Below are 115,343 nucleotides of genomic sequence, written 5' to 3'. Positions count from 1 at the left end.
CGAGGACGCCGCCAGCTTTATTGATTTCTTCTATTGCTAATTGTTCGGCCTCCACAACGCTTTTTTCGCTGATTGACATTGTGCCGCTCAAGGAATGCAAAATTCCTACTTTGATCGTGTTCCCACTGCTGGCTGCTGGTGTTGCTGGTGTAGTTCCTGCTGCTGTGGGAGAAGCGGCTGGGGTTGCGGTTGGAGTGGGAGTTCTACAAGCTTTTAGAAATAAACTTGATGTGAGGGTAGCAGAACTGTATAAGAGAAATTTCCGCCGATCGAATCGCTTTGTCATTTTTTCTAGTTACTCCTGAATAGCTCTGTCAGATGATTGAGAATAATAACACATAGCGACTTGATATTAAGACTCGCTTTAGAAGACTGTTGTACTTTTAGATACAAAACTTATTATTGATTGACAAAATCTTGATTTTGTGTGGATTGATAGTAATACCAATTTTTTATGAGGCTGCATAGAATCTGATCCCCCCTAACCCCCCTTAATAAGGGGGGGACAAGATTCTTCTCAAAGTCCCCCTTCTTAAGGGGGATGCGAGGGGGATCGAGATATATGCAACGACCCATTAAATTGGTATAACTGCGCTAAAAATGAGGTTTACTAACGTATATACGTCTTTTCAGCAATCTGTCTAAAGTTGGAAACCCGGTGGTTTTTGTAGACAAAGACGTTATTGATGTTATGAGACGTGGCAGCAATCGGGTAATGGCAAACTCATAGCCAAATATCAAAGCAGATGCACATCGCGCTTTCTACAAATATAGCAACAGCCAGAGCGGTTGACAGCCAACAGCGACATCTACCTAGACACAAGAAAGAGGATTCGAGTAATGAATCGTCTTCTTTGGTCAACATTCCACTGATATATGGAGAATAGCGGACTCGAACCGCTGGCCTCTGCGGTGCGATCGCAGCGCTCTACCAACTGAGCTAATTCCCCTGATTGACTTTTAATTTAGCATTTTAAATGCCCGATTGCCGAATCTCAAAGCCTTACAGGTCGCATTTGTATTGACTTTGGCAGACAGTCAACTACGTTAGCACGTAACTGCTAAAAACGTCAAGTGTTTTATGCTGTTGGTGGAGTGGGGGCGATCGAGCAAAGTTGGGCTATTCTGTCCAATTCTAAATCCGCAAAATAGTCCACCGTCCAATTAGCTTGGCGTTGGATCATGTGAAACGGGTAAGTGTGAGTCACTCCCGCTACCTGAATCCCCGCTTTTTTTGCCGCTTCTATCCCTGCAAAAGTATCTTCTAATGCCAAACACTCGATCGCTTGCAAGTTAAATCCGGGATATTTCTGGTTGAGAAGTTCCACCGCCAACAGATAACCGTCGGGTGCTGGTTTGCTCGCGATCGAGTCGTCGCCTGCGACAATTAATTCAAAGTTTGCAGCCAAACCCGATCGATCTAACACTAATTCTATATCCGATCGCATTGCCGCGCTAACTACCGCCATTTTTAGTCCGGAAACCCGAATTTTGTCAATAAATTCTGCCACATCTGAATAAATGGGCAATTTTTCCAAACTATTGATTGCTTCCTGATAAGCTTGGGCCTTGCGAAGTAGCAAGCGATCGAGGTATGTTTCTGTCAGATATCGTCCCCGGCGCTTCAGCAGTTCGGTAATACAAGTGCGATCGCTCTTTCCCAAGCACACTTCCCGAAACTCCCCACGTTTGAGTTGGAGATTTTCGTCGAGCATTAGTCGATCGATTATTTTCTCGTGAATCGACTCGTCATTAATAATAACGCCATTAAAATCAAATAAAACTGCTTTTAGAGTCATTAGTCATTAGTTATTAGTTATTGGTTATTGGTTATTGGTTATTGGTTATTGATTCTTGGTTATTGATTCTTGGTTATTGGTTATTGGTTATTGGTTATTGGTTATTGGTTATTGGTTATTGGTAATCGGAACACCAACTATCAACTGTCAACTGTCAACCGTCAACTGTCAACTGTCAACTGTCAACTGTCAACTGATTAACGCTGTCAACTGCCAACTGTCAACTGTCAACTGTCAACTGTTAATACATCAAGCTGGTGCTGGAATTCCCGGTAAATCACCATCCAAATCAGGAACCAAATCGATCGGATTCCAAACCTTCGCCGCCCGCACCGGTTCCAAATCTTCCCCAGGAAGAGGTTTCACACCCTGCGTTACCTGATGCACCCACCAGTAATCCTGAGTTTGCACCGCCGCGAATCCAGCAGCCCCCGCCCAAGCATCAATACTACCAGTTGCATAAGACTTAATATAAGGCTCTTCAAAGATATCAGTCAGCCACTCTGTCTGCCGCAAAGTTTTTTGGTTTCCGTCCAAAATTGCCACTTGTCCCCCAACCTTCAGCAATCGGAAACTTTCTCGTAAAATTGCCCGCGATACCGCAGGTGGCGTCTCGTGAAACAGCAAGGAAGCTGCAACTAAATCAAAGCTGGCGTCAGCAAAAGCCACGCTTTCGGCATTTCCGTGCAACCACTCAATATTTAAGCCGGCTTTTTGCGATTTCATTTCGGCGACTACCAGCATATATGGTGACAAATCCAGGCCGACAACTTCCGCTTCGGGAAAGGCTTGTTTGAGCATCAGCGTGGTTGAGCCAGTGCCGCATCCCAAATCGATGATTCGGCGCGGCTTCACCCGCACACCGTCTATTAAGCCTTGTCTGACGACTGTTTCGTGGGGAAGCAAAACGTATTGCGTAATTGGATCGTAGGAAACCGCTGCACTGGGGTTGAGGTAGCCGCCTTCGATGCCGTGAAAGTTTTGGCTGTAATATTCGGGATAAACTAGGTTAGGTTGTCGGTGGCGATCGCCCGCTGCTTCCCAGTCGATACCTTCGTAGAGTCGTTTCAGTGCTTGTTCGTCGATCGCCAGTCGTATCAGAGGCGACAAAAAGCGTTCAAAAATTGTATCCTTGCCAACAGCCATAAAACTCCTTGCACAACAACTATTTTAATTTTAGCCAAAGCCAGCCAACTTAGCATTCACTAAATTTACTTTGCCAGAAAGAATTGGTTGAAAGCCTCTCCCTTGGGCGTAGAAATTAAAATCAGACTATTCATTATTCCAATCCTCTTCCTTGTAGGTAGAGGTCGCTCTTAAACTGTCAACTGTCAACTGTCAACTGTCAACTGTTGAACTGCGTTGCAGTCATCCGTGGCGTTCCTTCCCTCTTCCTGCTTGCCTCTTGATACCCCTCCGCGATCGGAATTTTTATCAAAAACTCCGTCCCCCCGCCCTTAGGCTGAGCAATCTTGATACTGCCGCCATGTCCGTCCACTACAATTTTGTAGCTAATTGCCAATCCCAAACCAGTGCCTTGCCCGACTGGTTTTGTAGTAAAAAATGGGTTAAAAATTTGGTCTTGAATGCTTTCGGGAATGCCAGGGCCGTTGTCGGCAATCGTCACCTTCAGAAATTTACCGCCATTTTGTCGAACTACTCCCGTGGAAATAGTAATGATTTTATCCAGGCGCTCGATCTCGTTCAAAGCATCCATCGCATTGCTCAGCAAGTTCATAAACACCTGATTTAGCTGAGACGGATAGCACTCGACTGAAGGCACTTTTCCGTATCTCTTGACTATATAAATCCCATTCTTGATCCGGTTGGAGAGCAGCAGCAAGGTATTTTCGATACCTTCGTGAATGTCCGCCAGTTTTTTGTCAGATTCATCGAGGCGAGAAAAGTTTCGCAAAGAAAGAACTATGGTGCGAATGCGTTCGGTTCCTATTTTCATAGAATTCAACATATGCGGCAAATCTTCCTCAATAAAATCTAACTCGATTGCTTCGGCAAACTCTTCGATTTCCGGAGTCACTTCTGGGAATGTTTGTTTGTACAAACTCACCAAATCTAACAAATCTTTAGTATATTTGGTGGTGTGAGGCAAATTAGCCGAAATGAAGTTAACCGGGTTGTTGATTTCGTGAGCTATCCCGGCCACCATTTGACCCAGGGATGACATTTTCTCGCTCTGCACTAAATGAGTTTGTGTTTTTTTGAGTTCATCTAAGGCACTATTGAGCAGTTTTACTTGGTCTTGGGTTTGACTGTAAAGGTGAGATTGATTGATGGCGATTGCCAGTTGGTCTGCCACAGCTTTTAACAATTGGATTTCCTCCCCGCTCCAAAACCAATGGGTAGCATGACTGCAAATTAAATAACCCTGCCGCTCGTTGTGAGTCTGGACATGGACGGCTAAATAGCTATTAGCTTTAAGTTCGATCGGTTGACTTGCACTCTGGAACCCAGTGTCGCTAGACAGAAGAATTGGCTCGCATTTATCGCTGCGGACTGACGAATTTTCCGAAAAGTAAGGATCGAACTCGATCGCTTCTTTGGGACACTCAAATTCGCATGATTCCCACAGAATTTGTAAGGTTTTATTTTGCGGTTCGTGCCAACCAAAAGCCGCCCGTTCTAGGTGCAATAAATTAACTATTTCTTCCACTGTACTTTGCACAATTATGTCTAGTTCTAGGGAATCTTGAATGCGTCCGGCAATGCGGTTTAGCATGGCTTCTCGCTCCGCTTGAACGCGATTGTTTTCGGAGGAGTAAATTAGCCAAATTGCTGCTAGCATTGCCGGGACGAGCAGTCCGCCGACGACGGATGTCAGCAAATTTAATGCTTGGAGTTGGGATTCAATATTTTCGCGGGGAATTACTAGAGCCATTGACCAGTTAACTTCGCTGAGGGAAGCATAGGCTACATACACCCATTTGTCATCTATTTTTACGAGTTCGATATTCGTCTGATGGCTGGTCATATTGCGCGCAATTGCCGCTAATCCTGGGTCTTGTGATTTTAAAAAAGTTGGGGCTGGCAGGTCGATAGTTCCGATTAATTTATTGTTGGGATGAATAATTGGCACTCCTGCTGAATTAAGCACAAAAGCATAGCTGTCAGAACCGTACTGCAAGCTGTTAGCTACAGAGGCTACTCGGTCTACTTTAATGCTGCCTGCAAGAACTCCAATTACTTTGTTTGGAGTGGGAGGCAATTCCCAAAGTGGAGCTGCAATGATGATTGTTGAAAGCTTGCTGCTGCGTCCGATTAGCGGGTCGGAAACGTTGACCTTTCCGTTCATTGCCTTTTGAAAGTGTTGGCGGTCTTTGGTGTTGGTGTTAGTGCCTAAAGTGTTCTGCACCGATCCATCGGCTTGAACTAATGACAATAAGAAATACTCTTTTAACCTGTAGGTTTCTCCTTGCAAAATTGGTTCAACTAATTTCCAATCGAGAGTGCGAACAGTAGGAGAGTAAGCAATGGTTTCTATTTCTGCTTTGCGACTGCTGAGCCACTTATCGATTTCTTCACTGCCTTTTTCTAATTTTAATAGTGCTATTGCCTTTAAATTGTCGAGGATTAGTCCGCGCACTACGAAATAGCTAATGCAAGCAGTGGTGCTAATAGTTAAAGCCGTGCTGCCCAGTATTAGTAGTGTCAGCAAATGGCGGCGCTGCCGTCTGTGCTGCCAAAGACTGTGCGCTTGCTGCCACCGCAATTGAGCAGAATTACTTATTTTTTGCCACAAGCGGCGCAGCTTTTTTGTTTGATGGGGCGGCTGCACAGACACAGTTCGGGCTTGATTTGCTGGGTTTTGCATCATCAAATGTTCTCGTCGAGAGTCTAATAGATCAAACGGCATTTGTTATTCGTAATCCGGCAGAATTAATATTAGATAAATAGTGAGGGTTTGAGTCCTGATTGGTTATACCAATCAGGGGTTATACCACTTTTATTGTAGATTTTTGATTAAACAATTGAAAATGACTGATTAATCTTGGGATGAAGAACAGAGTTTACAGTGACGTTGTTTGAGAGAAATGGCATTACATTTCTGACTTCACAAATAAATTCCGATCGCGCGATAGCATTCGGTTTTAGCATCAACTTGATATTCAGACTTTCCCTTTGCTTACTTGATATTAGTGATTTAAGATATAGTGGTTGTCAATTTTCGTGAGGTACTTGTCAGTGATCTTACGAATTGCCAATCTGTGACCTGAATCACTTGAGAATTGCTATATCATTAATATCTATCTCGTTTTTATAACAAAATTCTTGTAAATAACACAGAGAAAATACGGAGTTTTTTAAATTAGCAATGTATTATAATGTAGGGTGAAATCCCTGTTGACAATTTGACAAATTTGCGGTATTGATTCAAGGAGAAATTTTTGCGTCCAAAGCTTTTTTGGCCAAGCGGGTTGCATAAACGGTGAGGGCGATCGTTGCTATTAAACCAATGCCGTACAAAGCCCACTCAGCAGTAGTGCGCGATCGCCCTGGCGATCCGATTGCAGCCAAACTACCAGCCAGGGAACCGATATAAACATACATCACGGTTCCGGGAATCATGCCGATCCAAGATGCGAAAAAATAGTCTCTGAGAGATACCTGCGTGACTCCAAAAGCATAGTTGAGCAAATTAAACGGAAAAATTGGCGACAGCCGCGTCAGCAGTACAATTTTCCATCCTTCAGAGGCAACTGCGGAGTCGATCGCCTGAAACTTGAGATTACCTGCTATCTGTTTGGAAACCCAATCGCGAGTTAAATACCTACCTGTTAAAAAAGCGCAAGTAGCACCCAAAACCGATCCGATGGAAACGCAAACCGTGCCGCCAACAACTCCGAACAAAACGCCAGAACCGAGAGTCAGCAAGGAACCGGGGATAAATAAAACTGTTGCTATAACGTAAATTAGAATAAAAGCTGCGGGGCCCCAAGGGCCGAGATTGGCGATCGACTCCAGGGCATTTTTCAGAATTCCTTGAAAATTGAAAAACTTGGCCGCCACAATCAAAGCCACAGCTAAACCAATCCCTAAAAACAGTTTCCACTTATTTGATGGTGGTGGATTTTGTTCATCGGGCGATCGCAAATCATTCATTTACCTAAACTCCTAAGTCTAAATTGCTTGTAGGGTAGGGACACAGTAGTGTCAACTTAAGTGTGAAATCTTTTGTATCTTTCGTTTTTCCCCGAGTCTAGATCCCCCTAAATCCCCCTTAAGAAGGGGGACTTTGAACGGTACTGCTTTTCGTAGTCTCAAATTAAGTGTGAAAACCTTGATAAATCTAGTTTTTACCATAGTCTAGATCCCCCTAAATCCCCCTTAAGAAGGGAGACTTTGAGAGGAATCTTGTCCCCCCCTTGGGAAGGGGGGTTAGGGGGGATCTGGCTTTAATCGCCAGACAGAAGACTGATACTAAGTTTGAACTTAAGTTAACACGATTAAAGGTACCGCGCCGTGTCCCGTATTTCACACAATAGAAAACTGCTATCAACGCAAATTTCTCCTGAAATCAAATCAACGTACCGCCGCAGCTAGAACCGCTACCCGCCGTACAGCCGTAGCAATAAGCAGCAGTTTGCACCTCTTCAATTACATCTAAACTACCAGATTCCAGCAATTTAGCAACAGTTATAGTTTCCCCGCTGCCAGTTTTCGCGGGCAGATTTTCCATTTGGTTAAAATCGCAGTCGTAAACATTGCCCAAATAGTCGATCGACAATTCGTTCCGACACATTAAATGGCCCAGAGTACCAGGATTAAAATTATTCTCCAAAAACCCCAGATAAGGCTTGTGCAGTTTTTTGTGTTCCAAATGAAACTTAGTCCGTCCCACAGGCAAATTAGTAATTGCGAACAAGTGATTAAAACAAATCCCAAAATGTTCGGCTAAATACACCTGATAATCTTGCTGTAACTTGCCCTGTTTCGCCGTCAGCGAAAACTTATCTGTGGTCGGCACCTGTGGATTGTACACCAAATCTAGAATTAAATTTGGGTTTTTTCCGTATCCCAACTGATTCAGCTTTTGCAGCGCCCGAATCGAACTGTCAAAAACACCGCTGCCGCGCATTTTGTCAACATTATCAGCTTGATAACAGGGAAGCGACGCCACAATTCTGAGTTGGTGTTGCGCGCAGTATTCGGGAATATCTTCAAAGCCTTTCTCAAAATAAATCGTCAAATTAGAACGAACAATAACCTCTTTACCTGCGGCCCTTGCAGCTTCCGCCAGCGGTTTAAAACCGTAAAGCATTTCGGGAGCACCGCCCGTGAGGTCAACAGTTTGAATTTGAGGAAAACGGCGAATGATTTCAATTAATTGTTCGCATATTTCCGGGGAAAGTTCTTCAGTTCGTGTTGGGCTAGCTTCTACGTGACAGTGAGTGCAAGCGAGGTTGCAGCGTTTCCCTAGATTAATTTGTAAAACTGCGATCGGCTTTTTAGTTAAAGCTGAGTTGAGTTTGTTTTTGAAAGGTGTGATTGCGGTCTGAATCATGTGCTAAATTTTTAGTCGGTGCTCGCAACGAATGTAGAGGCATTCTGGAGAACGCCTCTGATAATTTAGCACGAATTCTGGGTAAGCGACAAATCCTCGGCGGTTAGAAACCGCGGCTACAAAAGCAAAGTCTGCCTCCGCAGACTGAAGAGAAATTCTTGATTCTTCAACCCGCGCAGGCGCGTGAGTGTTTCTGTAGTCGCGATGTCAATTGCCGGGTAATTCTACAACTCACATCATTTTCGGTTACACTCAGATAGGTCGTAGAGGTCTTATTTGAGGGTTTCAACTAATTTCTCAACTCGTGCTTTAATTTCACCTCGCACGCGATGAAAAGTTTCGATTGGTTGTCCGTCTGGATCGTCGAGTTGCCAATCTTCAAATACTTCTCGCAATACCCAGGCTTCGGGTAAATTCACGCCGCAGCCGCACAGAGAAATTACTGCGTCGTAATCTTCGGCTTTGAATTCGCTTAAGGCGTTAGATGTTTGATCGGTGATATCAATGCCGATTTCGGACATGACTTGAATGGCTGTCGGGTGAACTCTGCTTGATTCTAAACCGGAACTGGTGACTTCAATCTTGCCGGCGCCGATCGTTTTAGCGAATCCTTCTGCCATTTGCGATCGACAGGAGTTTCTTTTGCAGACGAACATTACTTTTTTCATGGTTTTTGTTGTTGGTTGTTGTTTGTTGGTTGTTGTTTGTTGGTTGTTAGTTGTTAGGGCCCCGGCGGTTAGAAACCGCGGCTACACAACCGAAGTCCACCTCCGTGGACTGAAGAGAAATCCTTGATTCTTCAACCCGCGGAGGCGGGTTTTGTCTGTGTAGCCGCGATTTCAATCGCCGGGTGATTTCAACGCCGGGTAATTTAAATCATGGTTTTTGTTAGTTATTAATTGTTGGTTGTTAGTTGTTGGTTGTTGTTTGTGAAGGCCCCGGCGGTTAGAAACCGCGGCTACACAACCGAAGTCCACCTCCGTGGACTGAAGAGAAATCCTTGATTCTTCAACCCGCGAAGGCGGGTTTTGTTTGTGTAGCCGCGATTTCAATCGCCGGGTGATTTCAACGCCGGGTAATTTAAATCATGGTTTTTGTTAGTTATTAATTGTTGGTTGTTGGTTGTTAGTTGTTGGTTGTTGTTTGTGAAGGCCCCGGCGGTTGGAAACCGCGGCTACACAAGCGAAGTCCACCTCCGTGGACTGAAGAGAAATCCTTGATTCTTCAACCCGCGGAGGCGGGTTTTGTCTGTGTAGCCGCGATTTCAATCGCCGGGTGATTCTCCACGATTTGAATTGCCTTAATTAACTTCCAGGGCACGATTTGCGATCGCGATCGCCTCCTTGGCCGCTTGTTCCTTGCGTTCGCTGTGGCGATCGGTCAAATAGTCAGTGTGCTCCCGCAACAGCAGGGTAAACTTGTACAATTCCTCCATAACGTCGATCGCGCGATCGCGAAAAGGAGAATCTTTCATCGTCCCATCATCATGAAACTCCTGATAAGCCTTAGCAACCGAAGATTGATTAGGAATCGTAAACATCCGCATCCAGCGGCCCAAAATCCTCAAAGTATTCACAGCATTAAAAGACTGAGAACCGCCGCTAACCTGCATCACCGCCAAAGTGCGACCTTGAGTCGGTCTGACAGCGCCAATACTTAAAGGAATCCAGTCAATTTGGTTTTTGATAATACCCGTAATATTGCCGTGCATTTCTGGACTCGACCAAACTTGACCCTCCGACCAAAGGCTCAATTCCCGCAATTCTTGAACCTTGGGATGAGTATCAGGAACGCTGCCATAAATCGGCAATTCCCGAGGATTGAAAAACTTAATTTCTGCACCGAAATTCTCAATAATTCGAGCCGATTCTTCCGCCAATAAACGGCTGTAAGAACGCTCTCTTAAAGAGCCGTATAAAAACAGGATGCGAGGAGGATGGTCAAAACGAGTCATGAGTAGCGTTAATTAGTTATAAGAATGGGGCTATTGAGAATAAGTTTGTTTTCCTGCTAACTCTTGCAGGAAAGCGGTTTGCGCCTCTCTCAATTCAACGTTGGGATTGGCATCCAGAATAGTGAGTATCGCATCGTCATAGGACGAACCTGCCTGAATCAAGTAGGAAGCCAGCATCGTTCCGGTGCGTCGTCTGCCACTTGTGCAGTGAATTGCAACCCCGTGCCCCAAATGATTCTGGCTATCCACAAAGGTTTGCAATTGCTGAATCTGTTCGTGACTGGGTGCAGTACCGCCTTTCGTTGGCAACCAAAGGTGAGGAATGTTTGCCTGCTCATACAAATCCAGATTGGAAGCATCGTCCATTACAGAGACGATCGCCCCAATACCTACTGATTGAAGCGTAGAGAGTTCCTCGGCTGTTGGCTTCCGCATCCCTGCCAGTTGACCTGGAATCACCCACCACAAATCCTCTGAAATTGGTTGCGCTTGTTGTTCGTCCATTGCAGTCGCCTCATCCGACAGCGGTAGAATTTTTCTGGCAAATAAACATCACACTTTTCATTTATTTTCCTCGCTTACTTGATATCGCCAAATCCGTTGGATATTATCCGATAAACCAAAACAGCTAGTTGCGCTCCTAAAATTGGTGCAACCCAATAAACCCACTGGTGCTGCCAAATTCCTCCTACAATTGCTGGGCCAAATGACCGCGCCGGATTCATACTCGCTCCGGTAATTGGCCCCATAAATGCTGCTTCTAATCCTACAGTTAAGCCAATTGCTATTCCTGCAAAACCGATAGGAGCGCGTCTATCAAGTCCCGAACCTAAGATAACAAACATTAAGATAAAAGTCAACACTGTTTCTAGGATTAGAGACTGCATCCAGTTACCATTGAGAGGAACAGTTGCACCGAGATTGGCTACTTCACCTAAAGTAATTAGCAGCAGTTTAGAAGCAGCGATCGCACCAGCACACTGCGCTAAAATGTAAGGCAAAACACGTTTTTTGGGGAAAAAACCGCTCGCCCAGAAAGCTAATGTTACAGCCGGATTCAGGTGGGCGCTGCTAATGTGACCTGTAGCATAAATCATCGCGGCGACAACCGCTCCAAAGACAAAACTAATGCCTAAATGAGTGATAGCACCCTGGCTAATTTTGTTGACCATCACTGCGCCAGTGCCTGCAAAAACCAGAATAAATGTACCCAAAAATTCTGCGATAGCTTCTCTTCTGCACTCCGGTGATAACAAACTGCTTATTGTTTTAGAAACTGACTTGAACATTGAGTCGATCCGTGATAAATTTACCTCTCTTGTTAGATTTTAGTTACCAATCAAGATTAACAGCTAACAAGCTAAAACATTTGACAGATGACCACTGATACCTAAAAAGTTGCCTGCTGTCGCAATAACTCCCCAATTGTCGAGTCAATCTGAGCTTTACCACCAAAAACAGTCCCTACTTTGCCATTGTAGAAGTGCTGATAAATTAGTTGATATCCTTCTTTTGGTAAAGGAATATAACCCACAGAACTAACTAAGCTCGGAGCTTTCTTCATGTAGAATTCTACAAAGTTGCGTAGTTCTACTTTCTTTTGAGCAGAGTTGTAGTTGACATAGATAAATAGAGGTCGCGCCAGGGGCTGATACTGAGCTTTTTCTACAGATTCGCGGGAGGGCAATACTGCTCCTTTGCCTCTGTCAATACCTACTGCTTTCAGTTTACTTTGGTTGTCTTCATAATAGGCCAATCCAAAGTAGCCCAAAGCATTTTCGTCTTTAATAACTCCTTGCACTAAAACTGTATCGTCTTCACTAGCTGTATAGTCGGTTCGACTTGTTTTCGCAGTACCTACTATTGCCTCTGTGAAGTAGTCAAATGTACCGGAATCTTTGCCTGCACCGTAGAGGGTGATGGGTTGATTTGGCCAATTGGGTCGAATCTGATTCCAGCGAGTAATTTTACCTTGGGCGGCTGGTTCCCAAATCTTTTTCAATTCCTCTACTGTAATGTCTTTTGCCCAGTCATTTTTGGGATTGACTACTACTGTGAGAGCGTCAAAAGCGATGGGTAATTCGTAGTAGCGGATGCCAGCTTTATTGCAGGCTTCCATTTCCTCTGGGCGGATGGGGCGCGAGGCGTTGCTAATGTCTGTTTCGCCAGCACAAAACTTTTTAAATCCGCCGCCGGTGCCGGAAAATTCAACAGTAATTGATGCTTTTTTGGGATTCGTATTTTGATATTCTTTGGCCATCGCATTCGTAATTGGATAGACAGTGCTGGAACCGTCTATTTTAATGCTCTGCGATTCTGGCGACTGGACTTGAGAGCAGGAGTTGAGGAGCGCGATCGCACCGATTGTCAAAGCAATTATACCTAGTGCGAAAACCTTGGGCTTTTCTGCTGGGTTCATTGACTTCACCCAATGCCATAACTAAGGGGTACAGTTGAATCATATCAATAAAATTTGATATGTCAAGTATGATGTAAGACAAACAGGCAATAAACATATTAAGAAATATTGATGGGTCAACCCGCGTCGGAACAACGGCGCGCCGGCAGCATCTGACTCAAGCGGCGGTACTCGGCGAGGTACTCTTCCAGCGCGAGAAACTGAGCTAAATTGAGGGTGTAATAGATCCAGCGACTTTCTTGGCGGCTGCGAACTAAAGCGGCTTCTTTTAGGGTTTTGAGGTGAAAAGAGAGTTTAGACTGAGGGACTCCCAGCCGATCGCACAAATCGCAAACGCACAACTCCTGTTCCCGCAGTAACTCCAGAATCTGAATCCGCAGGGGGTCAGAAAGAGCATGAAAGCCAGCGGAGACAAGTTTTTCGGAAATCTGCGGCGGTGGGAGGCGATCGGGCGTAGCCCTAGAATTTTTAAGCATCAATTATTTTGAAAAAATCCATACAAAACATCATACTTTCTCAAGCTTCATCCCAGAAAATAGTTGCATTTATGATTGAAATATCCTTCCGAGTAGATATTACTTCGGATTCTGTACCCGCGCCGGCACATCAGTCAATCCGGCTTTTTGCATCAGCGAAATCACGCCTACAGATAGAACCCCACCAATCACTACTCCGACAACTATCAGAATCAAAAATAATTTTTGGAGAGTTTTTTTAGTAGCTGGGTGGTACTGCCTCGGCAACTCTTCACCTCGATCGTCAAGTTGTTGCTCTAAGGGGTCTAGCGGATCGGATGGATTTGAGTTAAAAGGATTCGGTGCTTGATTCATGGCTAGTTATGGTTAAAGGATGTAAACAACTATTTTAACTTGCGATTTGCCATCACAGCTTACATCATACATTCAGAATTTTACTCAACACTCGATAAAATTTATTAAGATACCGAGGATTTTAGAAACATTATTGATAAAATATTCGTCGGTATCAATCTCGATCGCAATTCCTTCTAGCTTAAAGAATTTCCAGATACTCCCAGTTGTCACAACTCCATAAATTGTCTGAATGTTATTTTCTTGACGCTGGTTAAATATTTGTGCTGCGATCGTTTCTGCCATGCACTCCCCCAAGCCGGATAGAATGTTGTCGTTTTTTGCTTCAACCAAAGCGATGACTGGGGATTCAATGACTAGCTGTTCGGGCGATCGGCTAATTAGAAAATCGCAATAACCGCTCAAACCCCTAGCAGGGTCTACAGTAAATTACCCAGCACTGACCTGAGTACAGGTACAGTGTGGGCTTTCAATAGCCCTGAAATGATCTTGCACATTGCAAAATAATCTCGAACCTTCAGGCTTATTTACGAAAGCCCCAATAGCAGCAATATTTTTACTGCCGTTTAAGTCTGCATCACCTTTCCATCCACAATGACCACAAGCAAACTTTTTGCCGTTTCTATAAGATTCACCCTGTACGGGCTGAATATGATTGCATTTGTGGCACATTTGGCTAGTGTATCTAGGCTCAACAAACAAAATCTTTACGCTATGCTTTATGGCTTTGTAGATTAGGAATTGGCGCAACTGGAAAAACGCCCAGCTATTGCTAAGTCTTCGCTCTTTTTTCGAGCGTGGCTGCTGATTAGTCCGCTCCCTAATTCCAGTCAAATCTTCCAAAGCTATAACTTGTTTTTTGTGTTTCGCGCTGGTTACGATACGGTGACTGATGGTGTGATTTACCCAAGTCTGAAAGTGTTTTTCCTTGCCCGACAACCGTTTCAACAATTCTCGACATCTGCGCCGAGAACTGCGAGTGCCTTTCGCGGCTTTTCGCTGGATATTTGCTCTCAACTTGGCATAATGATTTCTAACTTTGGTAGTTTCTTTACCGCTAAATGTATCTCCATCGGAAGTAACTGCAATGTCAGTCCTACCCAAATCACAGCCCAAAACTCGATCGCTTGGTGGAGGCTCGACTGGCTGAGACTCAAGCTGAATGTTCAGATAGTAACTACCATCTTTCCGTTTGCACAAAGTAGCAGTCTTGGGTTTTTGACCTTTCAACAATCCAAGTTGGTAGTTTCCGATGGCCAGTGCAAACCGCTCCCTACCAACAATAGTAGTCAAACTTACCGTCCAATCTTTTTCCCTGAAAGAAAAGATACGAGCATCGTAAGTGACGCTAGTAGGAGCAAACTTGTTGACTGGCGAACCATCTTTTTTGGCTGTTTTTCTGTTACCAGAAACCCGTCTGATAGCATGGATTGCCAACTGCGCCGAAAGTCCAAACATATCTCTGACATCGTGATATATCAAGGATTGCATCGCCAATTCGTTTGTCAGAGTTGGCGATACAGTTTGATTCACATATTCGCAAGCATTCGCGAACGCCTGAAGTGTTGCATCAATTTTGATGGACTGCTCAGGCGTTACTTGGAGTTTGCAAGATACTGTCAGGACTTGTTTCATGGCATAATTCTATCACGCATTGAAGAAATTTTGTCTGCGTTTATAAATAATTTGTTCAGCTCTTAAGCCTCACGCGCATTCCTCCCGTCACTCAAGGTCGTACCGTGTTTGGTGCGGGACTCCTGCTGTTTTAGTTGAACTCTCTACCTGAAAATAAACTCATCCGTTCCGGCAGCCGTTTTTTGATTTCAACTAATATCGGCGCGACAATTAGCTCGGAGCGAGCTTTATCGGAATTAATTTCTAGTGCTAAAGGTAGATTGAATTGCAAAGTTTCTTGCAAAAAAATGCTGGGTTCTATTTCGGGGATGTCGGCAAACAAGCCAACCCTCCTAGTAAAAGTTATGCCAAAGTTTCTCTTAATTTGTTCGAGGCTAAATTGACTGTACGGCATTTAACTCCCTCTTCCAACACAATCAAAAAACCTCTCGCCCTCATTCACTCTTTGGCCTTGAAAAACCTCTGCGTTTATCTGTGTTTATCTGCCCTGCATCTGCGGTTGTTCTATCAATCAAAGATTTAGGCAATTCAAGTCTAATAACTTGTTTAAAACATCGCAAAGAGGGCTGGGCGGGTTTATCTGATTCTACTGCTTTTACAGATTTTTGGTGAACCCGCCTCTAAAAAATTTTAGGCTTCTGTTTTCTCTAAGCGATTGAGAGAAAATGTTGCGGCCTCAGCTACTTGAGAATTTTTATCTTTTTCTAAGTATTTCAAAGCCGAAACACTCTTCACACTCGGCAAATTGCCCAAAGCTTCAGCCAGCCTCTGACGGATCAGCCAATCTTCTGACTGAGCAAAGTTGAGGATGCGATCGATCGCGTCAATTGCCTTAATTTCCCCCAAAGCCGAAATCGCCGCCTGCTGGATCACCACTTGTTCGCAGTCGAGAGCTTTCAGCAGCACATCGCGAGCCCGCGGATCTTTGAGATTTCCCAGAGAAACCGCCGCACTAAAGCGCACCAGCCATTCAGTATCCTCGTAAAAAGCCCGCACCAAAGCCTCAAAAGCTCTGATATCTTCCAGATAGCCCAAAGCACCAGCAGCGTCAGCGCGAATCCCGTAATCCGGGTCAGTTTCTAGCAATTTGACTAGAATGGGATAGCACTCTGCTGTCGGTTTGACTCCGAGAGCAAACACAGCCATCGATCGCACTTGCAAACTTTCGTCGTTCAACACCTTTTTAATCAAAGGTACAGCCGTTTCAGCCGACACGTTTCGTAAGTTAGCCAAAGCCACCATGCGATCGGCTGAGTTTTCGCTTTCTAACTTGGCTGCAATTTGCTCTAAGCTTAAAGTTGTCATTATCGGTAAATTTTGTAGTAAAACTTTACATTCGGCTTATTTTGATTATAGGGGAGTCTCAGGAAAAAAGCAGGCAGTAAAAACCGCCCCAGGATTTGAACTCAGTGAAATTACTGATTAGTGAGACTATTAATCTAAAGCTCAAATTGCACGAAAATAATAAATGAGCAAGTCTATTATTTAAAATTCCAGGACAGGCGAGGTGTTTGGGCCGTTCCCTAAGGCTTTGCCCGATTTTTATACCATTTTCACAAAATAATGGAACTCTAGGGAAGCTCCAAACCGTTATGTAATAAGCTATTCCGAATCGAAAATCAAAAATCGAAAATGGTCTTAGCCGTCCTCCGATCACCTGCAATTAACTATGCCCTTTTATCACCCGCCCTTTTACTCCTCAGCCTTAGAACAAGCGATCGACCGCTACCCCCTAACTGCCGGGCCAGAAACTTCCTTAGCAGTGGCGATCGCCCTGATGAGTCAGTTGCAAAACAGTTGTCCCCTAGTCAAAGGGCCTTTACCCTCAGACAAGGGGGCGATGAGCGAATCATCACCGCCGGACAAGGTGCGGGCCCGCTGCGTCCTCGTCGTGCAGAACCAGCAGACTATCACCACAGGCAACTTATCCGAAAACCCCAGTCGCGGGCTGTTAATCGGCATATTAACCCCCGCCGACTTGGTGAGGCTGATTGCTTCTGGGAAAATAAACAGCCTGCAAAAAGTAGCCCTGCACAAAATACCAATTGCCGAAGTCATGTCTCCGGTGTCGGTTTCCCTCACAGAATCCGACGATCAAGACGTGTTTACCGCTTTATCGTTATTTCGCCAGCACCGAATTCGCTATTTGCCTATTGTCAATCAATTCCGGCACTTGGTAGGAGTGCTGACGCGGGAAAGAATTCGCCAAGTATTGCAACCTTCCAACATTCTCAAATTGCGGCGGGTAGCAGAATTGATGACTACGCCAATTACAGCGCCCCACACCGCCTCGCTGCTGAGCATCAGCGAACTGATGTCCGAGCATCAAGTCAGTTGCGTAGTCATTACCAAAAACAAAGAATTAACAATGGAGAAGCCCAAAGAGGACTCTACCTCCGTTTTTCACTATTCCTTTCACCAACCTTTGGGAATTGTTACCGAATACGACATCGTGCAAGCACAGTATCTCGAACTAAATTTCGAGCAAACTCCAGCTCAAAAAGTCATGAGAACTCCCCTGCAATTTCTGGAACCTTCCGATTCCCTGTGGACGGCGCACAAACAAATGCAGCAGCAACAAGTGCAGCGGTTGGTGGTGTGCGGCGGGCGCGGAGAACTGCTGGGAATTATTACTCAAACCAGCTTGCTCAGAGTTCTCGATCCGACCGAAATGTACCGAGTTGTCAAACAGTTGCAGCAGTCGGTTTATCAACTGCAATCGGAAAAATTGGAACTGCTGCAAAGCCGCAATGCTAAATTGGAACAGCAGGTGCGCGAACGGACTGCCAAACTCCACGAACAGGCGCAGCGCGATCGGCTGTTAACTCAAATTTCCTTCCGGATTCACCAATCCTTAAACCTCGAAGAAATTCTCAACGCCAGCGTCGATGAAGTCCGGCAAGTTTTGCAAGCCGACAGAGTAGCGATCGTGCGTTGGGAGTCGAGCAATTTTGGCATTTTTGTGGCAGAATCCGTTGCCCCCAAGTGGTCTTCTATCTTGGGAGAAATCATGCCAGACAATATTTGGCAGGAAGCTGCGTTTGCGATCGAACAGGAGATCTATGCCGTCCCAGACATCGACAAAGCTAGTTTGAGTGCCGAAAATTATGCGCGGTTGCAGCAAGCGCAAATCAAAGCTTATTTAATTGTACCAATTTTGCAAGACGGCAATTTGTGGGGGATGATGTGCGTCCATCAGTGTTCCAAATCCCGGAAGTGGCAGGCTTCGGAATTGGATTTGCTGCTGCAACTGGCAACTCAAATCGCGATCGCCATTCAGCAAGCCCAACTCTACCAGCAAGTACAAAATCTCAATGCCGACCTCGAACGCCAAGTCCAAGAACGCACCACCCAATTGCAACAAAAAGTGCAGGAACTCCAGCATTTAAACGTTCTAAAAGATGAATTTCTCAGCACGGTTTCTCACGAATTGCGGACGCCTTTATCTAATATGAAAATGGCTATTCATATGCTGAGAATTTCTCCCACACCAGACCGACGCCAGATTTATTTAGAAATTTTAGAAACAGAATGTACTAGGGAAACCGATTTAATTAATGCTTTGCTCGATTTGCAGCGGCTCGAAGCAGCAACTTGTCCGATCGACCTCGAACCAGTAAACTTAGATGTGTGGCTGCCTACGATTATCGACCCGTTTTACACCCGAGCCCAGAACCGCCACCAGCATTTGCGAGTAGAGTTCGATCGCCACCTCCCCACGATCAGTTCCAACCGCGCTAGTTTGGGACGAATTTTAGCAGAACTCCTCAACAATGCCTGCAAGTATACTGCCAATGAGGGCGAAATCTCTTTGAAAGTTGAGTACAAAAAGGGAGACGGGGAAAAAGCAGAAAGCGGGAAAAATTCCGCACAAGCAAGTGTTAGGGCTTCGGAAATTCAATTTACATTCAGCAATCAATCTTCCATTGCGATCGAAGAATTGCCTCGAATTTTCGATAAATTTTATCGAGTTCCCAATGCCGATCCCTGGAAACAAGGAGGTACAGGTTTGGGTTTAGCTTTGGTTCAAAAACTTGTGGAACAGTTACAGGGAAAAATTGAGGTTGAAAGCAGCAAGGGCTGGACTAATTTTACCGTCACATTTCCCACCAAGCCAGATGCTAATTAGTCCGCTACCAGCCGATTTTAGATCTGAGATTGACTTGCAGCATTGAATCTGGGAACTTGAACAGGAGTCTAAAATTTTGGGGTGGGTCATCTTTTTTACTCTTATACCAACGGTCAACGGTCAACTGTCAACTGTCAACTGTCAACTGTTAACTGTCAACTGTCAACGGTCAACTGTCAACTAAGAGGGCAGGCACGCACCATCCACTGCCCCTACAACGGTCAACTGTCAACTGTCAACGGTCAACTGTCAACTGTCAACAGAATCTCATTCTTTTTTGGGAGCTAGTTTGTGGATGCCAGACGGTACTGGTGCCAAATTCAAATATTCATGTTTATCTTCCACGAGTGATGATGCTTTAGATATTTGATACTTCTTGCCTTTGGTAGGATTATTAGCCACGGTGCCCAAGCAGGGTATGCCAAAATTTTCTAATTGACTGAAAACTGTTTTGACTACAGAAGACTTCACCTGGCGAACTGATACAACCATCAGTATTCCATCTGTGCGCGCCGCTAAAAAATTCGTATCTTTACTATCAACCAGCGGTGGGGTATCGTAGATAACAAAGTCAAATGTGGCGTGCAGTTCTTCCATTAAATACTGCATTTGAGATGAGGCAAGCCGTCTGGCAGTACCGGGGACAGGAATACCGGCTGTTAATACAAACAGATTATCTGCTAGGTGCGATCGCTGGATAATTTCATCCGGTTCATTTTTATTTTCTAGCAAGTTGCTCAATCCATTGACATTAGGCAGTTCCAACAGCCTGTGCAGGCTGGGCGAATGCAAGTTCGCGTCTACCAACAGCACTCGCTGACCCGCCAGCGCTGCCACGTGGGCTAGGTTTAAAGCAACGGTAGATTTGCCTTCGCCAACTGTAGCCGAACCAACTACCAAAGAGCTAATCGTTCGATTTGAAGAAAGAAAGCGGATATTAGTATAAAGAGAGTCAAAAGCTTCTATAAATTCCGAAGCATTTTTATGATTCCCCTGTTTGCCTTCAAGATAAGCATAGGCATTAGCAATAGAAGGCGGAAATTTTTTAGCATTTTTGTCACGAGGAATTACTCCCAATAAAGGCGCATCAAACGCATCTTTAATGTCATCAGCACAGTAGAAAATGTTGCGGATTTTTTCAATAAGAATAGCCGCTCCCAGGCCTAACACGAGTCCTCCAAAAATTCCCATCACAAAGTTGTTTGTACTTTTCGAGGCAACTGGAATGAATTTGTTTGATTTGAGATCTTTTGGTATCTGGGGTTGAGAAATAATTTCCCAAGGTATTTGGCTTTGGGCTGCTTGGACGCGCAGAGTTTCCCGCTGAGTTAAAAGTTGCTGGCGGCTGGTGGAGGCTATGTCTAATTGCTGTTGCAGTTCGTTGTAGCGACGAGCTACAATCGGAAAATCTCTTAATTTTCGGGTCAACTCTTCTTTACTTTGGGCGATCGCCTGACTGCGAGCTTCTAAGACTTGAACTTGGTTCGCAGTATCCACCAATTGTTTGATCAAGCCTATGCGAATCGAGTTTTGAAAATTCTGAACTTTAGAATTGGCTTGAGAGCCTACCAAATTTTGCCCCAAAATGCGATCGGTTTGCTTGTTGAGCAAAGCTACTAAATTTGCCCGCTTGCGCTCTAAAGCTTCCACTATCGGGTTAGCAGATTTAAACCGAGCTGTTTCTACAGCAATCTGACCTTCTACTTCCTTAACCTTGGTCAGCAACTCTTTATATTGAGGTTCTTCACTTAAAGCTGAAGCCGCAATAGCTTCATTTGGTGTAAAATCTAATTGTTTTTGCAAGTTAGCGTACAGCATTTTCTGTTCCTGGAGCAGCCTTTGAGTTTCTAACTCTAAAGTTTCCATAGCGCGAACTTGCACGATCAATTGCGCGCCTTGTTCTTTAGGATCGGTAATTTTTTGCTGCTGCTGTATCATCTGTAACTCAGACTTCAGGTCATTTACGCGCTTGTTGAGTCCCGGAAGCTGGTTTTCAATAAAATTAACACCTTGACCAATGCGAGTCTTGCGTTCGTCAAGGCTGTACTTTAAATATTTCTTTTTAGTTTCTTCTAAAACGAACTGAACTAAGTCAGGCTCTTGCCCGAGGAAACGAACTTCCAAAATTTTAGTTTGCGTCAACTCATTTTCTCCGAGGCGCAACACGAGTAATCCTTTTTTAAGAAGTTCCTCGGTCATTTTTGGATATTTTTGTTGGACTTGTTTGGTAATAGCCGACAGCATCTGAGGACTCTGGAGAATTTGAAGCTGAGTTGGATAGTCCAAACTAAAAAATTCTCGATTAGGCACTCCACCCCCCTCACCGCGATTGGCGAGGGCAGATGCGTCGGTAAGTCTTGCCTCCGTTGTCACGGGTTCCACCAGTATCCGAAAATCGCCTTGATATGTTTTCTTGCCTCCCTTGACCTTATAATAAACTGCACCGCCTGCTAGGGCTACAATCGCAATGATGACTAGGGCTTGTCGTTGAAAAGTCCTGAACAAGGGCTTTAGATTCAATCCTTTCTGGGGTGCCCCGCTTAACTCTTCTCCCTCGTCAACGGGAAATTGCTGCACCTGTCTGCTCTGGTTGCTAATTGGTACGATATGAGCGTCCTGTTCTTTTTCCATGTTGACCTCTTTCATATTGTTTTGGTAAAATCAGCTTGGTTATGCGAGCCTTCTGGTTGATGCTTTCACCCTTGACTTCAGGATATCACACGAAATTCTGGGTTGGTTGGTTCTATTTCCTGCCAATAGTTCTCACTACTTTCACATAATATACAAAAATAACTAAATTCATATCTTGTACCGACTGCAAAAGTTATTTTACTAACTGAATAGAGAGTTGTCTCCAACTGTATTTCTGGTGGCTGTGTTCTGCTTGTATTCAGGGTTTATGGGTGACTCTACCTACTTTTTCGGATGTCGCTGAGCTTCTTCGCAGCTTCCGCACAACTTTACCAAAATTTTACAATTTTACAATTTTACGTCACACCTCGGTGGCCGATCGCCCTGGTATTGCCTTGTCATCTCTGCCATTTTTGCGATCGCCACCAATAGCTGCACTACCTGTTAACTTACCCACGAACCGATCGGCTAAAAAGTTTTGCATTTTATACGTAGATATAATTAACACCATTGGGCCGATTTGTGGAACGACAACTAATCCAATCAATTTCCGACAAAAATCTGTCTTTATCTTTTAATTGTCAATTTTTTTAAGATCTGGATCGCTTTTTAAGTTTATATAATTAAACTGCCCTAACATCATATCACCCACCGATCTATATAATGGGCAAACGACATAAAAATTAATATTTTGTTAATACAAAGTCGATCGACATTTGGAAAAACTCAAGGCTTCTGGGTTTTGCTACCGGGCGGATGGCGCTGGGCGATGTGATGTTTTGTCGCTGAAACATGGGGTTTCTGGGCTTTTCCACTCTTGCTAAAACCATCGCTATGATTCGCCATCCTATGAGAGCTATATCAATATTAGCCGGAAACCCGCAACGGGGTGTTTTTTGGGATTAACCGATGAAAGAGGTTTATAACACAATACGGTTAACTTAAGAACAATCTGACTTGCAAAAAATGCCTGTATTGCCTATAAAATAGCGATCGGAAATTCGTCAAAAAGCGTTAAGTTAACCGTATTGGTTTATAACACGTTCTTCATTCAGTTGACAGTTGACTTGGGGCAGCACTTGACAAAGGAAGGAAGAGGATTGGATTAATGAATAGTCGGATTTTAATTTCTCCATACAAGGGTTCCGGCTTTCAACCAATTCTTTCGGGTAAGAGGATACAAGTAGTTGGCAAGCAATCTGGTAATTGTTCTGGAATCTGAGCCGGATGAGCTTTTGACAAGTGTTATTTTGTGATACTCATTAGACTTGCATTGCATAAATATTCCCTTGATACAACAACCGCTCATTAACGCTGATTAGAGAGAGCACAAATGCAATTAAAGTCTATTGAATATTACAGATTATGTGCTTTCTTTTCTCGAAGTTTCAACAAAATCTCTGCGTGAACTTCGCGGGTAATCGGATAGAAATATGTAAGAATCATGCCGCAGATTAAAGCAATTGTGGGCAGCGGCCCGATCGCAACTCGAATCGCGAACAGGGCAGAATCCGGCTGTATAGGTGCAGCCTGTCCCTGAACAGTAGCGAGAAATCCAGCTTGTTCTAATGCTTGGCCTACCAACCACAAGCCGATCGCCAAACCAATTTTTTGCAGCAACACCATAAACGAATAGAACACGCCTTCGCGTCTTTCTCCGGTTTGGAGTTCGTCGAGTTCAATCACATCCGGTATCATCGACCAAGGTACAAGATAAGCAGTAGAAACTCCCACACCAGCCATAACTGCTAACAGGTACATTTGGACAACTTGTCCGGGTTGCAGGAAAAACAGTCCGGCTTGGGCGATAATCCACAAACTCATGCCCATAAAATAAACAGCTTTTTTGCCGTAGCGTTCGCTAACTCTACTCCAAACAGATAGCATGGCGAGTGCGGTGCCTTGAACGGCGATCGCAGTTTGGGTAAAAGTTGCTGGCGGCAGATTCATCCAGTTGATGACAAAGTAAGGCAAAATCGAAGCAGTTAATTGCACTCCCAGCCAAGAACAGAGATAAATTCCAATTACGTACAAAAAAGGGCGATTGTTAAATGCAATCCGCAACTGTTCTCCTATCGGCAAAGAGGTTGAATTGTCTTCTGCGGGATTGTCTTGCAATTGAGAGAGGACGTGTTTTCGGGTTCCGAAAAAGCACCAATACAAAGGCAATACTGAAATTACTGTACAGATGGCGCCTAATATTAAGTATTTTTGGGTGTCATCTTTAACTAAGGCAAAGATAATTTGCGCGATAATTAATGACAAAATGCTGCCGCCGATCGAGAAAGTAAACCGGAAACTGTTAAGGCTAGTGCGTTCGTTGTAGTCTTGGGTTAATTCTGGGGTGAGGGCGGTGTAAGGCAGGTTGACGGCGGTGTAGGCGGTGTTAAACAATATGCCGATCGCCACATAGTACCAAAACAATATCGTAGGATCTTTGCTGGGAACAATCCACTGCAAAAAGAAGAAGATGCCGAAAGGAATTGCGCCGTAAACCATCCAAGGATAGCGGCGGCCCCATGGGTGAGAGGTGCGATCGCTCAAAACCCCCACAATCGGGTCATTTATCGCATCCCAAACCTTGCCGATCAGCAAAATGTTACTAGCAGTCCCCGCAGCCAAACCAGCCACGTTGGTAAAGAAAAACATTAGGAAAAACACCAGAACATTCGCAGTAATTGCGGGGCCAAGGTCTCCCGCACCGTATGCTAATTTTGTGGAGAAACTGAGTTTTTTGGTTTCTGGGTTGTCGGCGGCCCTTTCAAGGGGCGGAGTGTTGCTCATAAACTTTGATTTCGGGATTTTTGGGCGATCGCAGTCTTTCCAGTATGGAGTATAACTCGCGCTACGCTGTAATACTAAGTTTTTTTTTGGCGATCGGGACTTTTCTGAAGATTTCGTAATTGGTAATTGGTAATTGGTAATTCAATAGTAGAGGCAGGTTTTACCAACAATCTTTAATTCCCACCAACAATCGAACTAAACCAGCCCGCACCAAGCGACAGCAATTCGATCGCACATTTGAATGATTTGTGATTTGTAATTGGTAATTGGTAATTGATAATTGGACTTATGCACCTATAGCAATCCTTGAGTCCTGGACGCAACTGGAACTTTTATGGAACTATTTTTTGGGTCACTTGTTGCGTTTGAGCGCTTAAATATAAGAGCGCCCAAGCGCAACAACGTACCTTAATGTGAGAGTTGCGTCTAGGACTGACCTGGTTGAAAGTAATAAGTTGAAATGTTTGAATGTTGTGAATTATTCAATTGAAAATTCCAAATCTAAAATTACTAGGTTAGCAATCTAGATTTGACGGTAATGGCTCCCACACACCATAAAATAGCGTTGACCATCTCCGAACGCTGGATGTCCTCTTCAGCTAAAAAACTCGCAAACTCTTCATCAATATTCAGGTGGTCTGCAAAAGCATAAAGCACGCGTTTGTAGTTTGTGGGCATGGGTGTTAATGTGACTTTTACTAAATTTAACAGCGCGTTCAAACAGTTAAGCATAATCCCTGATTCGTCAATATCTTCTGCATCGAGCAAGTACAGGGTTTCTGCAATGTCGCAGATAGCGTCTATTTGTGTGGGTGGTGTTCCCAGTTCGCTGACATCTATATCGCACAGTTTGAGAGCATTAATCGCTAGTTGTGGACGGGTAAAAAATACAAGTTGACCGCCAGCTACTAAAGGCGGTTCTTCTTCTCCACAGACAATGAGAGTATACAGATTCGGTACTTCGGTGTCGGGGTCGATGCGGAAACCTAAGAGCCGCAGCAATTTTTCTTGGTTGGGGTTGGCTGTTTGCAGTTTTGTTGCGAAAAGTTTTGATTGTGACATGATTTTTTAATTGCGATAAAATTAATGCTGTTCAACCAGATTTCTAGGCAAAATCCGGATTTGAGCGAGATACCTACAAATAAACTGGCTTGGAGAAGCCAGAGTGCGGAATTTGTGTGCTACAAATTTTGTTGGATGATGTCGCAGCATTCAGCGACGGTTGCTCTTTTTTCCATGGCTGCGACTAGGGCTTCGTAAGCAGATTGATGGCTTTCGATTAGGGTTTTTGCTCGCAGCGAACCCCAGTTTTGTTTGAGTTGAATTTCGGAAACGGGACGGCGTAGTTGTGTTAAAATTGCGCTAATTTTTGTACGGTCTTCTGCTCCTCCTATGGCGTTACCGTAAACAACTTTTTCGGCGACTATTCCGGCCATCCACACGGTGCAGTATTGGTCTAAAAGTTGGACGGAAAGAGTGCCGTTTTCGAGTTGAGATGCTAGTTGTTGGTCTGCAAATCGAACGCCGCCTTGGGCTGTTTGACCTTGTTTGAATGCTTCAAGAGCGTTGAGGGCGTAGCTGGTTACGGGAATTCCTAACAGGTGGGCGACGAGGAAGTGTCCGGCTTCGTGGTGGAGGATACGATCGCGCTTTTCTTTAGAACTTCCCCCCAGCAAATCTACTAATATTGTACCGCCTTGACCTTGCCACTGGAAACTGTCGAGGGTGGCTAGCCCCAACAGGCAAAAGGTGGCGATCGCAGGTACGGCCTCTGGTAGGTTGAATAGGGGGCCCAATAATATGGAAACGGTGATGGCGAAGATAGAAATAGCGATAATATTCAAAGAAGTGTCTTTCATTATTGGGAATTGGTTATTTGTTATTGGTTATTTGTTATTGGTTATTTGTTATTGGTTATTTGTGATTAGACCAACAACTAGCAACTAACAACTGACTACGGACTAATGTTGAGTTTCGTAGTGTATATCGCACATTTGACCAAAATCTACACAAGCCAGATCGCGCGGGCCGGTGCGCGAGGGCCCGGACTTTAGCTTAAAATGCCATCTTCCAGTTTGACTGAAAATTGTCGATCCCAAGCCACCAATCTTAAAAAGATATTAAAATAAATCAAAGTCAAGTAAAAGTGTTAGTGGAATCCTTCATGTCAGTTTTGGCAGCGATCGCAGTTTTAGGTATCTTGATAGTCGTTCACGAACTCGGCCACTTCCTGGCGGCGAGACTTCAACACATTCACGTCAACCGCTTCTCCATCGGTTTCGGGCCCATCCTGTGGAAGTACCAAGGCCCGGAAACTGAGTACGCCCTCCGCGCCTTTCCCCTGGGAGGTTTCGTGGGTTTCCCGGATGACGATCCAGACAGCACTATTCCCCCCAATGACCCGAATTTGCTACGCAACCGCCCTGTGATCGATCGGGCGATCGTGATTAGTGCAGGAGTAATTGCCAACTTAATTTTTGCTTACTTCCTGCTGGTGGTGCAATTAACCACCGTTGGCGCTGCATCTATGAACTACCTACCGGGAGTTAAAGTCCCGGAAGTCGCTGCGGAAGTTAGTTCGGCGGCAAAACAAGCGGGAATTCGATCGGGCGACATTGTTCTGTCCGTTGATGGCAAGGAATTGGGCGCTAACCGCGAAGCAATCAAATCTTTAGTCTCAGCCATCCAAGATCATCCCAACCAAGCCTTGGCGTTAGAAATTCAGCGCGAAGAACAAAAATTTGTGGTGACAGTTACTCCCGAATTGTCCCCCGACGGTAAAGGTAAGATTGGCGTGCAGCTAACTTCTAACGGTACCGTCGTGCGGGAACGGGCAGGAATTGTAGAGGCGTTTAGCAAGGCTGCAACTGAGTTTGAGCGAATTGTATTGCTGACGTTTCAAGGTTTCGGGCAGTTACTTAGCAATTTCAGTCAGACTGCTGAAAAGTTGTCCGGGCCTGTGGCAATTGTAGCCATTGGTGCAGGAATTGCGCGATCGGATGCTGCGAATTTGTTTCAGTTTGCGGTATTAATTAGTATAAATTTGGCTGTGATTAATATCTTGCCTTTGCCTGCTTTAGATGGCGGTCAGCTAGCTTTTCTGTTAATAGAAGGACTGCGCGGCAAGCCTCTGCCGAACCGCCTTCAAGAAAATGTAATGCAGACTGGTTTGGTGCTGTTGTTGGGTTTGGGAATTTTCTTGATAGTTCGCGATACTGCTAATTTGGCGGGCTTTGATTTGATCCGCACTCTTCGCCAGCAGTAGTCAGTTGACAGTTGACAGTTGATCTGTGGTAGGGGCAGTGCCCCCGTGCCTGCCCTCTCCGTTGGCAGTTTACAGTCGATCTGCGGTAGTCATTAGTGATTGGTCAGCAGCCATTAGTCATGACATAGCCGAGGGCTGCTGACTCATATAAATTAACCCGTAAAATTGGAGAAATAGCAATGGTCACACAACTGCAATCTCCCGAAAAAGCAAAGATTATCTATCCAGATGATAACGGCGAACCAATGTCAGATAATACCGAACAGTTTAGATTGATCGTGTGGATCAAAGAAAATTTAGAACTGTTATTTGCCAGCAGGGCTGATGTTTTTGTAGCGGGAAACTTACTGTGGTATCCAGTAGAAGAAAATAACAAGATTTCTCAAGCGCCAGATGCGATGGTAGTCTTCGGAAGACCGAAAGGTTATCGAGGTTCATACCAACAATGGAATGAAGAGAACATTGTGCCGCAAGTGGCGTTTGAAATTTGGTCGCCGGGAAATCGGCTGACTCCGATGCTCCAAAAACTGAGATTTTACGAACAGTACGGCGTAGAAGAATATTATCTGTACAATCCAGCAAATGTGGATTTAACTATATGGGAGCGCCGAGAGCAAGGATTAGAAGCAATCGAAGAAGTTAACGGTTGGGTAAGTCCAAGAATGGGAGTGCGGTTTCAACTATCAGAAACTGAACTGCAAATATTCAGGCCTGATGGAACACCGTTTGTGAGTTTTGTGGAACTCGCTCAACTTCGAGAACAAGCAGAATTAAGAGCCGAACAAGAACAGCAAAGAGCCGAACAAGAACGGCAAAGGGCAGAACAAGAACGGCAAAGGGCAGAACAAGAACGGCAAAGGGCAGAACAAGCAGAAGCTTTGCTGGAGCAAGAACGATCGCGGTCGCAAGCTTTAGAAGCTCGCCTCCGAGACATGGGGATTGACCTCAATCAGTTGTAAATGAGTAATATCATGTCCGGTCGATTGACCGCAATAAGTAAGGTTTGTAGTGCGGACTTTAGTCCGCTCTTATGCGGACTAAAGTCCGCACTACAAACCGTTTTTGTTATACTAATTTACCGGACATGATATAAGATTAAATTGGGAGTATCTCAGTTTTAATTTTATAGTGCTGTCCCCGCTCGCGATCGCGACTCGCGATCGAGGACAGCACTGTATAATTCCGATGTCACCGGCAAGAATATAACTAATGACCAATGACTTCTGACTAATGACTAATGACCAATGACCAATGACCAAAAAGTTAAGTTTAAAACAAAGATCGCTCGAAATTCTAATTCGCCTCAAACGCCTGTATCCAGAAGCCCCTTGCACTCTCAACTACGAAACTCCCGTGCAGTTGATGGTGGCGACGATTCTGGCAGCTCAGTGTACGGATGAGCGCGTAAATCTGGTAACGCCGGCTTTGTTTGAGCGTTTCCCGGATGCGGAGGCTTTGGCAAATGCTGATTTGGATGAATTGGAGCGTCTGGTGCGATCGACTGGTTTCTATCGGAATAAGTCTAAAAATATTAAAGCTGCTTGTTGGGCGATCGTCAACAAATTCAACAATCAAGTGCCGCAGCAAATGGAACTGCTGCTAGAATTGCCAGGAGTTGCCCGCAAAACCGCTAATGTCGTCCTCGCCCACGCTTTTGATATTCATCAAGGCGTGACGGTAGACACTCACGTCAAGCGTTTGAGTCAGCGGTTGGGATTGACTGAACACGCCGATCCAATTCGGATCGAGCGGGATTTGATGCTATTGTTGCCGCAGCCGGATTGGGAAAATTGGTCAATTCGGTTGGTGTATCACGGCCGAGCAGTTTGTAATGCGAGAAAGCCGATTTGCCATATTTGTGAACTTGCAGATTTGTGCCCTTCTGCTAATAGTTAGATGTTTTATTGATTTCAGGGACAGGCAAGATGCCTGTCCCACAAAATAACAGAAATAATTGTGGAACAGGCATCTTGCCAGTTGCAAAAAAAGCTTAAATAATTGTGGAACAGGCATCTTGCCTGTTGCAAAAAAAGCTTAAATAATTGTGGAACAGGCATCTTGCCTGTTGCAAAAATCTTGTCAACAAAAAAAGTAAATAAAATAAAAATGATCTAAAACCACCAAAATATAGTACAATAGTAGATTGTGATTTATCTAAGGATATCAACAGATTATGGCTAAAAAGAGCATGGTCGAGCGCGAGAAAAAGCGCCAAAGACTCGTAGACAAGTACGCTGACAAGCGCGAAGACCTGAAAGAGCAGTTCGACCAAGCTGCAAATCAGATGGACAAAATGGCGATTCACCGCCAACTGCAACAGCTACCCCGCGGCAGTTCGCGGACTCGCTTGCGGAACCGCTGCTGGGCTACTGGTCGCCCCAGAGGTTACTACCGCGATTTCGGACTGTCTCGGAACATGATGCGAGAAATGGCTCACGAAGGTCTTTTGCCCGGTGTTGTGAAGTCTAGCTGGTAACAGAAAGGAAGAAGTTCGGCAACGGATTTTTTAACTAATTTAACGGATAGAAGAAAGAAGGGTTTAGTTATCGTCGCGAGAGAGGGAAGAAAGAAGAAGGAATGAAGAAAAACTTATGAATAATCGGCAAGATTATATTTCGGGTTAGTTTTTGTTTCAGACTTTCTTCCTTCTTCCTTCTTCCTTCTTCCTTCTTCTTGCTTCATTGGCCGCAGCATTTATCGATACCGAGACTTTCGAGTAATAAGTCGCTGACGGCATTGGCGATCGCAAATTCGCCGTAAAAGCTTTTAGAAAAATCATAGGCCTGCATTTCGGTGACGATCGCAATTACGAGGCTGCCCAAATCGTTTTCGCCTTCCATGCGCTGGCGGAGGTAGATTTGGGCTGCTCTTTTAGCTATTTGCTGGTTGGCTGCTTCTGGGATAAACTCGGAGTCTAGCCATGCCAGCAGCGTTTCTTGGAGCCATTGCCCTTCTTGCTCGGGGTTTTGGGCGGGCGGCAAGGTAATAGGTTGGATAGTTTCAGACATGATTATTCGTAATTGCTAATGTTGACTTTGAAAAGTTAGCGGACAAATGACAACTGATAAATTTATGCAATATGATATACCGTCAATTATACAGGGATACGCGCAAGGCTTCTTCTTGATGGCGAATGACGGCGAGGAGAGTCTGGGGTGGTATTCGAGCCGCCAGCGGGCGCTGATACCCCTGGATGAGAGATTTACCTATCCGCGATCGCTCCGCCGGGCCTTGAATCAAAATCGGTTTTCGGTGGCTGTGAACCGCGATTTTGGGGCGGTGGTTGAGGGTTGTGCCGATCGAGAAACGACGTGGATTTCTAAGGAACTCAAGCAGATTTACTGGGGTTTGTATGAAGCTGGTTGGGCGTACAGCTTCGAGACTTGGTGCGGCGACGAATTGGCGGGCGGTATTTTGGGATTGTCTATAGGTGGCGCGTTTATTGGGGAATCGATGTTTTACCAGATTCCCGAGGGTTCTAAGGTGGCGATGGTGAAGTTGGTGGAGAGATTGCGCGATCGATCTTATCTACTTTTCGACGCTCAAATGAACAATCCGCACTTGGAAAGATTCGGCGCTTATACTGTCAAGGAGAAACAATATAATGCTCTTTTGCAAGCAGCTTTAAAGCGCAAATGTTCGTTGTTTTAATATAAACCCGGCGATTTCAACCGCCGGAAATTCTGAAATTTTTAGCTATAGCGGTTGTCACAAAGATAAGGTACGTTGTTGGGCTTCAGCCCTCTTTGTCTGGATGGTTATGTAAGCTGTCATGCATACCTCATCTTTTTGAGAAAGGCTATATAATATTTTAAACTAAAGTCGATCGAGCAAAAAGCCATGATAGAAAGCGCCGGTTTGGTTTGGGTGTTAGTGTCACCTATTTTGACAGAATTGGGAAAAGCCGCTTTAGACGACTACGTTAAAGATTTTTTTAAAGGTTGTATTAAAGATGTTGAAGGACTCGCTAAAAAACCCTTGGCTCAAAATGCTGTCCGCGATGCCCTGAAATCCTTTATTATATTGTTCGAGCAAGAATTAGAACGATCTGGTTTAGATAAAAAACAGATCGAGCAATATCTGCCACCTTTAAAACAATTTATCAAACAACCTCCGGTGCGCCAAGCTTTGGGAAGCGCATTTCAAGCAAATTGTCGGGTTTTAAATACTGCTATCTTAGCTGAGTCTTGGCAAAATTTGACCGTGCAGCATCCGGTACGACGGCATTTACCCACACTTACTAAGATTGTACCTGCTAATCTGTTTAAAGAGCGATCGAATTCTTTGCTTCCCGATGCGTTTAGTTGGGAACAAGTGGCAGATAAATATTTGAAAAGTGTTAAATTAATTATCGAACAAAATGCGGAACTGCGAGAAATCCTCAACAGCCAGAAACTCGATCGCATCGATCGAACTCTCGAAGCAATGGCTCCAATTCCAACTGATTTTAACTTGGAAATTTATCAAGAAGCACTGCGAGAACAATATGAATGTTTGGATTTAGGTAATTTAGATACTCGATCGGGAGAGTACGAACGGCAACTGACTGTTAAAGAGATATTCATACCGCAAAATGCGCGATATTGTCAAGAATATTTGCCGAAAGATTATGAATTGCCCAAAGAGATTCAAAACCGATTGCGGGAACGGGGAGAAATCGCCGCCGAAGTTAGTGCCGAAGATTTGGAACGCTATCAAAAAGCTTACACTCAACAGCAAACGCGATCGATCTTGGAAATCATTGACGATTCCAACTACCGTTATTTAGTAATTCTCGGCGATCCGGGTTCAGGCAAATCAACGCTGTTAAAATATCTGGCGCTTCAGTGGTCAAAATTACCTGCTAATCAGTTGTCATCTCAACCAATTCACTTACTGATTGAATTGCGTAAGTACAACCGCAGCAAAGATGAAAAAGAGTGCAGTAATTTCTTAGAATTTATTGAAAGAGGTTCTAGTTGGATCGGGCATTTAAACAAATCTATCCTGCACGAATGGCTGCAAGCCGGCCGGGCTGTCGTGATGTTTGACGGGTTAGATGAAGTGTTCGAGGTGCAAAAACGCAACCGAATTGTTGACCAAATTCATGCTTTTACTCAAACCTACTCCACAGTCAAAGTTCTTGTGACTTCTCGCGTTATTGGCTACCAGCAGCAGCGGCTGAAAAATGCCGAATTTCATCACTTCATGCTGCAAGATTTTGAACCGGAACAGATTCAAGAATTTATTCAGAAGTGGCACGATTTGACACTGACAGACAGATTGAAAAAAGCAGCACTTTTTGAAAGGTTGCAGCAAGCAATTGCGGAATCGAGGGCGATTCGAGAATTAGCAGGAAATCCGCTGTTGCTGACAATGATGTCAATTCTGAATCGCAATCAAGAGTTACCGCGCTTTCGAGCTAAACTCTACGAAGAAGCTGCAAAAGTGCTGCTACATAAATGGGATTTTGAGGTTAAGGAAAAGTTAGGTCACGATAGAATTGACCCTTACATCATCGATGAAGAAGTGAAACAAAGCATCTGCGGGCGCATTGCCTACAAAATGCAGTCCAGCGGCAAAGGATTGGCAGGAAATATTATTAATCGCGAGGATTTGCGGCAGACGATAACTGATTCATTGATCGGATTGATGGGAAATGAGGCAACTGCTTGTGCTAAGTTGATGGTCGAGCAATTGCGGGAGCGCAATTTTATTTTATGTTTTTTGGGCGGCTACAATGAGGATTATTATGCTTTTGTCCACCGCACGTTTTTGGAATATTTTTGTGCTTGGGAGTTCGTGCGGCAATTTGAAAAACAAAAAACTCTCGATTTAGCTGGATTGATTCAAGTTTATCGGGAACACTGGCGGGATGAGTCTTGGCATGAAGTGTTGCGTTTAATTGCGGGAATGCTGGATGCTAGATTTACAAGTGACATCCTGGAATATTTGATTGGTGAAGATGGGAAAGCGGAAAAGTTTAGCAATCTGTTTTTGGCGGCGGAGTGTGTTTCGGAAGTTAAGAAAAGAAATGAGATTGCTGATGTTGCTGGTAAGGTGCGCGATCGGATAGAAAGATTAACTCGATATAGCAACTATAGGGTTAACAGCACAAGACATCTAAAACACAATCGGTTAGTTGCAGAAATTCGCACAAAAGCAGTAGCAGCATTTGCAGCGACTTGGAAAGATGGCTCGGAAACCTTACCTATCCTCAAAGAACGCGCTCGAACCAACGATAATTCGGCTGTGCGAGCAGTTGAAGAATTAGCACGGGGGTGGAAAGATGACCCCAAAACCTTACCTTTTCTAAAAGAATTGTTTCGATCAAACGATGATTCTTCTGTGCGATATGCAGCAGTACAAGAAATAGAACGGGGGTGGAAAGATGACCCAGAAACCTTACCTTGGCTCAAAGAACGCGCTCGTTCCGATGATAATTCGGCTGTGCGAAGTGCAGCAGTTAAAGAATTAGCATGGGGGTGGAAAGATGACCCAAAAATATTTGAATTATTGTGCGATGTTGCTATCAATGACTCATTTAAACGCAGAGAACATTTGCAAAATAACCCACGAGAAATTGCTCTTGCAGCTATTATTAATCTATATCCCGATCGCCCTGAAACCTTAGCAATCCTACGCGATCGCGCCCAAAACGATCGTGACCCAAAACTCCGCGAACGTGCCCAACAGACATTAGCAGAATTAGAGCGCCCAATGAGCGATCGCATTGCTGCAAAACTGCGAGAATTAAATATTGACTCTGATACAATTTAGCAGTGTTTCTTGATAAACTAGCGAGGTTGATATGACCGAAATAAATCCCGATCGCACTAATGGAACAATTGCGATCGATGTTTCTCCTCAATCGAACGGGCAGTATCTTTGTCAGATATTATCATCTCTGAGCGATCGCCCTGATGATACCATGAATTTTTACGGACAAACGAAAGAACACGCGATCGCGATCGGCTTAGAATATTTAGCCAAAGAGTATCGCCAGAAAGCCGAAGATTCTCAAAATGATATAGATTGGGATGCCCTGGAACTTTCGGATTCTGGACAGCCAATTAATCAATATTACCATGTAATTTTGCACTACGAAGAAATTGCTGAAGCAGAATCTAAGTTTGAGGCAGTACACAATGCAATGATGGGAAATACAGTAATTGAGAATGCCATAATTTCAGCAATTAAGATTTCTCCAGATATCGAAATTGAGCCGTTAGAACGAGCATGGGAATGAGATTTGTTAACTTCAAAAGCTCATTATTTTATTTAAATCGATCCAGATATAGCCTTTCTCAAAAAGATGAGGTATAATAGACAGTTTGCAAAACCAGTAAACTCAGAGGGCTAAAGCCCAACAACGTACCTCATCTTTCTGATAACCGCTATAGCATTTAAGTCGAAATAGATGCTAAGAAACCGGGTTTTTTTGGGTTTTGCCGATCGCAACGCGTATTCTCGTAAAAACCCGGTTTCTGACCGCCCGCACATAAGTCTGATGCTTTTAACCTAGAAATCGCCCCCAAGTCAAAATTCCTATACTACAATATATAATACAGATATTAGAGCCAAAATCCTTGGGGGTGCAAAAGAATCCTAATCGCGGCCCCATGAATGTGCAAAAATACTGAAGCCAACTTTATTAAACTCTGCACGGAGCAATTGCTGTGGACTCCAGATACAACCCCCAATCCATAGAAGAAAAATGGCAACAGACATGGGCTGAGCAAAACTTAGACCAAATGCCGGAAGATACCGAAAAGCCTAAATTTTATGCTTTATCCATGTTCCCCTACCCGTCGGGAAGCTTGCACATGGGCCATGTCCGCAACTACACAATCATCGATGTAATTGCCAGACTCAAGCGGATGCAAGGCTATCGCGTACTCAATCCCATGGGATGGGACGCTTTTGGTTTGCCGGCAGAAAATGCGGCCATCGAGCGCGGAATTCCCCCCGCACAATGGACTTATCAAAATATTTCCCAGATGAAAGGCTTATTTCGCCGCCTGGGTATTTCTTTCGACTGGACAAAAGAAGTTACAACCTGTTCTCCCGATTATTATCGGTGGACTCAGTGGCTGTTTTTGCAATTTTTAGAAGCAGGATTAGCATATCAGAAAGAAGCCGCAGTTAACTGGGATCCGATCGACCAAACTGTCTTAGCCAACGAACAAGTAGACAACGAGGGTCGTTCCTGGCGTTCCGGTGCCAAAGTCGAGCGCAAATTATTGCGGCAGTGGTTCCTCAAAATTACCGATTACGCCGAACAGTTATTAAACGACTTAGATAAATTGCCAGATTGGCCCGAAAGAGTCAAATTAATGCAAGCCAACTGGATTGGTAAATCAGTCGGCGCTTACTTAGAATTTCCCATTGTCGGCATGGATGAAAAAGTCGCCGTTTTTACCACTCGCCCCGATACAATTTATGGCGTTAGTTACGTTGTTTTAGCACCGGAACATCCGTTAACTCAGCGCGTGACTACGGCAGACCAAAAAGCTGCTGTTGACACCTTCATCAAAGAAGTTGCATTGCAAAGCGAAATGGATCGCACGGCTGATGACAAACCGAAGCGCGGTATCCCCACAGGTGGCAAAGTAATCAACCCTTTCAACGATGAAGAAATCCCGATTTGGATTGCGGATTACGTGCTGTACGAATACGGCACCGGCGCAGTCATGGGAGTACCTGCCCACGACACGCGAGATTTCAAGTTTGCCAAGCAATATGAACTACCTATTAAAGTAGTAATTGTGGATGATGATGAACTTCCGCTGACAGAAGCTTACACGGAACCAGGAATTATGATTAATTCCCAAAGCTTCAACGGGATGGATTCAGTTAAAGGCAAAGCCGCAATTATTCAAGCTGCCGTAAATTCGGGTTGTGGCAAAGCGCGAGTGCAATATCGCTTGAGAGATTGGCTAATTTCTCGTCAGCGTTATTGGGGCGCTCCGATTCCGGTAATTCACTGTCCTAAATGCGGAACAGTCCCCGTCCCTCAATCGGATTTACCAGTATTGTTGCCGGAAAATGTACAATTTACTGGCAAAGGTTCGCCGTTAGCAAAGATGCCGGAATGGGTAAACGTTCCTTGTCCGAGTTGCGGCACTCCGGCGCAGCGCGAAACGGATACGATGGATACTTTTATGGATTCATCGTGGTATTTTTTGCGCTATCCCGATGCTCAAAATCAAGAGCAAGTCTTTGATTCGGCGAAAACGAATGATTGGATGCCTGTTGACCAATATGTCGGTGGCATCGAGCACGCCATCCTGCATTTACTGTATTCTCGCTTCTTTACTAAGGTTTTGCGCGATCGGGGTTTGATCGATTGCGATGAACCATTTAAGCGCTTGTTAACTCAAGGCATGGTGCAAGCAAAAGCCTACAAAAATCCTGTGACTGGCAAATATGTTGCCGCATCAGATGTAGACTCGGAAAATCCTAAAGATCCGCAAACTGGGGAAGCTTTGGAAGTCTTCTATGAGAAGATGTCCAAATCTAAATACAACGGTGTTGACCCCTTGGAAGTTATGGGGAAATATGGGGTTGATACGGCGCGGATGTTTATTTTGTTCAAGGCGCCGCCGGAGAAGGATTTGGAGTGGGATGACGCTGATGTGGAAGGGCAATTCCGCTTTTTAAATCGCGTTTGGCGCGTGGTGACAGAGTTTGCTGCACCCCCCCCAGCCCCCCCTTGCCAAGGGGGGGAGAAAGATAATTTCTCGCCAGCCAGGGCGGGCATCGGGGCACCACCCCTACAAGGGGGGGAGAAAGATAATTTGAGCAAAATAGAGAAGGATTTGCGGCGGGCTATTCACACTGCAATTAAGGAAGTTCGAGAAGATTTGGAGGGCGAGTATCAGTTTAATACTGCTGTTTCCGAAATGATGAAGTTGAACAATGCGCTGGCTGATGCTAAATGTAAGGATTCGCCCGTTTATGCAGAGGGAATTAATACTTTGATTTTGCTGTTAGCGCCTTTTTCGCCGCACATTGCTGATGAATTGTGGCATTTGATTGGCAACAGCGAATCTGTACACTTGCAAACTTGGCCTGTTGCAGATCCATCTGCTTTAGTTACTGATGAAATTACGCTGGTAATTCAAGTTATGGGTAAGACGCGCGGCACTATTCAAGTGCCTTCTGGTGCTGATAAAGCTGCTTTGGAAAATTACGCCCGCGAGTCTGATTTGGCGAAGCGCCACCTGGAGGGTAAGGAGATTAAAAAGGTGATTGTGGTTCCTGGAAAGTTGGTTAATTTCGTTGTAGCTGGATAAGGATGAGAAACCCGGTTTCTTGCGATAAACCGGGTGCATTAAATAGTTCGTAGTGAGGACTTTAGTCCTTCTTGCGCCGTTCGTAGTGAGGACTTTAGTCCTTCTTGCGCCGTTCGTAGTGAGGACTTTAGTCCTTCTTGCGCGCGGACTGAAGTCCTCACTACGAACCGATATTGGGGTGCTTTAAGGGAGATAATAGTTGTTTTTAATACTGTTAAATCACCGATCGCTAATTGTACCGCCATGGGCAAATTACCAAAGAAATACAGATATTTTCATAAATGGGTATTATTTTTGGTTAAATTTTGGTCGATCGCCTACATCGTCTGTTGCATAATCTTGTTTATCCTGCAAACTCGTCTCATTTTTAGTCCCACACGCGCGATCGCCAAAACACCCGATGCTTTCAACATCCCCTACGAAGACGTTTGGTTGCCAGTTAACGGGCGATCGCCCAAAACGGACAAAACAGACAAGATTCACGGTTGGTGGCTGCCAACCGCCAATCCACAGCCGCTAGGAACCCTATTGTACCTGCACGGCAAGGGTTTTAACATCGGTACGAATATCAATCAATCTTACCAGTTTCGGCAATTGGGTTTTTCCGTATTGCTGATCGATTATCGCGGATACGGGCGCAGTCAAGGCAGTTTTCCCAGCGAAGCTCGGGTGTATGAAGATGCGGAAACAGCTTATAATTATTTAGTCAAACAGCGGCAATTGTCGCCTAGCGAAATCTTTTTGTACGGTCATTCACTCGGAGGTGCTGTTGCTATAGAATTAGCAGTTGCACACCCTAAAGTGGCGGGCTTAATTGTTCAAAGTTCGTTCACTTCCATGCTGGATATGGTACAACGCCAAAGTTTGATGCGGCTGTTTCCGGTGCGGCTGCTGCTGACACAAAAGTTTGATTCTTTGAATAAAGTTAAGTTGCTCAAAATTCCGGTTTTGTTCGCCCACGGAAGTGCCGATCCTTTGATTCCGGCGGCGATGAGTGAAAAGTTGTATGCTGCTGCTGGTGAACCCAAGCAAATTTTGCTGGTTCCTAATGCTAAGCATAATAATGGAGATGCTTTTTTTAACAGCAGCGAATACCGCCAAACTCTTGTTGATTTTGCCGAAAAATCTAAAATTAAGATGAATAAATAGGTTCGTAGTAAGGACTTTAGTCCTCTCTGCTTTGATGCGGACAGCGAATACCATAAAACTATTGTTGACTTTGCCGAAAAATCTAAAATTAAGATGAATAAATAGGTTCGTAGTAAGGACTTTAGTCCTCTCTGCTTTGATGCGGACAGCGAATACCATAAAACTATTGTTGACTTTGCCGAAAAATCTAAAATTAAGATGAATAAATAGGTTCGTAGTAAGGACTTTAGTCCTCTCTGCTTTGATGCGGACAGCGAATACCATAAAACTATTGTTGACTTTGCCGAAAAATCTAAAATTAAGATGAATAAATAGGTTCGTAGTAAGGACTTTAGTCCTCTCTGCTTTGATGCGGACAGCGAATACCATAAAACTATTGTTGACTTTGCCGAAAAATCTAAAATTAAGATGAATAAATAGGTTCGTAGTAAGGACTTTAGTCCTCTCTGCTTTGATGCGGACAGCGAATACCATAAAACTATTGTTGACTTTGCCGAAAAATCTAAAATTAAGATGAATAAATAGGTTCGTAGTAAGGACTTTAGTCCTCTCTGCTTTGATGCGGACTAAAGTCCTCACTACGAACCTGCGAGTCCTCTCTCATTTGATGCGGACTAAAGTCCTCACTACGAACCTGCGAGTCCTCTCTCATTTGATGCGGACTAAAGTCCTCACTACGAACCTGCGAGTCCTCTCTCATTTGATGCGGACTAAAGTCCTCACTACGAACCTGAATTTGATGCGGACTAAAGTCCTCACTACGAACCTGATAATATTATTTCTATTTTATCTCCAACTTGTAGTTGCAAAACGGATTGAGCGCTGCCGCCGTTAACGGCAATTTCTAGCCAACCGTCAGAACCAATTATGGCTATTAAATCACCTGGCTTGCTATCGCTGTAGGTCTTACCGCTGGCTATGTGAATTGTATCAGAACTATTGCTAATTATGGCTGACCAATTGTTACCTATAATGGAATTATTGGGGATATTGGTAATTAGATTGCCGAAGCGATCGACATATTGAACGCAACCTACCGCACCTGTGGCTGTAACGGCGAAATTTGGTATCTCTAGCTGCACTAAACTTGCAGGGTGTACCGCCCTTCCCAACTCTTCCAGCGGCACTCCATTCGCCAAATGAGCGCCCGCTGCTGCAAAAATATCGCGACCGTGAAACGTGCTGCTGGGCTCCGGTGTACGCCAATATTGCGGATTGGTGAGCTCCACAGATGCGATCCTCTTCGAGGGCTTCGCTAACGCACTTTCGCGACTCAACACCCCGCTAAATAGCCCGTTATCCGGCCCGACAAGGAAGCAATTAGCGCATTGAATCGCGATCGCGCGTCTCTTGCTACCCACACCCGGATCGACGACAGCAACGTGTACCGTTTCCGCTGGAAAATAAGCAAAAGCAGTCATCAAACAAAACCTGGCCGCCGCAATATTTTGGGAGGGTATTTGGTGCGTAATGTCAATTACTTTTAACTGCGGGTTGATTTGGGCGATCGTACCTTTCATCACTCCCACATAAACATCGCTCAATCCAAAATCCGTCAGCAGAGTTATAATTCTATTTTTAGACATATAAGTAGTTGACAGTTAACAGTTGACAGTTCACAGTTAGATAGTACAAGAATAAAACCGTTTATAAAGTTGGTATATATCCAGAGGTAAAAGTATGGGTTCGCAATGGGAAAACTTTCTGCAAAACTTAGGAGAATGGCAAGGTTCCTTCACTCAGCTATCAACGCGGGGAGAGGTACTTAAAGATACTCCCAGCATTATCTCTCTAGAAGGACTCAACGATAACAAAACTGTGCGGTTAAAACTGCGGCGTTTCTCCCCAAATCCCAGCGGTGGCGAACCAGAAGTCAGCGAACTTGTTCGAGAATATCAGAGTTTGGGACGAGATATCCTGTTTTTTGAGAATGGAAATTTTTGTCAGGGAACTATTCAACTATCCCCTTATTCTGAATCTGGTGCCGAGTTTGGTTTTATCTACAATTATCGCCGGTTGCGCTTTGTTCAACTCTACAATACCGACGGCAATTTATCCCAACTTACCTTAATTCGGGAAAAGCAGCTAGATAAAAATATCCCCGAACGTCCGCCTTTAACTGTTGGCGATTTGCTGGGACAATGGGAGGGCGAGGCCGTGACGATTTATCCAGACTGGCGTTCACCCGATCGCTATTCTACCAAACTGCAATTGGATTTGCAAAATGGCGATCGCATAGTACAGAAAATCATTTTTGGCAGCAATCCTAATGTTATCAGTTCTAGCGGCAGCATAGATGGTTCTGCGATTAATTTTAACGAAGGTGCAACGCCCGTGCAAGTTTTGCTGCTTCCCGATGGAGGTTCTTGCACTTGTCCGGTGAAAATTGAATCCAGAAAACCTATATTTTTTGAGGCCGGTTGGTTGGTAGAACCTGACTTGCGATTTCGGATGATTCGCAGTTACAATGACAAGGGTGAATGGGTAAGTTTGACTTTAGTTACTGAACGCAAAATTAGTCATTAGTCAACTCGTACCACTAAACTACGTTTGTAGTGAGGACTTTAGTCCGCATCTTTAATCAGAGGACTAAAGTCCTCACTACAAACCTTTTTGATTATTTTATTGTGAACAAAAGCGAAGGTTATTCGCCGACCTTTGTTTCTTGAGTTTGCGATTGAATCACCGCACTCCAATCATCATCATTATTAACCACAGCTTCCAGATGCTTGTGTCCTTCCCCATCACTTTTAGCTGCTGTTTCCAACTCTTTGCTAAGAGTAGAATCTGCCATTGCTTTCCGCAATTTTAGCTTCTTTTCCTCATAAGCTTGTTGCTCCGCAGCCGACATTGCCGATCGCGCTGCTTGACCTACCGTACTCGCCCACATCTCGCTCTGGGCGCCGTTTCCAGGCGGAATACTGCCGATTTCTGCAATCCAAGCATCCCGCAAACTTTCCATTTCTTCCCGTTTTGGGAATTTAAAAGTTTGCACCCGCACAAAAGCACAATTTTCCGCGCCGTTTTGGGCAATGTGACCGTTGATTGAAAGCAGAATGTTTCGCGAATAACCTACATATTGAGTGTTGCCAGAACAGTCCGTAACAGCGTAAACACCGGCAACTTTCGCATTACTTGCTAGAGCGCGCCAAGTATCCATCGACATTACTTGCGTACCGTCATTTTCTAATTCAGAAATAGCAGTAGATGCGCTGTGTTCTGAGTCTGAACTGTATAAAAAGTTGTGCAGTCCTTCATGGGCGACAGGTACATTTTGATGTTCAATTGCTACGTCTCGATCGGCATTCACTTGATTGGCTTCCATAAAACTCAATTTCTCACAAAGGGGTAATTTTACTAATTAAATCTGTCGTATTATAAGCTACTCTGCATTCAAATTGTATATCAAGAAATCATCAAAGTATTGTGGGGCGATGCTCAGAGCATCACCCCAAATATGCAACTTAAATGCGTAACAGCTTATCAGTGGAGTTTCTAACTTGCTGCAATTTGTAGCAATTCATCGTCAGTCAATTTAACTTCGATCGCCTTTACAGAGTCCTCAATGCTCGATAATTTTGTGGCGCCGGGAATCGGAACGACACAGGGCGATTTTGCCATCAACCAAGCTAATACTATACAGTAAACTGAAACGTTTTTTTCGGCAGCTAATTTGGCGATCGCAGGCATATCTTGCAAGCTAGTGGCCCGACGGCTTCCCCCCAAAGGACTCCAGGGGAAAAATGTCAGTTTTTCGGCTTCGCAATATTCCAGTACGCCGTCGGATTCCGGCTGTCTGTGCCACGGATTGTACTGATTCTGCACCGAGACAATTTCTACTGTATCGCGGGCGCGTTTGATCTGCTCTACAGAAAAGTTGGAAACTCCGATAAATCGAACCATTCCTGCTTCTACTGCTTCTTTTGCGGGTGCTAGGGCTGCTTCGATTGTATAGGCTGGATCGGGCGAGTGGTACTGCCAAAGGTCGATCGGCTTTTGAGCTCCCAAAGCCTCAAAACTTTCGCGAATTGCCTGCCGTAAATGGTGGGGATTACCGTTGCGCGTCCAGGCACCTTGAGGGCGCATCAAGCCACCTTTCGTTGCCACAGTAACGGCCCGAATATCTCCCGTATACTCTTGCAAAGCTTTGGCAATCAAATGCTCGTTGTGGTGTTTGTCAGATTCATCTTGGCAATAAGAATCTGCGGTGTCAATCAGACTAACGCCCAAATCGAGGGCACGGTGAATTACTTCAATTGCTTGCGCTTCTGGCGGCCGGCCGCTTAACGACATCGGCATACCACCCAGACCGATCGCACTGATATTAAAATTACTGTTGCCCAGTTTTTTTCTTTTCATTCGTTGGCCCTCGTTTGTGTGGTTGATTGAGAGTTTAGATTTTAAGGATATGTAGAAATTTTACTGTTTTTTTTAGAATATAACTAGATAGGGAAAAAAAATATTTATCCGTCGGCTGTACTGCATTCAAAATGTAGATTTTCATGTATAATTCCCGACTGGTCAAACCTTCTCTCGTTTTTTACCAAAAATAATTGGTTTGAAGCCGAAACCGCGATCGGAAGAAATCAAAAAAAGACGATTCATTACTCAAATCCTTTTCCTTCTTTCTCAAATGCTGTCAACCGTCAACTGTCAACTGTCAACTGTCAACTGTCAACCGTCAACTGTCAACTGTCAACTGTCAACTGTCAACTGTCAACTGAATGAATTAACTCGAAGCGCTGGTGTAAAAGCGGAGTGCAAATTGCCAGAAGTACCGGGAGAAAAATAAAAGCCCGATCGCCAAAATTCCCGCCCCTGCGATCCAAACCATGTCACCTCTGCCCAGCATGGCTTCTGCCGGCACAGTAGTCAAGAAGGCAACGGGAACTACAAAGGTAAAGAAAAATCGATAAGCTGCGGGATAAGCTGCCATCGGAAATCTACCCGCTTCTAACAATCCTCTCAGGACTTCGGTAACATTGTAAATCTTGACAAACCAAATGCTGGTTGCACCTAACATAAACCAGATACTGTAAAGAGTAATTGTTCCGAATAACAGCGGTATTGCTGTTAAAAAATAGTTGCCTATTCCTACTCCCAATTTATTAGCAGCATACAGCAGCAATACAGTGCCGAAGATTAAATCCGGGATTCCCCAAGGAGAAACAGTGTTTGCAGATAGCCAGAATTGCGAACTGATGGGTTTGAGGAGGACAAAATCGAGAGTACCTTGCTGGACTCGATCGACAATACGGCTGAGGTTGGGCGCCAGAAAAGTTGACGAAAACCCCTGCAAAACCGTAAAAATGCCGAGTACAACTAAAGCTTCTTCCCACGAATAGCCAGAAAAGCTGTAGCCAGTACGGTAAAACAGCGACAGGCCAAACCAACTACCAGCAAGGTTTCCGAGGCTGCTGAGGGTTGCGAGGACAAAGTTGATCCGGTATTCGAGCTCCGCTGCGATCGCTGCACCCCAGAACAATTTCAGTACGTGCAAATATCGTCCCATGTTTATCGCCATTTTTTGCCGTTGAAATACTTAAATTCCTTCATATTTTAAAGGTTGTGTGAAGTTAAATGCTTTATGGCCCACACACTTCATTATAACTTTAAGTTATTGGTACTGCATACTTAAGTAATTTCACTGAGAATAATTATTAAGTTATTTAACAAATCTTCAGTAAAATTTACAATTTATTAATTTAAGTCAATTTCAGGCTGATACTTTCTGCCACTTATTAAGCAGAATTCATCTTTAAACACAAATAATCACTTGATACATTTGAAATACTAATATGTTACAATGCTTCATATTATAAATTTTTTAAAATCATCTACCTATATCCAAAAGAGACGATTAGGATGGTGCATACGTATTCAAAAGTACGTACTCAAAAGAAATAGGTAACGAGGAATACGTAACCATACTTACCAAGCTCGATTTCATAACATTGACTTAAGTAACAACACCTAAGGAAACAAAAACATGGATGCTTTAACTTTATCCAGACTGGGCGTCAAACACACCAAGAGTGCAGTAGCCGAATCGCTGCGGATCAATACAGGGGTAGACATGACAACCCCAGTTACTTTTTACGGGATTGTCAACGAGCACTGCAACGTGAAATGCCGTCAATGCGAGTATTGGCGCCTCAAAGAATATAAAGACGAAATGACCATCGAAGATTGGCAAAATGCCCTGTTGAGTGTCAAAGAATTTATCGGCGAATTTTCCATCAACTTTAGCGGTGGCGAACCTTATATTAAGAAAGGTTTTCTAGACTTGCTAACATTTGCCAACAAAAATGGCATCCACGCCGGTGTCACCACAAACGGCTACTGCATGACTCGGGAAAATGCAGCGAAAACTGTAGCGGCGCGTCCTTTTAATGTGAATATGTCCGTTGACGGGCCGAACGCAGAATTGCACGATTATTTGCGCGGTCAACCCGGATTGTTTGACAGACTTTCCAAAGGAATCGGTTATCTGCGGGAAGAACAAGAAAAACAAAACGTCCTGTTTCCAATCAACGTCAAACCAACTATCAATCGGCTCAACTTCCGCCACCTAGAGGAAATTGTAACGTGGGCGAAAGGAATTGGAGCCACGACGGTGAACTTCCAACCAGTCAACCGCTGGACACCAGAAACCTATTCGGAATTGTGGGTAGAAGAAGAAGACAGGGAAGAATTTTCACAGGTAATTGAGCGCTTAATAGATATGAAGAAAAACGGCGCACCAATTATGAACAGCGATGAAGTATTGCGTTTGATGGTTCCTCACTTCCAGGAACAAAAAGCTCCTGATTCGACTCGGCCTTGTCGTGTTGGACTCCGCAATTACTGGATTGATACGCGCGGCGATGTAAAATTGTGCGATGAATATCCGGTGATTGGCAATGTGAAAGAAGCCAGTGCTCGCGAGATTTGGTACGGCGAAAAAGCTCAGGAAGTCCGCCGCGATACTTTGAATTGTGGCAAGTTGTGTCTGATTACTTGTGTGTCGCAAAAGACGATTTTTGACAAGGTGAAAATGGGCATGAAGTTATTGAAGAATTGAGGTTTGAGAGTGTTAAAATTGCTGGTGTTCATGGTAGCCGGGTTTTGGTAAAAAACCCGGTTTTTTGTTTGATGAATTGTATTGAGGTTTGTAGTAAGGACTTTAGTCCTCAATTTTTTAAAGAGTTATAGTTGTAGTGTGTGTGACCGCGAAAAATCCTGATACATACCAGGGACTATGAATTGTCACGCACCCTTTTCTACCATTTTTACATAGTTTTCTGAGATTGGGTAAGTTTAATTCTCTCGCTGCGTGGCGAGAAACCGGGTTTCTGGGACAATTTTCGGTGGAGTACGAGAAATAAGGGAAGAAACATGGTTTCTGGGATTTGGATGCGTTGAATTCTCTCGCTGGGTGGCGAGAAACCGGGTTTCTGCGACAATTTTCGGTGAAGTACGAGAGCTCGGGGAATCAACCCGGTTTCTGGGATTTGGATGCGTTGAATTCTCTCGTTGGGTGGCGAGAAACCGGGTTTCTGCGACAATTTTCGGTGAAATACGAGAGCTCGGGGAAGAAACCCGGTTTCTGGGATTTAGGTAGTTTAATTCTCTGGCTGGGTGGCGAGAAACCGGGTTTCTGCGACAATTTTCGGTGAAATACGAGAGCTCGGGGAAGAAACCCGGTTTCTGGGATTTAGGTAGTTTAATTCTCTGGCTGGGTGGCGAGAAACCGGGTTTCTGCGACAATTTTCGGTGAAATACGAGAGCTCGGGGAAGAAACCCGGTTTCTGGGATTTAGGTAGTTTAATTCTCTGGCTGGGTGGCGAGAAACCGGGTTTCTGCGACAATTTTCGGTGAAGTACGAGAGCTCGGGGAAGAAACCCGGTTTCTGGGATTTAGGTAGTTTAATTCTCTGGCTGGGTGGCGAGAAACCGGGTTTCTGCGACAATTTTTGATGGAGTACGAGAGATAAGGGAAGAAACCCGGTTTCTGGGATTTGGGTGGTCAAAAAAAATTATATAAATGCGACTTGATTATTATTAAAAATAAGAATATAGCCTTTCTCAAAAAAGTGAGGTATGCCCGCTAGTCTTATGCCCTATGCCCCATGCCCTATGCCCCATTCCCATGAGTACCTCATCTTTCTGAGAAAGGCTATATCTCCCGATTAACAATCGGGAGAACATCAAAACTACTCCACAGTCCAAGGACTCAAACAAGGAGTCCAAGCACTTAATTCTTCAGGTTTAAACCAGAGACTAATTTCCTGATTTGCAGTCTCGACAGCATCAGAACCGTGAATAATATTGCGGCCAACATTCACAGCCAAATCGCCGCGAATTGTTCCCGGTTCAGAATTCAGAGGATTTGTCGCGCCAATCATTTTTCTCGCCGACGCCACAACGCCGTCCCCTTCCCACACCATCGCCACCATCGGCCCGGAAGTGATGAAGTCTACCAGTCCCGCAAAAAACGGTCTTTCTTTGTGTACGGCGTAATGCTGTTCGGCTAGTTCGCGACTCGCCGTGATTAGCTTCATCCCAACTAGGGTAAAGCCTTTGGCTTCAAAACGACCGATAATTTCGCCGACGAGTCCGCGCTGTACGCCGTCGGGCTTAATCGCTAAAAAAGTCCGTTCCAAGATTAACTCCTATTGTTTTCTTAACCGATCCAAAAGACAGAGTAGCTCACAATGCACCTAAAGGCAATTCTGGGAAGAGCAAATTGTTATTTGTAGACTTACAGGACTCACGCATTAATTAGATATTTCTGTCACGGCCAGCTACCCCTTGCGATCGCAAAATCTGTGTCTTTAATCGCAGGATCTATTTTTCATCGGTTCTGCTTAAGTTTTGACTTAGATCGTGTCCGTCTAAATACTTATCTGGGCTACGGTTGCAACAGCAGAGAAAAGTAGTCTCCGATCCCTGCGATTGCTTCACTTCAATGCCTTACGTTCGCAATGACATTTTGTAATTTCACATAACATGATGCAAATCACATTTTTTTTGTGACGGCAAACACGCTAAATATATGATCTTAAATACAAATATGTATGACAAGAAACACAATTACTTAGACTCACAAACATAGATAATTAATGAAGGGATCGAGATTATCTTGATAACAGCCACTTCGAGGAAAAAGCTATGAAAGAAATTATGGCATTCATTGCACAAAAAAAAGATGAGTTTGCAAAATTGCCGTTATTTGAATTTCTAGCTAATAAACACATTCACCCGAATCAACGACTAATTTTTGCACCTGTACTCGATCCTTTGGCTATGGGCTTGAGCGATTTAAACAAGTACGTCCTCCGAGAATCTTCCAGCAATAACAAGGTTCAGGAACTGATTAACAAATATACTTACAAAGAAAACTACTACTGGTACGGGTATCTGCAACATCTAGAGACATTGGGCTTCAACAAATTAATGAGTTACGGCGACTTCAGGCTGCTTTGGGGTGAAGAAACGAAAAAAACTCGATCGCTCTGTTCGGCGCTCGAACGCTATGCTTGGAAAGCCTCTCCCATTCAGAAACTGGTGTTAGCCGAAGCCTTGGAAGGAACCGCGACAGTTTTTTGTGAGGCGGCGCTAGCAGTGATTATGGAATTAGAGAAAATCAATAAAAAAGAATATGTTTATTTGGGAGGAAGTTATGTGGGTTTGGAAAATCATCACATTTTAAATACACCGGAGATGTTGCAAGTTTTAGCAGAGATAGAACTTTCTGATGCGGAACGCCAAGAAGCTTTAGAATTAGCAAAAAATGTATTTGAACTATTTACAGAAGCGATGCAGGAGCTATTTGGACACAGCACAACAAATTCTTGCAAAACTGTGCTGCAAGTATCCTCGATTTCTGCGTTCGATCGCACTGTTGACTGTTTAGACGTTTGTTAATATTATTTCTACAATTTATTGCTACTAACACCATATATAGCCTTTCGAGTTCCCATATGAGGTACTCATGGGAATAGGGAATAGGGAATAGGGCATAGGGCATAGGGCATAGGGCATAGGGCATAGGACATAGGGCAGAGTCATCCGTGGGCATACCTCACTTTTTTGATAACCGCTATATCAAGAATCATGCAACAATATTTGTAGGTGCGTCGCTATGAGATTGTCGCTATTTTTTTAGGGATTGTGAATGGCGATGCACCCTACGGGTTATGTAATTAATAATTAAACAATCACTAAGTTATCTCGGTGTACTGCGGTTTCTACGCCTGCATAGCCTAAAATTTCAGCAATTTTATCTGATTTGCACCCTTTGATTTGTCTCAACTCTAAGCTGCTATAATTCACAAGTCCCCTCGCAATTTGTTTGCCTTCTCCGTCGCACAATTGCACGGAATCATCAGCTTGAAATTCTCCTTCTACTTGAGCAATTCCCGCAGCTAACAGCGATTTTCCGCCGTGGGAAATTGCCTTGACAGCACCCGCATCTAAATACAGTTTTCCGGCTGGAATTAAGACGTTGGCTATCCAGTGTTTTCTAGCGTTGACTGGGCGCGGTTGCGGCTCGAATTGAGTGCCGATCGCCTCGCCGTTCAATATTTTCTCAATATTACCAGGAAAGCAGCCGTTGGTGATGACTGTGCGTACTCCTGATGCTGTGGCGATTCTGGCGGCTTCAATTTTTGTCACCATTCCGCCGGTTCCCCAACCGCTGCGGGAATCTCCTGTTTGTACGTCCAATGCTGTGAGTTGTGCCATACTTTCGACTAGGGCGATCGGCTGTGCGTCGGGATTGCTGCGCGGATCTGCTGAATACAGTCGATCGACATCCGTGAGTACAAACAACCAATCTGCTTCTACCAAACTCGCTACTAGCGCCGAAAGCGTGTCGTTATCCCCAAATTTGAGCTCGTCTACCGCTACTGTATCGTTCTCATTGACGATCGGAATTACGCCCAATTTGAGCAGTTGCTGAAACGTATTGCAGGCATTAACATACCCGTTGCGCTGTACTAAATCGCCTCTGGTGAGCAATACTTGGGCGATCGGCTGTTGTAGAGTAGTGAACAAGTCATCGTACACGCGCATCAGCCGCCCTTGTCCGACGGCGGCCACAGCCTGTTTCAGAGCGATATTTCGCGGGCGTTCCGTCAAGCCCAAGCGCGCGCAGCCCACTCCCACCGCACCGGAAGAAACCAATACTACTCGATGGCCTTGTTGCTGCAAACCGGCCAAAATCTCGACTAATGTAGCAATAGTTGAGAGAGCTAAGTTCCCGGTAGTCGATCGAGTAAGTGTCGAAGTTCCTATTTTAACAACAATAGTTTGAGTCATCGGTTATTAGTTATTAGTTATTAGTTATTAGTTATATTATCTGCGATCGGATGACCGCAATCAAATTAATTGATTTGTAGTGAAGAATGCAAGTTTTGATATAGAGCCTCTCTGTTTTGCATAGCTCGCGAGCGTCCCCGACTTTACAAAGTTTGTATGCTTGATGATGGAGTCATATCATGTCCCCTCGATTGACCCCAAATAAGTAAGGCTCGTAGTGCGGACTTCAGTCCGCTCACTTGTTGCGGACTGAAGTCCGCACTACGAACAAACCGTTTTTGTTATGGTAATTGATCGGACGTGATATGACTCTGACCAATGACTAATGACCAATGACCAATGACTAATTTCTGCTATCAAGAGAAGCACCCAAAGCTTGAGACACCCAAACTTCAAAAGAACGCACCGGATACTTGCGAAGCGCATAGCCAGCATCAACCATTGGCTCAACTAAAATAGTAAACATACCCAAACGATTTCCCGCCAAAACATCAGTAAAAAGTCGATCGCCCACCATCGCCACCTGTTCCACCGGCAAATTCATCGCCGTCACCGCTTTTCGCAACTTGCGGCGCGACGGCTTAGCCGCACCAGTGATGTAAGGTAGATTCAAAGACTCAGCAATTCGACCGATCCGAGTCTGACTTAAATTATTGCTCGCCAACCACAGGGATACTATGGGTTTAATTTCTGCCACCCACAGGCTGAGTTCCTCAGAAGCATTCATTGCTGTAATGGGAACGAGGGTTTCATCCACATCCAACACTAATCCTTTAATCTGATATTTCTCAAGAATATCAGCCGTTAAATTTACGATCGAATTGCCTAGAACTAAGTCTGGCTGTAGTAGTTTTCCCCAAGTCATAATGATTTTAGATTTTAGATTTTAGATTTTAGATTGAGAAATAAGAAGCGGGAAGTTAAACATTCAAAAAGTCAAAAGTAAAAAGTCAATAATTATGGCTTTTGCTTTGTAATATCGTTTTCGTTTGCATCCGAATCAGCATTTTCGGAGTGTAGTGCTGTCCCGCTTGCTCCTGAGAACCTTCAAACGCTCGGTATAATTCCGATGTAGCCGAATCCAATATAACTTTTGACTTTTTACTTTTAGCGGTTCTCAAGCGTGGTGAGGTATGCCCACGGAGGCTGCCCTATGCCCTATGCCCTATGCCCTATGCCCTATGCCCATGAGTACCTCATAGGGCAGCTCGAAAGGCTATATGTATTAGTCCTTGCCCATCTATTGACCCGATCGCACTTTCTGGTCAACTTGAGCCACAGCAGCATCGTGTTCCGCCTGAGTGCGGCTGAAAATGTGAGTGCCGTCGTATCGAGCCATAAAATACAGGTATTCTGTATTTTCAGGAGCCAGAGTCGCTTCCAGACTTGCGATTCCCGGAGCTGCGATAGGAGTTGGCGGCAACCCTACATTCATATAGGTATTGTAGGGAGAAGGCGTTTCCACCTGCTTAAAAGTCAGAGGTTTCTCCTTCGTTTGTCTGATGCCGAGAGCGTATTCCACCGTCGGATCGGAACCCAATTTCATGCCCTTATTCAAGCGGCTGGTAAACACCCCAGCAATGCGATGGCGCTCGGAAGCAACCACAGCTTCTTTTTCCACAATACTCGCCAGCGTCACCCACTCTTTCAAAGACAGCTTAGTATTGTTCTGATTTTTTTGAAAGACCGGTAAAGCTATCCGCTCGAAACGGCCGAGCATTTGTTTGATCACAGCTTGCGGGCTGACTGCATCGCCGTCTAGCTGATAAGTATCCGGGTACAAAAACCCTTCCAAATGAGGCAAGCCGCTGGGCAGCCAAGGGTAATCAGCGTAGGGAACTTGACTCGCCGCCGCCATAAAATCCTTAGCTGGAAAAAAACCTTGGGCTTCAAAATAAGTGCTCATTTGTTGCAATGACCACCCTTCGGGAATCGTGAAACTCTGCTGTACGACTTCACCCTTCCAAATTTTTTCAGCAACCGCACTCAGAGGCTGAGTCGGTGACAGTTGGTAAGTTCCGGCTTTAAAACCTCCGTCGCGGTTTTGCATAGTCAGCCAGCGAGCCCACATATTCCATGCTCCTGCCGATCGAATTAAGCCCGCCGCTTCCAAATCCTGCCCGATTTTTTGACTGGAAGTACCGGGGGGGATTTGAATCGAAACAGCAGCATCCTTGGACGGGGAAGTTGACTCGGCGGCTGTTTTAGGAGGGGCAGAAGCCCAGCTCCACCAAGCCCAGCCCTGCCAAGCGCAAACTCCCCAAATTGCAGGCAGTAACGCCAGATAAAACAACCATTTAGAGACTTTCGGGGATTTTTTTTGGCCCTCGCGCGCGCTGCCTTTGGTCAGTTGTTCTTTACTCATAATCCGTTGTCCTCGATAAGCGGCGATTAAGTAGCGACTAATGACTGATGACTTGCGATTGATGACCGAAAAGTTACGGATACCAGCCCTTGAAAATATGCCCTTCACGCTGCCCAATTCTATAGCCCGAGCTGACAGGAAGGCGGAATCAGGAAAAAAGTTCGATCGACCGAGCAGTTGACTTTTGTCTAAAATAGTCAAATATTCTGCTTTTTGCCATCATGCCTTCTGCAATTAGAGATTGCAGGTCGATCGAGCATACGTCATCAACCCGAAGCGGGCGGGCACTCTTGACACCGCCCCTACTCTAAACCAGTTTCTTTGCACTTAACAAGTCCTGCACCACTGCACTTAATATCTAATCAAGCTCGTCAAAGAACTGATCTTCTAGCATCGGCAACATCGGTTCCAGCCTTTGGAACTCTTCTTCCGAGAGCAATTCAGGCTTGCCGTCATCATTCATTCGAGCCAAGATAAAAAACGGGTCTAGAGGTGTATAAATGGCATATTCCTGTTCTTCGTGATAGAAGCTGGTCAACCACATTAGTTCCTCGAACTCTGACTCCTCATCGGGATCGGCATTAGGCTCCAAATCCTCGTCAGGAAATTCCGGCAATTCACCAACTACAGTCAGTGTCACCGCCGTGCGCCGGAGTGTCAAGTTCTGCTCTTGCAGGACAACTTTAGCAGTCTCAAAAATTGTGTCTATTTCGGTCTCGTCTTCTACAGGAATTGCTGCTTCGTCGGTATCGTCTCCGTGCCAAGTAAAAATTTCTACAGGAGAGTCGATCGGCAACAGCAAGGCGTATTCTTGACCTTCTAGGTTCATCGAATATTCTATGTTGCAAGTTAGCGATCGCCCAAATTCATCCGTCAGGGTGACGGACGTTTCGTGGGAATTACCATTCTCTTTGCGGTATGGGGATGAGGACATCGCGTGTATCTTAATTTTCCGTCAATAATTCAGTAATCTTTGCTTGACAATTGGGGATTTTCGTGGCGATATTGGGCCTCTTCGGGCGATCGCCAGTCCACAAACTTAAACCGCGAGACTCGCGGCATTTTCCACAGGCGAGGATTGCAGCGTTTAAATCTCAGCCGAGTCCAGAGCGACACTGAGGGCAAATCACAATTATGTGCTGCTTCAGTACCGAGGTTCTGGGGATTTTTCTCCCATGTGTCAACGCTTACAGGTGTGCGTAGCAAACTTGCACAACTAGGATATCACGCCTCTGTTACCACCTAATCGGGATTGGGAATTGCGCCGATCTTTTGCCTCCGCTCGTCCAGCCACTGCTGCAAAATCAGGGCCGCTGCTTTGCGATCGATCAAACCCTTATTTCGCGAAGGGGACATCCCTTGGGCTTGGATCAGTTCCTCTGCACCCACAGAAGTCAGGCGCTCGTCGGCGTATTCTAGGGGGAGTTCTAAGGCGGTGGCGATGCGAGTGGCGTATTTCTGGACTTTTCGGGCTTGAGTGCCCACTTCTCCGTTGAGGGAGTAGGGCAGGCCAGCCACCAAAATTTGCACTCTTCGCTCGGACACGAGTTCTCTGAGATAAGCTACATCTCGATCGAAGGACGATCGTACCAGAGTAGTAATCCCCGTAGCGATTAAACCAGTGCCGTCACATCCGGCGATGCCGACTCGTTTGCTGCCGATATCTAATCCGAGGGCTGAAATCCATAATTTTTGGTTGGACATTAATCGATTTGAGATTTGAGATTTGAGATTTGAGATTTGAGATTTGAGATTTACTGCTTTCTTAGCGGAATATTTTTTTTGACGAACCGCGAAGACGCGAAGAACACGAAGGAAGAAGGGAAGAATAAGTTAAGTTTTTAGAGTTTGTAGTGAGGACTTTAGTCCGCATAAATAAGAGGAATAAAGTCTCACTACAAAATGTTAATTTAAGGTTTGTAGTGAGGACTTTAGTCCGCATAAAATAAGAGGACTAAAGTCCTCACTACAAACCTTTTATTGAGCGGACATCGTATCAGGAATTAAGTCCTATTCTTGGGCGTCTCCGTCTAGAGGCAATTCCGGCAAATTCAGAGGCAAAATGCTGCTAGCATCTGTTGCTCCAGATTCGGAGATTTGGCTGTTCAAAGGGTTAACTCGATCGGCTTGATTTTTTCCGGAGTCCAACAAAAAGGGCTTAATCTCAGACGACGCGGGCCCTGTTGTGGCTTCTCCAGCCATCGGGCCGAGCCAGGACATCCGACCCGGTACGGGTTTGCGAGTTGGCTGGAAGCTTTGCAGCATTTCTGATAGCTGGAGTCCTTCGAGGGAGACTAACTTGGACTCGCGCAATTTGTGCCACACCGATCGCGACATCAGCAAGCTGTGTTCCAAACGCACGGCTCCAAATTGCTCTAAATAAGCTTCCCTTTCCGGCTGATAGTCGGCGGAAGCCAGTTGCAGGCTTTGGACTGGGAAGTCTTGAACGAGGCGCGCCATTTGGGATAGCAGTTCGGGGTACAGCCAAGTGTAGGCCGGGTGCACTGTCAACTGGGCGACGTGCGGCTGTTGGCCGTTGCGGGATAGCTGTATCTGAAAATAGCCGATCGCGGCTTTGCGCTGCGGTTCAAATACGTAGGCGCTGACTACTTCTGTTTTGCTCAGCCATTGTTTGACACCTTCAAATAAGGCGCCGAAAAAACTGGTTTTGAAGTCTTGAATGTGCCGATCGAATACTTGACGTACTAACGGCGGCATAGATGCGGTATCGAGTTGATAGAGAAATTGAGCGTCGGCGTTGCTTACGGGCAGCAGGTTGGGCAAATCTGGCGTCGCGGAGGCCATTTGTTGGAGGCGTTCCGGGGCGATCGACCAATAAGTCATCTGGGCCAACGGCTGAAACCCGTTCTGGCGGTACAATGCCAGGGAAGTTTTATCGCCGACATTCACCTCTAGCAGCCAGGTGCGTGCCTCCCACACAGCCTCGAAGCAGTACCGCATCAGCATCGAACCAATGCCTTTGCTGCGGGCTTCTGGGTCTACCCCGACGCGATCGATCCGCCAAGTGCTGCGGGTGCGGTTGAAAGGAGAAATCTGAATTACGCCCTTAACTGTCCCCTCTTCTTCGGCAACATGGGCTCGAAACATGGACTGACAAGGGTTGGGAAACAAGCTAAACAGCTTTAGCAGTCCGTACCAGCGACGAATCTGCTGAAACTTTTTACCTAGTACCAAGTCGCAGCTTGCGCCCTTGCGTTTTTCTGGTTGTTCGGCTGTTTCCGCGCACAATTGTTCCATCGCTTCGATGTCGCGGTACTGAAACGGGCGAATCACAACCTGGTTTTGGTTTTGGGAGGGAAATGAAGTCATATAGAAATTCTCAAGTAAGGTATAAATTGGTTATTCGTTATTGGTTATTGGTTGTTGGTTATTCGTTATTGGTTATTGGTTATTGGTTATTGATGTCAGCTTAATGTCAAACGTAGTGCTGGTCTTCTGTCCAGTGATTAAGGCCAGATCCCCCCTTAGCTTGCCCCCTACTCCCCCTTAAGAAGTAGGGTGGTTTTATTGTCAGGATAGGAAATCTCAAACTACCAAAATTATCGCTCAAAGGTCGGCTCGCGTTTGAGTCAAGGTACGTAGTTGCGCTTCAGCGCGCTCTTTATAATATTAGGAAAGAGGGCCCAAGCCCAACTACGTACCTAATTTGTCTGACGACAATAAAACCGCCCTGCCTAGCCCCCCTTAGGTCGGGGGGGACAGGAGCATTCTCAAAGTCCCCCGACCTAAGGGGGATTTAGGGGGATCTGGCCTCAGCGGTAAACAACATATACAAAGGCTTTTAGCTTTAAGTTGACACGCTTTTGTGGGCGAGTCCCTCACGAAAGTTGAGAACCGTAATAGCACGAAACTGCACCAGAAAAATTAAAAAATCCAATATCTTTAAGAAAGGGGAAGAGTCAGGGAAGTTTTGGGTTTTAAACTTATAACTTTTAATTCTTCACCTTTCTCGATCGATCTAAAATTAAAAATTTCAAATCATTAGTTTGATTTTTTAATTTTCAGTCTTCAACTCAAGATTTCTGTGGCAGAGGTCGAATTAACACAACCGGTGTTCGTTCGTCAGCATTCCCGGCGGGGTTGCTGCGTAAGGCTTGCTCTAAAAATGCGATCGATAAATCGGAGGTCGCTGCTAATATCTTAACTGCTTTCAAGTCATTAGCGTCTACGATCGCCGCCGCAAGTCCGGTTTCTCGTTGAATTTCTTCTACAACTTGCTGCGGATTGTCCGGGCCGAGGACAATAAATTGGTCGAAGGGAGGCAAAGTCCCGGTAACGTCGTCAATTAGTCTGGCTTGTTCCCCTGCTAGTTGGTAAAAGACTCCCGGTTTACCGAATATTTTAGCTATAGAGCCGATCGCAAATGCGGCCACTACACGCCAAGGCCCAACTACATCAACTAATGTCTGCATTCCGCAAGCCGTGGCCAAACTCGACATCGGCAAGAAAAACAAGCAGACTCGCTTAGCTACCCATCCGGGTTTGACTTCGCTGGGATGGCGGTAGCGTCCCTGCATTAAGGCTAGGGGAGTTTCTGCGAGGGCGACAATATCGCCTTTGTTGGCGCGCGGTAACACGTAACGCTTGACAATTTCGACGGGATTGTCGAGTTCGGCGAGGATGTGGGTGCGAATTGGGAAGACTTCTGCAACGCCGACATTGCGGGCTGTGGGTACGGTGTCGGAGTTGGGAAATTGCAGCGGGACTACTACATTGCGGACTCTGGGGATGCGCCCGCTTGGGCCGTAGGTGATGAAATGTATTTGCACCCAAGCTGACTGCAATTTGTTTAAATCTTGCCCTTGAATGTCTACGGAAACTTTAATTTTCGTGGTTTTTTTGGCTTTAACAATATAGCCGAACCAGTAATCGTCTGCTCTTGCTTCTGCGTCTTCGTGGCAAGGAATGACTTTTGTCTGGGAAGTCACGCCGTCTAAACTTCCGTCTGACAGCAGTTTCACCTGAGCCCGCACATCTGGCAACATAATCTCGAACCGCTGTGTCAGATTGCGGAATTCCATTTCGCCAACCAACAGATAGCGGTTGGGTTCGTTTATAGCTAAGTGCCATTCTCCGGCTGTAAGTTCTAGTTTATTTGCACTCCCAGTCCGGCGATAGTTCAACTCTAGGCCCAATCCGCCCAATGCCAGCAGCGAACCGGCTGCTGCGATTCCTGTTGCTAAAGTCTCAATCACTTAAATCACCGCCAATAATATTTTGTGTTTACTGTAGTCGATCTCGGGCACTTCGAGATCCGATCCGGCAGTAATTGGATTGGCAGGCTTAGTTGGGGGCGATTCCTGCGTCTGTGGCGGGCTGTGGGGATGGGATGCGCGATTCCCTACGTGATAGCTTTGCTCGCGCGTACTTTGGGATGCAGCGAAGGGCGATCGCCAATCTAACTATCTCATCTAATTCGTTTAAAATCTAGATAAAAAGCAGCGATGATCCCTATGACACTAGCCATCAGTCCAACAAAGCAGTATATCGAACAACGCAACGGAGGGTATTGGATTCAAGGAACTCGCATTTCCTTCGATTCAGTCGTTTATTCCTTCTTGAATGGAGAAGCACCCGAAAGCATTGCCCAAAATTTTCCACTTCTTTCGCTAGAACAGGTTTATGGTGCGATCGCCTTTTATCTTGCCAACCGAGAAATCGTTGATGCGTACTTAGAAGAAGGTGAAGCAGAATTTAAGGAATTGCAACAGTCTTTGAGACAAAAAAGTCCACTTCTGTACCAACAATTGATAACTGCTCAAAATCGGAAAAAAGGCGCATTATGATGAAAGTTCGATTTCAGGCAGATGCCGATCTAAAGCAAGCAATTGTAGCTGGCACCATCCGCAGAGAAGCAGATATAGATTTTAAGTCAGCCAACGCAGCAGGATTTGAAGGCAAGAAAGACGAGGAAGTTTTGGCAATTACAGCGCGAGATGGCAGAGTTCTTGTAACGCACGATCGCAAGACTATGCCGATCGAGTTTGGTGAGTTCATACTGTCGCAAAACAGTTCAGGAGTTCTGATTATTTCTCAAAATCTCCCAATTAGCGAGGCTATTGATGCACTCATCTTAGTCTGGGAAGCTTCTAACGCCGAGGAGTGGGTCAATCAGATAATGTCTATTCCATTATGAGGAACGCTCGTTTGTGGCAGTGAGGTACCGGATTGGATATGCGTGCGATCGCGCTTGGGATGCAGCTCCCGGGCGATCGCACTTGAGCTAAAATGTAGAATATCAAATTACCTCGCCTCGCGATGCCAGTTCAAGATATCTACCACGATGCACTCAAGCAAGCTCTGATTGTCGCTCATCTTCAACTCATGAAACCTGTAAAAATTTGCGTTTTCGTATTTGTAGAAATCGCCACTCTCACTATATTTGCTCCACAATTTACTCAAAGTGTCAGCGCTCAATCTATCACAGACAAAAGCTGCGTTGCCGATATTGTAGGTGAAGATATTGGCTCACAAGTTAATATCAGATCGGGTGCGGGAAGCATTTTTAGCGTTGTAGGCACTGTATCGGTAGGAAATCTAGTCATTGTCGCTAATGATGACCAAAATAAAAGTGCTGTCGTATCTCCACTCAGTCGCAAAGATAGTGAAGGAAATGTCTGGTATTTGACGACAAGATTGAGAGCAAGTGAGTACAAAGGTTGGATCAAAGCAGACTTTTTGAAACTCAGATGTCCTAATCCCTAGGTGTGGCGCTCAAAAAGAGGAGGCACTCTGCACGGACTTTCTCTTTTATTTTACTTTAAATATACGATCGCCCAAACAACTCTCGATCGCACTTATCCGATTCTATGTACTTAAGTATTTGCCACCAAACTTCAAGTATCAATTCGGCACAAATCCTACGAGAATTCCCTGATATTTATTTACCAGGACAGCGCGAACAACACCTCAAAAACGCGCTTACCTCATCAACCCGGTTTCTCCGAGGAACTTAGAGAAACTTCTAGAAGTGCTGCTGTGCGGGCGAGGTATTAAATTCATTGGGAAAAATATTAGCTTAAACCATTTTTGGGTTAATATCGATACATAACCACAAATTAGGTGATACTCAAATAAAGGCGATCGCCCGATCGATGTCTATAAAAAAACAGCTCGCCTAAGTGTAGTCGAGCAAAAAGAATATCCGCCTCGCTGCAATAGCGAATTGTCATATGCCATCATCCCAGGCTTCAATCTTTAACAAACTCATAGGTAGCGCGCCGCTGCGAGCTGTTTTGATTGTCCCCTTCGTGTTACAAATGATGGGGGCGGTCGGTATTGTTGGCTACTTATCTTTTCGCAACGGACAGAAAGCAGTCAACGATTTGGCGTCTCAACTGCGGACAGAAGTCAGCAGTCGCATTGACCAGCACTTAGACGGTCAACTCGACACAGCACGCCACCTTGCTCAGGTGAATGGTGATGCTTTCGACGTGGGATTGCTCGATCCCAAAGATTTAGATAATATGGCTCGTTTCTTCTGGAAACAAATGCAATTGTTTCATGTCGGCTACATCAGCTTTGGTGCTCCCGGAGGCGAGTATGCGGGTGCTGGATATCAAACAGATCAAAATATTATTTCTGGCATCAGCAATCCAAAGCAACGTGGCAATCGAGATCATTACTTTTACAATACAGATAGTCAGGGCAATCCCACTAAGCTTGCTGAGATATTTAAAAATTTTGAGTTCGAGAAAGAACCGTGGTACTCAAACACGGTTAAAGCTGGAAAACAGACATGGGTTTTATATCAGTGGACAACCACGCCTTATCCTCTGTCTGTTTCTGCAAACAGACCGATTTATGACAAGAAAAATCAACTAATTGGTGTCATCGTCATCGACCAGCGTCTTTCGGAAATTAGCGATTTTTTGCGTAAATTGAAAGTCAGTAAATCGGGCAAAACGTTTATTTTGGAACGCAGCGGGCTAATTGTTGCGAGTTCCAGCACCGAGCAACCTTTTAAATTGATTGATGGCAAGCCTAAACGGTTAAACGCATCAGAAAGTAGCGATGTGCTGATCCGATCGACATCTCAATATTTAGTTAAGCATTTTGGCGATCTCAACAATATTAAAGATAATCAACAGCTTGATTTCTTGCTGAATAAAGAACAGCAGTTTGTCCAAGTTTTACCCTGGAAAGATGAGTGGGGATTGGATTGGTTGGTAGTTGTGGCGGTTCCTGAATCGGATTTCATGGGGCAAATTAATGCTAATACTCGCACCACGATTCTATTCTGTATCGGCGCTTTAATTGTGGCGACGATTGTTGGTTTTTATACTTCCCGCCTGATTGCTGAGCCGATCGCACTATTGAGCAAAGCATCACAGGATTTCGCCTCCGGGAAATTCGATCGCACTGTGGAAGTCTCCGGTAAGAATGAACTCGGCGTGCTTTCGGAATCCTTCAACGATATGGCGCAGCAACTGCGCGACTCTTTTACAACCCTGGAAAATACCAACGCGGAACTCGAAAAGCGGGTCGAAGAACGCACTGTAGAACTCAAACAAGCAAAAGAAATGGCAGACGGTGCTAACCGCGCTAAAAGCGAATTTTTGGCTAACATGAGCCACGAATTGCGAACTCCCCTCAACGGCATTTTAGGCTACGCACAAATTCTCCAGCGCAGCGAACCCATGACGCAAAAAGGACGCGGCGGCGTTGATATCATTTATCAGTGCGGTTCGCACCTGCTAACGCTGATTAATGATGTCTTGGATTTGTCGAAAATTGAAGCCAGGAAACTCGAATTGCATCCCACAGCTTTTCACCTACCTTCATTCATCCAAGGTGTTGCCGAAATCTGCATGATTCGCGCTCAGGAAAAGGCAATTACCTTTGATTTGCAGATTGATTCGCAACTCCCGACGGGGGTTTGCGGTGATGAGAAACGTTTGCGCCAAGTGCTGCTAAATTTGCTGGGAAATGCGATTAAGTTTACGGAAAAAGGTGGAGTTGTTTTTCAGGTTGATGTGATTAAAGATGCTGAGTTTTCCGATTCAATTTCTCCGTTAGATGGAATTGAAAAAATATACAAAATTAGCTTTCGAGTTGAAGATACAGGCCCGGGAATGACCGCAGTACAAGTTCAGAAAATATTCTTGCCTTTTGAGCAAGTAGGTGATGTGAAAAAACAATCGGAAGGTACTGGATTGGGACTTGCGATCAGTCAAAAGATTGTGGGTTTGATGCAGAGTGAAATTGCGATCGACAGTCGTGCAGGAGTTGGCAGTATTTTTTCCTTTGAAGTGTCACTCCCCGAGGCGCAAAATTGGGCCCAGAGTTCGAGAATTGTCGAACTGGGGGCTGTTTTGGGCTACTTGGGCGACAAACGCAAAATTTTGGTGGTGGATGACAGGTGGGAAAATCGTGCGGTGCTGGTGAACTTGCTGGAACCGATCGGCTTTAAGATGATTGAAGCGGCTGATGGTAAGGAAGGACTCGATATCGCTTTAGCCACCGCACCGGATTTAATCCTCACCGATTTAGCGATGCCGGTGATGGACGGATTCGGGTTTTTGCGCGAAATCCGCACTCATCCTCAACTGCGAGATGCGATCGTGCTAGTGTCGTCTGCAAGCGTGTTTGAGATCGATCGCCAAAAGAGCCTGGATGCAGGCGGAAATGATTTTTTGCCAAAACCAGTACAAGCAGATGTATTGCTAGGCTTACTTCAAAAATATTTGCAATTGGACTGGGTATATGACGACACAGTAACTGCGCGTAAAAAAGCGCAAAATGCGATGCCAAATGAAATGCAGATTCCGGCGATCGAGATTTTACAGTTATTAGATGAACAAGCTCAATCTGGCGATTTAGATGCGGTAATCGAGATTGCCGAGGAAATCCAAACAGCGAATCCAGAACACGCGATTTTTGCCCAAAAAATACTCGTTTTGGCAGAAGGTTTTCAAGTCAAAGAGCTGCGGGCATTGATTCAAGAACATTTATCAAAAGTTTAAGGGGGAAAAATCATGATTGAGTCTGATAAAAAATTTATTTTCATAGTAGATGACAGTTCCACCAATTTGTCTGTGCTGTCGCAAGCCTTAAAAACAGCAGGCTACAAAGTGCGGGTAGCCGTGGATGGAGAATCGGCGCTCGCTATGCTAGAAAAATGTGCGGTCAATTCGGCAAAAAACCCTTTTCCCGAACTAATTTTGCTAGATGTGCAAATGCCGGGAATCGACGGCTTTGAAACCTGTCGCCGAATTAAAGAGAACCAGCTAACAAAGGCAATTCCAGTCATTTTTATGACTGCTTTAGCAGATGCCGAAAGTAAGATGAAAGGATTGTCATTAGGTGCGGTGGATTACATCACAAAACCTTTTGAACAAGACGAAGTAATTGCGAGAGTTAACATTCACTGGCGGCTCAAAGAGTTGACCGACAATCTGGAACAGCAAGTTACAGAACGCACCTGCGCTTTACAAAAAGCCCAAGTCAAGGTAGTGCAGCAAGAAAAACTGTCCGCCCTGGGACAACTCGTGGCGGGAGTCGCCCATGAAATTAACAACCCGCTGAGTTTTATGGTCAGCAACATTGCGCCTGCAAAGGAATATCTTACTGAGATTACAGAACTTCTTAGCCTTTATCAAAAATATTATCCTGAACCTCCATCAGATATCGCTAGCAAGATTGAAGACATAGATTTGGAGTTTGTGATCGAGGATTTTTCTCACTTGTTGAATTCCATGGAAGTAGGCACTGAGCGCATTAAAGATATTTCGCTGTCGCTGCGAAACTTTGCTCGTTCGGATGGAGATAGTGTGAGCGCGATTGATCTGCACCAAACTCTAGATAGTACGCTGTTGCTGTTAAAACACCGACTCAAGGATCAAGGATGTCGCCCCGCCATTGAAGTTATCCAAAACTACGGTAATTTGCCCCTAATTAAATGCTATCCAGGCCCGATGAACCAAGTGTTTATGAATTTGCTAGCAAATGCGATCGATGCTGTGGAAGAGGGTTGGGAAAAAGACCAGCGTCCTCTAAATATTACCATTACCACGGAAGTTTTGCGCGAAAGTGCGATCGTCCGAATTGCCGATAACGGGTTGGGAATGACGGAGGAGATTCAACAACATTTGTTTGAACCTTTGTTTACCACAAAAGCGGTGGGTAAGGGCACTGGGCTGGGATTGTCGATTGCTAAGCAGATTGTGAGCGACAAGCACGGCGGTCAATTGTTCTGCAAGTCTATCCCCGGGAAAGGTACTGAATTTGCGATCGAACTTCCTATTTAAAATTAATCTTATATTCGCTCAAATTAATATCCTAAAACTGGTTCGTAGTGAGGACTTTAGTCCGCATCAAATTCTGCGGACTAAAGTCCTCACTACGAACCCTGAATTAATAGCTAATCTGCAAAGTAACAGAAGCTTCTATTTGCTGTTCCCCTCCCACTACTGGGGTTGGAAATAATCCAAAATTAGCACTACCGCGAGCTTCAACAATGTCTCTGCGATTGATGGGAGGCGGCGCGGAAGCACCGTTGACTTGAATGCTGAGAATTTCTCCCCGCTTGAAGTTGAGCGAGTTTAAGACTGCATCTGCTTGCGATTGAGCGTCTTGAGTTGCTTTTTTGAGTGCTTGTTTTTGAGCTTGGACGATCGCACTTTCGGCGGCCACAAAACTCACACCTTGAATTCGGGTTGCTCCGACTTTCACCGCATCGTCGAGCAAAGTGCCGGCAGATTGAGTATTGATGCGAAAACTAACGGTATTCGTAGCAGTATACCCTATTAAGCGCTGTTGGTTGTTTTCGTAGCTGTAATTCGGGTTGAGGGTGATACCGGCGGTTTCGAGTTTTTCCACTTGGCGCGATCGCAGCAATTCTACCACAGCGGACGATCGCTTTGCCGCTTCCTGCTGCACCTCGGCCGCCGTTTTTCCCTGCACCTCAACTCCCAAACTAACTTGAGTTTGAGTAGTGGGAATTGTTTCTATCCCGCGCCCAGTAACTGTTAGCGTTCTGATCCGCTGTTCTTGAGCCTGTACCGGATCTAATCTCACAAAACTCACGAGAGTTAAGGTTAAACATAACGCTGTTAGCAGACTGCGAAAATTGATTCTAGTATTGCGTTGCAAATTTGAATTCATAAACTCGATGCTCCTCACATACAACAGATGATATACTTGACCTTCGCACTGGAATTGCTAAAGATTCAGCCTGTTACGTTTTTAGCAACTAAAAATTTTAGTCATTGGTCATTAGTCGTTAGTCATTAGTCATTAGTCATTAGTCATTAGTCATTAGTCATTAGTCATTAGTCATTAGTCATTAGTTTTTATAGCGGTTCTCAAGCGTGCCGAGGTATGCCCGGTTTTGCCTATGCCCGGTTTTGCCTATGCCCGGTTTTGCCTATGCCCTATGCCCAATTAGTCATTAGTTTTTATATGCAATCCTTAAAACAAGCTGCCCGCCAACTAAAAAAAGAAACTTACGCTGTTTATTTAGCCAGTAGAGACCAGAGAGTGCCTTGGTATGCGAGAGTTTTAGCAGGTGTTACAGTTGCCTATGCTTTTAGCCCGATCGACTTAATTCCCGACTTCATCCCAATTCTCGGTTACTTAGACGATTTAATAATTGTACCATTAGGAATTTGGCTGGTAATCAAGATGATTCCGCCACAGGTTTTAGCCGAGTGTCGGGAAAAAGCAGTCGCTGAAATAGAGCGAGGAAAACCGATAAATCGGACAGTTGCTGCTGTAATTATTGCCATCTGGATCGGTTTGGGAATATTAGCTGCAATTTGGATAAAACAAATATTTAAACGTTAAAAACTAAAACTGGATAAGGTTCGTAGTGAGGACTTCAGTCCTTCTTAAGGTTCGTAGTGAGGACTTCAGTCCTTCTTAAGGTTCGTAGTGAGGACTTCAGTCCTTCTTAAGGTTCGTAGTGAAGACTTCAGTCCGCTCTCCGGTTTCTAATCAAATCAGGACTAAAGTCCCGACTACAAACAAAAAAAATGCAGATAATTAACTTAAACTGATATTATATTGTAGGGCGATCGCGCTCTACGTTAAAAAAACTCCCCGTATCAAACACTAAGTATTATTTATCCCTTAAAAAAATCCAACAACTAACTATCCAACTATGACTCAAACTACCGATCACCTCAGCCACCTCAACCCATCCCAGCGCCAAGCAGTCGTCCATTACAACGGGCCGCTGTTAGTAGTAGCAGGCGCCGGTTCTGGGAAAACCCGAGCTCTAACTTACCGCGTAGCTAACTTAGTACGCACCCACAGAGTCGATCCTGAAAATATTCTGGCGGTGACATTTACGAATAAAGCTGCTAGGGAGATGAAAGAAAGAATTGAGAAATTGCTGGCGACTCAGCAAGCTGAAGTGGAATATGGCAAACCTTTGGCAGATTTAGCGCCGGAAATACAGACGAAATTGCGATCGCAAATTTACCACAGAATTACCAAACAGATTTGGATGGGAACCTTTCACTCTCTGTGCGGCCGCATTCTCCGCTACGACATTGAGAAATATCAAGATGAAAAAGGCCGCCAGTGGAAGAAGAATTTTTCGATTTTTGACGAGTCAGATGCTCAAACTCTCGTCAAACAAATCGTTACCAAAGTCCTCAACCTCGATGATAAGAAATTTGACCCGCGAAAAGTCCGCTACGCCATCAGCAACGCTAAAAATAAAGGTTGGTCGCCTCAAGAATACTTAGCAGCAGAACCAGATTACAGAGGCCGTATCATTGCCGATGTTTACAGCCGCTACCAAGATGCTTTAGCAGCTAACAATGGCTTAGATTTTGACGATCTAATTCTGGTTCCGGTGAAACTTTTGCGCCAAAACGAGCAAGTTTTAAGTTATTGGCATCACAAGTTTCGACATATTTTAGTAGACGAATATCAAGATACCAACCGCACTCAATACGATTTGATTCGGATGTTAGTCACGAATAATGTTGACCCGAAACTGTTTGATAAATGGCAAAACCGCTCGATTTTTGTCGTGGGCGATGTGGATCAATCAATTTACAGTTTTCGGATGGCAGATTATACCATCTTGCTGGAATTTCAAGAGGATTTCGGCGACGGCTTGTCGGACGAGAAGACTCAGACAATGGTAAAATTAGAAGAGAATTATCGATCGCGCGAAAACATCCTGCAAGTCGCCAACCACTTGATCGAACACAATACCGAACGCATCGAGAAGGTTCTGCGCCCGACTCGCGAACCCGGATCTCCGATTGTGGTGTGGCGCGCTGACAACGAGTTAGATGAAGGACAATTTGTGGCTGGTCAAATTCAAACGCTGAAGCGCCAAAACTCGGAATACGAACACGGCAGTAACTTTGCGATTCTCTACCGCACAAATGCTCAATCTCGCTCCTTTGAAGAAGCGTTAATGTACTTGGATATTCCCTACAATATTGTCGGCGGTCTGAAGTTTTACGATCGCAAAGAAATCAAAGATATCCTAGCATACCTGCGGACGATCGCCAATCCCGACGATAGCGTCAGCCTCAAACGCATCATCAACACTCCCCGCCGCGGCATTGGCGACACCACATTTGGTAAAATCGAAGATGCTGGAACCCAGTTGGGGATTCCGTTGTGGGAAATTCTCAGCGATGAGTCTTCTGTAAATACCCTCGCAGGGCGATCGGCAAAAGCTATTATTAAATTTGCCCAAATGATTCACCATTGGCAACAAAAACTTGAAACCACGCCCGCGTCGCAAATTGTCCAAGGAATTATCGAAGATTCTGGTTACATTGACGATTTGAAAAACCAAGGAACCGAAGAAGCCGAAAACCGGATCGAAAACGTTCGAGAATTGTACAACGCGGTGCTACAATTTGAAGAACAAAACGAAGAACCCACCCTCACATCATTCTTAGCCAAAGCATCTTTAGCATCCGATTTAGATGACTTGAAAGAAGACGATTCCCGCGTATCGCTGATGACGCTGCACTCAGCAAAAGGGTTAGAATTTCCCGTAGTATTTCTAGTCGGAATGGAACAGGGTTTATTTCCCAATTTCCGCAGTTTGGATGACCCGAAAGCGATTGAAGAAGAACGCCGTTTGTGCTACGTCGGCATCACTCGCGCCCAGGAATTGCTATTTCTCACTCACACTCGCGAACGCCGCCTCTGGGGAGGATACCGCGAACACTGTACGCCTTCGCTATTCTTGGGCGAGTTACCAACACATTTGCTGGCTGGAAGTACGAAGAAAACTAAGACTGGTAAAACGGCTGCATCCCAGGGAAAGACTAATAATTCAGCAGCTAATTCTGGAAGTTCTCCGTCAGAGTGGAAAACGGGCGAACGAGTTTTTCATCATGCTTTTGGAGTCGGAGAAATTACCCACGTTTTGGGAGTGGGTGATAAAACTAATCTGGCAATTAAGTTTACAGGTTTGGGCCGCAAAATCATCGATCCGAGAACAGCGAAGTTGCAGCGAGTGTGATAGAATACCCTGCGGTTGAAACCGCGTCTATACAGGCAAAACCCGGATGGTGCGCGGGTTGAAGAATGGGCGGTAAAAATGGCGGTAAAAATTACATTGTTTTCTTCAGTCGGCGTCCGGCGGACATCGTTTGTGTAGACGCGGTTTCAACCGCCGGATTTTCCAAGTAGAAAGCAGAAATCATAACATAAACTCTTATGCCTTACAGTCAATTTACAACGCTTGGTAAAGTTAAAGAAGCCTTCAATCTTACAGTAGTTGAAGGAATCAGATTTTTGCCGGAAATTGAGCCGATCGCACCTACAACAGCCTTGCAGACCATGCTGGAGACAAATTTGCCTTGGGCGATCGCCACCAGCACCGAAAAAGCCCGTTCTGAAGCCATTATCAACCCTGTCTTGCTGGAAGTTCGCAGGATTCTCAACCAACAAATCAGCGTGTTTTCGGGTGAAGAATTTAATGTCGATGCGGCTGTTGGACTTACAGGAATTTGCGATTTTCTGATCAGCCGTTCCCCCGAACAATTAGACATTGAAGCCCCAGCAATTGTGATGGTAGAAGCTAAAAAAGGAGATTTGAAAGTAGGTTTGGGTCAATGTATTGCTGAAATGGTGGCGGCCCAGAAGTTTAATGAAGCGAAAGGGCGATCGATCTCAGCCATCTACGGTAGCGTTTCCAGCGGCACAGCTTGGCGATTTCTGAAGCTAGAAGGGCAAATAGTGACGATCGATCTTACCGACTATCCCCTACCTCCCGTCGATCGAATATTGGGATTTTTAGTGTGGATAGTACGCCAAAATTAGCATCATATCAAATCTGTGCGCCCTTCTTTATTAACAGGCAAGATGCCTGTTCCACAAAAAAATTCACTCTTTGTGGAACAGGCATCTTGCCTGTTCCTAAAAGACTTATTAAGAATGATCCAACATCTTATATTTTATTCGATTACTTGAGATTCCACAGGCCTGTATTTACCCGCCAAACGTTCTCGACGCTGGCGGCGGTTGTCAGCTTCAAATATAGCGATTAATTCATCCAGGTTTAGAGTCAAAGCGTCCAACTGTTGGCAGACTTCACGCATCTTTTCAACGTGTCGCTTTCTGGTTTCAGCGTCGGGGATTCTAGGTTGTTGATTCATGACAAATTCCAATCCATTTTGATTTCTCGGATAGTTGCTTCTGAGGCATCGACAGCCGCCTCTGTTTGTTCTATCGTTCTATACAGAAAGTTTAACGTATCCGCAGTCGCAGCGGGTTGAGATTCTGCCACCTGCTGCAAAAGCCTGTACAAACGATTGTAAGGGTTTCTCAACCTTTCCTTAACATTATCCAGGGATTCAAGTTCGGGGAGTGTCGCTTCTGTCTCGCCAAACTGCTGCATTAAAATGTATTCTGTGGCGGTTGTCTCGTTGAGGATTTCCACTAGCCGCCGCTGTAAACTGAAAATTGTATTGAGGATGTCATCAGGTAGCTTTGCCATTGTCCTTAATTTTTAGGGATAACAACTTACCACAATATATCAGAATGTTTGCTTCTTCTCATTTTAGTTTTGATCGAGTGCGATCGCACTCCTAATTTACCACCTTTAAATTTGCGTTCCCTGCTTCGCCAATAACGCACTTCCATAGGCAGCCGCAGTATGAATCGGCGTTTCAACAGGCACTTTTAAATAACGCTTTCTAATCGCACTCCAAACCAGATTTTTTGCACCGCCGCCAGCCGTATAAACCTTAGTCAAACCAGTTGCACCGAATTCTTGCAATAATTGATATCCCCGCGCTTCAATCCGCGCGATACTTTCTAACAAACCGTGCAGAAATTCCACTGGATCGGTTGGACGCGGTTCGAGTCTGGGCAGCAAATTCGGATCATTAATCGGGAATCGATCGCCCTTTTGCAATAATGGGTAATAATCCAGCAAACTCTCTTTTTCAGCATCAATCTTTTTGCTCAAACCGTCCAATTCAGCATCAGTAAAAAAGTGTCGCAGCACCGCACCTCCGGTATTAGAAGCGCCTCCAACCAACCACAAATCGCCTAATTTGTGACTGTAAATTCCGTATCTAGAATCATCTACGCGGGTATGACTTAACAGTTTCACAGCTAAAGTTGAACCGAGAGAAGTTACTGCTTCCCCCGGTGAATTGACACCGCTTGCTAAAAATGCTGCAATGCTATCAGTTGTGCCAGCACAAACTGTACAATGGCGTGGGAATCCGAAGCGATCGCCCACTTGAGCTCTAACTTCCCCCACAGGCGTACCCGGCGCGACAACTTGCGGCAAAACAGGCATTGCAGCGCCCGAAATTCCCTCGATCAGCCAATCGGGATAGCACAAAGTATCAACATCGAAACCGAGTTTTAACGCATTGTGATAGTCGCTAATTCCTAATTTTCCGTGCAGCAAAAACGCCAGCCAATCGGCTTGATGCAGGAAAACCGTAGGGGCGGTGGATGGTGCGTGCCCGCCCAAATGCTGCCACCACAGCAGTTTTGCCAGACTCGATGTAGCGCTTAAGACTGTGTGGTTGGCTGGTGCGATCGCCCGTAACGTCTCTGTCACCGCTGCACCGCGCCCATCATTGTATAAAATCGGCTCACATACGGGTATACCATCGGTATCGCACAGCATGACAGTGGAAGATGTGCCGTCAAGGGCGATCGCCCTTACCTGACTGCGGATGGTTGGGGGGATTTGCTCGATCGTCTCCCACAGCGCGTTTTGCCACACCGAGGGCAATTCCGGCGGTTGTGCGTCGGCAAAAGTATATGCTGTCTCACAATGTATCATACCCTGGGAGTCGATGATTGTCGATCGAGCGCCCGTGGTACCGAAATCTATTCCCAAATAAAGATTCATTTATCACTCCCGCGAATTTTCCCATATCTCAGAAACCGGGTTTTTTTACGAAAATTTTTCGTTGTCACCCACAGATTATATAAAAAACCCGGTTTCTTTGGCCTTAGTGCGTAAGTTCACGGGTTAAGCATGGGGGCGAGAAACCCGGTTTCTACGAGTTTTGCGTTGAGTGACGAGAAATATAGCAAGAAACCGGGTTTCACCAGATTATCGTGTTTCTACATATTCGCATAGCGTAGTTGGTTCGGGAATTGGTAAACCTTCCTCCCGCAATCCTTCTAAGTGAAATTCTATCGCTTCTTTAATTTGCTGCTGTATTTCGGCAAGGGTTGCGCCTGTGGCTGCACATCCGGGTAAATCTGGCGCGTAAGCTGAATAGTTATTGGGTGTTTTTTCAATGACAATGGCATAACGCATTAGTTTATATTCTTAACCTTCAGATTTGCATTTATTACTTATCCAACTAGCAGGTAATCAAATGACCAAAAGCCGATAAATAAGTGAAGAAAGTTGATAAAAAAGACTTGACAAAAAGCTGAAATCACTCTATATTACAACTTACAAGTCTCGATGCCAAACAAGAAGAACCAGACCAACACGAACACATCCAAATTAGTTCGCGAACAAACGGGAGGTGTCCTGATGGTGTTTGCTTATTAAAGGTTAGGTTCTTGTAGTCCAACCACTCGCCTCCTGTTCGCCAACCCAGGCGATCGCCCAGCTTGCATTCAGTCTCCCAATCAACTTTACCACCAACTTCTAACCAGATTTTTTTCTGGAGGCTCAAGCCAAAATGACCCTGACTGTATGTTACCCACAACTGGTCGATCGTGCGTAAATCATCGCAAGGCAAATTATCAATTGATTCCTGATTTAACCAACCTTCCTTCTCCCGTCTAGCAGCTTTAAACATCACCTTTATTGTTTCCCGATCCGCCTCTTCCCACTTCTCCACTGCCAATAAATCGCGCAGATGAGTATAGTCAACATCCCGCGCCGATTTAAGCTGTACCGATACATTGGGAAATGTTGGTGGAATCGGTTCTCGCAAATAACTCAACCAATCTTTCATGGACTGCGGCCGCTTTTGAGGATCTGATATCATCCCCTTGTCTATTGCTAGACTCACCCAATCTTTTACGCCAAAATCTTTTGCAGGTTTCAACCCGATATTTTGAAACTGTCGCTTGAGAGAAGGCGTTGGAGTTTCTCCTGTCACCGCATAATATAAAGAAGCAGCCAAAGCATAAATATCAACCGTTGATTTACCACTTCCTTCAAGATGTTGTTCCCAAGGAGCAAAAGCCGGATTGTAAGGATGTGTATTGCTAAATACTTCTGGCATTAATTCGCTGGCAATCCCAAAATCAATTAACACAGCTTGTCCGTTGGGACGCAACATAATATTACCAGGATGGGCATCGCGATGAACAATTCCGGCTTGGTGAACATCAATTAAAGCTTCTCCAATTTGGCTGATAATTGCCACGGCTTCTGTATCCCGGAGTCGCCCTTGCTGCTTTACTGTATGCCATAAACTTTCCCCAACTACTAAATCCATTACTAAACAATAAATCCCCTTTTCCTCAAACAAATCGCTGACGCGGACAATGGCAGGGTGGGAATTTTGGCAGAGTTGCGCTAAAGTTTGCCCTTCGTGGATAAACCGCTGCACAAACTTGGGGTATTCGGAGTGATTTTGCAAGCCAGGATTGGGCGTTTTAATCACAACTTGATGGTGGAGTTGCAAGTGTGTTGCTTTGTAAGTTACGCCAAATCCTCCTTGTCCGAGGATAGTGTCGATGCGATATGGGCGAGTTTTTAGGGTTTGTCCTGGTGTCCACAGCATAGTAGGTTTTTGCTATTATTTCTTATTGGTTGATATTCTCGTAAATAGTCAGGAAAAATCTATAAAGAAGCCTATTTTTTGATGTGATAGTCGGTAAATATGAGCCGAGAAACCGGGTTTATATGAGTTTTTTGAACAGGGGCAAAAAATCTAGGAAAAAACCCGGTTTCTGATATCAGCATGGGTAAACACGAAAAACCAATTAATCAGAAACAACGGCATTGCCCAAAGCCATGTCAATTTAAGTCTGAAAATCTTTGTATCTCTCGCTTTTATCCGAGGCCAGATCCCCCCTAACTCCTCTTAAGAAGGGGGACTTTGAGCGGATTCTTGTACCCCCCCCTTGAAGAAACCCGGTTTATGATGTCAGCGTGGGTAAACACGAAAAACCGCTTAACCAGAAAGAACGGCATTGCCCAAAGCCGTGTCAACTTAAGTCTGAAACCTTTGTATCTCTCGCTTTTATCCCAGGCCAGATCCCCCTAAATCCCCCTTAAAAAGGGGGACTTTGATCGGACTCTTGTCCCCCCCTTCTTAAGGGGGGTTAGGGGGGATCGGATCTCGGCGATCGATCGCAATCTGTGACTGAGTTTGACCTTAAGTTGAGACTAATAAGCAATGCCTAAGTCCCCACTCAAAACTCACTTAAACTTTCGTCCCGCACTCAGGACAAAACTTATTAGTCGAAACATTCTTCGCGCCGCAACTCGGACAATAAATCAACTCCGCAGATTCCAACTTGCTGCGTTCCGGTAAACCAACCATTTGAGCGTTGCTCTTACCTGGAACTACCATCGGATAGCAGTTTTCGTCCCTCGTTACCTTCACGTTCATCAACACGGGGCCGTCGTGAGCGAGCATTTGACCGATCGCACTTTGCAACTCATCCGGCCGCGAAACCAGCATCCCCTTCACGCCGTAAGCTTCGGCTAGCATCACAAAATCCGGCATTCCTACAGTCATGTTCGACGACGAATAACGCTCGCCGTAGAACGCCTGCTGCCACTGCCGCACCATGCCCTGCCAGCCATTATTTACGATCGCAATCTTGACATTAATGCCATATTGTGCTAGAGTTCCCAACTCTTGAATATTCATTTGGATGCTAGCATCGCCAGCAATACAAATCACTTGCTCGTTGGGTAGCGCCATTTTCGCGCCCATCGCCGCCGGCAACCCAAAACCCATTGTTCCCAAACCAGCGCTCGAAATCCAGCGGCGCGGCCCGTTGTTTAAGAATTGAGCCGACCACATTTGATGTTGACCGACATCCGTTGTGTAGTAAGCATTCGGCGCTTGAGTCGCCAACTCCCAAATCACCTCTTGCGGAGACAAAATCTCTGGGTAATGAGGCACAACTAACGGATAATCCTGTTTCCAGCGATCGATCCTGTGCAGCCATTCCCCAGTTTGTCCGGCAGTTCCCGAAACACCAGTTTCCCGACAGCGACGCAGCATATCCATCAAAACTTGCCGGACATCTCCGACAATCGGCACGTCTGGGCCGCGATTTTTGCCGACTTCCGCCGGATCGATATCGATGTGAATCACCTTAGCGCGCGCGGCAAACTCGTCTAGTTTTCCCGTTACCCGATCGTCAAACCGAGCTCCGACAGCAATCAACAAATCGCACTCCGTAACGGCAAAATTAGCGTAAGCAGTGCCGTGCATCCCCAGCATTTTCACAGACAGAGGATGGTTTTCATCAAAGGCACCTTTGCCCATCAGCGTTGTTGTCACCGGCAGTTGGAACATCTCGGCGAGTTCCTTAATTTCCTCGTGGGCCCCGGCTGCGATCGCCCCGCCGCCCACATACAGCAAAGGACGCTTCGCTTCCGTCAGCAAATGAATCGCTTGACTGATTTGCCGGGGATTTCCCTTGACTGTCGGGCGGTAGCCAGGAATTCTCACAGATCCGGGTGTCACGGGCAGATAGTCAAACTCTTCTAAACCGACATCCTTGGGCACATCAATCAACACCGGGCCCGGGCGTCCCGTACTCGCGATGTGGAAAGCTTCAGCGACAATTCGCGCCATATCTCTCGGATCGCGCACTACATAGGAATGCTTGACAATTGGCAAAGTAATGCCGTAAATATCAGTTTCCTGAAACGCATCAGTGCCGATCGCCGGACGCGGAACTTGACCGGTAACAACCACCATCGGGATAGAATCCATGTGGGCCGTCGCAATCCCCGTCACCAAATTAGTTGCACCCGGCCCGGAAGTCGCGAAACAAACCCCAACTTGTCCGGTAGCGCGGGCGTAGCCGTCAGCCGCGTGGGCTGCGCCTTGTTCGTGCCGCACCAGAATGTGTTTGATCCCGCCGCTTTCTTCAGCGCGGTAGAGCTCGTCGTAAAGCGGCAAAATTGCGCCACCGGGATAACCAAAAATATGCTTGACGCCGTGGCGGATCAAGCTGTCGATCAAAGCAAATCCACCAGTTGCACGTTTGACGGCTACTTTAGTTTTTAGTTGCACAGAATTTTCGTCCTTAAAGTAATTATGATTTTTAATGAAAGCTTGGATACTACTTTAATCTCAATAATCAAACTCTGATAATTTAACTGCTAATATTTTACAAAAAGTTTCGCGAGCGATGTGCGATCGTCCGATCGCGAAATTGTGAAACAGCAGAGGAAGGAAAGAAACAGGAAAATTGCCGAAGCAGAACAGCGGGCGGTTGGAAACCGCTGCGACACAGACAAAACCCGCCTCCGCTGGTTAAAAAACTGACGGTTAAAGTTACCTTATTTTCGACCGTTGGCGTCCGGCGGACATTGTTTGTGTAGACGCAGTTTCAACCCTACGTCGGATCTAGAGATACTCTTAAGTCTTTAATACTTTGCGGGTATGGTACCAAGCTGCCAGGCCCATCACTGGAACTAAAAAGCCCAAACTCAGCAGCACGATCCGCAAGCCGAGGTCATCCGACCCGACGGCTTTGCTGACAGCATCCGTCAGCGGGCCAGTCAGTGCTAAAGGCAAACTGAGGGCAATGTTAATCGCATTGTTCTCCAAGCCAAAGACTTTTCCCCGCATAGATTCGGGAGTTTTTTCTTGAATCAAAGCTTGCATCGGGCCGTTAATTAAGGAAGCGCCAAAACCGAACAGAGCACTCAATCCGAATCCCAGCCAAAGCTGTCTGACAAAGGCAAACATTCCCAACACAAAACCCATCATTACGAAACCAATTAATGGCAAAGGTTTGTTGTGCATTCGATCGCCCCAGTGGCCCAAAAACGCCGCACCGAAGACCATTCCGATGCCCGCTGCAGCCAGCAAAAATCCAAATTGAGTTTCTTTGAGACCTATTTTGCCCGAAAGTGCGATCGCCAGAACTTGCAGCGCCGCAAACACCGAATACAAAATCGTCAACTGCACCATCGCGTTGCTAATCAGGCGATTGTGCTTCAAATACCGCAAACCTTCTTTAAAGTCTTGCCAAGGATGAACATTTTTGCCACTGCTACCGCCGCGATTTTCTTTAATGTGCATCAAGTAGAGCAAACCTGCTGAGATCAGGTACAACCCGCCCAGGAAAAACTCTTGAGAAGCTGGCCCGTAACTGTGTTTGAGCCAACTAAATATCGGTTCGCCGATCGTCATTCCGACAATTATCCCGCCCATTGTGGACGAGGCGAACAGAGCATTTGCCGACATCAGTCCCTCTCGCCCCACAGCCAACGGGATTGCCGCCGCCTCTGCGGGAGCAAAAAATTGCGTTACGGTAGACACTAAAAACGTGAGTACCAACAACACCACAAAAGTTTTGGGCAAAAACGGCAAAGATCCAATCAACACCGCTCGGATCGCGTTGCAGCCGATCAGCATTTGCTTTTTGGAAAAGCGGTCTACCACGATACCGGCCGCCGAACCAAAGACGATCGCCGGCAGCGTGTAGGCGATCATCACCGCTGACAGCATCGAATTTTCCGAATGTTGCCAAGAAACGGGCCAGGGTCGGTAGTCGCCTGTTTTAAGCAGAATAATCAGCAATACGTAAAAGATTTTATCCGCCACTTGGGCCAACAACTGGCCAGTCCACAAGGTGAGGAAGGGGCGATTTCTCAGTAGGGCATCAAGCCCGCTGCGGTCAGGGGGAGGGCTAGCTGGGTGCATAGGAATAGTTTAACTGACCGCTTCTGGCAATTATAGTTTTCAGCAATACGTGCAAATCTGACTTGTGCAAAGCGGAAACCGGGGAAAAATCCTGTCTCCTGCGTTCTTTTTCTGTTTTAGCAGATCGGCGACGGAGGGCTTGGGTCTTTTTCACTCTAGCGCGATCGGTCTATCCCCGAGCTCCCGCACCCCGGAAAATCCGAGAACATTGTTAAAGGTTGGCGTGCGTTCGATCGCGAGTACAACATAAGGTAGTATATTTGACAAAATACTTGCTATTGGCAGCGATCTTAAAAGATGTCACGCCGATTAAGTAATATAACGAAAGTAGTAATGTTAGGAGTGAGAAACTTGAAAAAGGTTGAAGCTATTATTCGCCCGTTTAAACTTGACGAAGTGAAAATCGCACTCGTCAATGCTGGGATTGTGGGGATGACTGTTTCTGAAGTTAGAGGTTTTGGCCGTCAAAAGGGCATGACAGAACGCTATCGTGGCTCTGAGTACACCGTTGAGTTCTTGCAAAAGCTCAAGGTCGAGATTGTTGTCGAAAACGATCAGGTTGACATGGTGGTTGATAAAATTATCGCTGCTTCCCGCACGGGCGAGATTGGCGACGGCAAGATTTTCATCTCTCCTGTAGAACAAATTATCCGCATTCGGACAGGAGAAAAGAACCTGGAAGCAATCTAATATACTGGGGCATTGGCCAAACAGGGCATTGATCGTCTGTCAATTGACCACAATAAATAAGTAAGGTTCGTAGTGCGTCCTGGCGTCCGTAGTTTCAGAGCGTCCTGGCGTCCGCACTACGAACTGTTTTTGTTATGACTTGAGTCCGCAGTCTTAGAGCGGACTGAAGTCCGCACTACGAACTAATGACTAATGACTCCATTTGTGGTAATAGAGCCTGGAATGCTCGGCCACGGTGTGAGTGCGATCGCTTAATTTCCGGTGTCATTTCCGCAAAAGTCTGTTGCTGTTGAGGCACGTAGAAAATCGGGTCATATCCGAAACCTCCCGTACCGCGAGGAGAGTGCAGGATTTCGCCGCGACAAATTCCTTCTACTTGCAGGGCAATTGTACCGTCGGGACGGGCGATCGCGATCGCACACACAAACTGCGCTCCCCGGTTTGGTTCGGTTCCCAATTCTTTGAGAAGCCGAGATATCCTGTCAGCATCGGTTTTTCCGTAGCGCGCCGAGTAAATCCCAGGTTGACCGTCGAGTGCATCTACCATTAAACCAGAATCATCGGCGATCGACCATTCACCGATCGCTTTAGCGATTTCAGAAGCTTTCAAACAAGCATTAGCAATAAAAGTCTCGCCAGTTTCCTCTATTTCCAACTCTGCCGGCTTCAGTTGCAACTCCCATCCCAAATCCTGAAGATAAACCTGCATTTCCTTAACTTTGCCGGGATTGCTGGTAGCCACAATTAGCAATTTGCGATTATTCATAATTTCGCTTAAAACTTACGCATTGATACTAACCAAGATATTGGAAAAGCTGATTTTAGCATATTAGCGCGGTCAAACTAACTTTTTCTGCTTCTGCGATCGCACGATCTTCCAAAAACTTGTAGAATTGTACAAATTGTCCGACAAAATTAATGACCAAAAAACCCTGCTCATGCCCGGGCTTTAACGTACCCGCGTTTATAATAGTTAAGTTGCCAAAATGTCGAACCATCTTATGATTTGTATGACCATTGATGACATATCTGTATTTTCCATCTCGAATTAAGTTTTGGAGATCTGTGTTTGCTTCAATCGCATACCCATAATCATCAGGCTTTAGGCGAACCATATCATTTTCCCCAAGCCCGTGACATAAAAGTGCTAAACCATGAGGTGTTGGAAATTCCCTAGTTGCAGGGAGAGAACTTAAAAATGAATGCGAAGTAACCGAAAGAGAATCTGGCTGTGTAGCATTTTTTAGATCTCGCATTTCATTTTTTAATAACCAGCGATCGTGATTCCCTGAAACTGTTAAAATTGCTTCGCGACTCAAGATATCACAGCATTGATTAGCGTCACCTAAACCATCAACAATATCTCCGACAGAAAGGATATTGTCAACATTTTGGGATCTGAGAAAATCTACGGTTTTCTCTAGCAATTGTTCCTCAGTGTGAATATCGCCGATCGCACCGATAACATTGAAGTTTTTGTTTATAATCATAGTAAAGATATCACTCATCGACGATTAAATTTTAACAGCGGACAATTAACAGCAAAAACCTAGATTGGATTTTCGTTGTCAATTGTCAACTGTCAACCATCAACTGTTTAACCTTTCTGCGCCCAATCCTTTGCCCAATTCAAGTTTTGCATCACCTCTTTCAAAGTCGCAGCTTCCGAATACAACCGCAACACCGGTTCAGTACCGCTAAACCGAATTAACAGCCAACTTCCGTCAGCTAAACGGAATTTATATCCGTCAACTTTGTTGCAATCTACTACTGCTTTGCCGGCGATTTCTGTTAATGGTTGATTTTGCAGCAGCGACAGCAAACGCGCTCTTTCTGCCATGCTTGCTAGATGCAAGTCAATGCGATCGTAAGCTGAAGTAAAATTAGTCTCTGTTTGCAGTCGGCGATAGATGTCGCTCAAATCTTCCCCGGATTTGACAACGGCTTCTAACAAATACAGCGCCGATAGCAAAGCGTCTCTTTCGGGAATGTGCGTACCGTAGCCGATTCCGCCGGATTCTTCGCCGCCGACTAGGACTTGGGTGGTTAACATTCGATCGGCTATATACTTGTAACCGATCGGCGTTTCAAACAATGGTAAGCCGTAAAGTTCGGCAATTTTGGGCATGATGTCGGAACCGCTGACTGTTTTGATGACTTCCCCGGTGAAGCCGCGCCGTTTGGCTAAGTGTTCGATTAATATAGGAACTAGGATTTGCGAACTGAGGAAGTTTCCGCTAGAGTCAACGGCTGCAATCCGATCGCTATCTCCGTCAAATACAAATCCGATCGACAAACCAGATGCTTTTCGCTGGTGAGTCCGCATGACGCGGAACAATTGCGACAGGTACCGCGGCAAAGGTTCCGGTGCACCGCCTCCAAACAGCGGATCGCGATCGCTGTTGACTTCTTGCACAGTTTCTTCTAAAATTTGTGCTAATCCGCCCGCCGCCGCGCCGTGCATTACATCTACAAATACTGTAATTTTCCCGGATGCGATCGCCCCCTTAATCGCTTCAATATCCACCATTTCCCGCAAGGTTTTGCAGTAAGCCGGCCAAGGATTGAAATTTTCCAATTTTCCGGGAGTTGCTGAAAGTGCCGCCGGATTTTCGAGTTTTGCTTCTATCTGTTGCGTAACTTCGGGCGAAACTGAACCGCCAAATCCGCCCTTGACTTTTAATCCTAAATATGCACCGGGATTGTGGCTGGCTGTCAGGACGATCGCACCTAAAGCATTTAATTGTTTGGCAGCTAAACTAAAAGCCGGAGTTGGGGCGTAGGATTCGCTGAGGAACACGTCAAATCCGGCGTTTTGGACTGCCACAGCCGCGTTTTTGGCAAAATCTTCAGCCAGAAATCGGCGGTCGTAACCGACAATTACGGTGCCGCTACTGGCATTATTACCACCGGTTTGTGCGAGAACTTGTGCTGCTAGGGGAGCTACCAACGCTACGCGATCGAATGTAAAATCGTCAGCAATGATGCCGCGCCAGCCATCTGTACCGAATTTAATAGGATTCATTTAGTCACAAGCCATAAGTCACTCGTCTATTTTATGAGCTTATTTGGCGATCGTCAGTCGATTTTAGATTTTAGATTTTAGATTTTAGATTTACTTGCAGCCTTGAATCTGGCAGCTTGAACAACACTCTAAAATTTTGGGAGCTCCATTTATGGACTGTACGTGGTACGGTACCCGTTTTGGGGCTGGTGAAAAGTCATCATTAGTCAGCAGTCATCAGCCCAATCACAACTGTCAACTGTTAACCGACAACCGACAACTGATATCAATTCCGGCTGTACCGGAATGATTTAACCGCAGAGAACGCAGAGAACGCAGAGGAAGAGAAGAGAGAGATGAATACAGGACGACACTAACGGATTTGATATGACAACTGTCAACCGACAACTGACAACTGACAACTGTCAACCGACAACTGTCAACTGTCAACTGTCAACTGTCAACTGTCAACTGTCAACTGACTAAAAGAATGCCGGTTGGTGGCGGATCAAATTCAGGAATTCTTCGCGAGTTTTTTGTTCCTCCTGAAACACGCCCAACATCGCACTCGTCACTGTCCAAGCACCGGGTTTTTGCACGCCCCGCATCGTCATGCACATATGGCTAGCTTCCATTACTACAGCCACTCCCTGTGGTTCCAATATTGTCTGAACTGCTTCGGCAATTTGGCGCGTCAAACGTTCTTGTACCTGCAATCGCCGGCTGTACATTTCGACAATTCTCGCTAGTTTGCTCAGTCCCACTACTTTTTGGTTGGGAATGTAAGCTACGTGAACTCGACCCATAAATGGCAGCATATGGTGTTCGCACATACTGAAGGCGCTGATATCTCGCACCAGTACCATTTCGTTGTGACCTTCGTCAAAGATAGCGCCGTTGAGGAGTTCTTCGAGGGATTGACTGTAACCGCTGGTGAGAAACCGCATTGCTTCTGCTACCCGCTTCGGGGTTTTGAGCAATCCTTCGCGTTCGGGATCTTCTCCTATTCCCAGCAGCATTGTCCGAACGGCTTCCATCATTTCTTCCTGACCTATTTCTGAGGCTACGGGAACGTTGGATTCTTGACCGTGGGAGGAATTGCGATCGGGTCGAGTGGCGATGCGGGGCAAGTTGTTATCGGCGGTTGCGGGCTGTTTCATGGTGTCAGTTGAGATTGAGTTTGAGCCGTTCGTACCGTTATTCGATGCAATTGTCATAAAAAGTTGGTGTGAGGATGAATCTATTTTCGATTTTCGATTTTCGATTCGGCATATACCTATCGATTTTCGATTTTCGATTTTCGATTGAGGGATAGAACGAGAGATTCAAAGATTGTTGAATTCGATAAAAATCCAGCTTTCTACAATCTCAAGTTCACAAAATTCCGGCGTTGGACATGAGCGTCATTTCTTCAATGACTGCACTTGCCGGTAACTGAACTGCGTGCAGGATTGATTGGGCGACGATTTCTGGAGTTAACATCGCGCTGCGATCGAAGTCGGCTTGCACGCTCTCTGTGTCCCACATGGGAGTGTTGACAGAACCCGGACAGATTGCTGTGACGCGAATTCCGCCAGCCCGTTCTTCGGCGGCTAATGTCTTGGACAAAGCCATGAGACCGAATTTGCTGACGCAGTAGGCTCCCCAGTTGGGGAAGGTTTGGGTGCCTGCGATCGAGGAAACGTTGATGATGATTCCCGATCGCCGATCGCGCATTCCCGGCAAAATTCCTAAAATACACTGCCAAACGCTAGTAAGATTGAGGTCTAGAACGTTCTGCCAGTCGGCTAGGGGCGTTTCGGTCAACGAGCCGGTGTAGCCCATGCCAGCGCTGTTGACCAGGATATCTACGGGGCCGAATTGAGCTGCGATCGCGCTGATGCTGCTTTGCACTTGCTCAATTTTTGCCAAGTCTAAGGGATAAGCTTCTGCTTTCACTCCGAATTCTCGGGCTGCGGCGGCAACGGCTTCTAGGTTTTCTGACTCTCGGCTAACTAAGGCCAGATTTATGCCAACGGCAGCGAACGCTAGAGCCGTCGCTTTGCCAATACCGCTGCTGGCTCCGGTAATCAGAGCCTGCTTTGTTGTTCGATCGTTCATGAGCGTGTCCTGATCGTTCCTAATTTTACGGAAAAACACGGAAATTAGTTGGCAAGTGCTACCTTGACGCCCGCGAACTACTAAACCTTTTATCCCATTGCCAAGGCATCTGGGACTACTTTTCGCATATTTTCGATCGGCAACTACCTGTCAAGTGTTGCAGTCTGTTTCGGCAAATCAGACAACTGTCTGCTGCGGGTGATAACAATTAATTATGAGAGAAACATTAAGAACTGTTAAGCCGATCTCACCTGAGAAATTATAACACTGCTGACAGATTCGCAGAACAGTCAGGTCTGAGTTATTAGTTATGAGTGTTAAGTTAAGAAATTTGTAATTCATAACGAATAACTCAAAGGAGCGATCGGCTCAAGCAACCTTTTCAGTGAACACACCGATGTCGCGGAATTTTTGATACCGGAGATCGCGCCGCTGCTGGCCGGTGAGCTGTGTCAGTTCTGCTAAGTTTTCCAACAAAGCTCCTTTGAGCATAGCCGCAGCTTTCAGGGGATTGGAGTGAGCGCCACCAACGGGTTCGGGTACTATCTGATCGAGAACGCCGAGGTTTTTCAAATCCCAGGAAGTAATTTTGAGGGCTTCGGCGGCTAAGTTGGCTTTACCGGAGTCTTTCCAGAGGATGGCCGCACAAGCTTCGGGGGTGGCTACGGTATACACGGAATGTTCTAACATTAACAGCCGCTCGCCGACGCCGATACCTAATGCGCCGCCGGAACCGCCTTCGCCGATGACAGTGCAAATAATCGGAACGTCGAGGCGAAACATTTCTCGGAGGTTGCAGGCGATCGCCTCTCCCTGTCCGAGCTGTTCGGCTTCTAAGCCCGCCCAAGCCCCCGGAGTGTCGATAAAGGTGAAAATTGGCATACTGAAGCGATCGGCGTGTTCCATCAACCGCAGGGCTTTGCGGTAGCCGCCGGGAGCTGCCATCCCGAAGTTGCGGGCGATATTGTCTTTGGTGTCGCGTCCTTTTTGATGGCCGATGATGACTGTAGGACGCCCGTCTATGCGGGCAATTCCGCCGACGAGGGCGGGGTCGTCTCCCCCGCGCCGATCGCCGTGGAGCTCGATCCACTCGTCGCTAATTGCCTGAATGTAGTCGAGGGTGCTGGGGCGGCGCGGGTGACGGGCGAGTTGCAGGCGCTGCATGGGGGACAAGCTGCTGAAAATTTCTTGTCGCAGTTGGGCGGAACGAGCTTCGAGTTTGCGAATTTCGTCGGTGACATCGACGCTGTTTTCTGCGGCAAGTTCGCGAATCTGGTGAATTCGGGTTTCGAGTTCGGCCAGTGGCTTTTCAAAATCTAGGAGTAGTGGTTTGCGGTCTGGGTTTGCCACGCTGATAATTTCTATAGGGTTTTTAACGTGAAAGTCGATCGACTGTTTCCCGATCCTACCCTGTCAGGTGTTGCTGAAAAAGAGGGTTTATCGGAAGTTTTGAATTTTGAATTGTGCTTTGCTTCGCAACCAGAGTTGAAAACCTGAGGCTTGAGCCTCGTTTTTTGCTACACTATTTTTGCTTGATCCGAGAGTTTTACCAGAAAGAATTGGTTTAAAGCCAGAACTCTTGTAGGTAGAAATTAAAATCAGACTATTCATTAATCCAATCCTCTTGCTTCCAGGTAGCTGTCAACTGCTTTCCTGTCAACTGTCAAACGATTTTGGATTGGGGAGTGAAGATTTTTGATTGTCAACTGTCCCGGCTCAACAGTCAACTCTTCCTTCTTCCCTCTTCCTTCTTCCTTCTTCCTTCGTGACAACTGTCAACTGTCAACTGTCAACTGTCAACTGTTTAAGCTACCCCTATGCCCGCCCACAGCCACAAAAGACCTAACCCTGCTGAATTGTTCCAAAGCGCAAAAAGCGATACAAGTGCGATCGAACTCAGTCCGTCGGAAGCTTTGACAGCTATTTCAGTCTTAGCTGTTGCCGCCGACGGTGAAATATCCGAAGCCGAAAGACAAACCCTTGCCGCCAATCACATTCGCTTGTTCGGCTCTTATTCTGGCGAACACTTCCAAGAACTATTTAAGAAAGTTCTGAAATTGAGCAGTCAGTACACTCCGGCCGAAGTATTTGCCGCAGCTAAAAACGCATTGAATGCTCAGCTTCGAGAAACAGCTTTTGCAATTGCCACAGATTTGGTTTTGGTAGATGGAGTTTTCACAACCGAGGAAAAAGATTTCTTAGTTGAACTTTCCCAAGCTCTCGACATCTCCGAAGCAATGGGCAAAAAAATCATCGAAGTCATGACCATCAAAAACTGCGGGGACAATTTGATGCCAGCTCAATCTATTGAATAAGTTGAGCGATAGACTACTAGATCGTGTCTGTTAAATAAACGTTAGCTGTATATTTTTGACCGAGGGGCACTCTTTGTGCTGGCTGCCAAAAACTTTTCTTCGAGTTGTGCGATCGAACACAATCTTAACTCTCAACTCTCAAAAAAAAGTTACTGGTTATTGTCAGAAAAACTTTCCTCAATAACCAATAACCTCAACAAATTACATCAAAATGACATCAAAGGTCGGAAACCGTGCTTAACGGAAATTGCGCCGATTTGCTCCATCTTTTCTACAGTAATTTGATTCCGTCCCCAAGAAAAATTGGTGTACAACTTTTCAAATTCCAGCAGCATGGATTCCGCAAAACAGGCAAATAACTGCCGGCCCGGCACATCCATATTCACAATCTTCATAATCTTCCACTCAATATCGAGGGAATGCTCGACAATCCCGCCATTGAGTACGTAAATTTCGGGATGCTGAACCTGAGTTGCCAGATTTTTCGGATAACCACCGTCAATCAACAAACAGGGTTGCTTCAATGTCTTCGGGTCAATTTCTACTCCCTTTGGCATACTGGCTACCCAGACTACAATATCCGCTTGGGGGAGAGCTTCTTCCAAATCCATGATTTTGCCTCGTCCCAATTCCGATTGCAAATCTTGCAATCGTTCTTTGTCGCGGGCAATGAGCAACAATTCTGCTACATTAGTTTTAACATTCAGCCAGCGGCAGACAGCACTGCCAATATCCCCAGTAGCACCACAAACCGCCACAGTAGCTTTTGAAAGTTCAATCCCCAATTTGGGGGCTGCTTCTTCTACTTGGCGGCAGAGGATGTAAGCCGTGTGGGTGTTACCAGTGGTGAAGCGTTCAAACTCCAACTTTAGATTGCGGATTTGCTTAATTTGCTGCAAGTTGAAGGTTTCAAAAATGATCGAAGAAAAGCCGCCTAAAGCAGTGATATTAATCCCGTTTTTTTGAGCGTGTGCCATCGCGTTAATGATTTTGCGAGTGGCTGCTTTGATCCGGCGAGTGGCTAGCATTTCTGGTAGAAAACACGACTCCACATAGCGGCCTTCTATTTTTTGCCCGGTAATGCTAGTGACAGTGATATGATCGACTATCTGGGGCGGTGCGCTGCACCAAAAATCGAGCCCTTGATCGGCATATTCTGGATAGCCCAGCTCGTTAGCTACTGATTGGGCGTGTTCTAAGCTGGTTAAGTGACCGATTAGACCAAACATTAAGTTGTCAAATGAAGGAAGAAGAAAGATGTCAGTTGACAGTTGACAGTTGACAGTTGACAGTTGACAGTTGTTAGTTGTCAGTTGTTAGTTGTTAGTTGTCTGTTGTCAGTTGTTAGTTGTCAGAAGGGAAATTAATTTTTTTTAATTTAGTTCCCGTTCTTTATTTCCAACTTTATTGGGGTACAAGACCTTGTAATGCAGAAGGAAGAAGGGAAAATTAAAAGGTTTTAATTTTTAATTTTTATCCCATTCCTTATTTCCAAATTGATTAGGCTGCGAGGCCTTGTGCTGACATCCGCATGATGTCGCGGTTGTTAAACCCTATGTTACCCAGGGCTTCGCCGTAGGCAATCATGAAGTCTTCGATTAAGGCGTCTTTTTCCATTCCCAAAACGCTAGCATCGTCTGCGACAGAGTTTAGCAGCCTCCAGATGATGGGCAGGTTTTGGCGGTTGGCGGCTTCGAGTTCAGCTTTGGATTCTTCAAAGTGAGCTTGCAGCCAGACTTCCCCAAAGTTGAGGTGGCTGTATTCTTCTTTGACGACGCCTTCGGTGATTTTGCGGGCAAAGTCATCGGCGACGGGAATGTAGATGTTGTAGGCTGCGATCGCAAAACACTCGATAATTAGTGATTGAATCAGCAAGCAAGTTACAACCTTACCTTGGGCGGATGCCGTTTGGAAGTTGCTGTGCAATTCCGAAAAGAACTCCTTGGCAAATACCATATCCGGCGTGACTTTGAGATTCCGGCCGCAAGCTTGGAAGCCTTTCATGTGGCGGTTCTCCATCTTGGACAAGCCAATTAACTCACTTTTTTTGTCAGCCAACATTTCTGCCAGTTGCAGGTAATTGTCGTGAGCTTCTTGTTCGCCTTCAATCACTATGGCGTTGATGCGGCTGTAAGCGTCTTTGTAAGTTTCGGTTTGAAAGTCAATTGTTGGGCTGGCCTCAAGCTGGGGCATAGATATGTCGTCTCCTCGTATAACCTTGTAGGATGTTTGGAAACCCCTTTAAATTTTGGGGTCGCGTGCACTACACTTTACCTATTTTCGACTAAAAATTTACGGTTGTGTGGGAATCTGGAAGGCGATCGGGTTTGAGAGCCTCACAAGCTTATTATTTTAGGTTAATTCACAAGTTTATGCGTAAATCGTGGGACAGGTCTCAAGCACTGGAACTGCTGAGTTTTATTTTGTTGCTAGTGGGGGCTGGGCTGGTGCTGCTGCCGCTGGCTGCTGTTTTTTGGGTTTCTTTATCACCATCGGGTGTGGATGTCAAGGCCACAGGTCTGACTTTTGGGAACTATCAGGAGGCTTGGCGCCGGGGTAATTTTTTGTTGGCATTTCTTAATTCTACTCTAGTGGCGATCGCAGTTACTGGTTTTCAGGTAGTGACTTCTGCTTTAGCGGGTTATGCTTTGGCGAGGCTGAAGTTTTGGGGGCGAAAAGCCTTTGTTTTGGTGGTTTTAGCGACGTTAGTGATTCCGTTTCAGCTTTTGGTGATTCCAATTTTCATGGTTTTGAAGTGGGGCCATTTGCTGAATACTTACGGGGCGCTGATTTTGCCAACGGCGGTTAACGGTTTCGGAATTTTTCTGCTGCGCCAGTATTTTCTGACAATTCCGGTGGAGTTGGAGGAGGCGGCAATGCTGGATGGGGCTAACCGCTGGCAGGTGTTGTGGCAGGTGATGCTGCCTTTGGCGCGCCCTGCTTTGGTGACGCTGTTTTTGTTTACCTTTATCGGCGAGTGGAATGATTTGTTTAAGCCGCTAGTTTTTACGACACGGCCAGAGTTGCGGACTGTGCAGTTAGTGTTGGCCGAGTTTCAGGAACAGTTTACTAGCAGTTGGCAGTTGTTGATGGCGGCGGTGGTAATTGGGACTATCCCAGTGGTGTTGCTGTTTTTGGCGGGCCAGCGGCAGTTTATTCGGGGAATTGCAGCGACGGGAATTAAGAATTGAGTTGGAAATAAAAGGCAAGCCGCAGATGCTATAGCCTTTCGAGATCCCATATTAGGTACGACTGGGCATAGGGCATAGGGAATTGGGCATACCTCACTTTTTTTGAGAACTGCTTTCGTATAGTAAACGATTTCTTGTAAATTCCTTGAAGATAGCGGTAGACATTGATACTATGTAATCAACAAAAAACCACCGTGTATGATGAATTCCAATACATTGGATACGGACTCAACTTCACGCGCCAAGAAATTCTTGCCTTTTTGGGACAAGTCATGTCAGGAGATATCGAGACAGTTGTGGTCGTCGATCGCTTTGACCTACTCGCGCCCAGGAGTTGACAGATCCATATTATCAAGTGGATCTGTCAACAGCAAAATTGCTAACTCCTGGTTCTGTGCCGAACAGACTTATCTCCCCAACCAGAAATGGTTGAAGATATCCTATGAATCATCCAGGCTGACGATTGCGGACTCTACTCCCAGCGTCAAGACAAATCTACTATCCAAAAAGATCCGAGTCTACCCGGAAACAAAACTAGCTCAGAAATGGCGGACATGGATAGCCGCAAGCAGATGGTGTTACAATCAAGCAATTGCCATTCTCAAAAATGAAAAAATCGGTAAATATGAATTGCGTAAACGCATCATGGATTCAGCGCCTGAATGGGTGTCTCAACAGCCATACAACCCGCGTCAACTAGCAGTATTTCAAGCCTGTGAAGCACACAAAGCAGCTTGTAAATCCCAAGGTACAGCCAAATTTAGAAGTTGTAAAGCTCCTACTCAAACTATTAGGTTTCAAACAGCAAACTGGAAATCAAACACATTCTATCCGCGCGAAACCAAAGGCTTGTCTTTTAAAGCGTCTGAAGCAATAGTGGAGGTAATGCAACACGAACCAACCCTTAGTATTATCAACGATCAATGGTTTATCTGCTATGCGGTTGACACTGTTGCACCGCCTCCGACTCAATCCGAATTAGCGATTGCCTTAGACCCGGGAATCAGAACATTTATGACAGGATTTGACGGTCATAATATACTGAAATTAGGCAAAAGTGATATCGGTCGCATTTATCGGTTAGCCAGACATTTAGACAAGTTAATGTCTCGGCTCGGAAAAAGCAAAGGTAGTCAGTTTAAGCGGCTGCGGTATCGATCGAGAAAAGTAGCAGCCAGGATTCGTGTTAAGATTAAGAACTTAGTTTCGGAATTGCACAATAAGGCGGCTAATTACCTAGTTAGCAAGTATAAGTTAATTTTCTTGCCAACATTTGAAACGCAGCAAATGGTAAAAAAGGGTAAGCGAAAACTTGCCACGAAGACAGCTAGAGCGATGGTAACTTTGAGTCATTATCGTTTTAAACAAACGTTGAAGCATCAAGCATCCAAGTACGGTTGTGTTGTAGTAGACGTGACAGAAGAGTACACCAGTAAGACTTGCTCAAAATGCGGTCATATCCATAGTAAGTTGGGCGGCTTAAAAACGTTTAAATGTCCCGAATGCGGACACACTCTGGACAGGGATTTAAACGGCGCTTTCAATATTCTGTTGAAAGCTTTGAGGGATACCTCCATGTCTGGTAAGCTGCAAGCTTTCCAGATTATGCCATACACAGTAGATTTGGGTGGATTCCTAGATTTACCGGGTTAAATGTATCTGCTATAGATTAATGCAGATAATTTCTAGATACTTGGAGACTTTGGCGAGACTTTCTCTATAATTTCAGTTAGGGCTACCGCCGTGCAATATAAAATTATCCAGTAAATGAAATCTATGCAGAATCTGCAAAAGCTGGGTTGGTTTTTATTTATTGCATCTTTTTTGCCCTGGCTGGCAATCTTGTTTGTTGTACCATTCCTACCGCTGAGCATCGCCGAAAAAACACAAATAGATGTTGTTTTAGCTGTGCTAGCCGAAGTTTGTTTTTGGCTGAGCGTGGTAATTTTGGGGAAAGAAGTAGTTACCAAATATCGGCGTTATTTGAATCCGCGCTATCTTTGGAACAAAATCAGAAATTTTAACCGCAGATAAACAGGGATTGACGCAGATTTGGTTCGTAGTGAGGACTTTAGTCCGCATTTGGAGAGGACTAAAGTCCTCACTAGGAACCCAGGTCAAGGTTGAGCTATTCGCTAATAATTTGCAAGCGAATCAGATTTGGTTCGTAGTGAGGACTTTAGTCCGCATTTGGAGAGGACTAAAGTCCTCACTAGGAACCCAGGTCAAGGTTGAGCTATTCGCTAATAATTTGCAAGCGAATCAGATTTGGTTCGTAGTGAGGACTTTAGTCCGCATTTGGAGAGGACTAAAGTCCTCACTAGGAACCCAGGTCAAGGTTGAGCTATTCGCTGATAATTTGCAAGCGAATCAGATTTGGTTCGTAGTGAGGACTTTAGTCCGCATTTGGAGAGGACTAAAGTCCTCACTACGAACCCAGGTCAAGGTTGAGCTATTCGCTGATAATTTGCAAGCGAATCGAGCGTTCTCCATCGCCGAAATCCACTTCAATCTTTTCTCCCGAAAGACTGTCCAAGCATCCCAAAAGTAAGCGTAAATTTGGTGTGCTTGCTCCTGTATCCACGTACAATCTATCTGCCAAACTTCCTAAACGCTTCCAAACAGTGTAGAGTTTGACTACAGTTTGTTCTAGCAAGGCAGCTTGTTTGACAACATCGGCGGTGGTTCCCAAACAGCCGACTCGCAAAGATTCTTCCAAAGCCATTTCCATGTCTAGGTGAGACTGGTTGAGAGCTTGGACTTGGGCGGCCGCATCGAGATATTTCGATAAATTCTTGGCGTCGGAAGTTAGCTGTTTGACAGTATCTACGTCGGGATTTTCTGCTACTTCTTTTTGAATTTCGCTTTGGTGAGATGGGGAGAGTTTCTCCATTTCCTTGACTAAAGGAGCCAGATAGCGGGAAGGAAGAGAACCGCTAGATGCTTTTTCTTTGACTTCTTCTGGCAATAAATCGGAGTTCATTGCCATCCATTCATCGGATAGTTGTTTGACTTCGCGGCGGGTAATGCGATCGCCCTTTCCTGCCGCATCTGTTACCATTTGCTGTACTTCTGGAGATGCTTTAGCCGTTTCTACAAAGGCTCTTTTGCTGAAGTTCCTAATGGATTCTGGGTCTAAATCTCCTTGTTCGATTAGAGTATCGGCACTTTTAGCTAATTCTATCAATGAATAGGCTTGACTTTTGCTGATTTCTCTTTCTTTTAGCCAATTCAAGAAGCCGGTACCGCGTCCGTCGCCGCCTTTTTTTTCTCTATCTCTGACTGTGCGGAGAATTTGTCCGCGCCAGATGTCGGTTTGTAAGTCGAAACGATCGCACACTTTCCAGGCATTGTCAACCTGATTGTCAAAATCGAAGTCTGGTATTTGTTCGTCTTCGGGATCTGGTAATTGGAAATTGATATCTGTCAAGCCTCTGAGGGCTTCGGCAAGTTCTGTGGGAGATTGGGGGACTTCAGCCATTAGGGGAAAATTGTGTAGAGCGACAGCCGGTTTAATTGGGAATTTGCACAAATTAAGATTTGAGACGCTACCCGTAGTAGTAATGCGGGCAAGGGTGACACTACTGATAGAGTGTTTGTGCAAGTCATATCATTATTGCATGGCGGGGGGCGATCGGCGAAAAGATATAGCAGAAGCAAGTTCGGCCTTACTCGCAATGTACGGGATTTAACGCATGGGATCTCGGTAACGACGCAGGCGGCATTTAACGGATGGGAGTATGCTCGTCAAGATGACTATAATTTAGGTAGCTGAAAACTCAGATTAATGTATGCCTGCTAAAGATATCTACCACAACCAAGTTAAAAATGCCTTACTGAAAGACGGTTGGACAATTACGGCCGATCCATACTTTATTAAATATGAGGATGCCGAGTTATATGCGGATTTAGCAGCAGAAAAGCCGATCGCAGCACAACGTCAGGGACAAAAGATAGTTGTTGAAATTAAGAGCTTTGTTGGGCGATCGCTAATGTATGATTTCCACGGCGCACTCGGTCAATATATGGTCTACAGAAATCTGATTCAACTCACAGAGCCAGAATACAAGCTGTATTTAGCAATTGACGATGTTGTCTATAAAAACTTTTTTCAACGCAAATCGATACAATTAATTACTAAGGAAAATAAGCTTTTGTTAATGGTAGTTGAAATGGAAAAGGAGGAAATCCTGCAATGGATCAACTAAAATACTATCGGAGTACGATCGAAAAAATATTGACTGAATATTATGAACTCGGCGTCAAGGGACTGATGGCGCTAGATGAATTAGAGACAGACAGCCGCCTTGCATTTGACGAAGAACGAGATCAATATCTGTGGTTTCGCTCTGGTTGGGAGGGAAAAAAACGGATCTGCCACATTACGATGTATCTTCGTATTAAAGATGGCAAAATTTGGGTTGAAGAAGATTGGACGGATTTGTGTATAGTTGATGATTTAGTGGCAGCAGGAATTCCTAAAAGCGATATTGTTTTAGGGTTTCACGCTCCTTATAAACGGAAATTTACGGAGTTTGCGGTTGGTTGATGCCATAAGTGCGATCGTCCGAGAGGAGAATCTGCGGGGCGATCGCTATCTTCTGATGCTAGAATTGAACACAGTAGCTAAAGGGAAAATGTCATGTCAGAACAAGACATCGCTAAGATCGTGACGATCGAACCGGGGAAGCGTGGTGGCAAACCCTGTATTCGTGGCATGAGAATTACGGTTTATGACGTGTTGGAATATCTGGCATCTGGGATGACTTATCAAGAAATTCTGGATGATTTTCCCTATCTCACGCAACAGGATATTTTAGCTTGTTTGAGTTTTGCTTAAGAGGTAAGTATGTCAACAACTGCGATCCACATTGGCACGCTGGTTGTCAGTACGCCTGAAACCTGTGGAGGGCGGCCCCGAATTGCGGGAACCAGAATTTCTATCGCTCAAATTGCCGTTTGGAATCAACAAGGACTGAGTGTAGAAGAAATACTCGAAGAGATTCCGTATTTAAACTTGGCGCAAGTCTATGCAGCCTTATCTTACTATCATGCTAATCGCAATGAAATAGAGGCAGATTTAGCAGCGGAATTAGCTGAATATCAGCGATTGCAAGCCGAACATAGGGCAGGCTAGCTTTAATAAAATTTACATTGGGGCTCAGAAACCGGGTTTTTTACGAAAAGACACGTTGCAGCCCGCAGATTCAGAAAAACCCGGTTTCTTTGTCGGAGTGCGTAAGTCCTGTTTGATCTGCCAGATTCGTTGTTAAAATAAAATTTTGTCAGGGTCATCGCCACAGCATCGCAATGAAAAAATAGCCACTATCTCCCTGCGTAAAGTCATGCCCCAAGACTTCTCCGGTAAAAATCTCCGAGGCCGCAACTTCAAAGGTCAAAACCTCACAGGTGCAAAATTCATCGGTGCAGACATCCGAGGCGCAAACTTCACCAATGCCATCCTCAAAGAAGCTGACTTCACCCGTGCCAAAGCAGGGCTCCAACGTCGCTGGACAATTTTTCTAGTAACTATCTCGCTATTTCTATCGGCAATATCAGGATTGATATTAATCCTTGCTAGTTTTTGGGTAGCATTTTTTTTCACCTCAGATAACATCAAACAATACACCATTTTTCCCAGTGTAGTTGTGTTGATAGTTTTGGCAATCTTATTTATAGCTACTATCCGCCAAGGTCTAGGGGCAGCGGCAGCAGCAGTGCCAGCGACAGCCGCAGGGGCAGCGGCAGTGGCAGTGGCAGCCACAGGGACAGGGACAGGGGCAGCAGTAGTGACAGGGGCAGTGGCCGGGGCCGGGGCAGCGGCAGTGACAGCGGCAATGGCAGTGGTGGCAGTAGCAGTGGCCGGGGCAGTGGCTGGGGCAGTAGCCGGAGCAGTGGCAGTGGCAGTGGCAGTCGCAATGGCAGTCGCAGTGGCAGTCGTAGGGGCAGCGGCGGTGACAGTGCCAGTCGCAGGGGCAGTCGCAGTCGCAGTCGCAGTGGCAGTGGTAGCACTAGGTATTTACGTTGCTTGGCGTGCGCTGGCGGGGGATGAGAAACAGGCCTTGATTCGCACCGTTGCCATTGTCTTTGCCGCTACGGGTGGCACTAGCTTTCGCAATGCCGATTTAACTGATGCCAATTTCACTGAAGCAACCCTCAAAAGTACAGATTTTAGAACAGCCAATCTCACTCGCACTTGCTTCCGCAATACAGAAAAACTCGATCGCGCGCGAGTCGGTAATTCGATATTAGCTGATACCCGCATCCGAGAATTACTCATCACTAGCAATGGCTACAAAAAATCCTATGTTGGTGCGAATCTCCAAGGAGCAAACTTGACAGGCGTTAATCTCAATGAGGCTAATCTCAAGCAGGCTAACATCAGCGAAGCAACTTTGCATCAAGCTAATTTGGAATGGGCAAACCTCACTGAAACTCAAGCTTTGGCAACAGATTTTACAGCAGCTTATTTTACAGGTGCTTGTTTGGAAGCTTGGAACATTGACGCTAATACAAAGCTCGATCGCGTTGATTGTCGGTTTGTTTATCGCTTGGAAAATCCCAAACCGGGGACTGACGATCGCGAACGCTGCCCCAGCAGTGGCGAATTTGCACCAGGACAATTTACCAAACTGTTTGAGAAGGTTTTGAATACCATCGATCTAATTTTTCGCAACGGCATTGACTGGAAAGCGTTTGGTACTGTATTCAACCAATTGCAAGTGGAAAATGAAGGCATGAAACTTAATATTAAGGGTATGGAAGATAAAGGCGATGGAGTCATTGTTGTCAAAGTTAGCGTACCACCAGATGCTAATAAGGAGCATATTCATAGAAATTTTACACAACGTTATGAACTCATGGCGGTAAGATTAGAAGAGACAGACAAGCGTATAACTTTTCTTGAAGGACTCGCTATACAACAGGCTGCTAAACCTGTTACCATAGAAGTTAAAGCTACAGCAGAGAGTAACTCCACGGGAAATAAAAGCAGTAACCTCAATGTGGCTAGAGATGCGATCGGGTCAACGTTGAATATAGGTAATATAGAAGGTACAGTTACCAACACGAATAACGAATAGCTAGAGTCTACTCAACAATTAGATAATTTAGGCAAAGACATAAATTAGAAATCGCTGTTAAAAATAATAAATTCCAAGACAGTCGCGAACAAATCGCATATTTAAGAAAACTTAATATGGCTTTCGTAGAAAGAGTAATCTATAATAATATAAAAGTGAAATCTACATAAGAGAGTAAAGCTATGAGTGACAGCAGCAAAAATATTCAGGTTGGGGGAGACTTTATTGCTGGGTTCGCTGGGCATACTATTTGGTCAACATTGAACATAGACGAGATCAGCGGTATACTTACCAACACGATTAACCAGCTACCAGCCTCTCTTCAAAGTGACAAGCCGGGAATCAAAGAATTGTTGACTGAGTTACAAAGCGCGATCGAGGCTGAAACTGATTTATCTGATGATGATAAAGCTGAAGCATTGGAACAGGTAAAAACTTTGGCTGAAGTAGGGAAAAATCCCCAAAAAAGCACAATGCAAAAGGCGGGGAAAACCGCAATGAAAATTCTGAAAGGCATTATTGCTAGTTTACCTAGTGCGGCGACTTTGGTAGAAGCTTGCAGTAAATTGTTGCCTGCGATTGAAACTTTTGATGAGTCCGCATCCTTGCAGTTAGATGAAATCAGCAGCAAACTTACCACTAATCTTAATCAGTTACCTAACTCACCTGGGCTGTTTCAATTAGTGATAGATCAATTGTTGAAATACTACCAACTTTCAATAAAAGCAGTCGAAGAAAGATATCAAGCCGAACTCAAAGCAAAAGATGCTCAAATAGAGACGTATCGTGAGGAAATAGCTTTTTTGAGAGAACTGACTGTCAAGTTGGCTAAAAATCCGATCGTGATTAATTCCAGCCAAGACAACAAGCCAGAATAAATTTCTTTTTAGTTTATGTCAAATGAGGAAGCACTGGCTCGGCTGAAACAAAAGTGTGAAGCAAAAATTAGAGAATTAAGGCAAAAACACAAATTAGAAATCGCTGCTAAAGACAAGGAAATTCAAGACTATCTCCAAGAAATCGCTGCTAAAGACAAGGAAATTCAAGACTATCTCCAAGCAGTCGCTGCTAAAGACAAGGAAATTCAAGACTGTCGCCAAGCAATCGATGCTAAAAACAGTAAAATTCAAGACTGTCGCCAAGCAATCGCTGTTAAAGACAGTAAAATTCAAGACTATCGCGAACAAATCGCATATTTAAGAAAACTTAGTATGGCTTCCGCAGAAAGAGTAATCTATAATAATATAGAAGTGAACACCACATCAGAAAGTAAATCTATGACTGACAGTAGCAGCAAAAATATCAATGTTGGGGGAAATGTTACTGGATCAACATTGAACATAGGCGAGATCAGCGGTACAGTTACCAACGCGATCGGCCAGCTACCAGCCTCTCTTCAAAGCGACCAACCGGAAATCAAAGAATTGTTGACTGAGTTACAAAGCGCGATCGAAGCTGACACTAATTTATCTGATGATGATAAAGCTGAAGCCTTGGAACAGGTAAAAACTTTGGCAGAAGTAGGGCAAAATCCCCAAGAAAGCACAATGCAAAAGGCGGGGAAAACGGCAATGAAGATTCTCAAAGGGACTATTGCTAGTTTACCGAGTGCGGCGACGTTGGTGGAAGCTTGCAGTAAATTGTTGCCCGCGATCGCCAGTCTCTTACTTTTACCCTAAAATTATTCATAAATTCAGACATAAGTTACACACTTCGACCAAAGAAACCGGGTTTTTTCCCAAATCTGCGTGCTTTAACGCGTATTCTCGAAAAAACCCGGTTTCTGAAGACTCGGGCGCGCTGGGACTAAAGAAACCGGGTTTTTTGCCAAATCTGCGAATCACAACGCGTCTTCTCGAAAAAACCCGGTTTCTAGGCCCGATGCGTAAGCCCTAAAAAGGACTTAACCTTGCAACTTACCGCCCAGATTTTCTCGGCTGTGTACCGTCAGCCCGCTTCCGACGAATCAGTACACTCATCACCTGGCCAGGATTTGCCGCGCGCTGTACGGGACTCCAATCGCCAACTTCGGCAAATCCCAATCGGTACAAAGTGAGAATCGTTTCCCTGACACCCTGGGGCGAACCCACAACCGTTACCACCACAATATCCTGTTCGGATATGGCTGTTGGATCCGAATTTTGACAATCCTCTTCGAGGGCTTCGCTAACAGATTCGTTTTCGTCGGGCACGAATTCCTGTGACATATTATGTTCTCCTGACTTTGGGTTTTCTAGAAAAACCCAAAAATCCAGCCGCCCCGCATTTCAACACACAGCAGGGCGGCCACAGAGAATGTTAAGATACTCCGAGCCTCCAGACTGCTTGTACCAGTTTGGCGGTTATGCTGTCCATTGCTGCTTGCTACAGCTTTGGGCAGTGCAACTAGATTTTTGGGCGACGCGGGTTGCCTCTTCTACAAGCTTTCGCAACCTCTTACTTCACAGGGTAGCCGCAGATGGGGGCCGCCGTCAACCAAATTTTAAATTTTAGATTTTGGATTTTTGATTGAGACGCAGGATCTTATTGAACCGCGAAGACGCGAAGGGCGCGTTCGGCGAAGCCGTTCCCGAAGGGTAGGAAGAATTAGGAAGGAAGGGAGTCAGTAAGTTGTTGCTGGCGATCGCAAATCTCTAATTTTTACCCTAAAATCCAACATCAACCCCCCGTAAATACTCGGAATAACCACCCGAAAAGCATAACGCTTAAGAAAATAATGCCTCCGACAATTAACGTCAAACCTAACAGCAAAGCAGCGACAAATAACCAGTCAGCTTTTTTGCCAGCAGGTTCGGGGCTACCTAAATGAGCATCCAGTAATTCTATATTCTTGACATTAGCCTTCCAAGCAACATCCAACAAGTCTCCGGCAACTGGTACAGTGCCTGCAACTGTATCAAATACGATGTTAGCGGCCATCTTGACTAAGGTCTCTTGTGGCACTCCCATTTGAGCAGATTTAAACACAACATAACCTGCAAAAATTGAGCCGACTAAATCGCCGCCGCCCGGGATTAGTCCCAAGATTGGATCGAGTCCGATGCGGTATTTTGTGCCGGGAATTGGAATTGCGTTGTCGAGTAAATGGCTGATGCGGCGGAGTCGGCGCAAGGATGCAGCCTGAGATTTGCTCGAAGTATTTGCGGGGGAATTTTGTATAGGAGGACGAGACATTTAGATTACTCCTGACTTTATTTCTTAGTCCGCGGAGGCGGACTTCGTTTTTGTAGAAGCGATTTCAATCGCCGAATCATGAAGGTGTTAACTTTTATCATACAGAGAAACCCGGTCTCTATTCAAAACCGGGTTTCTTGCTTCTAGCTGCTGGCTGTTAGTTTAGCCTGCTATTTGTTGCCTTCTGTGAAGTCGGCGTCAATCACGTCGTCGCCGCCGCCAGTCGGGCCGCCGTCTCCAGGGCCGCCGGGGCCGTCAGTGGGGCCGCCTGCTTGTTGGTACAGGTTGCTGCTGACTGCGTAGAATGCTTGCTGCAACTCTGTTGTTAGGGTTTTGATGCGATCGTCATCTTCACTCTCGATCGCAGCCCGCAAGTCTTTTAGCAAGCCTTCAATCTTGGTTTTGTCATCAGCAGGAACTTTATCGCCCAATTCTGCCAACTGCTTCTCGATTTGGTAGGCTTGAGAATCGGCTTGGTTTTTGCGATCGATCCTTTCGCGACGTTCTTTGTCAGCAGAAGCATTCGATTCGGCTTCCCGAACCATCCGATCGACTTCATTGCTGGGCAAAGTAGAAGCACCGGTAATGCTGATAGATTGTTCCTTGCCAGTACCTTTATCCTTAGCAGCTACATTCAAAATACCGTTAGCATCGATATCGAAAGTAACTTCAATTTGAGGTACGCCGCGGGGGGCTGGAGGAACTCCATCTAAGCGGAAGGTTCCCAAATCTTTGTTGTCGTTTGCCATTTCCCGTTCGCCTTGCAAAACGTGAATTTCCACGTTTGTTTGGCCGTCTACAGCAGTCGAGAAAGTTTCCGACTTCTTAGTAGGAATTGTGGTGTTGCGGGGAATGATTTTGGTCATCACGCCGCCCAAGGTTTCGACGCCGAGAGACAGCGGGGTAACGTCGAGCAACAGGATGTCTTTGACTTCGCCTGCGAGCACGCCTGCTTGAATTGCTGCACCGACTGCGACCACTTCATCCGGGTTTACCGTTTGGTTGGGGTCTTTGCCGAGGATTTTTTTGACGAGTTCTTGCACGGCTGGAATGCGCGTAGAACCACCAACTAAGACAACTTCATTAATTGCAGATTTGTCGAGTTTGGCGTCGCGGATTGCGTTTTCTACGGGAATGCGAGAGCGATCGATCAAATCAGAACAAAGCTCTTCAAACTTGCCCCGAGTCAAGGTGGTGTCCAAGTGTTTTGGCCCGTCTTGAGTCGCGGTAATAAACGGCAAGTTGATTTCTGCTTGAGTAACGCTCGACAGTTCAATCTTGGCTTTTTCGGCTGCTTCCGTCAGGCGTTGCAGTGCTTGTTTATCTTTGCGGAGGTCAATTCCTTCGGCTCTTTGGAATTCTCCGGCGATGAAATCAACAATCTTTTTGTCGAAGTCGTCACCGCCGAGGTGAGTGTCTCCAGAAGTTGCTAGCACTTCAAATACACCGTCGCCGACTTCGAGAATCGATACGTCGAAAGTACCGCCACCCAAGTCAAATACGAGGATGGTTTCGTTGCTCTTTTTATCTAATCCGTAGGCTAAAGCTGCTGCTGTAGGTTCGTTAATAATCCGCAGAACTTCAATACCGGCAATTTTTCCCGCGTCTTTAGTAGCTTGGCGCTGGGAATCGTTGAAGTAAGCGGGCACTGTAATTACCGCTTGGGTAACAGTTTCGCCGAGGTATTTGCTGGCATCTTCTACGAGTTTACGCAACACTTGCGCGGAAATTTCTTCGGGAGCAAATTGCTTGCCGCGAGCGGGACAGTCTAGTTTCAGGCTGTTGCCAACTTTCAGGACTTTGTAGGAAACTTCGGTAGTTTCGTGAGTTACTTCGTCAACCCGACGCCCGATAAACCGTTTTACTGAGTAAAAGGTGTTTTCGGCGTTCATCACGGCTTGACGCTTGGCGATTTGTCCGACGAGTTGATCGCCATTTTTAGCATATGCTACTACGGAAGGTGTGGTGCGACCCCCTTCGGCGTTGGCTATGACGGTGGGTTTGCCGCCTTCCATAACTGCGACGCAGGAGTTTGTCGTACCTAAGTCAATTCCAACTACTTTTCCCATAGGGGTGTTCCGGCTCCAATCTCTACAAAATTTTGGTTTTCTATCTGTGTGATAGTCTGGTTATTCAGAACTGCGATTCTACTTCGCGGTTTACGGGTAGTCAGATACATTTAACCCGGTAAATCCAGGACTAAGCCAGAATTAGCCGTGTATGGCAAGACGGGTGAAAGCAGCAAGCTCTCCCGTCAAGGAGGTATCTCTCAAAGCTTTCAACGAAATATTGAAAGCGCCATTTAATTCTCTGTCCACACTTTGAACAGGTTTTTGATGTGTATTCTTTCGTTATGTCTACTACAAAACTGCTATATTTAGCAGCTTGATGCTTCAACACTCGATCGACACTACCAGCTTTTACCTGATTATTCAAGAAGTTTCTAGAAAATCATTTACTTTGCATCAACAGTCTTCGATAGGGTGCTTATCTCTATACTGCGGGCGGTTAGACCTTGCGATGAAGGTGTATTTACCGAACCTGTTGGGGGACGGTTGCATCGGTGAGGCTTTTACTGCTACAGCTTTGGACTGCTTTTCTTTACTCTTCCTAATGTAGGGCGTGCGATCGATTCGGGCATTGTGGCAAACCGTATACGTTGTGTTGTATTTGCCGTCTTGGGTGTATAAATTTAGTTGGGCCGGTTTGGGCGATTGGTTGTGCGATCGCATCTTTTGGATGCCAAATAGAAAATTTTATAGATGCAGACGGCGGTTGAAACCGCATCTACACAGAAGATTTTATAGATGCAGACGGCGGTTGAAACCGCATCTACACAAACGATGTCCGCCTCCGCGGACTGAAGATTGTGTAATTTTAACTGTCTACTAATTTTAACTGTCTACTCTTCAACCCGCGAAGGCGGGTTTTGTTTGTGTAGACGCGGTTTCCAACCGCCGGGTATTCAACCGCCCGGTTTCAACCGAATTTCAACCACCGCTGAATTGCAACTACCGCGGATCGCCAATTAAAATAAACGGCGACCAAAAAAACGGATGGAAATTATCCTTTATTAGACTCAACTTAGCTTGTTGCAAAGCTTCATTTTTACTCATCCCTTTATTGATATTCTGATAAAATTGAACCATCAAAACTTTAGTAGATGAATCCGCAACATTCCACAGACTCGCAATCACAGCTCGTGCACCCGCACGCTCAAATACATAGGCAACTCCCGATATTTCTTCATCGTTATAGTTAGTTTTTATTGCCGTTTGACACGCGCTTAATGTCAGGAGTCTCGTGTTTTCCAATCTCAATAAGGCGGCATCGCCAATATTAAATTCTTCATTATTCGCAAACAGGATAGTATTCGGCTTTAAATCAACTCTGTCGGGTTGCTTACAATTGGGAGATTTAAGCAAGCAGCAGCCTTTCGGTTGAAAACAGCCGTGAGTTGCTAGGTGCAAAAAGGGAAAGTGGCGTGCTTGATCTTTGAATTCTTTGAGGGTTGCTGCATTGCCGGTACGGGGTAGACTATTGGGAATAATTTGGGTGATTCTCTCAACTTCCCGTTTTGAATTTGGTAAATTGTAGGGGGCACGAGTGACGGGATTTCCTAATGCTAAGACTGGGCCTCGTAAAGTTGAATCTGGTATTGTCATTTTGGAAATACGGGTGAGATAGTTGATGGGATATTTCTGGATCAGGAATTGATTTTTTTTTGTGTCATACAGCGTTTCAAATGGGATATAACGCAATTTTCCTGTGGCGATAATGCTCAATTGTTTGGGAGACAATGCCTGTATTTTTTCTTCTACAGGGCGAATTAGGAAGTCGTATAGTTTGCCGCCAGTTTCTTGGTACTTATTTGCGGCGGATAAAAAGTTTGATATTTCTTCGCGGTGTTCGGTGAGTAGTTTGTCGAATTGTTTGGGTTGAATCGGAACTTTTTGAACCGTTAAATAGTCTTTTGTTAAGACAAATAAGGCGATCGTATTGGGGACACCTCTGACATTTTCCAGCAAGACGGGTTGAATGACAACGGTATCTCGTGCGATACTTGCTTTCAGTTGGTCGATGTCTTTGGGTGTGGTTTCAAATAGTTCGGCGACTTCTGGGAATAGGGCACGACTGTGTTCAGCTTCCTTGTTAAATTCTGCTTCTACTTTCCGTATTTTTTCGGGGATATCTTTTGAGAGATTTTCTGACAAATTGCCTTGAAGTTGGCTGCGAAGGTATTGGAGTTCTTTATTTTTTTCATCCAACTCGTCAATGGCTTTTTGTGCTTCGTGATCTTTAACTTTGGCGCCAATTAAACGGGTGTAGTCGGCGAGATCGGCTGTGGTGGCGATGTTGATCCATTGGAAAGCGCGATAGTCTTGGTTTTGGTCGTTTTGGTCGATGAGAAGGGAGGTAAGGGCGATCGCTGGCCCGCTTTCAGCTTCTAGAAACTTTCGTCTATTTTCTCGCCGTAAGTCTCTCCGAATTTCTAAAGTAATTTTGACAGATTTCTCCCAATTGTCGATCGCTTTATCCGGTTGTTTCATATCTCGGCGTACTTCAGCAATATTACTAAAAGTATCTGCTGCCCCGGCACGATAGCCAATTTCATTCGTAATTGCTAAAGATCGTTCCAAATATTCTAATGCTTTTTGTGGCTGGGACATGATTTTGTGCGCTATACCCATCTGATTCAAAGTAACAGCTTTCCCGGCGCGATAGGGAAATGCCTCCGTAATTGTTAAAGCTTTTTCCAAAAATTCTAATGCTTTTAGTGGTTGGTTTTTGTTATTATAAACTTCACCAATATTAGATAAGATAGTCGCTTTCTCTGGGCTATTATCTCCTTCTCCTCTGATTTCTAAAGCTTTTTCAAAACTTTTTAATGCTTTGTCTAGTGATGTTATTTTTGCAAACTTTTTTTCTTCTTTTCCTTTGGACATGATTTTGTATGCTACACCCATATCATTCAACGTAACAGCTTTCCCAGCAAGATTTTTTGTTTCTTCCATAATTAGTGAAGCATCATGAAAATTTTTTAATGCTTTTTCCTGTTGGTAAATGCTATTGTGTACTTGACCGATAACAATCAAAATACGAGCTTGCTCCTCGCGATTGTTCACTCTTTCTGTTATTAGTAAATCTTTATTCTCTATATTTTTTGTCATTTGTAAAGCCCGATCTAAGTATTTTAATGCTTCTGTCTGCTGAGAAATGCTGTTGTACAGCATACCAATATTCTTCAAAGTACCAGCTTTCGCCGCACTATCCCCTTCTGGTGGCAGAATTGATAAAGCTTTTTTAAAAGATTCCAATGCTTCTGTCATCTTGGAGAGCCTGTTGTAGGCTTCACCAATGCCATTGAGTGCTACGGCTTGATTGTCTATATCTGGAATTTGTCGCGCAATGGCTTGAACTTCCTCCCATGTTGCTAGCGCTTGTTCGGGTTGTTTTTGTGTCTCTTCTGTTGCTTTGTGTCTAAGTGACTTTAATTTTGCATATTGTGAATCTTGACTTTGCACCGAACTAGGTTGAACCATCATTGACACAGTCAGAGGAGTTAGACAGACACCCAAAACCAAAACACTAGGGCTAAGTCGTTTCATCATTTTCATAATTCACCAAATTTGATTAATAGGATAGGCATCAAATGCAGAATCTTTACTTAATATGGATATCCCTTCCACCATTGCTTCTGCGATGAGCAAGAGATATTGAGACATACCAGTTTTCTATTTGTAAGTCGAGATGATCGGCAAAGTCTGACACATTATTCGTTACGAAGACCAGATTGTTTGCATTCAGAATTGGTCTAAGCTGTTCGACATTCAAACTGCACTATTTGTGGGCTAGACCCTATATTGCAAGGGATTGAGGCAATAAATTTAAATGACTAACATCTTAGTTGGTTCCGAAAGTACGTTAAAGAGAGTTGGGATTTTAATTCTACAGAATTTACAGACTCTGACCAAAGCACTGAGCGAAGCCAAAGTCTATCAAATCTGCGGGTAACAACGAAACATTCTTGTAAAAAGCCCGGTTTCTGACGACGCGACGGACTTAATAGGGAGTCGCTGTAATTGTCATCGTCTTTTTTGGCACGTTAAATTGCATTTCATTTACGACAAATTTTCGTTTAGTTTCCCCATCTCCCTTCAGAACTGAGTGAATACTTTTTAGCTGATCGGGAGGAACAACAGACCCTAAGTTTACCTCTGCTTGACCATTATTCGGATTTACCAAGCGAAAAGCGTTCATGGGAATATCGGGCCAAGTCTCTGGACGACCTTTCATTGAAGTAACGTCGCCCTTCAGAGGCATATTTTGACTACTTTTACGATCTTTGGGATCGTCAGAAAACACCACTTTATTAATTTGACTGAAGGGACGCGATATCTTTTCCTTTCCTCGCTGGATGGATAATTCCTGGGACTTATCATCAATCTTCACAACTTGACCGCTTAGTTCTTCTTTGCTCTTATTCATTAAAATTTTTGCATCTGTCGGCAACTCTATGGATATGGGCTTGCTAGTATTAGCCTGTGCTTGTACCAATTGCAAATTGTGTTTCTGGATACCTTGACTAGCCGCATTAACTTGTGCTGCCATACCCGCCGTTACTATAATAAGTGCTACAACTAGAAATGAAAGTATTTTCCGCTTCATATTTCCTCTAAACCCCTTGAAGGATAAACCCCAAACCCGTTAGTATTATATAATGGTAGTTCACATTTTTCAAGGTGATTCCGTGGCTAATTCTCCTCAACCTACTCCCGAATCCAACATTTTAAGCAAATTTGCTAGTGTTGTTGGGTTATTTAGTATCGCTTTGTTTTTTACGGGCTGGATTTATCGCTGGTCTTATTTTTCCTACTTCCAGATCAATCTAATGACCCTCGATTTACCAGTACAATCATTTTTTATCGTGCCACTTCAGGTATTTTTTGCTGATGGATCGACCATTGTTAAAAGTGCGATCGCTCTTCTGTTAACAATCCTAGCAATTTATATGATTTTGTGGCTAGTTAACAGTATCCAGAAGACAGTTGCCACTAAAATTAATCGAACAATTACATGGTGGCTGTCCTATCTTTACGGCAGAAGATTCAAGTCGATTTACCGGATTTTAAAGTCTTGGGAACAATTTAATCTGAATCGATTAAACTCAATAAAATTATTGCGATCGCTCGTTGACGAAATTATTATTGTCAGTTTGGTATTGGTGGTTTTGTTTGGGTTTGCTCGCGACAAAGGTATTGCCGATGCCGGACGCGATGCGGGCGAAGCTTCGACTTTACCTGTAGTTACTTTAGTCGCCAAGCAAGAGAATATTGCTTTAGGCAGGAAACTCAATAATATCTTTGATGACAAACTCACTCTAGAAAAGTATAGATTTATTGGCGATAAAAGTTCATTTGATGATTTGTTAAGGAAGGAAGATACTGATAGAAATAATCCCGAAAAACCTAGAGTTTGGCGGTTGCTTTTGGAGAGAGGAAACTGGATTTATCTGTTTCCTGCTTTAACAACAGCAAAGCAAAAAGACCCTCAAGTTCGTCCGCTAGTGATGGCGATTCAACAAAGTCAATCCGGCGATCAATTGTTAATTTTAAGTCCTGGATATTCTAAACCTTCTAAATAAAGTCGGGGGGGTGATGGGATGCCAAAATTGTCTCGATGCTAATCGTTAGACAGTTAAATCAACTTTTAGGTTGCGTCACACATTGATTGTTTCGATTTCAACAGGTTTTTCTGGGGAACCTTACACATTTACTAAGCAACTCCATAGCCAGTATATGGACGCTTGTAAGGTGGATGCAACCCTAAAATAATATCCTCTTTGGGTACTCCCATCTCAACTAATTCTTGTCCTAAATCGGCTTCTGTCATATTGCGTTGAATCCAGATTTTACCATCCTTGATATCTAAGTGAATGAAACAGTTATAAATCCGCTTGTATCCCTCCCAGCCAACGTCTAAAATTTGGTAATGATCTTGTTCTGTATCGAACACCAACTGACATTCAACATCCAAATCTGAATTGGGATCGACTGTGGCATGAGTGGTTAGCAACTGGCGGATAAATTGGCGGTACTGCTCTATTCTTTCCATTCAATGATTACCTCCTGCACTGGTTCGTAGACGATTAACTTCACTTGATACTGTCTGACGGCTTCCTGAGTGAATCTTTCTTGAAAAAAGGATTCAAATATATCGAGAGGAATTGCCAGATACAGAGTTCTATCTGGTTCATTCATTTGCAATCCTAAGCGGTAGTTCAAAAACTGTCCCAACGCCGAATGAAAGTCTGTCACCGCTGAGGTATTCAAAAAACTTTTGATTTCAACAGCAATCTTTTGTCCAGCCTTTTCAGCGGCAAAGACTTTTTCTGCTGCTAAGTCGATTTCAAACTTCACCTTATCTATCTTGAGAATCAGCGGATCTGCTGTAATTACCCACTGCTCCTTCAAAAGAGCTTGTTTAACAGCATCATGAAATCGGTCTTTGGCAGGCATCGTTTTTTTACAGTATCTAGGTATTATGATAGCCGATCGCTCTTTATTGGTATTTATTGATTAAGCCCGATCGCACATCACAACTTCAAACACACCCCCCGGAATAAACCGACACAACGCCCTCCGCCGATCGTCCGCATCTTGGCGGTTGACAAAACGGGCGATCGTATAATGCTGAGCATTCGGTAAAATTCGGACGATCGCCCAAGAAATGCGATCTGACTCTTCCGATGTTTTCGATCGCGCATTTGAGTTGAGTTGGTAGGCGCGATCGGCAATTACCGGAGAATTGGCTTTTCTGAGAGTGTTGAGATAGCGGGCGATCGCACTTCCCTTCAGATTCGCGCCGACACGCAGAATCAGAAACACCGCAAAGCTTTCGAGCTCTGGCCCAGTCATGCGCGCGCCAGTGGCATCAAAATCGTCATCCGAGTAGTTGCGGATGCGTGACAGCAGTTGCGTCACGCCAAAATCATTCAAAGCTTGTTGATAGCCGCGACTATATTCGCTCTCGTCGCTTCCAGGCCTTACCATAGAGATTGTCTCCTTGCTTATTTGGGGGCCATCAGCCAGCGAAGAACTTTCCTAGGGATCGCGCTGGCTTTTGACTTGTTCAGAATATAGCATGGATATAGCATATATAAATGCTTTAAATGAGCCATATTCGACAAAATGGTCTAGATACAGCACAATTGCGATCAGCTTAAACTAAAAAATAGTGAATATCTTATGACCAAACGCTTAGCGACCTATTTAGCCGATGGAATCTATGACATCCTGGAAGAGTGGGCAGATCGGGAACGCCGTTCAATCAGCAGCTTAGCAGCCTTCGTTTTAGAACAAGCTGCTAGAGAATATCAAAAGGAAATGAAACAACAGCCCCCGCCATCGGATGAGAAACAGGAGAAGAGTTGAGTGCGGTTCGTGCGATCGCCCGAATTCAGCAGACTGATGGCTGAAGTCCTTGCTGCCAAACGATTGTGCAACAAGTCTATTCTGCTGCGACTTCAAAATTTATGCGATCGTAAATATCCGTCAAGCTAATTTGGAACTCAACCGAGTCCATTGCTAATACAGAATCTTCTGACTCATACTCAGTAAAGAGCCATTTATCATTAGCCGTCTTAGTCAATTGTTCAACATGATATTTGTATTGGTCAATTAAAATATATTCCCGAAGTTCAGGAATCGATCGATAATAAAGAAACTTCTCCCCTCTGTCATAATCTTTAGTAGATTTCGACAAAACCTCAACAATTAGCAACGGATTTGTCACAGTCGTGGTGTTGTTTCCATGGTAAACCGGTTCACCCTGAATCACCATCACATCTGGATAAGTGTACAGACGATAACGCGGTATCCACAACCGCATATCATTGATAAAAATCTCGTAATTTTGCCCGCTTACAGTCAAGGGAAATCTTTTGTATAAATTCCCAGCAATTTTATTGTGATTAGCTGTTCCACCAGTCATCGGTAATATCTCTCCATCTAGATATTCGCTTTTGTATTCCGCAGCTTCGTCTAAAGCTAAATATTCTTCGGGAGTATAGTAGCGTTTTTCTGTTTCTGCCAACATACTATATTTCTCCTATCCAATTTTATATCTATCATTGTATCATATTTTTGATAGTGCAATTATCTCTCGCACACAAGCATCTGTAGGGAAACGGCACCGCTGTATCCTAATCCGCAGCTAGATTTTTATGTATAATTATCACGGCTGACAGATGGGGGTCAGAAACCCGGTTTCTATGAGATTTTGCGGACAGGAACGAAAAATATACGAGGAAACCGGGTTTCTAATCTCAGCGCGCGTCCAGGACTAATTTAAAAATATTATGAAATTTATCGGCATCGATTTAGGTTGGAGTTCAGGCGCCAGCGGTTTGTGCTGCTTAAATTGGGAAAATAACCAATTACAATTCATCGAGTGCGATCGCCAACAATCACTTAACGACATCCTCACCTGGATCGATCGCCAAATCGGGTCAACCGAACCAGCCATCATCGCCGTAGACGCCCCCACAATCATCACCAATCCAACGGGAATGCGCGAGGCTGACAAACTCACCCACAAACATTTCGGGCGCTACCACGCAGGCTGCTATCCCGCCAACCTTTCGAGGCCCTTCGCCCAAAAAACCGTCGAATTCGGCCTTTGTTTGGAAGCCAGAGGATTTGTCCACTCACCAACTATTGAAGCTAAGAAACTAGGCAGATATCAAATAGAAGTCTTTCCCCATCCAGCCACAATCAACTTATTTAAATTAGATAGAATCATCAAATACAAAAAAGGAAAACTGGCAGAGCGTCAATTAGAATTGATGAAACTCTGCCAGTATATTATCGATATTTTACCGAGCCTTGAACCTTCTCTAAATCTGTCTTGTAGCACAGGAATCTTGCCTGTGAGCGGTGGTTCCAAGCTCCCCGAAATCCCCACCAGTGTTGCAACTCTCAAAGCCTTAGAAGACCAGCTAGATGCCTTGCTGTGCGCTTATATCGGCGCTCACTGGTGGTACTGGGGAATCGATCGCAATTTGGTTTTGGGCGATCGCACCACAGGCTACATAGTCATTCCGCAACTTTGATAAAAATGGAGAAAGGGAGAGGGGGAGAGGGAGCATCTGTGTTTTGCATTTACAGTGCTGTCCCCGCTCGCGTGATTTACACACACGCGAGCGGGGACGCTCGCACTACAATAGACCTCTTGCAAAAATCGGAAGACACCCTAAAATCATCTGCGTTTATCTGTGTTTATCTGTCTGACATCTGCGGTTTATGTATCAATCGAAGACTTATGCAAGAGGTCTAATAAAAAATGATTTTTGCAAAACACAGATGCTCCCGGGGGAGAGGGGAAGAATTAGAAAAATCTTCCTTTATTCTCCTGCCAACAGTCAACAGTCAACACTCAACTAAGAGGGCGGGCACGGGGGCGCCGCCCGAACTGTCAACTGTCAACTGTCAACTGTCAACTGTTTAATGTGCCCAGAGAATCACACCAACTTCATAGGGACTGCTGAGATTGTCGTGCTTCGGCAAAACCCGCAGCGACAAACCTTGCAAACCGCTAGAAGTATAAGTAATGTCAGCCGTATAAAGACTGGCATTATTAGGATCTTCACCCAAATACTCCATTACCATCGGCACGCCGCCGACAATATCTCCGTTAGCATCAACCGAACCTTGATACAGTTCAACTTGCACATCCGCAGGTGTCAATCCCATCAGATTGATGCGAGATTTAACAGCGATCGACTGATTGACCTTAACTTCCTTATCCTGGGAAATATCAACAGCCTCAATCTTAATGTTCTGCCACTTCCCGAGGACGTGTTTCTTCCATTGAGACAACTCCTTCGCCGGAGCGCATCCGTCGGAAGTCATGGTGTGATAGCGATCGCTCACGGGGAAATAAGCCCGCCGCGCGTAATCCTTCACCATCCGAGCAGTATTGAAGAAAGGACAGTTCAAAGCAATAGAATCCTTCATTTTCGCCGTCCAACCGCGGGGAATACCATCAGCATCCCGGTTGTAAAACAGCGGTACAACTTCCTTTTCCATCAAGTCGTACAAAGCATTCGCCTCGACTTCATCCTGATACTTAGTATCTTCGTAAAACTCGCCATGTCCGATCGGCCAACCGGTACGAACATAATCCGCCTCATCCCACCAACCGTCAAGAATGCTGAGGTTTGGCAAACCATTCATCGAAGCTTTCATCCCCGATGTACCAGAAGCCTCACGGGGACGGCGCGGCGTATTCAGCCACACATCGCAACCGGACACCATCATCCGAGCCACGTTAATGTCGTAATTCGGCAGAAACACCATCGAATTGATGGTTTCGTGCTCGCGGATAAAGTGAACGATATCCCGAATCAATTCCTTACCCGGAATATCCATCGGGTGAGCTTTCCCAGCAATCACAAACTGCACGGGGCGGTTTTTGTCCCGCATGATCCGCATAATTCGATCGACATCGCGCAAAAACAGCGTCGCCCGCTTGTAAGTAGCAAAACGGCGTGCAAACCCGATCGTCAGCACCTTCGGATCGAGAGCCTCGCGCGCGTGTTCAATTTCGGTTTGAGCCGCCCCGCGCTCGCGCAGAGTCTTTTGCAGCCACTCCCGCGCAAATACTACCAACTCCGATCGACAGCGTTCGTGATTCCGCCACAATTCCTCATCAGGAATCGATGACATCCGATCCCACAGTCGATCGTCCTTGCGAGTCATTTCCCAATCCGGGCCAAGATAGCGATCGTACAACTCCTGAGTAGACTTCGCCACACAACTGCGAGCGTGAACCCCGTTCGTAATCGAAGTAATCGGCACCTCTTCCTCAGGCAAACCCGGCCATAACCCTTGGAACATCGGGCGCGACACGACACCGTGCAAAGCCGCCACCCCGTTGACAAAACTCGACATTTTAATTGCCAAAATTGCCATATTCAGAGGCCCAGACAAATCTTTAGTATCCTCCCGGCCCAACCCCAGGAACTCATCTTGCGACAAGCCAAACATCTTGGGATACTGACCCAGATAGTGCATCACCATATCCGGCTCGAACAAGTCAAACCCAGCAGGCACAGGCGTGTGAGTCGTAAACATACTGCTGGAAATCACCACCTGTTCCGCTTCTATGAAACTCAGGTGATGTTCCTCCATCAGCATCCGTATGCGTTCCAAAGCCATGAAAGCCGCGTGGCCTTCATTCATGTGATAAGCCGTAACTGTCAAGCCCAAAGCCTTGAGCATTTTCACCCCGCCGATGCCCAACATGATTTCTTGGTGCATCCGCAGAGTTTTGTCACCGCCGTACAGTTGGTCGGTAATATCTTGGTCGTAGCGGCTGTTAGGTTCAATATTTGTATCCATTAGGTACAGGGGCACCGTGCCCACCTGTACCCGCCAAATCCGGGCGTATACCTTGCGCCCCGGATAGTCCACCTCAATCCGCAATTCCGAACCGTCGGGATTGCGTTCTAGGTGCAGCGGCATATTGTAGAAATCGTTCAGCGGATAGCGTTCTTGCTGCCAGCCGTCGGCGTTGAGATACTGCGAGAAATAGCCTTCTTGGTAGAGGAGTCCGACACCAGCTAAGGGCAAGCCCAAGTCGCTAGCAGATTTGAGGTGGTCGCCCGCGAGCACGCCCAAACCGCCGGAATAGATGGGTAGGGCTTTAACTAAGCCGAATTCCATCGAAAAGTAAGCGTAGCATTCCTGGCGATCGGTGCCGCGCTGTTTGCGGTACCAGGCCCGATTTTTGAGATAATCGTCTAGCTGCTGGGCTGCTCGGTTCATTTGAGCAATGAAGCCTTCATCTTCTGCCATTTCTTGCAGTCGCTCTTGAGAAATGGTTCCGAGCATCAGCACCGGGTTTTGATTGCTGGAATCCCAGAGATCTCGATCGAGCCGGCGGAAAAGGTCTTTGGTATCAACGTTCCAGTCCCAGTGCAAGTTGTAGGCAAGTTTGCGTAGGGGTTCGAGAATTGCCGGCAGAGACGGGGAAACGTTAAATGTGCGAATTGGCTGCATAGACAAAGCATTTATGTTGGGGTAGCGATATTTTCGTCTGTCTTTTGGCACAAATCCGTTATTCTGCACACTATTTTAAGTTTTAAGTCGATCGGGCGATCGATCGCCAAGATCGATCGAGCGTAAAGTCGATTGTCCTGCGTCGCCTACATCAATTTCAGGAACCTTTAACTTCAATCACTTGCCCCGGAGCAATGGTCTTCAGTACGTTAAGAGCATCTGGCATCAGGGGAAGTGAACTACCTACACTTCCCTGACGGGTAAGTGTAAGCTTCCCAATTCACTGGAGATTGCCTCAGGCTTCATGGATTTTTTACGTCAGTCATGACTTTGGTCTTACATCTCCTCCTTGGGCAGAAGCGCTAGTTCCTAACGCCAAAAGTCGCAAACCTTCATTTTTTATATTGATTGCAGCATTGATGTCTCTATCGTGCTGATGCAGACAGTGCGGACAGTCTACAAACCTAACACCCAATGAATCATAACCATTTTGCAGCATTGGAATCGGTAGTAGAGTTTCACTGCAAAGCTGAGAAGATGGGAAGAAACGATTTATTTCCTGGTACGTATGCCCAAATCTCTCAGCTTTGTATTTTAACATAGTGAGAAACATTCCCCATCCTTGGTCACTAATAGCTTTTGCCAAGTTAGGATTTCTCACCATATTTTTAACTGCCAAGTCTTCTACACAAATTACTTGGTTTTCGTAGGCTATTTTGCGAGATAGCTTGTGTATAAAATCTTCTCTAACTCTAGCTATTTTGCTAGAGACTCTTGCCAGTAAACCTTTGGCTTTACGACGTTTGTTAGATTTTTTGTCTGTCTTCCTAGAGAGTTTCTTTTGTTTACGCTTTCTATTTTTCTCTAGTTTTGCTAGTCGCTTCTTGGGTAGGTCATATTTTGACTCATCAGAAGTTGTAGCAAAATTTTTCAATCCAAGATCGACACCAATAGCCTCGTTGATTGCAGATACAGGTTCATCGTCTTGATTAAACAGAATAGAAGCGTAGTATTTACCATCCGCTTTTTTAGATATAGTTACAGTCGTGAACTTAGCGTTTGGTAATTCTTTGTGAAACACAGTTTTTACCATCCCAAAATTACCAGGAAATTTGATTGCACAATCCTCTGGCATTAACTTTACGTTTTGGGGATATTGGATTGATTGCTTACCATGCTTAGACTTGAAGTTGGGATATTTGGCGCGTCCTTCAAAAAAATTGACAAACGAGCTAGACAGATTGAATGTTACTCGTTGCAATACTTGGCTGTATGCAAGTTTTAGCCATTCGTATTCTTTCTTTAACCCTGGCAGCAACTTATCCATTGCAATCTTAGAAAGACCTTTCCCTGTTTCTTTGTACGCTGTAGTTGTGGCGTTAAGCATATAGTTCCACAACCATCTAGTATTACCAAAACATTGAGCCAGATAGGATTCTTGCTCATCATTGGGATAGATTCTCAACTTAACTGCTCTGTACATGGCATCGACCTATTACCGTGTTTCAATGTTCATGATAATATAAAAAATCGTAGTGAGTCAAGACATTCAATTGTTCGTTTGTTCGTTTCCGAGCTGCCCTTCTCCCTGTTCTCCCTGCGGGAGAAATTGGTCAAAGGACTGTCGTCAACTCACGCGCAATTCATCTCACGCTTCCGCTTCGCGGTAAGACGTTAGCCTTCTTGCTGTTTAAAGGTAAATCAGGCAGCCTGTTGCTGGATGCGACAAGCACGACGACTGCCACTCCAGCTTGCTGTAAATTTTGCTGATAGCGCAAATTTTGATCTGTAGTGAGCAAAATCGTGAAGCCCTCTTGACTCATGAGCCTCAGCAGTTCACCGTTCTTTTTTCCTGACCATCCCATCTCGACGACTGTGCGTATGTCGCAGTCAACAAGTTCGCGCTTTAGAGGTCTTGGGGCACATTCATCAAGCAGGATTCGCATAAGCACTCAGCATTTCCTTTGCTAATTCAAGGGCTGCGATCGCCTGTGCATGACTGACACTAGGGAAATGATCTAAAAACACATCCAATGAATCACCAGCTTCAAGATAATCAAGCATAGTTTTCACTGGAACGCGCGTTCCCACAAAAACAGGAGTTCCTCCTAAAATATCGGAGTCGCTATGAACAACACGAGATGTTAATGCCATAACAAATTCACCAGGCTGGCTACCAATCTTTACAAAGATTATATCTAAATTCCTTCCAGTCGCTCTTTACACTCACATTCAAGGTCAGGGCGAACGCATCTAAACTTTAGATTAGCAGAATATGGTATATTGGAGAATAATTGTTGAGTAACTACAAATTATTTAATTAGGGTTTACCTGTATGAAACTCAAACCTAAAATTACCATTGCC

The 115,343-nt window shown here is 45.1% G+C and carries 112 protein-coding genes and 1 tRNA gene (1 of these 113 running past the window's edge); 43 read left to right on the top strand and 70 right to left on the bottom strand.

Annotated elements, in window-relative coordinates; genetic code table 11:
• The 18 genes from urtA to QZW82_RS00480 form a co-directional block, all read right to left on the bottom strand.
• Positions 1–286, bottom strand: the start of a protein-coding gene (gene urtA, locus QZW82_RS00565) for an urea ABC transporter substrate-binding protein (RefSeq protein WP_293142813.1). It extends 1,043 nt beyond the left edge of the window; the window shows 286 of its 1,329 coding nt (coding positions 1–286); it begins with the start codon at positions 284–286; its stop codon lies beyond the left edge, outside the window.
• 591 nt (positions 287–877) lie between these two features.
• Positions 878–950 (bottom strand) — tRNA-Ala (locus QZW82_RS00560).
• Positions 951–1,079: 129 nt separating this feature from the next.
• A complete protein-coding gene (locus QZW82_RS00555) occupies positions 1,080–1,799 on the bottom strand; it encodes an HAD family phosphatase (RefSeq protein ID WP_293142810.1) in 720 nt (239 codons plus the stop codon).
• A 249-nt stretch (positions 1,800–2,048) separates the two neighbouring features.
• A complete protein-coding gene (locus QZW82_RS00550) occupies positions 2,049–2,945 on the bottom strand; it encodes a class I SAM-dependent methyltransferase (RefSeq protein WP_293142807.1) in 897 nt (298 codons plus the stop codon).
• A gap of 199 nt (positions 2,946–3,144) precedes the next feature.
• Positions 3,145–5,631 carry an ATP-binding protein gene (locus tag QZW82_RS00545; protein WP_293142804.1) on the bottom strand — a complete coding sequence of 829 codons (2,487 nt, stop codon included), beginning with the start codon at positions 5,629–5,631 and terminating at the stop codon, positions 3,145–3,147.
• A 557-nt stretch (positions 5,632–6,188) separates the two neighbouring features.
• Entirely contained in the window at positions 6,189–6,917 is a 729-nt protein-coding gene (locus QZW82_RS00540) for a TVP38/TMEM64 family protein (protein WP_293142801.1), read from the bottom strand.
• A gap of 415 nt (positions 6,918–7,332) precedes the next feature.
• On the bottom strand, positions 7,333–8,319 hold the full coding sequence (gene arsS / locus QZW82_RS00535; RefSeq protein WP_293142798.1) for an arsenosugar biosynthesis radical SAM (seleno)protein ArsS: 987 nt from the start codon (positions 8,317–8,319) through the stop codon (positions 7,333–7,335).
• 272 nt (positions 8,320–8,591) lie between these two features.
• Entirely contained in the window at positions 8,592–8,987 is a 396-nt protein-coding gene (gene arsC, locus QZW82_RS00530) for an arsenate reductase, glutathione/glutaredoxin type (protein WP_293142795.1), read from the bottom strand.
• 632 nt (positions 8,988–9,619) lie between these two features.
• Positions 9,620–10,273, bottom strand: a complete 654-nt coding sequence (arsH, locus tag QZW82_RS00525) for an arsenical resistance protein ArsH (protein WP_293142793.1) — start codon at positions 10,271–10,273, stop codon at positions 9,620–9,622.
• A gap of 30 nt (positions 10,274–10,303) precedes the next feature.
• Positions 10,304–10,777 carry a dual specificity protein phosphatase family protein gene (locus QZW82_RS00520; protein WP_293142791.1) on the bottom strand — a complete coding sequence of 158 codons (474 nt, stop codon included), beginning with the start codon at positions 10,775–10,777 and terminating at the stop codon, positions 10,304–10,306.
• Positions 10,778–10,851: 74 nt separating this feature from the next.
• Positions 10,852–11,562 (bottom strand): MIP/aquaporin family protein, encoded by a 711-nt coding sequence (locus QZW82_RS00515; protein WP_293142789.1) that lies wholly within the window; start codon positions 11,560–11,562, stop codon positions 10,852–10,854.
• Between the two features lie 101 nt (positions 11,563–11,663).
• On the bottom strand, positions 11,664–12,692 hold the full coding sequence (locus QZW82_RS00510) for a PstS family phosphate ABC transporter substrate-binding protein (protein WP_293142787.1): 1,029 nt from the start codon (positions 12,690–12,692) through the stop codon (positions 11,664–11,666).
• Between the two features lie 116 nt (positions 12,693–12,808).
• Positions 12,809–13,168 (bottom strand): metalloregulator ArsR/SmtB family transcription factor, encoded by a 360-nt coding sequence (locus QZW82_RS00505; protein ID WP_293142785.1) that lies wholly within the window; start codon positions 13,166–13,168, stop codon positions 12,809–12,811.
• Between the two features lie 99 nt (positions 13,169–13,267).
• Positions 13,268–13,522 (bottom strand): hypothetical protein, encoded by a 255-nt coding sequence (locus tag QZW82_RS00500; protein WP_293142783.1) that lies wholly within the window; start codon positions 13,520–13,522, stop codon positions 13,268–13,270.
• Positions 13,523–13,606: 84 nt separating this feature from the next.
• Positions 13,607–13,927, bottom strand: coding sequence for a hypothetical protein (locus QZW82_RS00495; RefSeq protein WP_293142781.1), 321 nt, complete (start codon positions 13,925–13,927; stop codon positions 13,607–13,609).
• A gap of 24 nt (positions 13,928–13,951) precedes the next feature.
• The gene (locus QZW82_RS00490) at positions 13,952–15,157 is read right to left on the bottom strand and encodes a transposase (protein ID WP_293142779.1); all 1,206 of its coding nucleotides are present in this window, start codon (positions 15,155–15,157) and stop codon (positions 13,952–13,954) included.
• Between the two features lie 130 nt (positions 15,158–15,287).
• Positions 15,288–15,551, bottom strand: coding sequence for a hypothetical protein (locus QZW82_RS00485; protein WP_293142777.1), 264 nt, complete (start codon positions 15,549–15,551; stop codon positions 15,288–15,290).
• 236 nt (positions 15,552–15,787) lie between these two features.
• Positions 15,788–16,462 carry a HEAT repeat domain-containing protein gene (locus QZW82_RS00480; RefSeq protein WP_293142775.1) on the bottom strand — a complete coding sequence of 225 codons (675 nt, stop codon included), beginning with the start codon at positions 16,460–16,462 and terminating at the stop codon, positions 15,788–15,790.
• Between the two features lie 364 nt (positions 16,463–16,826).
• Here QZW82_RS00480 and QZW82_RS00475 point away from each other — a divergent pair, with 364 nt between their 5' ends.
• Complete coding sequence (locus QZW82_RS00475; protein ID WP_293142766.1) at positions 16,827–19,286, top strand: CBS domain-containing protein; 2,460 nt, start codon at positions 16,827–16,829, stop codon at positions 19,284–19,286.
• An 81-nt stretch (positions 19,287–19,367) separates the two neighbouring features.
• Positions 19,368–19,574 carry a hypothetical protein gene (locus QZW82_RS00470; RefSeq protein WP_293142764.1) on the top strand — a complete coding sequence of 69 codons (207 nt, stop codon included), beginning with the start codon at positions 19,368–19,370 and terminating at the stop codon, positions 19,572–19,574.
• Here the strand turns inward: QZW82_RS00470 and QZW82_RS00465 are convergent.
• The 6 genes from QZW82_RS00465 to QZW82_RS00440 all read right to left on the bottom strand — a co-directional run bounded on the left by QZW82_RS00465 (position 19,554) and on the right by QZW82_RS00440 (position 26,560).
• Entirely contained in the window at positions 19,554–21,917 is a 2,364-nt protein-coding gene (locus QZW82_RS00465; RefSeq protein ID WP_293142762.1) for a tyrosine-protein kinase domain-containing protein, read from the bottom strand. The genes QZW82_RS00470 and QZW82_RS00465 overlap by 21 nt on opposite strands.
• A gap of 361 nt (positions 21,918–22,278) precedes the next feature.
• Complete coding sequence (locus QZW82_RS00460; protein WP_293142760.1) at positions 22,279–22,428, bottom strand: hypothetical protein; 150 nt, start codon at positions 22,426–22,428, stop codon at positions 22,279–22,281.
• A gap of 172 nt (positions 22,429–22,600) precedes the next feature.
• Positions 22,601–22,747 (bottom strand): hypothetical protein, encoded by a 147-nt coding sequence (locus QZW82_RS00455; RefSeq protein WP_293142758.1) that lies wholly within the window; start codon positions 22,745–22,747, stop codon positions 22,601–22,603.
• 526 nt (positions 22,748–23,273) lie between these two features.
• On the bottom strand, positions 23,274–24,701 hold the full coding sequence (locus QZW82_RS00450; RefSeq protein WP_293142756.1) for an MFS transporter: 1,428 nt from the start codon (positions 24,699–24,701) through the stop codon (positions 23,274–23,276).
• 510 nt (positions 24,702–25,211) lie between these two features.
• Complete coding sequence (locus QZW82_RS00445; RefSeq protein WP_293142754.1) at positions 25,212–25,763, bottom strand: hypothetical protein; 552 nt, start codon at positions 25,761–25,763, stop codon at positions 25,212–25,214.
• A gap of 119 nt (positions 25,764–25,882) precedes the next feature.
• Positions 25,883–26,560 (bottom strand): ATP-dependent Zn protease, encoded by a 678-nt coding sequence (locus tag QZW82_RS00440; protein ID WP_293142749.1) that lies wholly within the window; start codon positions 26,558–26,560, stop codon positions 25,883–25,885.
• Positions 26,561–26,865: 305 nt separating this feature from the next.
• On the opposite strand from QZW82_RS00440, the gene rseP reads away from it, so the two are divergent.
• The 4 genes from rseP (at position 26,866) to rpsN (ending at position 30,442) form a co-directional block, all read left to right on the top strand.
• A complete protein-coding gene (gene rseP, locus QZW82_RS00435; protein ID WP_293142746.1) occupies positions 26,866–27,966 on the top strand; it encodes an RIP metalloprotease RseP in 1,101 nt (366 codons plus the stop codon).
• Positions 27,967–28,145: 179 nt separating this feature from the next.
• Entirely contained in the window at positions 28,146–28,925 is a 780-nt protein-coding gene (locus tag QZW82_RS00430; RefSeq protein ID WP_293142743.1) for a Uma2 family endonuclease, read from the top strand.
• Between the two features lie 292 nt (positions 28,926–29,217).
• Positions 29,218–29,862 (top strand): endonuclease III, encoded by a 645-nt coding sequence (gene nth, locus QZW82_RS00425; RefSeq protein WP_293142740.1) that lies wholly within the window; start codon positions 29,218–29,220, stop codon positions 29,860–29,862.
• A gap of 277 nt (positions 29,863–30,139) precedes the next feature.
• The gene (rpsN, locus tag QZW82_RS00420; protein ID WP_293142737.1) at positions 30,140–30,442 is read left to right on the top strand and encodes a 30S ribosomal protein S14; all 303 of its coding nucleotides are present in this window, start codon (positions 30,140–30,142) and stop codon (positions 30,440–30,442) included.
• A gap of 202 nt (positions 30,443–30,644) precedes the next feature.
• Here the strand turns inward: rpsN and QZW82_RS00415 are convergent, their stop codons facing one another.
• Positions 30,645–30,974, bottom strand: a complete 330-nt coding sequence (locus QZW82_RS00415; protein ID WP_293142731.1) for a hypothetical protein — start codon at positions 30,972–30,974, stop codon at positions 30,645–30,647.
• 64 nt (positions 30,975–31,038) lie between these two features.
• On the opposite strand from QZW82_RS00415, the gene aat reads away from it, so the two are divergent.
• The 5 genes from aat to QZW82_RS00390 all read left to right on the top strand — a co-directional run bounded on the left by aat (position 31,039) and on the right by QZW82_RS00390 (position 39,392).
• Positions 31,039–31,617, top strand: coding sequence for a leucyl/phenylalanyl-tRNA--protein transferase (gene aat / locus QZW82_RS00410; protein WP_293143302.1), 579 nt, complete (start codon positions 31,039–31,041; stop codon positions 31,615–31,617).
• 189 nt (positions 31,618–31,806) lie between these two features.
• Entirely contained in the window at positions 31,807–34,725 is a 2,919-nt protein-coding gene (locus tag QZW82_RS00405; RefSeq protein ID WP_293142727.1) for a HEAT repeat domain-containing protein, read from the top strand.
• 31 nt (positions 34,726–34,756) lie between these two features.
• Positions 34,757–35,194, top strand: coding sequence for a hypothetical protein (locus QZW82_RS00400; protein ID WP_293142724.1), 438 nt, complete (start codon positions 34,757–34,759; stop codon positions 35,192–35,194).
• 430 nt (positions 35,195–35,624) lie between these two features.
• Positions 35,625–38,243: a leucine--tRNA ligase gene (leuS, locus tag QZW82_RS00395; protein ID WP_293142721.1), complete on the top strand. Its 2,619-nt coding sequence runs from the start codon at positions 35,625–35,627 to the stop codon at positions 38,241–38,243.
• A gap of 243 nt (positions 38,244–38,486) precedes the next feature.
• Positions 38,487–39,392 carry an alpha/beta fold hydrolase gene (locus tag QZW82_RS00390; protein ID WP_293142718.1) on the top strand — a complete coding sequence of 302 codons (906 nt, stop codon included), beginning with the start codon at positions 38,487–38,489 and terminating at the stop codon, positions 39,390–39,392.
• Positions 39,393–40,150: 758 nt separating this feature from the next.
• Here the strand turns inward: QZW82_RS00390 and QZW82_RS00385 are convergent.
• Positions 40,151–40,978, bottom strand: coding sequence for an SAM-dependent chlorinase/fluorinase (locus QZW82_RS00385; protein ID WP_293142715.1), 828 nt, complete (start codon positions 40,976–40,978; stop codon positions 40,151–40,153).
• 94 nt (positions 40,979–41,072) lie between these two features.
• Between QZW82_RS00385 and QZW82_RS00380 the strand changes: the two genes are divergently transcribed.
• Entirely contained in the window at positions 41,073–41,918 is an 846-nt protein-coding gene (locus QZW82_RS00380; protein ID WP_293142712.1) for a DUF3598 family protein, read from the top strand.
• Positions 41,919–42,036: 118 nt separating this feature from the next.
• Here QZW82_RS00380 and QZW82_RS00375 read toward each other — a convergent pair whose 3' ends face one another.
• Both QZW82_RS00375 and QZW82_RS00370 read right to left on the bottom strand, forming a co-directional pair.
• The gene (locus tag QZW82_RS00375; protein ID WP_293142709.1) at positions 42,037–42,717 is read right to left on the bottom strand and encodes a GIY-YIG nuclease family protein; all 681 of its coding nucleotides are present in this window, start codon (positions 42,715–42,717) and stop codon (positions 42,037–42,039) included.
• A gap of 170 nt (positions 42,718–42,887) precedes the next feature.
• Positions 42,888–43,751 (bottom strand): aldo/keto reductase, encoded by an 864-nt coding sequence (locus tag QZW82_RS00370; RefSeq protein ID WP_293142707.1) that lies wholly within the window; start codon positions 43,749–43,751, stop codon positions 42,888–42,890.
• Between the two features lie 199 nt (positions 43,752–43,950).
• Here QZW82_RS00370 and QZW82_RS00365 point away from each other — a divergent pair, with 199 nt between their 5' ends.
• Positions 43,951–44,184, top strand: coding sequence for a hypothetical protein (locus QZW82_RS00365; RefSeq protein WP_293142705.1), 234 nt, complete (start codon positions 43,951–43,953; stop codon positions 44,182–44,184).
• Here QZW82_RS00365 and QZW82_RS00360 read toward each other — a convergent pair.
• Positions 44,122–44,916, bottom strand: a complete 795-nt coding sequence (locus QZW82_RS00360; RefSeq protein ID WP_325315485.1) for an ABC transporter permease — start codon at positions 44,914–44,916, stop codon at positions 44,122–44,124. The genes QZW82_RS00365 and QZW82_RS00360 overlap by 63 nt on opposite strands.
• A 465-nt stretch (positions 44,917–45,381) precedes the next feature.
• Here QZW82_RS00360 and QZW82_RS00355 point away from each other — a divergent pair, with 465 nt between their 5' ends.
• Both QZW82_RS00355 and QZW82_RS00350 read left to right on the top strand, forming a co-directional pair.
• Positions 45,382–46,455, top strand: a complete 1,074-nt coding sequence (locus QZW82_RS00355; RefSeq protein ID WP_293142702.1) for a radical SAM protein — start codon at positions 45,382–45,384, stop codon at positions 46,453–46,455.
• A gap of 337 nt (positions 46,456–46,792) precedes the next feature.
• Positions 46,793–47,050: a hypothetical protein gene (locus QZW82_RS00350; RefSeq protein WP_293142699.1), complete on the top strand. Its 258-nt coding sequence runs from the start codon at positions 46,793–46,795 to the stop codon at positions 47,048–47,050.
• Positions 47,051–47,586: 536 nt separating this feature from the next.
• Here the strand turns inward: QZW82_RS00350 and ndk are convergent.
• Positions 47,587–48,036 (bottom strand): nucleoside-diphosphate kinase, encoded by a 450-nt coding sequence (ndk, locus tag QZW82_RS00345; protein ID WP_293142696.1) that lies wholly within the window; start codon positions 48,034–48,036, stop codon positions 47,587–47,589.
• 508 nt (positions 48,037–48,544) lie between these two features.
• Between ndk and QZW82_RS00340 the strand changes: the two genes are divergently transcribed.
• Entirely contained in the window at positions 48,545–49,300 is a 756-nt protein-coding gene (locus tag QZW82_RS00340; protein WP_293142693.1) for a hypothetical protein, read from the top strand.
• Positions 49,301–49,585: 285 nt separating this feature from the next.
• Here the strand turns inward: QZW82_RS00340 and proB are convergent, their stop codons facing one another.
• The 8 genes from proB to QZW82_RS00300 all read right to left on the bottom strand — a co-directional run bounded on the left by proB (position 49,586) and on the right by QZW82_RS00300 (position 58,276).
• The gene (proB, locus tag QZW82_RS00335) at positions 49,586–50,695 is read right to left on the bottom strand and encodes a glutamate 5-kinase (protein ID WP_293142690.1); all 1,110 of its coding nucleotides are present in this window, start codon (positions 50,693–50,695) and stop codon (positions 49,586–49,588) included.
• A gap of 343 nt (positions 50,696–51,038) precedes the next feature.
• Positions 51,039–51,560: a YqeG family HAD IIIA-type phosphatase gene (locus QZW82_RS00330; RefSeq protein WP_293142687.1), complete on the bottom strand. Its 522-nt coding sequence runs from the start codon at positions 51,558–51,560 to the stop codon at positions 51,039–51,041.
• A 375-nt stretch (positions 51,561–51,935) separates the two neighbouring features.
• On the bottom strand, positions 51,936–53,060 hold the full coding sequence (gene mltG / locus QZW82_RS00325) for an endolytic transglycosylase MltG (RefSeq protein ID WP_293143296.1): 1,125 nt from the start codon (positions 53,058–53,060) through the stop codon (positions 51,936–51,938).
• 358 nt (positions 53,061–53,418) lie between these two features.
• Positions 53,419–53,994 (bottom strand): DUF3727 domain-containing protein, encoded by a 576-nt coding sequence (locus QZW82_RS00320; protein ID WP_293142684.1) that lies wholly within the window; start codon positions 53,992–53,994, stop codon positions 53,419–53,421.
• Between the two features lie 29 nt (positions 53,995–54,023).
• Positions 54,024–54,266 carry a hypothetical protein gene (locus QZW82_RS00315; RefSeq protein ID WP_293142681.1) on the bottom strand — a complete coding sequence of 81 codons (243 nt, stop codon included), beginning with the start codon at positions 54,264–54,266 and terminating at the stop codon, positions 54,024–54,026.
• Positions 54,267–54,302: 36 nt separating this feature from the next.
• Positions 54,303–54,764, bottom strand: coding sequence for a Holliday junction resolvase RuvX (gene ruvX, locus QZW82_RS00310; RefSeq protein WP_293142678.1), 462 nt, complete (start codon positions 54,762–54,764; stop codon positions 54,303–54,305).
• A gap of 306 nt (positions 54,765–55,070) precedes the next feature.
• Positions 55,071–56,390: a GNAT family N-acetyltransferase gene (locus QZW82_RS00305; protein WP_293142675.1), complete on the bottom strand. Its 1,320-nt coding sequence runs from the start codon at positions 56,388–56,390 to the stop codon at positions 55,071–55,073.
• A 704-nt stretch (positions 56,391–57,094) separates the two neighbouring features.
• The gene (locus tag QZW82_RS00300) at positions 57,095–58,276 is read right to left on the bottom strand and encodes a F420-0:Gamma-glutamyl ligase (protein ID WP_293142672.1); all 1,182 of its coding nucleotides are present in this window, start codon (positions 58,274–58,276) and stop codon (positions 57,095–57,097) included.
• Positions 58,277–58,300: 24 nt separating this feature from the next.
• Here QZW82_RS00300 and QZW82_RS00295 point away from each other — a divergent pair, with 24 nt between their 5' ends.
• The 6 genes from QZW82_RS00295 to QZW82_RS00270 all read left to right on the top strand — a co-directional run bounded on the left by QZW82_RS00295 (position 58,301) and on the right by QZW82_RS00270 (position 64,330).
• A complete protein-coding gene (locus QZW82_RS00295; RefSeq protein WP_293142669.1) occupies positions 58,301–58,483 on the top strand; it encodes a hypothetical protein in 183 nt (60 codons plus the stop codon).
• 51 nt (positions 58,484–58,534) lie between these two features.
• Positions 58,535–58,867, top strand: a complete 333-nt coding sequence (locus tag QZW82_RS00290; RefSeq protein WP_293142666.1) for a DUF433 domain-containing protein — start codon at positions 58,535–58,537, stop codon at positions 58,865–58,867.
• A complete protein-coding gene (locus QZW82_RS00285) occupies positions 58,864–59,217 on the top strand; it encodes a DUF5615 family PIN-like protein (protein WP_293142663.1) in 354 nt (117 codons plus the stop codon). Before QZW82_RS00290 ends, QZW82_RS00285 begins: the two co-directional genes overlap by 4 nt.
• Positions 59,218–59,339: 122 nt before the next feature.
• A complete protein-coding gene (locus tag QZW82_RS00280) occupies positions 59,340–59,786 on the top strand; it encodes an SH3 domain-containing protein (RefSeq protein ID WP_293142660.1) in 447 nt (148 codons plus the stop codon).
• Positions 59,787–60,253: 467 nt separating this feature from the next.
• Positions 60,254–63,046: a hybrid sensor histidine kinase/response regulator gene (locus tag QZW82_RS00275; protein WP_293142657.1), complete on the top strand. Its 2,793-nt coding sequence runs from the start codon at positions 60,254–60,256 to the stop codon at positions 63,044–63,046.
• A gap of 12 nt (positions 63,047–63,058) precedes the next feature.
• Complete coding sequence (locus QZW82_RS00270) at positions 63,059–64,330, top strand: response regulator (RefSeq protein ID WP_293142655.1); 1,272 nt, start codon at positions 63,059–63,061, stop codon at positions 64,328–64,330.
• A gap of 106 nt (positions 64,331–64,436) precedes the next feature.
• Here QZW82_RS00270 and QZW82_RS00265 read toward each other — a convergent pair whose 3' ends face one another.
• Entirely contained in the window at positions 64,437–65,186 is a 750-nt protein-coding gene (locus QZW82_RS00265; protein ID WP_293142652.1) for an SIMPL domain-containing protein, read from the bottom strand.
• Positions 65,187–65,450: 264 nt separating this feature from the next.
• Here QZW82_RS00265 and QZW82_RS00260 point away from each other — a divergent pair, with 264 nt between their 5' ends.
• The 3 genes from QZW82_RS00260 (at position 65,451) to QZW82_RS00250 (ending at position 69,332) form a co-directional block, all read left to right on the top strand.
• The gene (locus tag QZW82_RS00260) at positions 65,451–65,867 is read left to right on the top strand and encodes a YkvA family protein (RefSeq protein WP_366664959.1); all 417 of its coding nucleotides are present in this window, start codon (positions 65,451–65,453) and stop codon (positions 65,865–65,867) included.
• Positions 65,868–66,183: 316 nt separating this feature from the next.
• Positions 66,184–68,529 (top strand): DNA helicase PcrA, encoded by a 2,346-nt coding sequence (gene pcrA / locus QZW82_RS00255; protein ID WP_293142650.1) that lies wholly within the window; start codon positions 66,184–66,186, stop codon positions 68,527–68,529.
• A 197-nt stretch (positions 68,530–68,726) separates the two neighbouring features.
• Positions 68,727–69,332: a hypothetical protein gene (locus tag QZW82_RS00250; RefSeq protein WP_293142647.1), complete on the top strand. Its 606-nt coding sequence runs from the start codon at positions 68,727–68,729 to the stop codon at positions 69,330–69,332.
• 134 nt (positions 69,333–69,466) lie between these two features.
• Here QZW82_RS00250 and QZW82_RS00245 read toward each other — a convergent pair whose 3' ends face one another.
• The 6 genes from QZW82_RS00245 to ilvB form a co-directional block, all read right to left on the bottom strand.
• A complete protein-coding gene (locus QZW82_RS00245; RefSeq protein WP_293142644.1) occupies positions 69,467–69,667 on the bottom strand; it encodes a hypothetical protein in 201 nt (66 codons plus the stop codon).
• Positions 69,664–70,008 (bottom strand): hypothetical protein, encoded by a 345-nt coding sequence (locus QZW82_RS00240; RefSeq protein WP_293142641.1) that lies wholly within the window; start codon positions 70,006–70,008, stop codon positions 69,664–69,666. The genes QZW82_RS00245 and QZW82_RS00240 overlap by 4 nt, the downstream gene beginning before the upstream one ends.
• Before the next feature lie 105 nt (positions 70,009–70,113).
• Positions 70,114–71,388: an FGGY-family carbohydrate kinase gene (locus tag QZW82_RS00235; RefSeq protein ID WP_293142638.1), complete on the bottom strand. Its 1,275-nt coding sequence runs from the start codon at positions 71,386–71,388 to the stop codon at positions 70,114–70,116.
• A 207-nt stretch (positions 71,389–71,595) separates the two neighbouring features.
• Positions 71,596–71,805, bottom strand: a complete 210-nt coding sequence (locus QZW82_RS00230; protein ID WP_293142635.1) for a type II toxin-antitoxin system HicB family antitoxin — start codon at positions 71,803–71,805, stop codon at positions 71,596–71,598.
• Between the two features lie 124 nt (positions 71,806–71,929).
• A complete protein-coding gene (locus QZW82_RS00225) occupies positions 71,930–73,237 on the bottom strand; it encodes a serine/threonine-protein kinase (protein WP_293142632.1) in 1,308 nt (435 codons plus the stop codon).
• A gap of 645 nt (positions 73,238–73,882) precedes the next feature.
• On the bottom strand, positions 73,883–75,718 hold the full coding sequence (gene ilvB / locus QZW82_RS00220; RefSeq protein ID WP_293142629.1) for a biosynthetic-type acetolactate synthase large subunit: 1,836 nt from the start codon (positions 75,716–75,718) through the stop codon (positions 73,883–73,885).
• 120 nt (positions 75,719–75,838) lie between these two features.
• Here ilvB and QZW82_RS00215 point away from each other — a divergent pair, with 120 nt between their 5' ends.
• Entirely contained in the window at positions 75,839–75,973 is a 135-nt protein-coding gene (locus tag QZW82_RS00215; protein ID WP_293142626.1) for a hypothetical protein, read from the top strand.
• Positions 75,974–76,066: 93 nt separating this feature from the next.
• Here QZW82_RS00215 and QZW82_RS00210 read toward each other — a convergent pair whose 3' ends face one another.
• On the bottom strand, positions 76,067–77,359 hold the full coding sequence (locus QZW82_RS00210; protein ID WP_293142623.1) for an MFS transporter: 1,293 nt from the start codon (positions 77,357–77,359) through the stop codon (positions 76,067–76,069).
• Between the two features lie 351 nt (positions 77,360–77,710).
• Between QZW82_RS00210 and QZW82_RS00205 the strand changes: the two genes are divergently transcribed.
• Positions 77,711–78,049: a P-II family nitrogen regulator gene (locus tag QZW82_RS00205; protein WP_006633346.1), complete on the top strand. Its 339-nt coding sequence runs from the start codon at positions 77,711–77,713 to the stop codon at positions 78,047–78,049.
• A gap of 175 nt (positions 78,050–78,224) precedes the next feature.
• Here the strand turns inward: QZW82_RS00205 and rdgB are convergent, their stop codons facing one another.
• The 3 genes from rdgB to QZW82_RS00190 form a co-directional block, all read right to left on the bottom strand.
• Positions 78,225–78,815: an RdgB/HAM1 family non-canonical purine NTP pyrophosphatase gene (rdgB, locus tag QZW82_RS00200; protein WP_293142620.1), complete on the bottom strand. Its 591-nt coding sequence runs from the start codon at positions 78,813–78,815 to the stop codon at positions 78,225–78,227.
• A gap of 55 nt (positions 78,816–78,870) precedes the next feature.
• Positions 78,871–79,557, bottom strand: a complete 687-nt coding sequence (locus tag QZW82_RS00195) for a metallophosphoesterase family protein (protein ID WP_293142617.1) — start codon at positions 79,555–79,557, stop codon at positions 78,871–78,873.
• Positions 79,558–79,646: 89 nt separating this feature from the next.
• The gene (locus tag QZW82_RS00190) at positions 79,647–81,074 is read right to left on the bottom strand and encodes a phosphoglucomutase/phosphomannomutase family protein (protein WP_293142614.1); all 1,428 of its coding nucleotides are present in this window, start codon (positions 81,072–81,074) and stop codon (positions 79,647–79,649) included.
• 151 nt (positions 81,075–81,225) lie between these two features.
• On the opposite strand from QZW82_RS00190, the gene QZW82_RS00185 reads away from it, so the two are divergent.
• Positions 81,226–81,363: a hypothetical protein gene (locus QZW82_RS00185; protein WP_293142611.1), complete on the top strand. Its 138-nt coding sequence runs from the start codon at positions 81,226–81,228 to the stop codon at positions 81,361–81,363.
• Between the two features lie 172 nt (positions 81,364–81,535).
• Here the strand turns inward: QZW82_RS00185 and folE are convergent, their stop codons facing one another.
• The 4 genes from folE to QZW82_RS00165 form a co-directional block, all read right to left on the bottom strand.
• Positions 81,536–82,270 (bottom strand): GTP cyclohydrolase I FolE, encoded by a 735-nt coding sequence (gene folE / locus QZW82_RS00180; protein ID WP_293142608.1) that lies wholly within the window; start codon positions 82,268–82,270, stop codon positions 81,536–81,538.
• Between the two features lie 157 nt (positions 82,271–82,427).
• Positions 82,428–83,153 carry an SDR family oxidoreductase gene (locus tag QZW82_RS00175; RefSeq protein WP_293142605.1) on the bottom strand — a complete coding sequence of 242 codons (726 nt, stop codon included), beginning with the start codon at positions 83,151–83,153 and terminating at the stop codon, positions 82,428–82,430.
• A gap of 369 nt (positions 83,154–83,522) precedes the next feature.
• Complete coding sequence (accA, locus tag QZW82_RS00170) at positions 83,523–84,503, bottom strand: acetyl-CoA carboxylase carboxyl transferase subunit alpha (RefSeq protein ID WP_293142602.1); 981 nt, start codon at positions 84,501–84,503, stop codon at positions 83,523–83,525.
• A 260-nt stretch (positions 84,504–84,763) separates the two neighbouring features.
• Positions 84,764–84,925 (bottom strand): hypothetical protein, encoded by a 162-nt coding sequence (locus tag QZW82_RS00165; RefSeq protein WP_293142599.1) that lies wholly within the window; start codon positions 84,923–84,925, stop codon positions 84,764–84,766.
• Positions 84,926–84,970: 45 nt separating this feature from the next.
• On the opposite strand from QZW82_RS00165, the gene QZW82_RS00160 reads away from it, so the two are divergent.
• Positions 84,971–85,468 (top strand): tellurite resistance TerB family protein, encoded by a 498-nt coding sequence (locus QZW82_RS00160; RefSeq protein WP_293142596.1) that lies wholly within the window; start codon positions 84,971–84,973, stop codon positions 85,466–85,468.
• 206 nt (positions 85,469–85,674) lie between these two features.
• Here the strand turns inward: QZW82_RS00160 and QZW82_RS00155 are convergent, their stop codons facing one another.
• Positions 85,675–86,697, bottom strand: a complete 1,023-nt coding sequence (locus tag QZW82_RS00155) for a long-chain acyl-[acyl-carrier-protein] reductase (protein WP_293142593.1) — start codon at positions 86,695–86,697, stop codon at positions 85,675–85,677.
• A 271-nt stretch (positions 86,698–86,968) separates the two neighbouring features.
• Positions 86,969–87,661 carry an aldehyde oxygenase (deformylating) gene (locus QZW82_RS00150; RefSeq protein WP_293142590.1) on the bottom strand — a complete coding sequence of 231 codons (693 nt, stop codon included), beginning with the start codon at positions 87,659–87,661 and terminating at the stop codon, positions 86,969–86,971.
• A 179-nt stretch (positions 87,662–87,840) separates the two neighbouring features.
• On the opposite strand from QZW82_RS00150, the gene QZW82_RS00145 reads away from it, so the two are divergent.
• The 3 genes from QZW82_RS00145 (at position 87,841) to QZW82_RS00135 (ending at position 90,693) form a co-directional block, all read left to right on the top strand.
• The gene (locus QZW82_RS00145) at positions 87,841–88,659 is read left to right on the top strand and encodes a carbohydrate ABC transporter permease (RefSeq protein ID WP_293142587.1); all 819 of its coding nucleotides are present in this window, start codon (positions 87,841–87,843) and stop codon (positions 88,657–88,659) included.
• Positions 88,660–88,857: 198 nt separating this feature from the next.
• Entirely contained in the window at positions 88,858–90,312 is a 1,455-nt protein-coding gene (locus QZW82_RS00140) for a transposase (protein WP_293142584.1), read from the top strand.
• Between the two features lie 123 nt (positions 90,313–90,435).
• Positions 90,436–90,693, top strand: coding sequence for a transporter suffix domain-containing protein (locus QZW82_RS00135; RefSeq protein WP_293142581.1), 258 nt, complete (start codon positions 90,436–90,438; stop codon positions 90,691–90,693).
• A 418-nt stretch (positions 90,694–91,111) separates the two neighbouring features.
• Here the strand turns inward: QZW82_RS00135 and QZW82_RS00130 are convergent, their stop codons facing one another.
• Positions 91,112–92,140, bottom strand: a complete 1,029-nt coding sequence (locus tag QZW82_RS00130; protein WP_293142578.1) for a hypothetical protein — start codon at positions 92,138–92,140, stop codon at positions 91,112–91,114.
• A 310-nt stretch (positions 92,141–92,450) separates the two neighbouring features.
• Here QZW82_RS00130 and QZW82_RS00125 point away from each other — a divergent pair, with 310 nt between their 5' ends.
• From QZW82_RS00125 to QZW82_RS00095, 7 genes are all read left to right on the top strand, one after another.
• Positions 92,451–92,867: a XisH family protein gene (locus QZW82_RS00125; protein ID WP_293142574.1), complete on the top strand. Its 417-nt coding sequence runs from the start codon at positions 92,451–92,453 to the stop codon at positions 92,865–92,867.
• Positions 92,855–93,208, top strand: a complete 354-nt coding sequence (locus QZW82_RS00120) for a XisI protein (RefSeq protein WP_293142571.1) — start codon at positions 92,855–92,857, stop codon at positions 93,206–93,208. The genes QZW82_RS00125 and QZW82_RS00120 overlap by 13 nt, the downstream gene beginning before the upstream one ends.
• A 93-nt stretch (positions 93,209–93,301) precedes the next feature.
• Entirely contained in the window at positions 93,302–93,499 is a 198-nt protein-coding gene (locus QZW82_RS00115; RefSeq protein WP_293142568.1) for a DUF433 domain-containing protein, read from the top strand.
• A 9-nt stretch (positions 93,500–93,508) separates the two neighbouring features.
• Entirely contained in the window at positions 93,509–93,796 is a 288-nt protein-coding gene (locus QZW82_RS00110; RefSeq protein ID WP_293142565.1) for a DUF433 domain-containing protein, read from the top strand.
• Between the two features lie 145 nt (positions 93,797–93,941).
• Positions 93,942–95,741, top strand: coding sequence for a pentapeptide repeat-containing protein (locus tag QZW82_RS00105; RefSeq protein ID WP_293142562.1), 1,800 nt, complete (start codon positions 93,942–93,944; stop codon positions 95,739–95,741).
• 182 nt (positions 95,742–95,923) lie between these two features.
• The gene (locus tag QZW82_RS00100; protein ID WP_293142559.1) at positions 95,924–96,619 is read left to right on the top strand and encodes a hypothetical protein; all 696 of its coding nucleotides are present in this window, start codon (positions 95,924–95,926) and stop codon (positions 96,617–96,619) included.
• 15 nt (positions 96,620–96,634) lie between these two features.
• A complete protein-coding gene (locus tag QZW82_RS00095; protein WP_293142556.1) occupies positions 96,635–97,420 on the top strand; it encodes a hypothetical protein in 786 nt (261 codons plus the stop codon).
• A 237-nt stretch (positions 97,421–97,657) separates the two neighbouring features.
• Here QZW82_RS00095 and QZW82_RS00090 read toward each other — a convergent pair whose 3' ends face one another.
• From QZW82_RS00090 to QZW82_RS00065, 6 genes are all read right to left on the bottom strand, one after another.
• Positions 97,658–97,948 (bottom strand): hypothetical protein, encoded by a 291-nt coding sequence (locus QZW82_RS00090; protein WP_293142553.1) that lies wholly within the window; start codon positions 97,946–97,948, stop codon positions 97,658–97,660.
• A 451-nt stretch (positions 97,949–98,399) separates the two neighbouring features.
• Entirely contained in the window at positions 98,400–98,915 is a 516-nt protein-coding gene (locus QZW82_RS00085) for a DUF4112 domain-containing protein (RefSeq protein WP_293142550.1), read from the bottom strand.
• A 170-nt stretch (positions 98,916–99,085) separates the two neighbouring features.
• On the bottom strand, positions 99,086–100,984 hold the full coding sequence (gene dnaK, locus QZW82_RS00080) for a molecular chaperone DnaK (protein ID WP_293142547.1): 1,899 nt from the start codon (positions 100,982–100,984) through the stop codon (positions 99,086–99,088).
• 130 nt (positions 100,985–101,114) lie between these two features.
• Complete coding sequence (locus tag QZW82_RS00075) at positions 101,115–101,315, bottom strand: zinc ribbon domain-containing protein (RefSeq protein ID WP_293143285.1); 201 nt, start codon at positions 101,313–101,315, stop codon at positions 101,115–101,117.
• A gap of 611 nt (positions 101,316–101,926) precedes the next feature.
• Entirely contained in the window at positions 101,927–104,527 is a 2,601-nt protein-coding gene (locus QZW82_RS00070; RefSeq protein ID WP_293142544.1) for a CHAT domain-containing protein, read from the bottom strand.
• A 451-nt stretch (positions 104,528–104,978) separates the two neighbouring features.
• Complete coding sequence (locus QZW82_RS00065) at positions 104,979–105,527, bottom strand: hypothetical protein (protein ID WP_293142541.1); 549 nt, start codon at positions 105,525–105,527, stop codon at positions 104,979–104,981.
• A 109-nt stretch (positions 105,528–105,636) separates the two neighbouring features.
• Here QZW82_RS00065 and QZW82_RS00060 point away from each other — a divergent pair, with 109 nt between their 5' ends.
• Entirely contained in the window at positions 105,637–106,560 is a 924-nt protein-coding gene (locus QZW82_RS00060) for a hypothetical protein (RefSeq protein ID WP_293142538.1), read from the top strand.
• Between the two features lie 131 nt (positions 106,561–106,691).
• On the opposite strand, the gene QZW82_RS00055 is transcribed toward QZW82_RS00060, so the two are convergent.
• From QZW82_RS00055 to QZW82_RS00045, 3 genes are read right to left on the bottom strand one after another with little or no spacing between them, the layout of a single operon-like run.
• The gene (locus QZW82_RS00055; RefSeq protein WP_293142535.1) at positions 106,692–107,030 is read right to left on the bottom strand and encodes a XisI protein; all 339 of its coding nucleotides are present in this window, start codon (positions 107,028–107,030) and stop codon (positions 106,692–106,694) included.
• The gene (locus QZW82_RS00050; RefSeq protein ID WP_293142532.1) at positions 107,018–107,434 is read right to left on the bottom strand and encodes a XisH family protein; all 417 of its coding nucleotides are present in this window, start codon (positions 107,432–107,434) and stop codon (positions 107,018–107,020) included. Before QZW82_RS00050 ends, QZW82_RS00055 begins: the two co-directional genes overlap by 13 nt.
• Before the next feature lie 60 nt (positions 107,435–107,494).
• Positions 107,495–107,968: a hypothetical protein gene (locus QZW82_RS00045; protein ID WP_293142529.1), complete on the bottom strand. Its 474-nt coding sequence runs from the start codon at positions 107,966–107,968 to the stop codon at positions 107,495–107,497.
• Positions 107,969–108,163: 195 nt separating this feature from the next.
• Here QZW82_RS00045 and QZW82_RS00040 point away from each other — a divergent pair, with 195 nt between their 5' ends.
• On the top strand, positions 108,164–108,349 hold the full coding sequence (locus QZW82_RS00040; RefSeq protein WP_293142526.1) for a hypothetical protein: 186 nt from the start codon (positions 108,164–108,166) through the stop codon (positions 108,347–108,349).
• A gap of 76 nt (positions 108,350–108,425) precedes the next feature.
• On the opposite strand, the gene QZW82_RS00035 is transcribed toward QZW82_RS00040, so the two are convergent.
• Positions 108,426–109,013, bottom strand: a complete 588-nt coding sequence (locus tag QZW82_RS00035; protein ID WP_293142523.1) for a Uma2 family endonuclease — start codon at positions 109,011–109,013, stop codon at positions 108,426–108,428.
• A gap of 262 nt (positions 109,014–109,275) precedes the next feature.
• Between QZW82_RS00035 and QZW82_RS00030 the strand changes: the two genes are divergently transcribed.
• Together QZW82_RS00030 and QZW82_RS00025 are read left to right on the top strand one after the other, a co-directional pair.
• Positions 109,276–110,028, top strand: coding sequence for a DUF429 domain-containing protein (locus QZW82_RS00030; RefSeq protein WP_293142520.1), 753 nt, complete (start codon positions 109,276–109,278; stop codon positions 110,026–110,028).
• Positions 110,029–110,258: 230 nt separating this feature from the next.
• The gene (locus tag QZW82_RS00025; RefSeq protein WP_293142517.1) at positions 110,259–110,423 is read left to right on the top strand and encodes a hypothetical protein; all 165 of its coding nucleotides are present in this window, start codon (positions 110,259–110,261) and stop codon (positions 110,421–110,423) included.
• Here the strand turns inward: QZW82_RS00025 and glgP are convergent.
• The 4 genes from glgP to QZW82_RS00005 form a co-directional block, all read right to left on the bottom strand.
• Entirely contained in the window at positions 110,420–112,978 is a 2,559-nt protein-coding gene (gene glgP / locus QZW82_RS00020; RefSeq protein ID WP_293143282.1) for an alpha-glucan family phosphorylase, read from the bottom strand. The two genes, QZW82_RS00025 and glgP, sit on opposite strands and share 4 nt — an antisense overlap.
• 322 nt (positions 112,979–113,300) lie before the next feature.
• Positions 113,301–114,443, bottom strand: a complete 1,143-nt coding sequence (locus QZW82_RS00015) for a transposase (RefSeq protein ID WP_293142514.1) — start codon at positions 114,441–114,443, stop codon at positions 113,301–113,303.
• 178 nt (positions 114,444–114,621) lie between these two features.
• Positions 114,622–114,924 (bottom strand): hypothetical protein, encoded by a 303-nt coding sequence (locus QZW82_RS00010; RefSeq protein WP_293142511.1) that lies wholly within the window; start codon positions 114,922–114,924, stop codon positions 114,622–114,624.
• Positions 114,908–115,132 (bottom strand): DUF433 domain-containing protein, encoded by a 225-nt coding sequence (locus tag QZW82_RS00005; RefSeq protein ID WP_293142508.1) that lies wholly within the window; start codon positions 115,130–115,132, stop codon positions 114,908–114,910. Before QZW82_RS00005 ends, QZW82_RS00010 begins: the two co-directional genes overlap by 17 nt.
• Positions 115,133–115,343 lie beyond the last annotated feature (211 nt).

Origin of the sequence: Microcoleus sp. bin48.metabat.b7b8b9.023 (assembly GCF_013299185.1) — a bacterium.
Lineage (GTDB): Bacteria > Cyanobacteriota > Cyanobacteriia > Cyanobacteriales > Microcoleaceae > Microcoleus.
The sequence above is the reverse complement of the archived record's forward strand: the minus strand, read 5'-3'. Positions and strand labels throughout refer to the sequence as shown.

Excerpts from the sequence above, each read along its gene's own strand:
- QZW82_RS00555 (WP_293142810.1), bottom strand. The coding sequence starts at position 1,799 with ATGACTCTAAAAGCAGTTTTATTTGATTTTAATGGCGTTATTATTAAT.
- QZW82_RS00550 (WP_293142807.1), bottom strand. The coding sequence starts at position 2,945 with ATGGCTGTTGGCAAGGATACAATTTTTGAACGCTTTTTGTCGCCTCTG.
- QZW82_RS00545 (WP_293142804.1), bottom strand. The coding sequence starts at position 5,631 with ATGATGCAAAACCCAGCAAATCAAGCCCGAACTGTGTCTGTGCAGCCG.
- QZW82_RS00540 (WP_293142801.1), bottom strand. The coding sequence starts at position 6,917 with ATGAATGATTTGCGATCGCCCGATGAACAAAATCCACCACCATCAAAT.
- arsS (WP_293142798.1), bottom strand. The coding sequence starts at position 8,319 with ATGATTCAGACCGCAATCACACCTTTCAAAAACAAACTCAACTCAGCT.
- arsC (WP_293142795.1), bottom strand. The coding sequence starts at position 8,987 with ATGAAAAAAGTAATGTTCGTCTGCAAAAGAAACTCCTGTCGATCGCAA.
- arsH (WP_293142793.1), bottom strand. The coding sequence starts at position 10,273 with ATGACTCGTTTTGACCATCCTCCTCGCATCCTGTTTTTATACGGCTCT.
- QZW82_RS00520 (WP_293142791.1), bottom strand. The coding sequence starts at position 10,777 with ATGGACGAACAACAAGCGCAACCAATTTCAGAGGATTTGTGGTGGGTG.
- QZW82_RS00515 (WP_293142789.1), bottom strand. The coding sequence starts at position 11,562 with ATGTTCAAGTCAGTTTCTAAAACAATAAGCAGTTTGTTATCACCGGAG.
- QZW82_RS00510 (WP_293142787.1), bottom strand. The coding sequence starts at position 12,692 with ATGAACCCAGCAGAAAAGCCCAAGGTTTTCGCACTAGGTATAATTGCT.
- QZW82_RS00505 (WP_293142785.1), bottom strand. The coding sequence starts at position 13,168 with ATGCTTAAAAATTCTAGGGCTACGCCCGATCGCCTCCCACCGCCGCAG.
- QZW82_RS00500 (WP_293142783.1), bottom strand. The coding sequence starts at position 13,522 with ATGAATCAAGCACCGAATCCTTTTAACTCAAATCCATCCGATCCGCTA.
- QZW82_RS00490 (WP_293142779.1), bottom strand. The coding sequence starts at position 15,157 with ATGAAACAAGTCCTGACAGTATCTTGCAAACTCCAAGTAACGCCTGAG.
- QZW82_RS00485 (WP_293142777.1), bottom strand. The coding sequence starts at position 15,551 with ATGCCGTACAGTCAATTTAGCCTCGAACAAATTAAGAGAAACTTTGGC.
- QZW82_RS00480 (WP_293142775.1), bottom strand. The coding sequence starts at position 16,462 with ATGACAACTTTAAGCTTAGAGCAAATTGCAGCCAAGTTAGAAAGCGAA.
- QZW82_RS00475 (WP_293142766.1), top strand. The coding sequence starts at position 16,827 with ATGCCCTTTTATCACCCGCCCTTTTACTCCTCAGCCTTAGAACAAGCG.
- QZW82_RS00465 (WP_293142762.1), bottom strand. The coding sequence starts at position 21,917 with ATGGAAAAAGAACAGGACGCTCATATCGTACCAATTAGCAACCAGAGC.
- QZW82_RS00460 (WP_293142760.1), bottom strand. The coding sequence starts at position 22,428 with ATGGTGTTAATTATATCTACGTATAAAATGCAAAACTTTTTAGCCGAT.
- QZW82_RS00455 (WP_293142758.1), bottom strand. The coding sequence starts at position 22,747 with ATGGTTTTAGCAAGAGTGGAAAAGCCCAGAAACCCCATGTTTCAGCGA.
- QZW82_RS00450 (WP_293142756.1), bottom strand. The coding sequence starts at position 24,701 with ATGAGCAACACTCCGCCCCTTGAAAGGGCCGCCGACAACCCAGAAACC.
- QZW82_RS00445 (WP_293142754.1), bottom strand. The coding sequence starts at position 25,763 with ATGTCACAATCAAAACTTTTCGCAACAAAACTGCAAACAGCCAACCCC.
- QZW82_RS00440 (WP_293142749.1), bottom strand. The coding sequence starts at position 26,560 with ATGAAAGACACTTCTTTGAATATTATCGCTATTTCTATCTTCGCCATC.
- rseP (WP_293142746.1), top strand. The coding sequence starts at position 26,866 with ATGTCAGTTTTGGCAGCGATCGCAGTTTTAGGTATCTTGATAGTCGTT.
- QZW82_RS00430 (WP_293142743.1), top strand. The coding sequence starts at position 28,146 with ATGGTCACACAACTGCAATCTCCCGAAAAAGCAAAGATTATCTATCCA.
- nth (WP_293142740.1), top strand. The coding sequence starts at position 29,218 with ATGACCAAAAAGTTAAGTTTAAAACAAAGATCGCTCGAAATTCTAATT.
- rpsN (WP_293142737.1), top strand. The coding sequence starts at position 30,140 with ATGGCTAAAAAGAGCATGGTCGAGCGCGAGAAAAAGCGCCAAAGACTC.
- QZW82_RS00415 (WP_293142731.1), bottom strand. The coding sequence starts at position 30,974 with ATGTCTGAAACTATCCAACCTATTACCTTGCCGCCCGCCCAAAACCCC.
- aat (WP_293143302.1), top strand. The coding sequence starts at position 31,039 with ATGCAATATGATATACCGTCAATTATACAGGGATACGCGCAAGGCTTC.
- QZW82_RS00405 (WP_293142727.1), top strand. The coding sequence starts at position 31,807 with ATGATAGAAAGCGCCGGTTTGGTTTGGGTGTTAGTGTCACCTATTTTG.
- QZW82_RS00400 (WP_293142724.1), top strand. The coding sequence starts at position 34,757 with ATGACCGAAATAAATCCCGATCGCACTAATGGAACAATTGCGATCGAT.
- QZW82_RS00390 (WP_293142718.1), top strand. The coding sequence starts at position 38,487 with ATGGGCAAATTACCAAAGAAATACAGATATTTTCATAAATGGGTATTA.
- QZW82_RS00385 (WP_293142715.1), bottom strand. The coding sequence starts at position 40,978 with ATGTCTAAAAATAGAATTATAACTCTGCTGACGGATTTTGGATTGAGC.
- QZW82_RS00380 (WP_293142712.1), top strand. The coding sequence starts at position 41,073 with ATGGGTTCGCAATGGGAAAACTTTCTGCAAAACTTAGGAGAATGGCAA.
- QZW82_RS00375 (WP_293142709.1), bottom strand. The coding sequence starts at position 42,717 with ATGGAAGCCAATCAAGTGAATGCCGATCGAGACGTAGCAATTGAACAT.
- QZW82_RS00370 (WP_293142707.1), bottom strand. The coding sequence starts at position 43,751 with ATGAAAAGAAAAAAACTGGGCAACAGTAATTTTAATATCAGTGCGATC.
- QZW82_RS00360 (WP_325315485.1), bottom strand. The coding sequence starts at position 44,916 with ATGGCGATAAACATGGGACGATATTTGCACGTACTGAAATTGTTCTGG.
- QZW82_RS00355 (WP_293142702.1), top strand. The coding sequence starts at position 45,382 with ATGGATGCTTTAACTTTATCCAGACTGGGCGTCAAACACACCAAGAGT.
- QZW82_RS00340 (WP_293142693.1), top strand. The coding sequence starts at position 48,545 with ATGAAAGAAATTATGGCATTCATTGCACAAAAAAAAGATGAGTTTGCA.
- proB (WP_293142690.1), bottom strand. The coding sequence starts at position 50,695 with ATGACTCAAACTATTGTTGTTAAAATAGGAACTTCGACACTTACTCGA.
- QZW82_RS00330 (WP_293142687.1), bottom strand. The coding sequence starts at position 51,560 with ATGACTTGGGGAAAACTACTACAGCCAGACTTAGTTCTAGGCAATTCG.
- mltG (WP_293143296.1), bottom strand. The coding sequence starts at position 53,060 with ATGAGTAAAGAACAACTGACCAAAGGCAGCGCGCGCGAGGGCCAAAAA.
- QZW82_RS00320 (WP_293142684.1), bottom strand. The coding sequence starts at position 53,994 with ATGTCCTCATCCCCATACCGCAAAGAGAATGGTAATTCCCACGAAACG.
- ruvX (WP_293142678.1), bottom strand. The coding sequence starts at position 54,764 with ATGTCCAACCAAAAATTATGGATTTCAGCCCTCGGATTAGATATCGGC.
- QZW82_RS00305 (WP_293142675.1), bottom strand. The coding sequence starts at position 56,390 with ATGACTTCATTTCCCTCCCAAAACCAAAACCAGGTTGTGATTCGCCCG.
- QZW82_RS00290 (WP_293142666.1), top strand. The coding sequence starts at position 58,535 with ATGACACTAGCCATCAGTCCAACAAAGCAGTATATCGAACAACGCAAC.
- QZW82_RS00285 (WP_293142663.1), top strand. The coding sequence starts at position 58,864 with ATGATGAAAGTTCGATTTCAGGCAGATGCCGATCTAAAGCAAGCAATT.
- QZW82_RS00280 (WP_293142660.1), top strand. The coding sequence starts at position 59,340 with ATGCCAGTTCAAGATATCTACCACGATGCACTCAAGCAAGCTCTGATT.
- QZW82_RS00275 (WP_293142657.1), top strand. The coding sequence starts at position 60,254 with ATGCCATCATCCCAGGCTTCAATCTTTAACAAACTCATAGGTAGCGCG.
- QZW82_RS00270 (WP_293142655.1), top strand. The coding sequence starts at position 63,059 with ATGATTGAGTCTGATAAAAAATTTATTTTCATAGTAGATGACAGTTCC.
- QZW82_RS00265 (WP_293142652.1), bottom strand. The coding sequence starts at position 65,186 with ATGAATTCAAATTTGCAACGCAATACTAGAATCAATTTTCGCAGTCTG.
- QZW82_RS00260 (WP_366664959.1), top strand. The coding sequence starts at position 65,451 with ATGCCCTATGCCCAATTAGTCATTAGTTTTTATATGCAATCCTTAAAA.
- pcrA (WP_293142650.1), top strand. The coding sequence starts at position 66,184 with ATGACTCAAACTACCGATCACCTCAGCCACCTCAACCCATCCCAGCGC.
- QZW82_RS00250 (WP_293142647.1), top strand. The coding sequence starts at position 68,727 with ATGCCTTACAGTCAATTTACAACGCTTGGTAAAGTTAAAGAAGCCTTC.
- QZW82_RS00245 (WP_293142644.1), bottom strand. The coding sequence starts at position 69,667 with ATGAATCAACAACCTAGAATCCCCGACGCTGAAACCAGAAAGCGACAC.
- QZW82_RS00240 (WP_293142641.1), bottom strand. The coding sequence starts at position 70,008 with ATGGCAAAGCTACCTGATGACATCCTCAATACAATTTTCAGTTTACAG.
- QZW82_RS00235 (WP_293142638.1), bottom strand. The coding sequence starts at position 71,388 with ATGAATCTTTATTTGGGAATAGATTTCGGTACCACGGGCGCTCGATCG.
- QZW82_RS00230 (WP_293142635.1), bottom strand. The coding sequence starts at position 71,805 with ATGCGTTATGCCATTGTCATTGAAAAAACACCCAATAACTATTCAGCT.
- QZW82_RS00225 (WP_293142632.1), bottom strand. The coding sequence starts at position 73,237 with ATGCTGTGGACACCAGGACAAACCCTAAAAACTCGCCCATATCGCATC.
- QZW82_RS00210 (WP_293142623.1), bottom strand. The coding sequence starts at position 77,359 with ATGCACCCAGCTAGCCCTCCCCCTGACCGCAGCGGGCTTGATGCCCTA.
- rdgB (WP_293142620.1), bottom strand. The coding sequence starts at position 78,815 with ATGAATAATCGCAAATTGCTAATTGTGGCTACCAGCAATCCCGGCAAA.
- QZW82_RS00195 (WP_293142617.1), bottom strand. The coding sequence starts at position 79,557 with ATGAGTGATATCTTTACTATGATTATAAACAAAAACTTCAATGTTATC.
- QZW82_RS00190 (WP_293142614.1), bottom strand. The coding sequence starts at position 81,074 with ATGAATCCTATTAAATTCGGTACAGATGGCTGGCGCGGCATCATTGCT.
- QZW82_RS00185 (WP_293142611.1), top strand. The coding sequence starts at position 81,226 with ATGGACTGTACGTGGTACGGTACCCGTTTTGGGGCTGGTGAAAAGTCA.
- folE (WP_293142608.1), bottom strand. The coding sequence starts at position 82,270 with ATGACAATTGCATCGAATAACGGTACGAACGGCTCAAACTCAATCTCA.
- QZW82_RS00175 (WP_293142605.1), bottom strand. The coding sequence starts at position 83,153 with ATGAACGATCGAACAACAAAGCAGGCTCTGATTACCGGAGCCAGCAGC.
- QZW82_RS00160 (WP_293142596.1), top strand. The coding sequence starts at position 84,971 with ATGCCCGCCCACAGCCACAAAAGACCTAACCCTGCTGAATTGTTCCAA.
- QZW82_RS00155 (WP_293142593.1), bottom strand. The coding sequence starts at position 86,697 with ATGTTTGGTCTAATCGGTCACTTAACCAGCTTAGAACACGCCCAATCA.
- QZW82_RS00150 (WP_293142590.1), bottom strand. The coding sequence starts at position 87,661 with ATGCCCCAGCTTGAGGCCAGCCCAACAATTGACTTTCAAACCGAAACT.
- QZW82_RS00145 (WP_293142587.1), top strand. The coding sequence starts at position 87,841 with ATGCGTAAATCGTGGGACAGGTCTCAAGCACTGGAACTGCTGAGTTTT.
- QZW82_RS00140 (WP_293142584.1), top strand. The coding sequence starts at position 88,858 with ATGATGAATTCCAATACATTGGATACGGACTCAACTTCACGCGCCAAG.
- QZW82_RS00135 (WP_293142581.1), top strand. The coding sequence starts at position 90,436 with ATGCAGAATCTGCAAAAGCTGGGTTGGTTTTTATTTATTGCATCTTTT.
- QZW82_RS00130 (WP_293142578.1), bottom strand. The coding sequence starts at position 92,140 with ATGGCTGAAGTCCCCCAATCTCCCACAGAACTTGCCGAAGCCCTCAGA.
- QZW82_RS00125 (WP_293142574.1), top strand. The coding sequence starts at position 92,451 with ATGCCTGCTAAAGATATCTACCACAACCAAGTTAAAAATGCCTTACTG.
- QZW82_RS00120 (WP_293142571.1), top strand. The coding sequence starts at position 92,855 with ATGGATCAACTAAAATACTATCGGAGTACGATCGAAAAAATATTGACT.
- QZW82_RS00115 (WP_293142568.1), top strand. The coding sequence starts at position 93,302 with ATGTCAGAACAAGACATCGCTAAGATCGTGACGATCGAACCGGGGAAG.
- QZW82_RS00110 (WP_293142565.1), top strand. The coding sequence starts at position 93,509 with ATGTCAACAACTGCGATCCACATTGGCACGCTGGTTGTCAGTACGCCT.
- QZW82_RS00100 (WP_293142559.1), top strand. The coding sequence starts at position 95,924 with ATGAGTGACAGCAGCAAAAATATTCAGGTTGGGGGAGACTTTATTGCT.
- QZW82_RS00095 (WP_293142556.1), top strand. The coding sequence starts at position 96,635 with ATGTCAAATGAGGAAGCACTGGCTCGGCTGAAACAAAAGTGTGAAGCA.
- QZW82_RS00090 (WP_293142553.1), bottom strand. The coding sequence starts at position 97,948 with ATGTCACAGGAATTCGTGCCCGACGAAAACGAATCTGTTAGCGAAGCC.
- QZW82_RS00085 (WP_293142550.1), bottom strand. The coding sequence starts at position 98,915 with ATGTCTCGTCCTCCTATACAAAATTCCCCCGCAAATACTTCGAGCAAA.
- dnaK (WP_293142547.1), bottom strand. The coding sequence starts at position 100,984 with ATGGGAAAAGTAGTTGGAATTGACTTAGGTACGACAAACTCCTGCGTC.
- QZW82_RS00070 (WP_293142544.1), bottom strand. The coding sequence starts at position 104,527 with ATGATGAAACGACTTAGCCCTAGTGTTTTGGTTTTGGGTGTCTGTCTA.
- QZW82_RS00065 (WP_293142541.1), bottom strand. The coding sequence starts at position 105,527 with ATGGCAGCACAAGTTAATGCGGCTAGTCAAGGTATCCAGAAACACAAT.
- QZW82_RS00060 (WP_293142538.1), top strand. The coding sequence starts at position 105,637 with ATGGTAGTTCACATTTTTCAAGGTGATTCCGTGGCTAATTCTCCTCAA.
- QZW82_RS00055 (WP_293142535.1), bottom strand. The coding sequence starts at position 107,030 with ATGGAAAGAATAGAGCAGTACCGCCAATTTATCCGCCAGTTGCTAACC.
- QZW82_RS00050 (WP_293142532.1), bottom strand. The coding sequence starts at position 107,434 with ATGCCTGCCAAAGACCGATTTCATGATGCTGTTAAACAAGCTCTTTTG.
- QZW82_RS00045 (WP_293142529.1), bottom strand. The coding sequence starts at position 107,968 with ATGGTAAGGCCTGGAAGCGACGAGAGCGAATATAGTCGCGGCTATCAA.
- QZW82_RS00040 (WP_293142526.1), top strand. The coding sequence starts at position 108,164 with ATGACCAAACGCTTAGCGACCTATTTAGCCGATGGAATCTATGACATC.
- QZW82_RS00035 (WP_293142523.1), bottom strand. The coding sequence starts at position 109,013 with ATGTTGGCAGAAACAGAAAAACGCTACTATACTCCCGAAGAATATTTA.
- QZW82_RS00030 (WP_293142520.1), top strand. The coding sequence starts at position 109,276 with ATGAAATTTATCGGCATCGATTTAGGTTGGAGTTCAGGCGCCAGCGGT.
- QZW82_RS00025 (WP_293142517.1), top strand. The coding sequence starts at position 110,259 with ATGATTTTTGCAAAACACAGATGCTCCCGGGGGAGAGGGGAAGAATTA.
- glgP (WP_293143282.1), bottom strand. The coding sequence starts at position 112,978 with ATGCAGCCAATTCGCACATTTAACGTTTCCCCGTCTCTGCCGGCAATT.
- QZW82_RS00010 (WP_293142511.1), bottom strand. The coding sequence starts at position 114,924 with ATGCGAATCCTGCTTGATGAATGTGCCCCAAGACCTCTAAAGCGCGAA.
- QZW82_RS00005 (WP_293142508.1), bottom strand. The coding sequence starts at position 115,132 with ATGGCATTAACATCTCGTGTTGTTCATAGCGACTCCGATATTTTAGGA.